Source organism: Dermacoccus abyssi, from assembly GCF_003515945.1.
GTDB lineage: Bacteria > Actinomycetota > Actinomycetes > Actinomycetales > Dermatophilaceae > Dermacoccus > Dermacoccus abyssi.
Genome location: NZ_QWLM01000004.1, coordinates 114,667 through 227,576 on the forward strand (window position 1 = coordinate 114,667; position 112,910 = coordinate 227,576).

The 112,910-nt window shown below is 68.6% G+C and carries 111 protein-coding genes, 3 tRNA genes and 5 pseudogenes (2 of these 119 only partly in view); 65 read left to right on the forward strand and 54 right to left on the reverse strand.

All coding sequences use genetic code 11. From position 1 onward, the window contains the following. The 6 genes and pseudogenes from D1832_RS05025 to D1832_RS05045 all read left to right on the forward strand — a co-directional run. Positions 1–1,229: the 3' portion of an ABC-F family ATP-binding cassette domain-containing protein gene (locus tag D1832_RS05025; RefSeq protein ID WP_118912887.1), read on the forward strand. The gene continues 466 nt to the left of window position 1, outside the view; the window shows 1,229 of its 1,695 coding nt (coding positions 467–1,695); its start codon lies beyond the left edge, outside the window; the stop codon is at positions 1,227–1,229. Positions 1,230–1,309: 80 nt separating this feature from the next. Then, a complete protein-coding gene (locus D1832_RS05030; protein WP_118912888.1) occupies positions 1,310–1,483 on the forward strand; it encodes a CsbD family protein in 174 nt (57 codons plus the stop codon). Between the two features lie 198 nt (positions 1,484–1,681). Beyond that, positions 1,682–2,056 (forward strand): annotated as a pseudogene (locus tag D1832_RS15720) (amino acid permease); the annotation flags it as partial. A gap of 121 nt (positions 2,057–2,177) precedes the next feature. After that, positions 2,178–2,372: a hypothetical protein gene (locus tag D1832_RS15725; RefSeq protein ID WP_241510889.1), complete on the forward strand. Its 195-nt coding sequence runs from the start codon at positions 2,178–2,180 to the stop codon at positions 2,370–2,372. Between the two features lie 84 nt (positions 2,373–2,456). Continuing rightward, a complete protein-coding gene (locus D1832_RS05040) occupies positions 2,457–3,509 on the forward strand; it encodes an SAM-dependent methyltransferase (protein WP_241510868.1) in 1,053 nt (350 codons plus the stop codon). Positions 3,510–3,580: 71 nt separating this feature from the next. Continuing rightward, positions 3,581–4,486: a phosphotransferase gene (locus tag D1832_RS05045; protein ID WP_241510869.1), complete on the forward strand. Its 906-nt coding sequence runs from the start codon at positions 3,581–3,583 to the stop codon at positions 4,484–4,486. A 72-nt stretch (positions 4,487–4,558) separates the two neighbouring features. Here D1832_RS05045 and D1832_RS05050 read toward each other — a convergent pair whose 3' ends face one another. Further along, entirely contained in the window at positions 4,559–5,425 is an 867-nt protein-coding gene (locus D1832_RS05050; RefSeq protein WP_118912889.1) for an endonuclease domain-containing protein, read from the reverse strand. A 639-nt stretch (positions 5,426–6,064) separates the two neighbouring features. Between D1832_RS05050 and D1832_RS05055 the strand changes: the two genes are divergently transcribed. Beyond that, positions 6,065–7,888, forward strand: a complete 1,824-nt coding sequence (locus tag D1832_RS05055) for a phosphoenolpyruvate carboxykinase (GTP) (RefSeq protein WP_118912890.1) — start codon at positions 6,065–6,067, stop codon at positions 7,886–7,888. A gap of 91 nt (positions 7,889–7,979) precedes the next feature. On the opposite strand, the gene D1832_RS05060 is transcribed toward D1832_RS05055, so the two are convergent. Further along, positions 7,980–8,468 carry a hypothetical protein gene (locus D1832_RS05060; protein ID WP_147362613.1) on the reverse strand — a complete coding sequence of 163 codons (489 nt, stop codon included), beginning with the start codon at positions 8,466–8,468 and terminating at the stop codon, positions 7,980–7,982. A 61-nt stretch (positions 8,469–8,529) separates the two neighbouring features. Between D1832_RS05060 and D1832_RS15125 the strand changes: the two genes are divergently transcribed. The 3 genes from D1832_RS15125 to D1832_RS05070 all read left to right on the forward strand — a co-directional run bounded on the left by D1832_RS15125 (position 8,530) and on the right by D1832_RS05070 (position 10,209). Continuing rightward, positions 8,530–8,856 carry a hypothetical protein gene (locus D1832_RS15125; protein ID WP_147362614.1) on the forward strand — a complete coding sequence of 109 codons (327 nt, stop codon included), beginning with the start codon at positions 8,530–8,532 and terminating at the stop codon, positions 8,854–8,856. A 38-nt stretch (positions 8,857–8,894) separates the two neighbouring features. Further along, positions 8,895–9,503 carry a nucleoside/nucleotide kinase family protein gene (locus D1832_RS05065; protein WP_274541951.1) on the forward strand — a complete coding sequence of 203 codons (609 nt, stop codon included), beginning with the start codon at positions 8,895–8,897 and terminating at the stop codon, positions 9,501–9,503. A gap of 112 nt (positions 9,504–9,615) precedes the next feature. After that, on the forward strand, positions 9,616–10,209 hold the full coding sequence (locus D1832_RS05070; RefSeq protein ID WP_118912892.1) for a hypothetical protein: 594 nt from the start codon (positions 9,616–9,618) through the stop codon (positions 10,207–10,209). Between the two features lie 381 nt (positions 10,210–10,590). Here the strand turns inward: D1832_RS05070 and D1832_RS05075 are convergent, their stop codons facing one another. From D1832_RS05075 to D1832_RS05090, 4 genes are all read right to left on the reverse strand, one after another. Then, the gene (locus D1832_RS05075) at positions 10,591–11,232 is read right to left on the reverse strand and encodes an RNA polymerase sigma factor (RefSeq protein WP_118912893.1); all 642 of its coding nucleotides are present in this window, start codon (positions 11,230–11,232) and stop codon (positions 10,591–10,593) included. Between the two features lie 233 nt (positions 11,233–11,465). Next, positions 11,466–12,248, reverse strand: a complete 783-nt coding sequence (locus D1832_RS05080; protein WP_118912894.1) for a ParA family protein — start codon at positions 12,246–12,248, stop codon at positions 11,466–11,468. A gap of 59 nt (positions 12,249–12,307) precedes the next feature. Beyond that, the gene (gene glpK / locus D1832_RS05085; protein WP_118912895.1) at positions 12,308–13,816 is read right to left on the reverse strand and encodes a glycerol kinase GlpK; all 1,509 of its coding nucleotides are present in this window, start codon (positions 13,814–13,816) and stop codon (positions 12,308–12,310) included. A 61-nt stretch (positions 13,817–13,877) separates the two neighbouring features. Continuing rightward, entirely contained in the window at positions 13,878–14,603 is a 726-nt protein-coding gene (locus D1832_RS05090; RefSeq protein WP_118912896.1) for an MIP/aquaporin family protein, read from the reverse strand. Between the two features lie 250 nt (positions 14,604–14,853). Between D1832_RS05090 and D1832_RS05095 the strand changes: the two genes are divergently transcribed. The 7 genes and pseudogenes from D1832_RS05095 to D1832_RS05125 all read left to right on the forward strand — a co-directional run bounded on the left by D1832_RS05095 (position 14,854) and on the right by D1832_RS05125 (position 22,937). Then, complete coding sequence (locus D1832_RS05095) at positions 14,854–16,581, forward strand: glycerol-3-phosphate dehydrogenase/oxidase (RefSeq protein ID WP_118912897.1); 1,728 nt, start codon at positions 14,854–14,856, stop codon at positions 16,579–16,581. A 102-nt stretch (positions 16,582–16,683) separates the two neighbouring features. Next, the gene (locus D1832_RS05100; protein WP_118912898.1) at positions 16,684–18,207 is read left to right on the forward strand and encodes a hypothetical protein; all 1,524 of its coding nucleotides are present in this window, start codon (positions 16,684–16,686) and stop codon (positions 18,205–18,207) included. Position 18,208: 1 nt separating this feature from the next. Further along, positions 18,209–18,933, forward strand: a pseudogene (locus tag D1832_RS05105) (response regulator transcription factor). 11 nt (positions 18,934–18,944) lie between these two features. Further along, positions 18,945–20,444 (forward strand): sensor histidine kinase, encoded by a 1,500-nt coding sequence (locus D1832_RS05110; RefSeq protein ID WP_118912899.1) that lies wholly within the window; start codon positions 18,945–18,947, stop codon positions 20,442–20,444. Between the two features lie 25 nt (positions 20,445–20,469). Then, entirely contained in the window at positions 20,470–20,925 is a 456-nt protein-coding gene (locus D1832_RS05115; RefSeq protein WP_147362615.1) for a GtrA family protein, read from the forward strand. An 89-nt stretch (positions 20,926–21,014) separates the two neighbouring features. Then, positions 21,015–21,109: transfer RNA gene (locus tag D1832_RS05120), tRNA-Ser, on the forward strand. Positions 21,110–21,437: 328 nt separating this feature from the next. Further along, positions 21,438–22,937, forward strand: a complete 1,500-nt coding sequence (locus D1832_RS05125) for an LCP family protein (protein ID WP_182434662.1) — start codon at positions 21,438–21,440, stop codon at positions 22,935–22,937. 112 nt (positions 22,938–23,049) lie between these two features. On the opposite strand, the gene D1832_RS05130 is transcribed toward D1832_RS05125, so the two are convergent. Together D1832_RS05130 and D1832_RS05135 are read right to left on the reverse strand one after the other, a co-directional pair. After that, positions 23,050–23,253: a cold-shock protein gene (locus tag D1832_RS05130; RefSeq protein WP_047310585.1), complete on the reverse strand. Its 204-nt coding sequence runs from the start codon at positions 23,251–23,253 to the stop codon at positions 23,050–23,052. A gap of 222 nt (positions 23,254–23,475) precedes the next feature. Next, positions 23,476–25,266, reverse strand: coding sequence for an ABC transporter ATP-binding protein (locus tag D1832_RS05135; RefSeq protein ID WP_118913030.1), 1,791 nt, complete (start codon positions 25,264–25,266; stop codon positions 23,476–23,478). A gap of 118 nt (positions 25,267–25,384) precedes the next feature. Between D1832_RS05135 and D1832_RS05140 the strand changes: the two genes are divergently transcribed. Beyond that, on the forward strand, positions 25,385–25,825 hold the full coding sequence (locus tag D1832_RS05140; RefSeq protein WP_118912902.1) for a MarR family winged helix-turn-helix transcriptional regulator: 441 nt from the start codon (positions 25,385–25,387) through the stop codon (positions 25,823–25,825). Here D1832_RS05140 and D1832_RS05145 read toward each other — a convergent pair. Continuing rightward, positions 25,767–26,195: an MFS transporter gene (locus D1832_RS05145; protein ID WP_147362616.1), complete on the reverse strand. Its 429-nt coding sequence runs from the start codon at positions 26,193–26,195 to the stop codon at positions 25,767–25,769. The two genes, D1832_RS05140 and D1832_RS05145, sit on opposite strands and share 59 nt — an antisense overlap. Continuing rightward, a complete protein-coding gene (locus D1832_RS05150) occupies positions 26,192–27,190 on the reverse strand; it encodes an MFS transporter (RefSeq protein WP_118912904.1) in 999 nt (332 codons plus the stop codon). The genes D1832_RS05145 and D1832_RS05150 overlap by 4 nt, the downstream gene beginning before the upstream one ends. A gap of 155 nt (positions 27,191–27,345) precedes the next feature. Between D1832_RS05150 and D1832_RS05155 the strand changes: the two genes are divergently transcribed. After that, positions 27,346–27,726, forward strand: a complete 381-nt coding sequence (locus D1832_RS05155; protein ID WP_118912905.1) for a GNAT family N-acetyltransferase — start codon at positions 27,346–27,348, stop codon at positions 27,724–27,726. A 212-nt stretch (positions 27,727–27,938) separates the two neighbouring features. On the opposite strand, the gene D1832_RS05160 is transcribed toward D1832_RS05155, so the two are convergent. Then, positions 27,939–28,028, reverse strand: a tRNA-Ser gene (locus D1832_RS05160). 125 nt (positions 28,029–28,153) lie between these two features. Here D1832_RS05160 and D1832_RS05165 point away from each other — a divergent pair. Together D1832_RS05165 and D1832_RS05170 are read left to right on the forward strand one after the other, a co-directional pair. Continuing rightward, positions 28,154–28,528: a YtxH domain-containing protein gene (locus tag D1832_RS05165; RefSeq protein ID WP_147362617.1), complete on the forward strand. Its 375-nt coding sequence runs from the start codon at positions 28,154–28,156 to the stop codon at positions 28,526–28,528. Between the two features lie 182 nt (positions 28,529–28,710). Further along, positions 28,711–28,986: an HU family DNA-binding protein gene (locus D1832_RS05170; protein WP_047310606.1), complete on the forward strand. Its 276-nt coding sequence runs from the start codon at positions 28,711–28,713 to the stop codon at positions 28,984–28,986. Between the two features lie 88 nt (positions 28,987–29,074). Here D1832_RS05170 and D1832_RS05175 read toward each other — a convergent pair whose 3' ends face one another. The 3 genes from D1832_RS05175 to cysK form a co-directional block, all read right to left on the reverse strand. Further along, entirely contained in the window at positions 29,075–30,436 is a 1,362-nt protein-coding gene (locus D1832_RS05175; protein WP_118912907.1) for an FAD-dependent oxidoreductase, read from the reverse strand. 63 nt (positions 30,437–30,499) lie between these two features. Then, on the reverse strand, positions 30,500–31,051 hold the full coding sequence (gene epsC / locus D1832_RS05180; RefSeq protein WP_047311146.1) for a serine O-acetyltransferase EpsC: 552 nt from the start codon (positions 31,049–31,051) through the stop codon (positions 30,500–30,502). A gap of 135 nt (positions 31,052–31,186) precedes the next feature. After that, positions 31,187–32,116 (reverse strand): cysteine synthase A, encoded by a 930-nt coding sequence (gene cysK / locus D1832_RS05185; RefSeq protein WP_118912908.1) that lies wholly within the window; start codon positions 32,114–32,116, stop codon positions 31,187–31,189. 197 nt (positions 32,117–32,313) lie between these two features. On the opposite strand from cysK, the gene D1832_RS05190 reads away from it, so the two are divergent. The 4 genes from D1832_RS05190 (at position 32,314) to D1832_RS05205 (ending at position 37,026) form a co-directional block, all read left to right on the forward strand. Then, positions 32,314–34,638, forward strand: a complete 2,325-nt coding sequence (locus tag D1832_RS05190; protein WP_118912909.1) for a (Fe-S)-binding protein — start codon at positions 32,314–32,316, stop codon at positions 34,636–34,638. 188 nt (positions 34,639–34,826) lie between these two features. After that, on the forward strand, positions 34,827–35,189 hold the full coding sequence (locus tag D1832_RS05195; RefSeq protein WP_047310610.1) for a hypothetical protein: 363 nt from the start codon (positions 34,827–34,829) through the stop codon (positions 35,187–35,189). Continuing rightward, positions 35,186–35,572 (forward strand): hypothetical protein, encoded by a 387-nt coding sequence (locus D1832_RS05200; RefSeq protein ID WP_118912910.1) that lies wholly within the window; start codon positions 35,186–35,188, stop codon positions 35,570–35,572. Before D1832_RS05195 ends, D1832_RS05200 begins: the two co-directional genes overlap by 4 nt. Further along, positions 35,569–37,026, forward strand: coding sequence for an alpha/beta fold hydrolase (locus D1832_RS05205; protein ID WP_118912911.1), 1,458 nt, complete (start codon positions 35,569–35,571; stop codon positions 37,024–37,026). Before D1832_RS05200 ends, D1832_RS05205 begins: the two co-directional genes overlap by 4 nt. Here the strand turns inward: D1832_RS05205 and D1832_RS05210 are convergent. Both D1832_RS05210 and dcd read right to left on the reverse strand, forming a co-directional pair. Next, positions 36,984–37,895 carry a dienelactone hydrolase family protein gene (locus D1832_RS05210; protein WP_118912912.1) on the reverse strand — a complete coding sequence of 304 codons (912 nt, stop codon included), beginning with the start codon at positions 37,893–37,895 and terminating at the stop codon, positions 36,984–36,986. The two genes, D1832_RS05205 and D1832_RS05210, sit on opposite strands and share 43 nt — an antisense overlap. A gap of 3 nt (positions 37,896–37,898) precedes the next feature. Further along, the gene (dcd, locus tag D1832_RS05215; RefSeq protein ID WP_047310613.1) at positions 37,899–38,474 is read right to left on the reverse strand and encodes a dCTP deaminase; all 576 of its coding nucleotides are present in this window, start codon (positions 38,472–38,474) and stop codon (positions 37,899–37,901) included. 150 nt (positions 38,475–38,624) lie between these two features. Between dcd and D1832_RS05220 the strand changes: the two genes are divergently transcribed. Further along, positions 38,625–38,698 (forward strand) — tRNA-Gly (locus D1832_RS05220). On the opposite strand, the gene D1832_RS05225 is transcribed toward D1832_RS05220, so the two are convergent. Beyond that, a complete protein-coding gene (locus D1832_RS05225) occupies positions 38,699–39,217 on the reverse strand; it encodes a Fur family transcriptional regulator (protein ID WP_047310614.1) in 519 nt (172 codons plus the stop codon). A 111-nt stretch (positions 39,218–39,328) separates the two neighbouring features. Between D1832_RS05225 and D1832_RS05230 the strand changes: the two genes are divergently transcribed. After that, positions 39,329–41,176 (forward strand): acyl-CoA dehydrogenase, encoded by a 1,848-nt coding sequence (locus tag D1832_RS05230; protein ID WP_182434663.1) that lies wholly within the window; start codon positions 39,329–39,331, stop codon positions 41,174–41,176. A 68-nt stretch (positions 41,177–41,244) separates the two neighbouring features. Here D1832_RS05230 and D1832_RS05235 read toward each other — a convergent pair whose 3' ends face one another. The 7 genes and pseudogenes from D1832_RS05235 to D1832_RS05265 form a co-directional block, all read right to left on the reverse strand. Next, positions 41,245–41,790: a GNAT family N-acetyltransferase gene (locus D1832_RS05235; protein ID WP_118912914.1), complete on the reverse strand. Its 546-nt coding sequence runs from the start codon at positions 41,788–41,790 to the stop codon at positions 41,245–41,247. A gap of 28 nt (positions 41,791–41,818) precedes the next feature. Further along, positions 41,819–42,394, reverse strand: coding sequence for a M15 family metallopeptidase (locus tag D1832_RS05240; protein ID WP_118912915.1), 576 nt, complete (start codon positions 42,392–42,394; stop codon positions 41,819–41,821). Continuing rightward, positions 42,391–42,843, reverse strand: coding sequence for a hypothetical protein (locus D1832_RS05245; protein WP_118912916.1), 453 nt, complete (start codon positions 42,841–42,843; stop codon positions 42,391–42,393). The genes D1832_RS05240 and D1832_RS05245 overlap by 4 nt, the downstream gene beginning before the upstream one ends. Before the next feature lie 178 nt (positions 42,844–43,021). Further along, positions 43,022–43,390, reverse strand: a complete 369-nt coding sequence (locus D1832_RS15730) for an SH3 domain-containing protein (protein WP_241510871.1) — start codon at positions 43,388–43,390, stop codon at positions 43,022–43,024. 20 nt (positions 43,391–43,410) lie between these two features. Further along, positions 43,411–43,845: pseudogene (locus D1832_RS16195) on the reverse strand (NlpC/P60 family protein); the annotation flags it as partial. A gap of 192 nt (positions 43,846–44,037) precedes the next feature. Further along, positions 44,038–44,643, reverse strand: coding sequence for a hypothetical protein (locus D1832_RS05260; protein ID WP_147362618.1), 606 nt, complete (start codon positions 44,641–44,643; stop codon positions 44,038–44,040). 5 nt (positions 44,644–44,648) lie between these two features. Further along, entirely contained in the window at positions 44,649–46,121 is a 1,473-nt protein-coding gene (locus tag D1832_RS05265; RefSeq protein WP_118912920.1) for a C40 family peptidase, read from the reverse strand. 25 nt (positions 46,122–46,146) lie between these two features. Here D1832_RS05265 and D1832_RS05270 point away from each other — a divergent pair, with 25 nt between their 5' ends. Next, entirely contained in the window at positions 46,147–46,614 is a 468-nt protein-coding gene (locus D1832_RS05270; protein WP_147362619.1) for a hypothetical protein, read from the forward strand. Here D1832_RS05270 and D1832_RS05275 read toward each other — a convergent pair. From D1832_RS05275 to aroQ, 3 genes are read right to left on the reverse strand one after another with little or no spacing between them, the layout of a single operon-like run. Next, positions 46,587–47,786 carry an acetate/propionate family kinase gene (locus tag D1832_RS05275; RefSeq protein WP_118912922.1) on the reverse strand — a complete coding sequence of 400 codons (1,200 nt, stop codon included), beginning with the start codon at positions 47,784–47,786 and terminating at the stop codon, positions 46,587–46,589. The two genes, D1832_RS05270 and D1832_RS05275, sit on opposite strands and share 28 nt — an antisense overlap. Further along, positions 47,783–49,858 carry a phosphate acetyltransferase gene (gene pta, locus D1832_RS05280; protein ID WP_047310620.1) on the reverse strand — a complete coding sequence of 692 codons (2,076 nt, stop codon included), beginning with the start codon at positions 49,856–49,858 and terminating at the stop codon, positions 47,783–47,785. Before pta ends, D1832_RS05275 begins: the two co-directional genes overlap by 4 nt. A 27-nt stretch (positions 49,859–49,885) precedes the next feature. After that, positions 49,886–50,350 carry a type II 3-dehydroquinate dehydratase gene (aroQ, locus tag D1832_RS05285; RefSeq protein ID WP_118912923.1) on the reverse strand — a complete coding sequence of 155 codons (465 nt, stop codon included), beginning with the start codon at positions 50,348–50,350 and terminating at the stop codon, positions 49,886–49,888. A 105-nt stretch (positions 50,351–50,455) separates the two neighbouring features. On the opposite strand from aroQ, the gene D1832_RS05290 reads away from it, so the two are divergent. After that, positions 50,456–50,932, forward strand: a complete 477-nt coding sequence (locus D1832_RS05290) for a nuclear transport factor 2 family protein (protein WP_118912924.1) — start codon at positions 50,456–50,458, stop codon at positions 50,930–50,932. On the opposite strand, the gene D1832_RS05295 is transcribed toward D1832_RS05290, so the two are convergent. Then, a complete protein-coding gene (locus tag D1832_RS05295) occupies positions 50,851–52,677 on the reverse strand; it encodes an NHL domain-containing thioredoxin family protein (protein ID WP_118912925.1) in 1,827 nt (608 codons plus the stop codon). The genes D1832_RS05290 and D1832_RS05295 overlap by 82 nt on opposite strands. A gap of 125 nt (positions 52,678–52,802) precedes the next feature. Here D1832_RS05295 and D1832_RS05300 point away from each other — a divergent pair, with 125 nt between their 5' ends. After that, the gene (locus D1832_RS05300) at positions 52,803–53,726 is read left to right on the forward strand and encodes a DUF559 domain-containing protein (protein WP_182434665.1); all 924 of its coding nucleotides are present in this window, start codon (positions 52,803–52,805) and stop codon (positions 53,724–53,726) included. A gap of 28 nt (positions 53,727–53,754) precedes the next feature. On the opposite strand, the gene D1832_RS05305 is transcribed toward D1832_RS05300, so the two are convergent. After that, positions 53,755–54,576, reverse strand: coding sequence for a carbon-nitrogen family hydrolase (locus D1832_RS05305; RefSeq protein WP_118912927.1), 822 nt, complete (start codon positions 54,574–54,576; stop codon positions 53,755–53,757). 4 nt (positions 54,577–54,580) lie between these two features. Next, the gene (locus tag D1832_RS05310) at positions 54,581–56,692 is read right to left on the reverse strand and encodes a bifunctional copper resistance protein CopD/cytochrome c oxidase assembly protein (RefSeq protein ID WP_118912928.1); all 2,112 of its coding nucleotides are present in this window, start codon (positions 56,690–56,692) and stop codon (positions 54,581–54,583) included. A gap of 149 nt (positions 56,693–56,841) precedes the next feature. Here D1832_RS05310 and D1832_RS05315 point away from each other — a divergent pair, with 149 nt between their 5' ends. From D1832_RS05315 to D1832_RS05325, 3 genes are all read left to right on the forward strand, one after another. Then, positions 56,842–57,339, forward strand: coding sequence for a MarR family winged helix-turn-helix transcriptional regulator (locus D1832_RS05315; protein ID WP_047310625.1), 498 nt, complete (start codon positions 56,842–56,844; stop codon positions 57,337–57,339). Between the two features lie 62 nt (positions 57,340–57,401). Continuing rightward, positions 57,402–59,309 carry an MDR family MFS transporter gene (locus D1832_RS05320; protein ID WP_118913031.1) on the forward strand — a complete coding sequence of 636 codons (1,908 nt, stop codon included), beginning with the start codon at positions 57,402–57,404 and terminating at the stop codon, positions 59,307–59,309. A 105-nt stretch (positions 59,310–59,414) separates the two neighbouring features. After that, positions 59,415–60,365 carry a hypothetical protein gene (locus D1832_RS05325; RefSeq protein ID WP_118912929.1) on the forward strand — a complete coding sequence of 317 codons (951 nt, stop codon included), beginning with the start codon at positions 59,415–59,417 and terminating at the stop codon, positions 60,363–60,365. 19 nt (positions 60,366–60,384) lie between these two features. Here the strand turns inward: D1832_RS05325 and D1832_RS05330 are convergent, their stop codons facing one another. The 5 genes and pseudogenes from D1832_RS05330 to hisC all read right to left on the reverse strand — a co-directional run bounded on the left by D1832_RS05330 (position 60,385) and on the right by hisC (position 66,841). Then, complete coding sequence (locus tag D1832_RS05330) at positions 60,385–61,731, reverse strand: TrkH family potassium uptake protein (RefSeq protein WP_118912930.1); 1,347 nt, start codon at positions 61,729–61,731, stop codon at positions 60,385–60,387. A gap of 80 nt (positions 61,732–61,811) precedes the next feature. Beyond that, entirely contained in the window at positions 61,812–63,293 is a 1,482-nt protein-coding gene (locus tag D1832_RS05335; protein ID WP_118912931.1) for a dihydrolipoamide acetyltransferase family protein, read from the reverse strand. A gap of 11 nt (positions 63,294–63,304) precedes the next feature. Then, on the reverse strand, positions 63,305–64,333 hold the full coding sequence (locus tag D1832_RS05340) for an alpha-ketoacid dehydrogenase subunit beta (protein ID WP_118912932.1): 1,029 nt from the start codon (positions 64,331–64,333) through the stop codon (positions 63,305–63,307). Further along, complete coding sequence (locus tag D1832_RS05345; protein ID WP_082128642.1) at positions 64,330–65,532, reverse strand: thiamine pyrophosphate-dependent dehydrogenase E1 component subunit alpha; 1,203 nt, start codon at positions 65,530–65,532, stop codon at positions 64,330–64,332. Before D1832_RS05345 ends, D1832_RS05340 begins: the two co-directional genes overlap by 4 nt. 215 nt (positions 65,533–65,747) lie before the next feature. Then, positions 65,748–66,841, reverse strand: a pseudogene (gene hisC, locus D1832_RS05350) (histidinol-phosphate transaminase). Positions 66,842–66,980: 139 nt separating this feature from the next. Between hisC and D1832_RS05355 the strand changes: the two are divergent. Together D1832_RS05355 and D1832_RS05360 are read left to right on the forward strand one after the other, a co-directional pair. Further along, a complete protein-coding gene (locus D1832_RS05355) occupies positions 66,981–67,760 on the forward strand; it encodes a VOC family protein (RefSeq protein WP_182434666.1) in 780 nt (259 codons plus the stop codon). Positions 67,761–67,830: 70 nt separating this feature from the next. After that, the gene (locus D1832_RS05360; protein ID WP_118912934.1) at positions 67,831–68,292 is read left to right on the forward strand and encodes a phage holin family protein; all 462 of its coding nucleotides are present in this window, start codon (positions 67,831–67,833) and stop codon (positions 68,290–68,292) included. A gap of 7 nt (positions 68,293–68,299) precedes the next feature. On the opposite strand, the gene D1832_RS05365 is transcribed toward D1832_RS05360, so the two are convergent. The 4 genes from D1832_RS05365 to D1832_RS05380 are packed head-to-tail and all read right to left on the reverse strand — an operon-like array spanning position 68,300 to position 71,165. After that, positions 68,300–68,899: an NUDIX domain-containing protein gene (locus D1832_RS05365; protein WP_118912935.1), complete on the reverse strand. Its 600-nt coding sequence runs from the start codon at positions 68,897–68,899 to the stop codon at positions 68,300–68,302. Further along, the gene (locus D1832_RS05370) at positions 68,899–69,480 is read right to left on the reverse strand and encodes a DivIVA domain-containing protein (protein ID WP_118912936.1); all 582 of its coding nucleotides are present in this window, start codon (positions 69,478–69,480) and stop codon (positions 68,899–68,901) included. Before D1832_RS05370 ends, D1832_RS05365 begins: the two co-directional genes overlap by 1 nt. A gap of 37 nt (positions 69,481–69,517) precedes the next feature. Then, positions 69,518–70,483 (reverse strand): NADPH:quinone oxidoreductase family protein, encoded by a 966-nt coding sequence (locus D1832_RS05375; RefSeq protein WP_118912937.1) that lies wholly within the window; start codon positions 70,481–70,483, stop codon positions 69,518–69,520. A 40-nt stretch (positions 70,484–70,523) separates the two neighbouring features. Then, positions 70,524–71,165: a TetR/AcrR family transcriptional regulator gene (locus tag D1832_RS05380; protein WP_206609354.1), complete on the reverse strand. Its 642-nt coding sequence runs from the start codon at positions 71,163–71,165 to the stop codon at positions 70,524–70,526. A 40-nt stretch (positions 71,166–71,205) separates the two neighbouring features. Here D1832_RS05380 and D1832_RS05385 point away from each other — a divergent pair, with 40 nt between their 5' ends. The 10 genes from D1832_RS05385 to D1832_RS05425 all read left to right on the forward strand — a co-directional run bounded on the left by D1832_RS05385 (position 71,206) and on the right by D1832_RS05425 (position 79,050). After that, complete coding sequence (locus D1832_RS05385; RefSeq protein ID WP_118912938.1) at positions 71,206–72,483, forward strand: acyl-CoA dehydrogenase family protein; 1,278 nt, start codon at positions 71,206–71,208, stop codon at positions 72,481–72,483. Further along, positions 72,480–73,598 carry a phosphotransferase family protein gene (locus tag D1832_RS05390; RefSeq protein ID WP_241510872.1) on the forward strand — a complete coding sequence of 373 codons (1,119 nt, stop codon included), beginning with the start codon at positions 72,480–72,482 and terminating at the stop codon, positions 73,596–73,598. The genes D1832_RS05385 and D1832_RS05390 overlap by 4 nt, the downstream gene beginning before the upstream one ends. Then, positions 73,595–74,332: a histidine phosphatase family protein gene (locus D1832_RS05395; RefSeq protein ID WP_118912939.1), complete on the forward strand. Its 738-nt coding sequence runs from the start codon at positions 73,595–73,597 to the stop codon at positions 74,330–74,332. Before D1832_RS05390 ends, D1832_RS05395 begins: the two co-directional genes overlap by 4 nt. A gap of 137 nt (positions 74,333–74,469) precedes the next feature. After that, complete coding sequence (locus D1832_RS05400) at positions 74,470–75,285, forward strand: alpha/beta fold hydrolase (protein WP_182434667.1); 816 nt, start codon at positions 74,470–74,472, stop codon at positions 75,283–75,285. A gap of 45 nt (positions 75,286–75,330) precedes the next feature. After that, positions 75,331–76,350: a UDP-glucose 4-epimerase GalE gene (gene galE / locus D1832_RS05405; protein ID WP_047310636.1), complete on the forward strand. Its 1,020-nt coding sequence runs from the start codon at positions 75,331–75,333 to the stop codon at positions 76,348–76,350. Positions 76,351–76,357: 7 nt separating this feature from the next. Next, the gene (locus D1832_RS05410; RefSeq protein ID WP_118912941.1) at positions 76,358–76,960 is read left to right on the forward strand and encodes a class I SAM-dependent methyltransferase; all 603 of its coding nucleotides are present in this window, start codon (positions 76,358–76,360) and stop codon (positions 76,958–76,960) included. After that, positions 76,960–77,478 carry a hypothetical protein gene (locus tag D1832_RS05415; protein ID WP_118912942.1) on the forward strand — a complete coding sequence of 173 codons (519 nt, stop codon included), beginning with the start codon at positions 76,960–76,962 and terminating at the stop codon, positions 77,476–77,478. Before D1832_RS05410 ends, D1832_RS05415 begins: the two co-directional genes overlap by 1 nt. A gap of 43 nt (positions 77,479–77,521) precedes the next feature. After that, positions 77,522–77,686 (forward strand): hypothetical protein, encoded by a 165-nt coding sequence (locus tag D1832_RS15285; protein WP_182434668.1) that lies wholly within the window; start codon positions 77,522–77,524, stop codon positions 77,684–77,686. Beyond that, a complete protein-coding gene (locus D1832_RS05420; protein ID WP_118912943.1) occupies positions 77,668–78,120 on the forward strand; it encodes a GNAT family N-acetyltransferase in 453 nt (150 codons plus the stop codon). The genes D1832_RS15285 and D1832_RS05420 overlap by 19 nt, the downstream gene beginning before the upstream one ends. A 120-nt stretch (positions 78,121–78,240) precedes the next feature. Continuing rightward, positions 78,241–79,050 (forward strand): class I SAM-dependent methyltransferase, encoded by an 810-nt coding sequence (locus D1832_RS05425; protein WP_118912944.1) that lies wholly within the window; start codon positions 78,241–78,243, stop codon positions 79,048–79,050. A 246-nt stretch (positions 79,051–79,296) separates the two neighbouring features. On the opposite strand, the gene D1832_RS15290 is transcribed toward D1832_RS05425, so the two are convergent. Together D1832_RS15290 and argS are read right to left on the reverse strand one after the other, a co-directional pair. After that, a complete protein-coding gene (locus D1832_RS15290) occupies positions 79,297–81,000 on the reverse strand; it encodes an HNH endonuclease signature motif containing protein (RefSeq protein ID WP_182434669.1) in 1,704 nt (567 codons plus the stop codon). Positions 81,001–81,200: 200 nt separating this feature from the next. After that, positions 81,201–82,988, reverse strand: a complete 1,788-nt coding sequence (argS, locus tag D1832_RS05435; protein WP_047310639.1) for an arginine--tRNA ligase — start codon at positions 82,986–82,988, stop codon at positions 81,201–81,203. 165 nt (positions 82,989–83,153) lie between these two features. Between argS and D1832_RS05440 the strand changes: the two genes are divergently transcribed. The 6 genes from D1832_RS05440 to cydB all read left to right on the forward strand — a co-directional run bounded on the left by D1832_RS05440 (position 83,154) and on the right by cydB (position 89,224). Then, positions 83,154–83,882, forward strand: a complete 729-nt coding sequence (locus tag D1832_RS05440) for a LolA-like protein (RefSeq protein WP_118912945.1) — start codon at positions 83,154–83,156, stop codon at positions 83,880–83,882. A gap of 7 nt (positions 83,883–83,889) precedes the next feature. Beyond that, positions 83,890–84,726: a hypothetical protein gene (locus D1832_RS05445; protein ID WP_118912946.1), complete on the forward strand. Its 837-nt coding sequence runs from the start codon at positions 83,890–83,892 to the stop codon at positions 84,724–84,726. A gap of 88 nt (positions 84,727–84,814) precedes the next feature. After that, entirely contained in the window at positions 84,815–85,633 is an 819-nt protein-coding gene (locus tag D1832_RS05450) for a hypothetical protein (RefSeq protein WP_147362620.1), read from the forward strand. Positions 85,634–85,733: 100 nt separating this feature from the next. Continuing rightward, positions 85,734–86,510 (forward strand): hypothetical protein, encoded by a 777-nt coding sequence (locus D1832_RS05455; protein WP_118912948.1) that lies wholly within the window; start codon positions 85,734–85,736, stop codon positions 86,508–86,510. A 74-nt stretch (positions 86,511–86,584) separates the two neighbouring features. After that, positions 86,585–88,093 carry a cytochrome ubiquinol oxidase subunit I gene (locus tag D1832_RS05460; RefSeq protein WP_118912949.1) on the forward strand — a complete coding sequence of 503 codons (1,509 nt, stop codon included), beginning with the start codon at positions 86,585–86,587 and terminating at the stop codon, positions 88,091–88,093. A 15-nt stretch (positions 88,094–88,108) separates the two neighbouring features. After that, entirely contained in the window at positions 88,109–89,224 is a 1,116-nt protein-coding gene (gene cydB / locus D1832_RS05465) for a cytochrome d ubiquinol oxidase subunit II (RefSeq protein ID WP_118912950.1), read from the forward strand. Between the two features lie 66 nt (positions 89,225–89,290). Here cydB and D1832_RS05470 read toward each other — a convergent pair whose 3' ends face one another. Further along, on the reverse strand, positions 89,291–89,860 hold the full coding sequence (locus D1832_RS05470) for a hypothetical protein (RefSeq protein ID WP_118912951.1): 570 nt from the start codon (positions 89,858–89,860) through the stop codon (positions 89,291–89,293). A gap of 343 nt (positions 89,861–90,203) precedes the next feature. Between D1832_RS05470 and D1832_RS05475 the strand changes: the two genes are divergently transcribed. Beyond that, on the forward strand, positions 90,204–91,865 hold the full coding sequence (locus tag D1832_RS05475; RefSeq protein WP_118912952.1) for a dihydroxyacetone kinase family protein: 1,662 nt from the start codon (positions 90,204–90,206) through the stop codon (positions 91,863–91,865). Positions 91,866–91,928: 63 nt separating this feature from the next. On the opposite strand, the gene D1832_RS05480 is transcribed toward D1832_RS05475, so the two are convergent. The 7 genes from D1832_RS05480 to D1832_RS05505 all read right to left on the reverse strand — a co-directional run bounded on the left by D1832_RS05480 (position 91,929) and on the right by D1832_RS05505 (position 98,331). Beyond that, complete coding sequence (locus D1832_RS05480) at positions 91,929–92,552, reverse strand: hypothetical protein (protein ID WP_118912953.1); 624 nt, start codon at positions 92,550–92,552, stop codon at positions 91,929–91,931. A 466-nt stretch (positions 92,553–93,018) separates the two neighbouring features. Then, positions 93,019–93,702: a type 1 glutamine amidotransferase domain-containing protein gene (locus D1832_RS05485; RefSeq protein WP_118912954.1), complete on the reverse strand. Its 684-nt coding sequence runs from the start codon at positions 93,700–93,702 to the stop codon at positions 93,019–93,021. 107 nt (positions 93,703–93,809) lie between these two features. Then, positions 93,810–94,268, reverse strand: coding sequence for a DoxX family protein (locus tag D1832_RS05490; RefSeq protein WP_182434670.1), 459 nt, complete (start codon positions 94,266–94,268; stop codon positions 93,810–93,812). 39 nt (positions 94,269–94,307) lie between these two features. Then, positions 94,308–95,678: an NAD-dependent succinate-semialdehyde dehydrogenase gene (locus D1832_RS05495; protein ID WP_118912955.1), complete on the reverse strand. Its 1,371-nt coding sequence runs from the start codon at positions 95,676–95,678 to the stop codon at positions 94,308–94,310. A 170-nt stretch (positions 95,679–95,848) separates the two neighbouring features. Further along, positions 95,849–96,955, reverse strand: a complete 1,107-nt coding sequence (locus D1832_RS05500) for a cation:proton antiporter (RefSeq protein ID WP_241510873.1) — start codon at positions 96,953–96,955, stop codon at positions 95,849–95,851. Further along, the gene (locus D1832_RS15735) at positions 96,907–97,176 is read right to left on the reverse strand and encodes a hypothetical protein (RefSeq protein WP_241510874.1); all 270 of its coding nucleotides are present in this window, start codon (positions 97,174–97,176) and stop codon (positions 96,907–96,909) included. Before D1832_RS15735 ends, D1832_RS05500 begins: the two co-directional genes overlap by 49 nt. A gap of 222 nt (positions 97,177–97,398) precedes the next feature. Beyond that, complete coding sequence (locus D1832_RS05505; RefSeq protein WP_118912956.1) at positions 97,399–98,331, reverse strand: hypothetical protein; 933 nt, start codon at positions 98,329–98,331, stop codon at positions 97,399–97,401. Positions 98,332–98,584: 253 nt separating this feature from the next. Here D1832_RS05505 and cydD point away from each other — a divergent pair, with 253 nt between their 5' ends. Further along, positions 98,585–100,180, forward strand: a complete 1,596-nt coding sequence (gene cydD, locus D1832_RS05510; RefSeq protein WP_118912957.1) for a thiol reductant ABC exporter subunit CydD — start codon at positions 98,585–98,587, stop codon at positions 100,178–100,180. After that, positions 100,177–101,868, forward strand: a complete 1,692-nt coding sequence (gene cydC / locus D1832_RS05515) for a thiol reductant ABC exporter subunit CydC (protein ID WP_147362621.1) — start codon at positions 100,177–100,179, stop codon at positions 101,866–101,868. Before cydD ends, cydC begins: the two co-directional genes overlap by 4 nt. 91 nt (positions 101,869–101,959) lie before the next feature. Here cydC and D1832_RS05520 read toward each other — a convergent pair whose 3' ends face one another. Beyond that, on the reverse strand, positions 101,960–102,361 hold the full coding sequence (locus D1832_RS05520; protein WP_118912959.1) for a DivIVA domain-containing protein: 402 nt from the start codon (positions 102,359–102,361) through the stop codon (positions 101,960–101,962). Between the two features lies 1 nt (position 102,362). Then, a complete protein-coding gene (locus D1832_RS05525; protein WP_182434671.1) occupies positions 102,363–105,062 on the reverse strand; it encodes a DivIVA domain-containing protein in 2,700 nt (899 codons plus the stop codon). A gap of 232 nt (positions 105,063–105,294) precedes the next feature. On the opposite strand from D1832_RS05525, the gene D1832_RS05530 reads away from it, so the two are divergent. Both D1832_RS05530 and D1832_RS05535 read left to right on the forward strand, forming a co-directional pair. After that, the gene (locus tag D1832_RS05530; RefSeq protein WP_118913035.1) at positions 105,295–105,906 is read left to right on the forward strand and encodes a TetR/AcrR family transcriptional regulator; all 612 of its coding nucleotides are present in this window, start codon (positions 105,295–105,297) and stop codon (positions 105,904–105,906) included. Positions 105,907–105,951: 45 nt separating this feature from the next. Next, positions 105,952–108,429, forward strand: coding sequence for an MMPL family transporter (locus tag D1832_RS05535; protein ID WP_241510887.1), 2,478 nt, complete (start codon positions 105,952–105,954; stop codon positions 108,427–108,429). 101 nt (positions 108,430–108,530) lie between these two features. Here D1832_RS05535 and rpmG read toward each other — a convergent pair whose 3' ends face one another. Next, a complete protein-coding gene (rpmG, locus tag D1832_RS05540) occupies positions 108,531–108,701 on the reverse strand; it encodes a 50S ribosomal protein L33 (RefSeq protein ID WP_118912962.1) in 171 nt (56 codons plus the stop codon). Then, positions 108,701–108,937 (reverse strand): 50S ribosomal protein L28, encoded by a 237-nt coding sequence (rpmB, locus tag D1832_RS05545; RefSeq protein WP_118912963.1) that lies wholly within the window; start codon positions 108,935–108,937, stop codon positions 108,701–108,703. The genes rpmG and rpmB overlap by 1 nt, the downstream gene beginning before the upstream one ends. A gap of 66 nt (positions 108,938–109,003) precedes the next feature. Here rpmB and D1832_RS05550 point away from each other — a divergent pair, with 66 nt between their 5' ends. After that, positions 109,004–109,255, forward strand: coding sequence for a type B 50S ribosomal protein L31 (locus tag D1832_RS05550; protein ID WP_118912964.1), 252 nt, complete (start codon positions 109,004–109,006; stop codon positions 109,253–109,255). On the opposite strand, the gene D1832_RS15540 is transcribed toward D1832_RS05550, so the two are convergent. Next, complete coding sequence (locus tag D1832_RS15540) at positions 109,221–109,541, reverse strand: hypothetical protein (protein WP_206609356.1); 321 nt, start codon at positions 109,539–109,541, stop codon at positions 109,221–109,223. The two genes, D1832_RS05550 and D1832_RS15540, sit on opposite strands and share 35 nt — an antisense overlap. A 267-nt stretch (positions 109,542–109,808) precedes the next feature. Here D1832_RS15540 and D1832_RS05560 point away from each other — a divergent pair, with 267 nt between their 5' ends. From D1832_RS05560 to D1832_RS15740, 8 genes and pseudogenes are all read left to right on the forward strand, one after another. After that, positions 109,809–110,153 carry a CobW C-terminal domain-containing protein gene (locus D1832_RS05560; protein ID WP_118912966.1) on the forward strand — a complete coding sequence of 115 codons (345 nt, stop codon included), beginning with the start codon at positions 109,809–109,811 and terminating at the stop codon, positions 110,151–110,153. A 72-nt stretch (positions 110,154–110,225) separates the two neighbouring features. Then, entirely contained in the window at positions 110,226–110,348 is a 123-nt protein-coding gene (locus tag D1832_RS16000) for a hypothetical protein (RefSeq protein WP_274541950.1), read from the forward strand. After that, positions 110,348–110,548, forward strand: a complete 201-nt coding sequence (gene rpmF / locus D1832_RS05565) for a 50S ribosomal protein L32 (protein WP_118912967.1) — start codon at positions 110,348–110,350, stop codon at positions 110,546–110,548. Before D1832_RS16000 ends, rpmF begins: the two co-directional genes overlap by 1 nt. After that, complete coding sequence (gene ykgO, locus D1832_RS05570) at positions 110,545–110,667, forward strand: type B 50S ribosomal protein L36 (protein WP_118912968.1); 123 nt, start codon at positions 110,545–110,547, stop codon at positions 110,665–110,667. Before rpmF ends, ykgO begins: the two co-directional genes overlap by 4 nt. Positions 110,668–110,817: 150 nt before the next feature. Beyond that, complete coding sequence (gene bioB, locus D1832_RS05575; RefSeq protein ID WP_118912969.1) at positions 110,818–111,855, forward strand: biotin synthase BioB; 1,038 nt, start codon at positions 110,818–110,820, stop codon at positions 111,853–111,855. Between the two features lie 85 nt (positions 111,856–111,940). Further along, positions 111,941–112,174: a biotin synthase auxiliary protein BsaP gene (gene bsaP, locus D1832_RS05580; RefSeq protein WP_118912970.1), complete on the forward strand. Its 234-nt coding sequence runs from the start codon at positions 111,941–111,943 to the stop codon at positions 112,172–112,174. Positions 112,175–112,351: 177 nt separating this feature from the next. After that, a pseudogene (locus tag D1832_RS16200) lies at positions 112,352–112,471 on the forward strand (type IV toxin-antitoxin system AbiEi family antitoxin domain-containing protein); the annotation flags it as partial. Between the two features lie 270 nt (positions 112,472–112,741). After that, positions 112,742–112,910: the 5' end (the start) of a DUF559 domain-containing protein gene (locus D1832_RS15740; protein WP_241510875.1), read on the forward strand. It continues 341 nt past the right edge of the window; the window shows 169 of its 510 coding nt (coding positions 1–169); its start codon is at positions 112,742–112,744; its stop codon lies beyond the right edge, outside the window.

A 112,910-nucleotide genomic window follows, 5' to 3' on the forward strand; every position in this document is an offset into this window, starting at 1 on the left:
ACATCCCCCGCGAGCGCCCTGTACGAGAGGTCTCCGGGGGCCAACTCGCCCGCTTCTCCCTCGCGTGGATGCTCGTGCGCCGCCCCGAGACGCTCCTGCTCGACGAGCCGACGAACCACCTCGACGACCGCGGCGCCGAGTTGCTCGCGCGCATGCTCCACACATGGCCGGGGCCCGTGCTCATGGCGAGCCACGACCGCGCCTTCCTCGACGAGTCGGTGAGCCACCTGCTCGACCTCGATCCGCGGCCGATGCCGCGACGTCAGGTCGATCGCGTCGCCGACGCCTCCGACGCAGGCGCAGCCCACGGCGTCACCCGGTTCACCGGCACCTACTCGCAGTACGTCGTCGCCCGGGCCGACGAACTGACGCGCTGGCAGGAGCAGTACGAGCGAGAGCAGGACGAACTGAACCGTCTGCGCGGGCGACTCCACGACGATCACCGCGTCGGGCACCCCGAGCGCGGGCCGCGCACCGAGGCGCGCGGCGCGAAGAAGTTCTACTCCGACCGCAATGCCACCGTCGTCGCTCGCCGGGTCAACGATGCCCGCACCGCCCTCGAGCGCCTCGAGGACGAGCAGGTGCGCAAGCCGCCGAAACATCTGCGGTTCAACGCCGACCGGTCACTCGCCGCGGCCCGCCGCGCCGGCGAGTTGCCGAGCGGAGCGCTCGTCACGGCGTCGAACGTCACCGTCCGAGATCGGTTGCGCCCGACGAGTCTCGCGCTCGCAGCCGGAGAGCGTCTGCTCGTCGAGGGCCCGAACGGATGCGGCAAGTCGACACTGCTCGAGGCTCTTGCGGGGCGCATCGCTCCCGACGACGGCAGCGTCACCGTCGCCCCGCGCGGGAGCGTCGCCCTGCTCGGCCAGGACGCCGAAGTGAGCGGTGACGACTGCGTCCGCGACACGTACGAGCAACTCGTCGGCGCCGAACTCGCTGCCAGACGTCCGCTGGCCACGTTCGGTCTCATCGCCGGACGCGACGAGACCCGGCCGGTGAACAGCCTGAGCGTCGGGCAACGGCGCCGGCTGGACCTCGCCGTCCTGTTGGCGCTCCCGCCTGAAGTCCTGCTTCTCGACGAGCCGACCAACCACTTCTCCCTGCTCCTGTCCGAAGACATCGAGCGTGCCCTGGCGGACTACCCCGGGGCGGTCGTCGTCGCGAGCCATGACCGGATGTTGCGCCGACGCTGGGGCGGCCAGCGCTTGGAGCTCCACCCACCCGAGTGAGCCGGTGAAAAACCTCTGGCCAGGGCGAAGGGCCCGGGGTAGGGTCGAAGCAACTGTCATCGAGTGAAAGGAGTTCAGCAATGGGTTTCGACGACAAGCTGGACAATGCCAAGGACGAGAAGTTCGGCCAGGCCAAGGAGGCCTACGGCAAGGCGACCGACAACGAGCAGCTCGAGGCCGAGGGTAAGGGCGACCAGGGCGTCGCCAACCTCAAGCAAGCCGGTGAGAAGATCAAGGACGCTTTCAAGAAGTGATCGTTCTCGGTGTCTGACACCGCTTGTACGAGAGGCGCATCTCCCGATTCGGGAGGTGCGCCTCTTGCCGTGTCCGGCTCACGTGATCCGCGAAGGAGCATCGAATTGTGACCTGCATTACCTGACGGTAGTCGTCTACCAAGCGGTCAACAGGTCACAGCTCGATTGCATCTGCTGTGGCGCATCCTCAGCTTCTACGTGGGCACCATCACGCTTCTGTGCTTCCTCCTGCCGACCGCGCAGTACAAGCAGGGCGAGTCGCCCTTCGTCACTGTGCTCGACCGCGTGGGCTTCCACGTCGGTGGCGTGCGCATGGCAGACATCATGAACGTCGTCCTCATCTCGGCCGTCGCGTCGTCGATGAACTCGGGCCTGTACTCGACCGGCCGCGTGCTGCGCTCGATGGCCGTGGCCGGTACGGCGCCGCGCATCCTCGGCAAGATGAGCCGCACCCAGGTTCCCTACGCCGCCATCCTGGCGGCGGCCGCCTTCGGTGCGATCGGCGTCGTCATCAACTTCAAGTGGCCGTCGCACGCCTTCGAGATCGCTCTCGAGGTCGCCACCCTCGGCATCATCGGCGTCTGGTCGATGATCCTCATCTCGCACATGATGATGGTCCGCAAGACCGCGCGGCGAGCTGGAGCGTCCGGACTTCCGCCTCAAGGGTGCGCCGGCGCTCAACATCATCGCGCTCGTGTTCCTCGCTGCGGTTCTCGTGCTCATCGCGATCGACCCGACGGACAGCAGCCCCGAGTCGGCCGCTGCCGTTCGCTTCGGCGGCCCGATCCTCGTACTCCTGCTCGTCGGCGGCTGGTTCCTCGTGCGCAACCGCATCGACGCCGCGGTCTTCGACGACATCGACGACGGTGACGAGTACGTCACGAGCTGATCGCTCACCCGTTCCACGCGCTGCGGCCGCCGTCCCCTTCCCGGGGCGGCGGCCGTACGCGTCCTCACGCCTAGACTGACTGACGTGATCGACCTTCCCGTCCTGTTCTCCACGACCGCCGACTACTACCGCTTCGCCGTCGTCGAACTACGCCGCGAGGCCGACGTGGAGAAGGTGACGCGCGTGGGTGAGGACGCGGGCTTCGTCCAGTTGAAGAACGGCGGCATCGAGCGACTTCACGAACTCGCCTCGTCCGGTTACCTGCGCTTCTGCAAGCACTTCGCCGCCGTCGAGAAGCACGCGACGACGAAGTCCCTTGAGCACGAGGACGCCGAGGAGATCGCCGAGTGGGCCTTCGACGGCATCGCCACGCGCCTCGAGGCACTGGCCGACTCCGGCGAGTACACGCCCGGTTCGGCCATCTCCCTGCACACATGGGATTCGGGGCAGGGCCCGTGGGCGCCCGGCAAGGTGCGTCGGCCCCTCCTCGAGATGCTCATGGACGAGGGCGTCCGGGTGGTGCCCGGCGGCGCCGACCTCGCGCTGTCGGTCTGCCTCGGTGAGGACCGGGTGACGACGGGTGTCACGCCCTCGCGCTACGCCCTGTCCGACTGGGCGGGTGGACGCATCCGTCTTGCCTCGCGCAAGGAGCAGGTCAGCCGCGCGGAGTTCAAGCTCGAGGAGCTGTTCACCCACATCGACCTGCCCGAGGGGGACGTGGCCGTCGACCTCGGCGCCAGCCCTGGCGGGTGGACACGCATCCTGCGTTCGCGCGGGTACGGCCACGTGCACGCCGTCGACCCGGCCGGTCTCGACCAGCGCGTGCTCGACCTGGGCGGCGTGGAACACCACCGGACGACGGCCGGGGAGTTCGTCGCTACCTTCCCGCGTCGGGTCGACCTCATCGTCAACGACATGCGGATGCCCCCGCAGCTGTCGGCCCACACGATGCTCGAGGCGTCCGACATGCTGAACCCGGGCGCAACGGCGATCGTCACGCTGAAGTTGGGCACGAACAACCCGGTCAAGCAGGCCGACGAAGCTGTGAACATGCTGAGCGAGGCGTACGACATCACCTTCGCCCGACAGCTGCAGCACAACCGGCACGAGATCACCGTCGTCGCATTGCGCGCCTGACGCTGCGTTTCGCCCGACGCTGGGGAAAATCGGTCGCCGCGCGAGGATCCGGCTGTAAAACTCCCGACACCATGAGTTCCGCACCCGACGCCGCGCTGGCCACTCAGCTCCTGCGCGAGCAGGCACCGCACCTCGCCCAGCTTGCCGTGCGCCCGAGCCCGGCCTCCGGCAGCAGCAACTGGGTGTTTCGCGTTGGAGGTCACCTCGCACTTCGCCTCCCACGCTCCGACGACTACGCCACGGATCTGGGCAACGAGGTCACCTGGCTGCCGACGCTCGGAGCCGGCGTGAGGACGCCGATCCCGCGCGTCGAGTTCGTCGGAACGCCGAGCGAGACATTCCCTCGACACTGGGCCGTCGTCACCTGGATCGAGGGTCGAACTCCGACGAACCTCGACGCTTCGGCGCAGCGGTCGCTCGCGTCGTCACTCGGGGAGTTCGTCGCCGAGCTTCACGCCGTCGACACGGACGGCGAGGTCGGCGGCGCCGAGCGTTGGGGTTACCGGTGCGGCGATCCGGTGACCGACGCCACCGACGCGTGGGTCGACGAGGCCGCCGCCACGCTGAGCGACCTCTTCGACCCGACGCAGGTGCGCCTGGCCTGGTCACGCCTGCGGGAAGTGGAGGCCGCGACCGGCTCCCGGACCTGGGTGCACACCGACCTTTCGGCCGAGAACGTCCTCGTCAGGGACGGCGGCACCCTGGCCGGCGTCATCGACTTCGGCGCACTCGGCGTGGGCGACCCTGCCGTCGATCTGCTCTACGCGTGGGATCTGTTCGACGCTCCAGCACGCGCCGTGTTCGCCCGTGCCGCCGCAGCCGACGAAGCCACGACGGCGCGCGCCCGCGCGTGGGCCTTCCCGGGCCCGGGCCTCGTGACGCTCGCGGAGTACCGCGATTCGATGCCCGAACGCACGGTCCGCCTCACCCGCATGGTCGAGGCCGTCGCGGCCGACGTCGGGGTCCGCCTGCGCTGAGATCGCCCAACGTTGGGAGTTTTCCGGCCACGCAGCATCCCTTCGGCTGCAAAACCCCCAAGGTTGGGGGTTTTACGCGAGCTGTCGGAAGTGGGGGCGCCAACCGTCCGACAGCCGTACCGAACGGCCGCGGCGCTCCAGGGCCGCGGCGACTGCCCTCACCGTTCCGGCCGGGTCGCGGTAGATGCCGTGGGACACAACGCGGATGACCTCCCACCCCTCGGTGCGCAGGGACATTTCGCGCTCGATGTCCGCATGCTTCTGAGCCTCAGTGACGTAGTGGTGGTCCCCGTCGTACTCGATCGCGATCTTGAGATCCGGGTATGCGAGATCCAGCCTTCGACGACGCCCGCAAGCCACCACCTCGAACTGCGCGACCGGCTGGGGTAACCCCGCCAACACGAGCAGGACCCGTAGCCGCGACTCCATGGCCGACTCGGCACCGGCATCCACGAGCCTCACCAGGTCTCGAGCGCGCCCTGGCCCCGCACCGCGGGACGACCACGACGCAAGCGCCGACTCCGGTTCCACCCCGGGCAGCCTGAGAACGGCGTCCGCGAGCACGACGACGTCGACGAGCGACAGCCGGGGCAAACACTCACGCACGAGGTCGACCGGCGCCGTCGTCGGCAGCCGCAACCGCACCGAGGGAACCCAAACGCTCGACGTCTTCGAGTTTCGGAGGTGACGGTGCACGACCAGTCCCGCACCGCGCACGTCCCGGCTCGCCGGGATGCTCACCGACACGCCCTCGGACCACGGCACCGGCAGACCCCACAGGAGCGCCGCATCGAGTCGCGAGATCCGCGCGCCCTCACCACACCGTCGCACCGCTGCGACGCAGCGGAGCCCGTGCCCCACCTGCACGCGGGCATCGACGAAGACACCCCGGAACAGACGGCGTACGTCCGCGCTGTCGAGGTCGCTCCGACTCAGCACTGGCTGCGAGAGCCTCGTCCGAGGTGAACGGGAGCGCGCCGAACCTGTCCAGGGCAGCACGTCGACGAGCTGCCACGCTCTGGCGCGACGGACGCGCTCCGGACGAGGGGAAAGAGGCGGAAGCAGAAGGGGCCATACCTCCAGCGTCGCGATTTGGCGCCGACCACCGCGAAAGTTATCCACAGCCCACGAGGATGCCGACAAGACCGGCGAATAGGGCGAATCACCCAACGTTGTGAGTTCGCAGCCAACACCACACCGTTCGGCTGCAAAACCCCCAAGGTCGGGGGTTCGTCGCCCGACCCCATCCCGGGAGCCGTCGTCGCGCCTCGGCACCCCGTGCCGCAGGTCACGTCGATGGCGGTAAATGTTCGATTCTCGAACCGTTAATGAACATTTCCGACATTGGTGGCAGAAACCCAACAGCGCACCATGCGTTTGTGAGCCACGTCACAACTTGGAACGCTTAGCCACTTATATTTCGACGTCGAGATACCCGTACGTTCGAGGAGTCCCACCGGGCGCTCCCCTTCGACTCCTCGAAGTCGGCTGCGCGCCGGGACGACCGACGACAGCGATGACTCGGGTGGCGAACGGAGATCCCGTTCGGGCCCGCTCGCACAAAGGATGGCCGATCCAATGACTACGACTGACATCGAGATGATCGGCGGCACGACGCACAAGGGCCTTGCCGCCTGGGTTGCCGAGGTCGCCGAGATGACCACCCCCGACCGCATCCAGTGGGTGACGGGTTCGGACGAGGAGTGGAAGCAGATCACGGACAAGCTCGTCGAGACGGGCACGTTCACGCGCCTCAACGAGGACATCAAGCCGAACTCGTTCTACGCCGCCAGCTCCCCGCAGGACGTCGCGCGCGTCGAGGACCGCACCTACATCTGCAGTGTCGACGAGAAGGACGCCGGGCCCACCAACAACTGGATGGACCCGAACGAGATGAAGGACATCATGCGTGGCCTCTACAAGGGCTGCATGAAGGGTCGCACGATGTACGTGATCCCCTTCGTCATGGGTCACCTGGAGGCCGAGCACCCGATGTTCGGTGTCGAGATCACCGACTCCGAGTACGTCGTCGCGTCGATGCGCGTCATGGCCCGCTGTGGCACGAAGATCCTCGACCGCATCGAGGAGCTCGGTGACGACGCCCGCTACGTCCCGGCCCTGCACTCGGTCGGCGCCCCGCTCGCCGACGGCGAGAAGGACGTCGCGTGGCCGTGCAACGACGAGAAGTACATCGTGCAGTTCCCCGAGGAGCGCACGATCTGGAGCTTCGGCTCCGGCTACGGCGGCAACGCCCTGCTCGGCAAGAAGTGCTACTCGCTGCGCATCGCCTCGGTCATGGCACGTGATGAGGGCTGGCTGGCCGAGCACATGCTCATCCTGAAGCTCATCTCCCCGGAGAACCAGGTCTACTACATCGCTGCGGCCTTCCCGAGCGCCTGCGGCAAGACCAACCTCGCCATGCTCAAGCCGACCGTTCCGGGCTGGAAGGTCGAGACCCTCGGCGACGACATCGCCTGGATGCGTTTCGGCAAGGACGGCCGCCTGTACGCCGTCAACCCGGAGTTCGGCTTCTTCGGCGTCGCGCCGGGCACGAACGAGCACACCAACCCGAACGCCATGAAGACGATCAACAAGGGCAACTCCGTCTTCACGAACGTCGCGCTCACCGAGGACGGCGACGTCTGGTGGGAGGGTCTCGAGAACCCGCCGGCCAAGGCCACGGACTGGAAGGGCAACCCCTGGACGCCCGACAGCGACGAGCTGTCCAGCCACCCGAACAGCCGCTACTGCACTCCGATCGAGCAGTGCGACATCCTGGCCGACGAGTACAACGACCCGCAGGGTGTGCCGATCTCGGCGATCCTTTTCGGTGGCCGCCGCAAGACGACGGTTCCGCTCGTCACCGAGGCTCGCGACTGGCTGCACGGCACCTTCATGGGCGCCACGCTCTCGTCCGAGACGACGGCCGCCGCGACCGGCCAGGTCGGCGTCGTGCGCCGCGACCCGATGGCCATGCTGCCCTTCATCGGCTACAACGCCGGTGACTACTTCCAGCACTGGGTCAACGTCGGCAAGGACGCGGACGCGAGCAAGCTGCCCGCGATCTTCTACGTCAACTGGTTCCGCCGTGACGACAACGGTGACTTCCTGTGGCCCGGCTTCTCCGAGAACAGCCGCGTCCTCAAGTGGATCATCGAGCGCATCGAGGGCAAGGCCGCAGCGGTCGAGACCCCGATCGGTCACGTTCCGACGCCGGAGTCGCTCGACGTCGAGGGCCTCGACATGACGGACGCCGAGCTCGAGGCCGCCCTCGCGGTCGACGTCGAGGAGTGGAAGGCCGAGATCCCGCAGATCGAGGAGTGGTTCGCCAAGTTCGGCGACCAGCTCCCGGTTCAGCTTCAGGTCGAGCTCGACGGCCTCAAGGAGCGCCTCGGCGCCTGAGCCCATCAGACGTGGCGGTCCCGGCCGACCGTCACTTGACCGTCGTCGGTCACGCAACCTCCCGTTCGCTGCTCGCGAGCGGGAGGTTGCGTCATCTCCGTCGTCCGCCCACCGAGCGTCCTACGGACAGTTCGCAGGTACGCCCCGTACGCTCGAAGTCAACCGCACGTCCCCGTTCCCCGAGGAAACCGATGTCACGCTCGTTCGCCCTGACCGCCGCCGCCCTCGCGCTGCCGCTCGCTCTCGCGGCCTGCGGCAATTCCTCACCCGACGCCGAGGGGCAGCCCTCCGCGACCTCGACGTCCGTTTCGACCTCGAGCGCCACCTCGGGGGCCGGGCAGTCGTCCTCGACGAGCAGTTCCACCGGCACGAGCACCAACTCATCGGGCTCGACGCAATCGTCCGGCGCGGCGAGCTCGACCTCGGCCGAGAGCACGGCCACCCCATCGAGCTCCTCGCAGCCCTCCGCCGTGGGACACGTGTCCGTCTCGCCGTCCACAGCACAGGGGAAGGCGCCCACCCCGACGCAGGTGAAGAAGTCCGCACTGGAGAACACCCCCGTGTCGTCTGTACACGTCACCACTCCTGACGGGGGCCCTCAGACGGGCGCAGCCGTCGCCACCCAGAGTCTCGTGACGTCGGTGAACGGTCGTACCCTCTCCTACACGTACAGCGCGTCGGGCAAGCAGCACCTCTACCGTTCGCAGCTCAACAACGCGGTCATCGCGGCGCCGAACAGCCGCGGCGTCACGATCGACTTCGGTGACGGCAGCGGCATGGACGGCGCCGACCTCGGCGCGCTCCAGTGCGCACCGAAGTCGCCCCTCGCTGCATTCGCCGACAAGTTGCCGACGCAGACCCACACCTACGCGGCCGCGGGGACGTACACCGTCACGACCACCACGTACTTCTGCGGCGACTCGGGCCCGGTGAGCAAGTCCTCGACGCAGAAGGTGACGATCAACTGATCACGTTCGCCGAGGCCCGCGAGGGGCTCTTCTCGGCGCTGCACGCGTCACCGCACGACCGGCTCGTCCTCGCTGTGGCAGGCGCACCCGGCGCAGGCAAGTCCACCGTCTGCGAGCTCCTGCTCGCGGAAGCGCAGAACCGCGACGTGTCGGCGATCGTCGTCCCGATGGACGGCTGGCATCTCGCGCACCGAACACTGGAACGACTCGGCCTCGCGCAGGTCAAGGGAGCACCCCAGACGTTCGACGCCGAAGGCTTCGTCGCCCTGGTGGCCCGTATCGCGGGGCAGCGGCCCGGGGATCCGTCCGTTTGGGCGCCCGAGTTCCGGCGCGAGATCGAGGACGCCGTCACCGGCGCCGTCGAGATTCGCCCCGAACACCGTCTCGTCGTCGTCGAGGGCAACTACCTGCTGCTCGACGAGCACCCGTGGCGCAACCTCGCCGGCTTCTTCGACACCGCATGGGTCCTGACGCCCGACGAATCGACTCGCCGCATCCGACTCGTGGAACGTCACGAGCGCTACGGGCGCAGCACGGAGGACGCTCGAGCGCACGCTCTCGGCTCGGACGAGACGAACGCCCGCCGCATCGAGCACAACATGGTCGCGCGGGCGGGGCTCACCGTCCTGGAGGTCGACCCGGGCTGATCACCCCTTGGAACACCACAGGTGCCAGCGGAACCCGAGCAGATCCGTCCACCACACCGAGTGCCCGTTCTTCGGGTCACCCAGCAGGTCACGCAAGCCAAAGGGCACGCATGTGCTGGGCCAGGACGTCGTCGGCGGGGTCGGTGTGGTCGTCGGTGACGGTGTCGGCTGCGTCGGCTCACTCGTCGGAGTCGACGGCGAGGGGCTCGTCGGTTCCGACGGACGCGCCGGCTCGGTGGTCGGCGTGGTCGGGTTCGACGTCGTCGGCTGCGACGGTTCGCTCGTCGGCGTCGTGGGTTCCGTGCTCGGTTCGCTCGTCGGCGTCGTCGGGTTCGACGTGGGTTCGGTGGTCGGCGACGTCGGTTGCGTCGTGCTCGGTCCGCTCCTCGACGAATCCGACGGTGCGGGAGCGGTCGACGTGGGAGCCTGCGACGTCGAAGTGCCCGGTGCGGAAGCCGTCGCCGAACCGGACGGCACCGGCGGCAGCCCGGACGTCGGCACGGTGGCCGAACCCGTCGGCGTTGCGGCGCCCGGCATCGTTGTGCGTAACGGGGATCCGCCTGCCGACGGCAAGCCTGGCAGGCGCGGCAGGGTGACCGCGGAGGAGCCCGACGGAACGACTGGGCCGTTGTTCCCTCGCTCGGAGGCGGCGCGCTCGTTCGCGCGGGGGGCGCTCGTCGCCCAGGTGGACGTCGAGGTCGGCTGACTCGTCGCGGACGCCGTCGACGACGCAGTGGGAGTGTCCGTGGAGGACGACGACGGATCGGCCGGCGCACTCGAGGAGGAGTTCGGTCCACGGGAACTCGAGGCGGCACCGTCGTCCGGGTCCAGCAGGACGACGCCGGCCGCCACGGTTGCGGCAAGGCCCACGAGCGCGGCGCCGGCGGCCCAAGTGCTCACCGTTCCGCCGGCGCCCGGCGCTCCGGCCGCACCGGATCCGGCGGCGGCCCCGGACGGGTCGTTCAGCGCCTCGCGCAAAGCCTCGGCCTTACCGGCGTCGAGGGCGGACGGAGTGACGGTTGCGGCCCGAGCGGACAGCGCATCACGCAACTGTTGCTCGAGGGCGGCGAACTCGTCGGGTCGAAGATCAGCCATCGGCGTCTCGCATCGCTCGGGCGAGCTTGGCCATGGCGCGTGAGGCTTGCGACTTCACCGTGCCCTGGCTGATCCCGAGGGTCGACGCGATCTCGACCTCGCTCAGCCCCTCCCAGTACCGCAGCACGAGAACCTCGCGCATGCGGGTGGGCAACGCGTCGAGGTGGCCAAGCACCTGCTGGTGCTCGTCGGCCAGAAGAACGGGCTCGTCGGAACCGGGCCCGGCCTCGGGTTCGGCAGCAGCGGCGTACTCGCGGGCGGTGCGGCGACGCCTTAGCACCGAGCGGGCGTGGTTGAGCACGGACGCACGCAGGTACGCGCGGGCGTTCGCGGGCGATTCGAGGGAGTCGACGTTGCGGTGCAGACCGAGGAAGGCGTCGTGCACGACGTCCTGCGCCGACTCGATGTCGTCGACGAGCTGACGAGCCAGACGCACCATGTCGTGGTACGAACTGACGTACAGGGCGTCGAGGTCGACCTCGTCCGGGGGAGAGCCTTGCGAGGACGTGTTCGCCCCCGAGGTCGCGTCGTCACCGGTCGACGCAGCGCGCTCCGAACGAGCGCTTCGCGCCCCTTCCGAGATGGCCCACCAGGGCGCCGGGGGAAGCGGAAGCGCTGCATGGACGAGAGTCATGCACCCGCTCCCCTCATCACACGGCAGATGCCGACGCCGATGTTCTGCAGGGCGATTCGGACGATGCCCCATCATCCAGTGTCGGCGAGGAACGCGGGCCGGGGCAAGCCGATCGACCCAAGTGTCCGCGCAAGCGGGTGCCTGGCCCGCGCGGTCGATCGTCCTCATGACAGAAAAGACGCACACCGGACCGACAGGTTGCATGCCACCTGACGAAATATGCCCGAGGTGGCTCAGGACGTGCGCCGGCGAAGGGCCTTGGCCGTGCGTCCGATGCGTGACAGCAGCGCATCGTAAGCGTCCGTCATCGGAGCCGATCCGGCGATGGCGCTGAGAGGCTGGCGTGCTCCCTGAGCCCGCTGAACCACAGCCCGATCCGCCAGGACAGGTGAGAGGACGAGTGGCCCGAAGGTCCGCTCCAGTACCTTCACCTGTTCGGCGTGTTCGCGGACCGAGGGACGGAACCGGTTGACGACGATGCCGAGCGGTTGCAGCCCGCCCGCCTCACGTCGACGCAGGTCGTCGATCGCGGCGAAGAGTCGGTTCGCAGCATTGACGGCGAACGCCCCCGGTTCGGCGACGACGATGGCGCGGTCGCTCGCGACGAGCGCGCTGCGCGTCAGGCCGGACAGCGACGGCGGTGCATCGATGAGGACGAGATCGTAGTCGAGCTTGCCGAGCGCTTTGCGCAGCGTGTGGAGGCTCTCCCCCTCGGCGTCCGGGCGATCGAGCGCTGCGGTCGACGGGGCACCGGGCAGGACGTGAAGCTCCCCCGCACCCTCCCAGCCCGAGGCGACGATCGTCTGCTCGAGCACCTTGCGCTTCGGGCTTTCCAGCACGTCACCACTCGCACTGCCGGTAGCCTTGGCACCGAGGGCATAGGTGGCGTCACCCTGCGGGTCGAGGTCGACGACGAGCGTCGCGAGCCCCTTGCGCATCGCGGCGTCGGCGAGCCCGAGGACGACGGAGGTCTTACCCACCCCGCCCTTGAGGCTGCACACGCTGATGACGACCATGGCTCAACCCTAGGCGGGCGCGGCGCAGCGGTGCCCCGACACGCCGCGCCGCCGACAGGTCACTCCGCCCAGTCGAGGGTGCGCTCGACGGCCTGGCTCCAGCGCCCCAGCAGGCGCTGACGCTCGTCGTCCTCCATCGAGGGCTTCCAACGCTTGTCCTCGGCCCACTGACGACGCAGTTCGTCGAGGTCCTTCCAGAACCCGACGGCGAGGCCGGCCGCGTAGGCGGCACCGAGGGCCGTCGTCTCGTTGACCTTCGGGCGGATGACCTCGACGTCGAGGATGTCGCTCTGGAACTGCATGAGCGTCTCGTTGACGACCATGCCGCCGTCGACCTTGAGCTCGGTCATCTCGACGTCGGAGTCGGCGTTCATCGCCTTGACGACCTCCTGGCTCTGGTACGCCACGGCCTCGAGGGCCGCGCGGCACAGGTGCCCGCGGTTGGCGAAGCGGGTGAGGCCGACCACGACGCCGCGAGCGTCGCTGCGCCAGTGCGGCGCGAAGAGGCCGGAGAAGGCCGGGACGACGTAGACGTCACCGTTGTCGTCGACCTCCTTGGCGTACTTCTCGACCTCCTTCGCGTCCTTGATGAGCTTGAGGTTGTCGCGCAGCCACTGCACGAGCGAACCGGTGACGGCGATCGAGCCCTCGAGCGCGTAGACCGGCTTCTGGTCACCGATGCGGTAGCAGACGGTGGTGAGCAGTCCGTTCTTGCTCATCACCTTCTCCTCACCGGTGTTGAGGATGAGGAAGTTGCCGGTGCCGTAGGTGTTCTTGGCCGTACCCGGCTCGAAGCAGACCTGACCGAACGTGGCGGCCTGCTGGTCGCCGAGCGCGCCCGCGATCGGCACACCGCGCAGGACGCCGCGGTGACGCACCTTGCCGTACTCCTCGGACGAACTGCGGATCTCCGGGAGCATCGACATCGGGATGCCCATGTCCTTCGCGATGGACTCGTCCCACTCGAGCGTGTCGAGGTTCATGAGCATGGTGCGGGAGGCGTTCGTGACGTCGGTGACGTGCACGCCGCCGTTCTTGCCACCCGTCATGTTCCAGATGACCCACGTGTCCATCGTGCCGAACAGCAGGTCACCGGCCTCGGCCTTCTCGCGAGCGCCGTCGACGTTCTCGAGGATCCACATGACCTTCGGGCCGGCGAAGTACGTGGCGAGCGGCAGGCCGACGACGTCCTTGTACTTGTCGGCGCCGTCGTCACCGGCGAGCTCCTTGCAGATCGGGTCGGTGCGCGTGTCCTGCCAGACGATGGCGTTGTAGACCGGCTTGCCCGTCTTCTTGTCCCACACGACGGTCGTCTCGCGCTGGTTGGTGATACCGACGGCGGCGATGTCGTCGGAGTCGAGGTCCTTGTTGGCGAGCGCCTCGGCACACACCTTGCGCGTGTTGTCCCAGATCTCGGCCGCGTCGTGTTCGACCCAGCCGGCCTTGGGGAAGATCTGCTCGTGTTCCATCTGGCCGACGGCGACGACGTTGCCGTCGTGGTCGAAGATCATGCAGCGCGTGCTCGTCGTGCCCTGGTCGATGGATGCGACGTACTTCTTCTCAGCCATGTTCTACTCCTCGTGCGTCGAGTTGGCGTTGGCGGTTGATGTCGAGTCTGCCCCGAACGGGTCAGCCGATGTAGAGATTGGCGGCGAAGCCTGCGATGAGGCCGCCGATGACGGGGCCGACGACCGGCACCCATGCGTAACTCCAGTTGGAGTCGTCCTTGTTGGGGATGGGAAGGAGGAAGTGCGCAAGGCGCGGCGCCAGGTCGCGTGCCGGGTTGATGGCGTAGCCCGTCGGACCACCGAGCGAGACACCGATGGCGACGACGAGGAAAGCAACGTTGAGCGGTCCGGCCTGGCTCGGCGTCTTGGCGAACACGAGGATCGTGAAGACGAGGACGAACGTTCCGACGACCTCCGTCATGACGTTCCAGAACGGCGATCGGACGGTGGCCGAGGTGGAGAAGACGTTCGTCGGCGCGTCCTCGTGCTCGTCGAACTGCTTCTTGTAGGCCATCCACACGACGACGGCGCCGATGAAGCCGCCGACGAACTGGGCGGCGACGTAGGTGAGTGTCGAGGCGGCCGTGATGTCGACGCCCTTGGCGTAGGTGTCGGCGCCACTCGCCCACATGCCGAGGGTCACCGCGGGGTTGAGGTGGGCACCTGACTTGTAGGCGGCGAACACTCCGGAGAAGACGGCGAAGCCCCACCCGATGTTGATCATGAGAGGGCCGCCGCCGAAGCCGCCGTTCTTCGGCAGCAGGACGTTGGCCACGACACCCACACCGAGGACGATGAGGATCGCCGTTCCGACGACTTCGCTCAGGAAGACTTGTCCGAGTGACATGCGTTCTCCGTTCGTGAAGGATCCCGTGACGGGCGCGCCCCGGGGATGCTCGTTTCGCATCCTACGCGGTGGGCTGAGGTCGCTGGGGGTTCCGCAGCGGGCGCGACGAAGACTTCGCTCTCCGTTCGTCGTGTGACGAAAGGCCCACGCTCCGGACTCGGGAAACGTCCATTCGAGCGGTCTAAGGTAGAGGGGAAGCCGTGTTCCGCGCGCGCCCGTGAGACCCGTCGCTCCCCTTTCGGAGGTACCCATGACGATGCACCCCTACAGCGCGAAGATGAGCCCGCAGGCCCGCGAGGAATCGTGGCGCGAGCTCGGCGAGCGCGAACTCGACGTCCTCGTCATCGGCGGTGGTGTCACGGGCGCGGGCGTCGCGCTGGACGCCGTCACGCGCGGCCTGCGTACCGGCCTCGTCGAGGCCCGCGACTTCGCGAGCGGCACCTCGAGCCGCTCGTCGAAGCTCTTCCACGGCGGCCTGCGCTACCTCGAGCAGCTCAACTTCGCTCTCGTTGCCGAGGCGCTCAAGGAACGCGAGCTCATGCTGACGCGCATCGCTCCGCACCTCGTGCACCCGGTGGCGTTCCTCTACCCGCTGAGCCACCGCGCCTGGGAGCGCCCGTACGTCGCGAGCGGTATCGCGATGTACGACCAGATGGGCGGCGCGCGCTCGGTGCCGCGCCAGAAGCACCTCACCCGCGGCGGCACGATGAAGCTGTTCCCGGGTCTCAAGCCGGACGCGATGGTCGGCTCGATCCGCTACTTCGACGCGCAGGCCGACGACGCGCGTCACACGATGACAGTGGCGCGCACCGCCGCGCAGTACGGCGCCATCGTGCGCAACTCCACCGAGGTCGTCGAACTCGTCACCGAGGCCGACCGCGTCGTCGGTGCCGTCGTGCGTGACGTCGAGACGGGCGAGAAGCTCGAGGTCCGCGCCAAGGTCGTCATCAACTGCACCGGTGTGTGGACCGACGACATCCAGAAGATGACGGGTGGGCGTGGCCGTTTCCGCGTGCGCGCGTCGAAGGGCGTGCACATCCTCGTGCCGCGCGACCGTATCGCCGGCGAGGTGGGCCTCATCCTGCGCACCGAGAAGTCGGTGCTGTTCGTCATCCCGTGGGGTCAGCAGTGGCTCATCGGCACCACCGACACCGACTGGGCCCTCGACGTCGCCCACCCCGCGGCGACGAGCAAGGACATCGACTACATCCTCGAGCACGTCAACACGGTGCTCGCCGCGCCGCTCACGCGTGACGACATCCTCGGCGTGTACGCCGGCCTGCGTCCGCTGCTCGCGGGCGAGAGCGAGGACACCTCGGCGCTCTCGCGTGAGCACGCCGTCGCGCGCCCTCAGCCGGGCCTCATCTCGATCGCCGGCGGCAAGTACACGACCTACCGCGTCATGGCGGAGGACGCCGTCAACGCGGCCGCCGAGGACCTGGGCCCGATCAAGGACTCGGTCACGGAGGTGACGCCGCTCGTCGGCGCCGACGGGTACGCCGCGATGCTCAACCTCAAGCACGAGCTGGCCGCCGAGTCAGGCCTGCCCGAGTGGCGCATCGAGCACCTGCTCGGCCGCTACGGCTCGCGTCTGTACGAGGTGCTCGAGCTGGCACAGGACGACGCGTCGCTGCTCAAGCCCGTCGCGGCCGCTGACGAGTACCTGCGCTGCGAGATCGCGTACGCCGTGACGAACGAGGGCGCGCTGCACCTCGAGGACGTCCTCGCCCGCCGCACGCGCATGTCGATCGAGACCAAGCACCGCGGCGCCGACGCGGCGCAGGAGGTCGCCGACATCATCGCGCCGCTGCTCGGCTGGTCGGACGAGACGAAGAACGCCGAGATCACGTCGTACGTCGAGCGTGTCGAGGCCGAGCGCAAGTCGCAGGAGCTCGAGACCGACGAGGCCTCCGACGCCGCGCGCCTCGAGGCTCCCGACCCGCGCCCGGGTCTGCGCAAGGTGCTCGCCACCCGCTGACCTGCTGCTCACCGGTTCCCTCCGCCCCCTCCCGCCTGCCGCGGGTGGGGGCGGTGGCGTGTAGAGGCCGGTCTCCGGGGCGAGTCGGCCGTACGATGCATCGTGCCCCTCGATGTCATCGCTTTCCTGGCCGGGTTCCTCGCAGCTCTCATCGTCACGCTGCTCCTGGGACGCGCGGCCCTGCGTCGGTACGACATCGACTTCTCCGGCCGCGAAAGTGGCGGGTGCAGCGCGTTGGTCAGCCGGTTCGACGGTTATCCCCCGAGGGCTGTGCGGGCGATCGCCCACAAGGGAGGAGTCGTCCTGTGGCAGCCCCGACGGCGACTCGTCATCGCCACACCACCTGCCGCCACCGACACGGCCACACGTCGCGCAACTGCACAACCGGACGATGCCCCGTGGGGCTGGAACCTCGAAGGCCGTGACGACGGTCCGGAACTGTTCGGCGGCGAGGGCCTCGCCACGGTCGTTCGACGAGCCTCACGAACGGCGCAGCGAGCTCCCCTCACGACCTGGGCGTGGCTGCTGTTCCCCCGATTCTGGGGTGCACTAGCCGGCGCCTTCGTGCTGACTGCGCTGGGGATGGCAGGCGTTGTCGCTCTCGGTCACACAGAAACCGTGACGGTGACCAAGACCGTCGCCGACCCGGAGATCGACGAAACCTTGTGCACCTTCGTTCTCAGCGACGCGGCCGGCAAGGCGGCCGGCGAGCAGGTGTCGTCGTGCGTCATGGTCGACGAGCCTCGAGTGGGCGCGCGGGTGGAAGCCGTCGCGCTGCCGGCGAGCGACTACGCCATCGTCCTCGACGACTTGGGCTTGTCGGAGCCGACACTCGGCAGTCTCTTCATGGCAGCCGGAGCCGGCGGTGTCGCAGTGGTCTCCGGCCTCTGGCGCGCCGTCCTACCGCGCCGTCGAACGAGCCTCATCCCCTTCCCGATCGCCTCGGACGACGCCGAGGGCGTGGACATCGCGGCCATGGAGCACTTGACGCTGGCCGAACTCGCCGACCTCGAGGAGAGCATCGCCCCGCAGCCCTCGACGACCCCCTCGCACGCCGGTACTGGGGTTCGGGGGCTGATCAACCGGATGAGGCTCTATCCGATTCCTGCGGGATCTTTCGCGACGTTGGCCCTGTGCTGGCACCACTACGACGAGCATCGAAACATCGCCCTCGTGGTCGGGCTCGTGGCGCTCATGGTGTTCGTTCGAGGACTCGTGCTGAGCCTGACGCAGTTCGTCGAGGTGCGCTCCCTCACGCACCAGGCCTGGCAGGGTCCGCTCGCGTACTCACGCGTGCCGGGCGTTGCCAACGCTGTGCTGCTCTTCCTGCGCCCCGGCCGTGCGCTGTGGCTCGATCTCGATGGCAGCGTGCCGCCCCGCGGCACCGCGCAATACCGCGGTGATCTCACCGAGGACCCCTCATCGGTCCAACTGCTCGTGGACGGAGTCCTCCTGCGCGCCGATCGTCGCCACCCCGAGTTGGGCCCAGCGGAACTGGACCAGCTTCGCGAGGACGTTCTCGACGACCTCACCATGCTCATCGCCCGGGCCGACCCACCGTCCACGCACAGGAACGTCACAGAAACGACCTTGGAACCGCATAGCCGCCGGGGCGACACTGAGTGACATGAGCCCCGCTGCCCCCGCTTTGAAGCGCCCCGACGGCGCGAACGTCCGGGTCCTCGTCGTCGACGACGAGTCGAACCTCACCGAACTGCTGTCGATGGCCCTTCGCTACGAGGCTGGGACATCAAGAGCGCCGCCACCGGCAACGCGGCCGTCAAGACGGCCAAGGAGTTCAAGCCCGACGCCGTCGTGCTCGACATGATGCTGCCCGACTTCGACGGCCTCGAGGTGCTGCGCCGCATGCGCGACGAGGACCCGACGCTGCCAGTCCTCTTCCTCACCGCGCGCGATGCCGTTGAGGACAGGGTGGCCGGTCTGACGGCCGGAGGCGACGACTACGTCACGAAGCCCTTCAGCCTCGAGGAGGTCGTGGCCCGCGTGCGCGCGTTGCTGCGCCGCTCGGTCCAGTTGCAGGAGGAGGAGAGCTCGCTGCTGCGCGTCGGCGACCTCACCCTCGACGAGGACAGCCACGAAGTGATGCGCGGCGACGAGGAGATCACCCTCACCGCAACGGAGTTCGAACTCCTGCGCTTCCTCATGCGCAACCCCAAGCGCGTACTGAGCAAGGCTCAGATCCTCGACCGGGTGTGGCACTACGACTTCGGCGGCCAGGCCAACGTCGTCGAGCTCTACATCAGCTACCTGCGCAAGAAGATCGACGCCGGCCGCGCACCGATGATCCACACGATGCGCGGCGCCGGCTACGTGCTCAAGCCCGCTTCCTGAGCCGCCGCCCCGTGTTCAATCCCGCCCGGTGGCCGCTACGCACGAAGCTGCTCGCCTCGATCGTCACCCTCTTCGTCGTCATCATCGCGATCATCGGCGCGGCGACCGTCCTCACCACCCGCAACTCGCTCATGACGCAGGTGGACGCCCAACTCGCCGACGCACAGCGCTCCCTCGGCGGCTCCGGTGAGGGCGACGCCCCCGGTCACACCGACGGCTACCACCGCGCCGCGCCCGGGCTCGGCGGCAGCATGCTGCGCCTGACGATCGACGCCTCCTCCACCGCGAACACGATCCGCACGAGCGAGAACGTCGTCCTGACGCCCGGCTCGATCTCGACGCTGTCGAAGGCCCAGGTTCTGACGCTGTGGAACAGTTCGCTCGGCACCGCCCCTCAGACCGTCGACGTCGGCGGCGGCCTCGGCACCTACCGCCTCGTCGCCGTCTCGCGCTCGAACGGCGACGTCACCATCGTCGGCATGCCGCTCGAACCCATCGACCGGAACGTCGGTGAACTCGCCCGGAACATCGCGCTCATGGGTCTGCTCGGCCTCGTCGCCGTGGGCGGCGCGAGCTTCCTGCTCGTGCGCAGCAACCTGCGTCCCTTGCGCCGGGTCGCGGCCACCGCCGAACGAGTCTCGGAGATGCCCCTCGGACGCGGCGACGCACGCACCGACGAGCGCGTGCCGACGGTCGACACCGACCCGCGCACCGAGGTCGGCACCGTCGGCCTGGCGCTCAACAACCTGCTCGACCACGTCGACTCCGCCCTCGACGCTCGCGAGGAGAGCGAGATGCAGGTGCGCCAGTTCGTGGCCGACGCGAGCCATGAGCTGCGCACTCCCCTCGCCTCGATCCGTGGCTACGCCGAGTTGTCGCGCCGCGAGACCGAGCCCGTCCCGCCGTCCGTGACCCACGCTCTCGGGCGCATCGAATCCGAAGCCGGGCGGATGACGACGCTCGTCGAGGACCTGCTCCTGCTGGCCCGTCTCGACGCCGGCCGCGAACTCGAGCGCGAACCTGTCGACCTCACCCGCATCGTCGTCGAGAGCCTGAGCGACCTCCACGCGGCCGGGCCCGACCACGTCTGGCACCTCGACCTGCCGGAGGACCTCGACGAGGTGCCCGAAGTCGTCGGCGACGAGGCGCGTCTGCGTCAGGTCGTCATCAACCTGCTGGCCAACGCGCGCCGTCACACGCCGCCGGGGACGGTCGTGACGGCCGGGCTCGCGCGCGAGGGCGACGACGTGATCGTCCGCGTCACCGACAACGGCCCCGGAATCCCAGCCGAGTTCACGCCGCACCTCTTCGAACGCTTCACCCGCGGAGACGTCGCGCGCACGCGCACCGAGGGCTCGACTGGTCTGGGCCTGTCGATCGTGCACGCCGTCGTCACCGCGCACCACGGCACGGTGAGCGTCGAGAGCGAACCCGGGAACACCCGGTTCACCGTGCGTCTGCCCATTGAACCGAGGGGCCGACTCGCGTCACCCGAGGCAGCCGGAGCATGATGTCGGACGACACCCGGAGGTGACGATGAACGAGAACGAGGCGCTCGCCGCCGCGACGAACCCGTCGGCGGCGCCGGAAACCGAAGCCGGCGAACGGGGCACCGTGTCGCACGCCATGCGCTTCGCGCTCGTCGGCGTGGGCTCGACGGTTCTCTACACGCTGCTCTTCATGCTCCTCGACATGCGCATGAACCACCACCTCGCGAACGTGACGGCGCTGCTCGTGTGCACGGTCCTCAACACGTGGGTGAACCAGCGATTCACGTTCGATGCGGCGGGGCACTCGGGCGGCAAGGCCGCCCACGTCCAGAGCCTCGCGATCCTCGCGGTCACGCTCGCGGTGACAACGGGCGCGCTCGCGCTGGAGCACCACCTGTGGCCGAACGCGGGCACCTTCTGGGACACGGTGACGGTGACGATCGGCAACGCGATCGCGACGGTCGTGCGCTTCGTCGTCTTCCGCCGAATCTTCACGCGCTGAGCGACCGAAGCCCCCTGTGACGGCGCGGTTTGGTGTGCGCCGGGCTGTCCGATACCCTTTCAGGGCTTGCAGTGCTTACTGCTCGTGGAGGAGGCGTCGCCTAGTCCGGTCTATGGCGCCCGCCTGCTAAGCGGGTTTGGGGTTTATAGCCCCATCGAGGGTTCAAATCCCTCCGCCTCCGCCAGCGAATGTGAAGGGCCCCTCCCCAGGATCAGCGACGAAGTCGCCCTGGGGAGGGGCCCTTCACATTCGCTGATGAAAGCACGGGGGATTTGGGAGGAGTCCGGGCGCCCGCGAGCGAAGCGAGCCCGCGCCCGGACGACGGCTCCCTCCGCCTCAGGGAACGAGACCGAGGCGCGACACACCAGCGCAGCACCTCCAGCGAACTCTCAGAACCTGATCGTCACCGGATTGAGACTTTTCCAGGTTCGTCCTTCATCATGGTGAGCAGCACTTTTCAAGTTCGCCGGGCCGGTGGCTCCGACGGGCGGTCAGCTATTGGGGATCTTCACATGACGCACGACTCGTACGCGAGCCATTCGGGGCCGGAGGGGCTCCGTGTGGCAACTCGCTCGGGTGAGCGTCAGCGCCGTCGGGCGTCGTTGCGCCGCAGCTTGTCGTTGACCTTCCTGAGCACGCTGTTGCCGGGGCTGGGGCTGGTGTGGACGCGCCGCCGCCGCCTGGGCATTCTGCTGGCGGCGTTCACGTTGCTCGCACTCCTCACGTTGGCCGTCGTGCTCGTCGGTGGTGGGCTCATCACCGGTGCGGCGAACGTGCTCACGGCGAAGGGCCTCAAGATCGCCCTCGCCGTCACGATCGGGGCGGTCCTGCTGTGGCTGTTCTCGATCGTGCTCACGGCGCGCACGACACACATGACGGCGTGGTCGCGCCGCGGCGAGACCGTCTTCAAGGGCTTCACCGCGCTCATGTGCCTCGCGGTCACGCTCCCTGCCGCTGAGGCAGTCCGGTACGTCACGGTGACGCAGGACGCCTTCGGTTCGATCTTCATCAAGAACGGCGGCGGCCAGAGCGCGAAGGAGAACGCGTTCAAGCGGCACGAACGTGTGAATTTCCTCCTCGTCGGTTCGGATGCGGGCAAGGATCGCTTCGAGGTGCGTACCGACTCCGTCATGGTCGCCTCCGTCGACACGAAGACCGGCGACACGACCCTCATCAGCATCCCGCGCAACTGGCAGAAGGTGCCGTTCCCCACGTCCAACCCGCTGCACGACCTCTACCCGGACGGATTCACCTGCCCGGACCGTGGCGCGAGCGAGCAGTGCATCATGGACGCCGTGTGGACCGAGGCCACCGTGCAGCACCCCGAGCTGTTCAAGGGTCAGCGGTACGCCGGCCTCAACTCGACACGCGATGTCGTCACGGAGATCACCGGCCTTGAGATCGACTACTCCACCGTCATCAACCTCGAGGGTTTCCAGGATCTCGTCGATGCCATGGGCGGCGTGGACATGACGATTCCGCCCGGCGGGATCGCCATCGGCGGCAAGATCGTCAACGGCGTGAAGACGGGCATCACCGGGCGCATCCCCGAGGGTGAGCAGCACCTCGACGGTCAGCAGGCCCTCTGGTACGCGCGCAGCCGGGTCGAGACGGGCGACGGTGACCGCATGCGCCGTCAGCGCTGCATGGTCAACGCTCTGGTCAGCCAGACGAACCCGTTCCAGATGGTCCAGCGCTTCCCCGACATCATGAAGGTGGCCAAGGAGAACATCCTCCTCGACCTCCCCCAGGACCAGCTCCCCGACCTCGCTGATCTGGCCAACACGATGAAGAAGGGCCAGATGAAGAGCGTCAATCTGGCCTACCCGATCATCAGCGACAGCAACCCGGACTACGACAAGGTGCGCTCGCTCGTGAAGAAGGGCTTGGAGCGTCCGAAGGCCACGAAGAAGCCCGCACCGAAGAAGACGTCGACGTCCAGCTCGACCACGCCCTCGACGAGCACCTCGACCACCGAGGAGCCTGTGAGCGACACGACCTCCACCTGCTGATCGCACGACCTCGACGAGGACGCTCCACAGCTGATCCCGAAGTGACGAGATATCCGGGCACGACGAAGGCCCCAGCCGAACCGGCTGGGGCCTTCGTGAGGTCTACCTGATATCAGGCAGAGGTGACGTTCGAGGCCTGCGGGCCCTTGTCGCCCTGCGTGATCTCGAACTCGACGCGCTGACCCTCGTCGAGCGAGCGGTAGCCGTTGGTCTGGATGGCCGAGTAGTGAACGAAGACGTCAGCGCCGCCGCCGTCCTGCTCGATGAAGCCGAAGCCCTTTTCAGCGTTGAACCACTTCACAGTGCCCTGTGCCATGGGAAATCCCTCTATCTATCGTGTTGCGTTGAGCTTCAACTTTTGAAACTCAGGCTGATGTGCATGCCATAGGCGCCTGAGGTTGAAACAACAGGAAAAACCGAGGTACTGCAAAGCAACCACCATCACGCTAACACGCGCCGCCTCCCCGAGGCTCATGCGCGACGCCCGCAAACGTGAACAGTGCATGACCGCACAGCGACGGGCGGCACCCGTTCGGCCTCAGGCTGCCAGCTCCTCGTGGTCGGCTGCCGCGACGAGTTCCGCGTAGCGCCCACCACGGGCGAGAAGTTCGGCATGCGTGCCGGCCTCGACGATCCGTCCCGCGTCCATGACGACGATGCGGTCGGCGTCGCGGACGGTGGAGAGACGGTGGGCGATCGTCAGGGTCGTGCGGCCCGCGCTCAGGCGCTCCAGAGCGTCCTGGACGGAGCGTTCCGTACGGGTGTCGAGCGCACTCGTCGCCTCGTCGAGGACGAGGATCGGCGGGTTGCGCAGCAGAGTGCGCGCCAGCGCCAGGCGTTGCTTCTCGCCGCCGGAGAAACGGTGTCCGCGAGCGCCGACGACGGTGTCGTACCCGTCGGGCAGACCGGCGACGACGTCGTGGATGGCGGCGGCTTTCGCGGCGGCGACGATCTCGTCGTCCGTGGCGTCGGGCTTGGCGTAGCGCAGGTTCTCGGCGATGGTCGCGTGGAGCAGGTAGGGCTCCTGGACGACGACACCGACGAGGTCGCTCACGTCGGCGAGCGTCATGTCGCGCAGGTCGACGCCGTCGATCCGCACGCTGCCCGCGTCGGGGTCGTGCAACCGGCTGACGAGTGCCGCCAACGTGGACTTGCCGGAGCCGGTGGTGCCGACGACGGCCACGTTGGAGCCGGCGGGCACGGTGAGGTCGACGTCGTCGAGCGCGGGTCGGTCAGCGCCGGGGTAGAGCAGAGTGACGTGGTCGAAGCGCACCTCGCCGCGCACGGCGTCAGGCTCGAGGCGAACCGGCTCGGCCGGGTCGGCGATGGCCACGGGCATGTCGAGGTACTCGAAGATGCGGCTGAACAGCGCCTTGCTCGTCGTCAGCTGGATGCCGACGTTGAGCACACCCATGAGCGGGCGGAAGAGCGCGGACTGCAGACCGGTGAAGGCCACGAGCGTTCCGATCGTCATGCCACCACCCGTGGCGGGGAGGCCGGCCGCGAGGTAGATGAGTGCAGGGATGACGGCGAAGATGATCGACGTCGTGCCCATGCGCCAGCGTCCGGCCATCTGGGCCTGGAGTTCGAGTTCGGTGAGCGTGGCGGACGAGCGCGTGAAGCGGGTGCTGAGCTGCGGGCCCGCGCCCATCGTCTTGGCGAGCACGACACCGCTGATGGACAGGCCCTCCTCGATCTGGGTCTGCATGTCGGCGAGCGTTCCCTGCGCCTTCGACTGAACCGCGCGTCGCAGACGCGCGACGCGGCGCGTCAGCCAGATGGCCGGCGGCAGGACGACGAGGCTGATGAGCGAAAGCTTCCAGCTGAGCACGGCCATCGCGATCGCGGTGCCGATGACGGTCGTCACGTTGCTCGCGATCGACGTGGCGGCGTCCGTGACGACGCCCTGCATGCCGTTGATGTCGTTGGTCAGGCGGCTCTGCAGCTCGCCGCCGCGCGTGCGGGTGAAGAACCCGAGGGGCTGGCGCTGCAGGTGGGAGAACAGGTCGGTGCGCAGCGTGTGCATGACGCGCTGGCCGGTGCGCGTGGCGAGCCAGGTCTGCACGACGCCGAGAAGCTGCGTGACGATCGTGACGGCCAGGATGCCGCCGACGAGCGTGAGCAACAGCGGCACGTCCTGATGCGGAATGGCGTCGTCGATGAGGTGTTTGGTGAGGAACGGCGGCGCGAGCGCGATGACGGCGCTGACGACGATGATCGCGAGCACGACGGCCATGGACACGCGGTGCGGCGCGAAGAGCCGCGTGATGCGGCGCATGGAGACGGGGTGGGCGTCGAGCTGGGCGATGTCGGCCTTGCTCACGCGCATGCCGGAGCGGCCGGCGCCGTGGCCGGGGCCGTGGGGGTTCGGTTGGCTGGTCGTGGTGATCACGTCCTTTCGGCTTTAGTGAGGTTTCCTCACTATCCGGGGATGTAACAATCGTGCCATGGCGATTCCTTCCCGGCCGACGCACGAGTCGGACCTCGCGAGCCTTCTGGCTCTCACGGCCCGCCGGATGCGCCAAGCCCATCTCGACTCGCTCGAGCCGTATGGCATCACGCCCCAGCTGTCGCGAGCGCTCGCCATGATCGAGCGCCTTTCCGGCGACGGCGAGGTGCGCCCCTCGTCGATCGCGGCACGACTCGATATCTCGGCACGCTCGGCGACGGAGGTCGTCGACGCCCTCGAGGAGCGCGGGCTCGTCGAACGCCACCCCTCCCCCAGCGACCGGCGCGCCACGGCGCTGACGCTGACGGACGCCGGGCGCGCGCTACGTCAGGAGATCGGCGCGGTCCGCGCGGAGCAGACCCACGAGCTCACCCGCCACCTCACGGGTGATGAGCAGGAACTCCTGCGTGCTCTGCTGACGAAGATGCTCGACGCCTGACGTCGCTCTCCAGGCCGACGGCGGCTGCCATCGCGCCCAGCAGGACCGAGCCGGCACACCACCACATGCCAGTGCCGAACGCCTCGGCCACGCGTTCGCCGTCCTGATAGGCGCTGCCGACGAGACCGACGAGCATCGGCAGGGCCGCGACGGCGACGAGACCGGCCGTGCGCGAGACGGCGTTGTTGATGCCGCTCGCCAGGCCGGAGCGTCCGGACGGCGCGGCGGCGAGGACGGTGCCCGTCAGGGGCGAGACAAGCATCGACATGCCGAAGCCCTGGACGCTGACGCCGGGCAGGATGTCGCGCACGTAGGTCGGGTTCGCAGGCGCCAGGGCGAGCAGGGCGAAGCCGACGGCGACGAGCGTCATGCCGCCGACCATCGGCACGAGAGCGCCGCGGCGCTGCGCGACGCCCCGAAGTAGCCCGAGAGCACGAGCATGATGAGAGAGATCGGCAGGCTCGCGGCGCCCGCTTCGAGCGGCGACCAGCCCGCGGAGACCTGAAGGAACAACGCGACGAAGAACATGCTGCCCGTGAACGAGGCGTAGACGAACAGAGTGGCGACGTTGACCCAGGTGAAGATGCGGTTCCTGAACAGGACGAGCGGGATCATCGGGTGCGACGAGCGCTTCTCGGCAACGACGAGAGCAACGGCCGAGACCACCGCTACGGCAGCGGCGAAGGGCCCGCCGGCCCTCCAGTCGGTGAGAGCCCAGGTGAGCCCGGCGAGCATCGTGACGGTGAGGACAATGGCAGGCACGTCGAAGCGGTGCGACGCGTCGGGATCGCTACTTTCCGGGGCGTCGCGCAACAGCCACAGAACGAGTGCGCCGAGCGGTACGTTGAGCCAGAAGCCGTACCGCCAGTCGATGCCGACGAGCCAGCCACCGACGACTGGCCCCGCGGCGGTGGCGATGCCGAGCATGCCGCTCCATGCGCCGATGGCCTTGAGGCGGTCCCTCTCCCCGAAGGCGGACTGGAGCATCGCGAGACTGCCAGGCGTCAGGGCCGCGGCGGCGACACCCTGGACGACGCGGGCGCACACGAGCAGGTGGATCGTTGGCGCGAGGGCCACCGCGACGGAGGCGACGACGAAGCTGAGGACACCGAGGGCGTAGACGCGCTTGCGACCGAAGTGGTCACCCAACGAGCCACCGACGACGATGAGCGCCGCGAGCGAGAGTGCGTATCCGTTGACGACCCACTGCAGGCCCGCGAGGTCGGCGTCGAGCTCACGCCCGATGCGCGGCAGGGCGACATTGGTGATCGTTCCGTCGAGGAAGACCATGCCGGAACCCAACACGGTCGTCGCGAGGAGACGACGTCCGGCGGTGGTGTCGAGGCGCAGTTCGTCGTCGGTCACTGCGACACAGTAGGGCACCTCGGTGAGGCCGGTTTCTCACCGGACGCAGAGCGGACAGTCGCGCGTCGCCCGAGCATTGCCCTGTCGGGGCGGACAGTGGATTCGGTGCCGCTCACGAGGGCCATCGCGACGAGACTGCACTCTAGGCTGGACGCATGAGCGAATCCCTGTCCGACAAGACCGGCGCGGCAGTCGCCATCACCCGCGACGACGAGCGCCACGCCTACGTCATCACGCTGAGCGAGGAGGGCGCCGAGGCCGGCCGCGCGTTCTTCCTCGACCGCGACCACGACGGCGTGGACGAGCGCGTGTTCTTCCACACCGAGGTCGACGAGGAGTTCGGTGGCCGGGGGCTTGCCACCGTCCTCGTCAAGCAGGCCGTCGACGCGACCCGCGACGAAGGCAAGCTCATCGTCCCCGTGTGCCCGCTCGTGCGCGGCTACCTCACGAAGAACGCCGACGCCTACGAGGGCGCCTTCCGCCCCAACCGCGGCTCCGACGTCGAGTGGGTGCAGGAGCAGCGCTCCGCCGGCTGACGCGGCGCCTGGCGGGGTGATCTGCCCAAGTGTGGGCCTTGGCTGGGTAAGCGCCTGACCGTGACGGATGTGGGAGCCGTCGGCTCCGCGGGGGGTCGCTTCGCTCGCGGCCCGCGGAGCCTCCTCCCAAATCCCCTACCTGTCATGCCGCCAGATGTGAATGGGGCCTCCCGGGAGCGACTTCGTCGCGGCCGGGAGGCCCCATTCACATCTGGCGGAGGGCGTGGGATTTGAACCCACGATGGGCGTAAACCCATAGCGGTTTTCAAGACCGCCGCACTAGGCCACTATGCGAGCCCTCCTCGTGTGACCACGGCCCACCCCGAAAGGCGTGCCGTAGCGAGGAACCATGCTACGCCCCCTGGCGAAAAGCCGCGGATTCGGTAGGGTGACAAGCAAGTTACGACTACGAAGGAGCCACACCATGATGAGCAAGGTTTCATTCCTCGCCGGCGCCGCCGTCGGTTACGTCTTCGGCACCCGTGCCGGGGAGAAGCGCTACGAGCAGATCAAGAAGCAGGCCGACAAGGCCTGGCAGAACCCGGCGGTCCAGGAGAAGGTCACCGCCGCAACCGAGCAGGTCAAGACGAAGGCACCCGCCGTCGCTGCTGCCGTCGGCCAGAAGGCTGCCGACGCGGGCAAGAGCGCGGGCCAGGCTGCTGCCGCCAAGGCCGGCGACGCCAAGGACTCCGTCGCGAACCGCGGCGACAAGGACCTGCCGGAGACCATCCACCGCGGCGAGGACGGCGAACTCCACGCCGACACGAGCGGTTTCGGCCCCGGCGGCGAGAAGCTTCCCTGACCCCTCCGGGTCGTACGCCCAACTTCCGACTACGACGCTTCGTGAAGCACTCCGAGTCGGTTTTCACCCCTTCGGGCGCGACATTTCGCGGCGCATCGCGTAGATTCGCAGACAACGCGGCCTAACGCGGGGCCTTCGGGGAACCGTTCCGGCTGCGACAGGTTAGAGAAGAGGATTCATCCATGAACCGCAGTGATCTTGCCAGCACCATCGCCCAGCGCACCGGCGTCAGCGTCAAGGACGCCTCCGCCGTCATCGCCGGCCTGAACGACGTCATCATCGAGGCCGTCGGCCGCGGCGAGAAGATCCAGCTCCCGGGTCTGCTCACGATCGAGCGCGTCGAGCGCGCCGCCCGCACGGGCCGCAACCCGCAGACGGGCGCCGAGATCGAGATCCCGGCCGGCTACGCCGCCAAGGTCACGGCAGGCTCCAAGCTCAAGGCTGCTGCCAAGGGCTGACCCAACGCCTGACACACGAAGGGGCCCGCGCCGACACGGCGCGGGCCCTTCGTCATGCTCTAACGTCGGACCTGACGATGAGCTCGGGTCAAGAAGCCACCTGCTCCGCGTGCGCGCGACCGGCCGCGATCATGTCCTCGCGCGACACGATCTTCACGCGCTCGCGGCCCGCGCCCGCGCCGAGCGCGATCTCCTGCGCGTCCAAGCGCTCCCAGTCGTCCCACAGCGTCACGTCGACACCGCTGTCGAGCAGGTGACGCAGCAGCGCGTCCTCGTCGTCGACGGCCGGCGCCACGAGCGACGGCAGGTCCTCGAGCAGGCAACGGATCGTCTCCGACGCGTCCGACTTCGTGTGGCCGATGAGGCCCACAGGGCCGCGCTTGATCCAACCCGTCACGTACGTCGCTGCAATCGGCTCTCCGGACTCGTCGAGCACGCGGCCGGCCTCGTTCGGCACGACGCCGCGGGCGTCGTCGAAGGGCACGTTCTGCAGCGGCGACGAGTAGTACCCGACGGCGCGGTACACGGCCTGCACGTCCCAGTCGATCGTCTCCCCCGTGCCGCGCACGTTGCCGTCGCCGACGAACTCGGTGCGCTCGGTGCGCAACCCCGTTACGGCATCCTCACCGAGCACCTCGACCGGCGCCTGGCAGAGGTGGATGTGGATGCGGTGCGGCGCCCCGGTGGGCTCGGTGTCGAGGTACTTGAGCAATGTGTTGACGACGAGCTTCGTCGACTTGCTCGCGTTGATCGCCGCCTGGCCGGCCTCGTCGATCTCGAAGCCCTCCGGCTCGACGATGACGTCGACGCTCGGCGAGTGCGACAGCTCGCGGAACTCCATCGGCGTGAACTTCAGCTGCGCCGGGCCACGGCGAGCGAACACGTGGACGTCCGTCGCCTCGTTGAGCGCGAGGCCCTGGTAGACGTTGTCCGGGATCTCCGTGGTGAGCTGCTCGTCCGCGGGCTTGGCGAGCATGCGGGCGACGTCGAGGGCCACGTTGCCGGCACCGATGACGGCGACGCTCTTCGCCGTGAGCGGCCAATCGCGCGGGGCGTCCGGGTGACCGTCGTACCAACTGACGAAATCCGCGGCGCCGTAGCTGCCCGGAAGGTCGATTCCCGGGATCTCGAGCGGGCGGTCCGAGGACGCACCGGTGGAGAAGATCACCGCGTCGTAGTGCTGCTGCAGACGCTCGAGGTCGACGTCCGTGCCGTAGTCGACGTTGCCGATGAAGCGGATGCGATCCCCCGAGAGCACCCGCCGCAGCGCCTTGACGATCTCCTTGATCCGCGGGTGATCGGGCGCCACCCCGTAGCGCACGAGCCCGTACGGAGCCGGAAGTCGGTCGAAGATGTCGACCGTCGCACTCTCGTGCTCCTTGGTGAGGATGTCGGCCGCGTAGATTCCTGCGGGGCCGGCACCGATGATCGCTACGCGTGGTGCGCGCACATGACCTCCTTGGTCGGGAGGTTCACCCCGAGGTGACGGGGTGAACCGTCGGATGGGGTGCGTTCAGATGTAGAGCGCGGGGTCCGTGAACGGGTCGACGGCAGGTGCCTGGGGCACCCGAACCTTCGCCGGAACACCCACCGCGACGCCCGTGGCCGGGACGTCCTTGACGACGACGGCGTTGGCGCCCACCTGAGCGCCGTTGCCGACGACGACGGGCCCGAGGATGCGGGCACCCGCGCCGACCGTGACGCCGTCACCGAGCGTGGGATGACGCTTGACCTTGGCCAGCGTGCGCCCACCGAGGTTGACCCCGTTGTAGAGCATGCAGTCGTCGCCGACCTCGCTCGTCTCACCGATGACAACGCCCATGCCGTGATCGATGAAGAAGCGTCGACCGATCGTCGCGCCCGGGTGGATCTCGACGCCGGTGACGGCGCGCGTCACCTGCGAGCCGAGGCGCGCGGGCAGCTTCCAGCGCCCGCCGCGCCGCCACATGGCGTGTGTGACGCGGTGGCTCCACACGGCGTGCAGACCGGGCGACGCGAGCGCCATCTCGAGGCGCGAGCCGCCCGCGGGGTCGCGTGCCAGCGCAGCGTCGACGTCCTCGGCCATGGTTTGGGCCACGGCCTTGCCTGCGTCACGCACGCGCGTGAGTGGGTTCTTCGCCACCGTTCCTCCTCGTCAGGTCACCAGTGAAGCGACCGGCCTTGAGGGTCAACCCCTCGAAGGCCGGTCGTCTTCCCGACATCAGTCGTCGAGGACGCCCTCGAACAGGATGGTCGACAGGTAGCGCTCACCGAAGCTCGGGATGATGACGACGATCGTCTTGCCCTCGTTCTCGGGACGAGCGGCGACCTGCGAGGCGGCGTAGAGCGCGGCGCCCGAGGAGATACCCGTGAGGAGGCCTTCCTCGGTGGCGGCCTTGCGCGCCCATTCGACGGAGGTGGCGGCGTCGACGTCGATGACCTCGTCGTAGATCTCACGGTTGAGGATCTCGGGCACGAAGTTGGCGCCGAGGCCCTGGATCTTGTGCGGGCCGGCCTGACCACCGTTGAGGATGGCCGACTCGGCCGGCTCGACGGCGATCATCTGCACCTCGGGCTTGCGCTCCTTGAGCACCTCACCGACGCCCGTGATCGTGCCGCCCGTGCCGATGCCCGCGACGACGATGTCGACGGCGCCGTCGGTGTCGCGCCAGATCTCCTCGGCCGTCGTGCGGCGGTGCACCTCGGGGTTGGCCGTGTTGGCGAACTGACGGGCGAGGACGGCGCCACGCTCCTCGGCGATGGCCTCGGCCTTCGCGACGGCGCCCTTCATGCCCTCCGAGCCCGGGGTGAGCACGAGCTCGGCGCCGAAGCCCTTGAGCAGCGCGCGGCGCTCCTTCGACATCGTCTCCGGCATCGTGAGGACGACGTCGTAGCCCTTCGCAGCGCCGACCATCGCGAGCGCGATACCCGTGTTGCCCGAGGTGGCCTCGACGATCGTGCCGCCCGGCTTCAGCTCACCGGAGGCCTCCGCGGCCTCGATGATCGCCTTGCCGATGCGGTCCTTGACGGACGCGCCGGGGTTGTTGAACTCGAGCTTCGCGGCCACCGTGGCGCCCGAGTCGATGATGCGGTTGATCCGCACGAGCGGCGTGTTGCCGATGGCCTGGGTGACGTCGTCGAGGATGGGCATGCGGGCTGACCTCCGTGTGATCCGAGTGAGCGGGATGATTAGAACTGCTTATGAGCATACCAACGTGTGGTTATCGCGAAACCTTCCCCCGAGGGCTTCACTTCCTTTAGCACACGGGGGCGTGACTAATTCCCGGGTGACATGTGATGGTGCATCCCAGCAGTTACGCGCCGGTAACGCCGTTTAGACTGAGGCGCATGTCAGCCCTTCAGATCGTCGCCGCAGTGATCTGCGTCGTCATCACCGTCGTGGGCGTCGCGCTGCTGGTGCGAGCGGTCATGCGGATGACGTCGCTGTTCCGACTCGGCGCCCCCGAAAAGCGCACCGATTCACCGGGTGCCCGCACCGCCACGCTCCTTCGCGAATTCCTCGGCCACACGCGCATGGCGCGCCTGCCGATCGTCGCGATCGCCCACTGGTTCACGATGATCAGCTTCGGCGTGCTGTTCTTCACGCTGGTCAACGCCTACGGCCAGATCTTCGACCCGGCCTACGCCCTGCCGCTCATCGGCCACTTCCCGCCGTACGAGTGGCTCACCGAGTTCATGGCGTGGACGGGCTTCGCCGGCATCCTGTGGCTCATCTGGAACCGCCGCAAGCACCACCCGGCGCGTTCGGCGGGTAAGGACGGACGCAAGTCGCGCTTCTTCGGTTCGACGTTCTGGCAGGCCTACTATGTCGAGTTCACGATCTTCGGCGTCGGCGCCTGCATCCTGACGCTGCGTGCCCTCGAGTACGCCCTCGCCGCAGTCACGGACAACGACCACGCGAGCGCCCTGCACTTCCCGCTCACCTTCTTCCTCGGCATGCCGCTGGAGTCGATGGGCCGTGAGGGCATCGAGCAGTTCATCGTTGCCGTCGCCGCCATCAAGATCCTCATCTCGATGGCCTGGATGATCACGATCTCCCTCAACACGACGATGGGTGTCGCCTGGCACCGCTTCCTCGCCTTCTTCAACATCTGGTTCAAGCGCAACGCCGACGGCCGCACGTCGCTCGGCGCGCTGCAGCCGATGAAGGTCGACGGCGAGCCGGTGACGAACGTCGAGGAGCTCGACTTCGACGAGGACACGAGCTTCGGCGTCGGCAAGGTCGAGGACTTCACCTGGAAGGGCCTGCTCGACTTCTCCACCTGCACCGAGTGCGGCCGATGCCAGAGCCAGTGCCCCGCCTGGAACACCGAGAAGCCGCTGTCGCCCAAGCTGCTCATGATGACGCTGCGCGACCACTCGTCGGCCAAGGCGCCGTTCCTGCAGGCCGCTGCGGCCGGCAAGAGCGCCCCCGCGACGACGGACGGCGAGGCACCCAAGGGTGACTACAGCAACGTCAACCTCCTCGAGACGGCCCTCATCGGCGACACGGGTTACGACATCGAGAACCCGCTGACGGCGTACAACCCGCACGGTCCCGACGCCGTCATCGATCAGGACGTCCTGTGGTCGTGCACCACCTGTGGCGCCTGCGTCGAGCAGTGCCCCGTCGACATCGAGCACGTCGACCACATCGTCGACATGCGTCGCTACCAGACCCTCATCGAGTCCGCCTTCCCGCAGGAGCTCGCCGGCCTGTTCAAGAACCTCGAGAACAAGCAGAACCCCTGGGGCATGTCGGCGCGTGCGCGCCTCGACTGGGCCAAGGGTCTGCCGTTCGACGTCAAGGTCATCGGCTCCGACGTCGAGTCGGCCGACGACGTCGAGTGGCTGTTCTGGGTCGGCTGCGCCGGCGCCTACGAGGACCGCGCGAAGAAGACGACGCGTGCCGTCGCCGAGTTGCTGCACACCGCGGGCGTTGACTTCGCCGTCCTCGGTGACGGCGAGAGCTGCACCGGTGACCCGGCTCGTCGCGCCGGTAACGAGATCCTGTTCCAGATGCTCGCGGGCCAGAACGTCGAGACGCTCAACGACGCGAACGTCAAGAAGATCGTCGTCACCTGCGCACACTGCTTCAACACGATCAAGAACGAGTACCCGCAGATCGGCGGCGAGTTCGAGGTCGTCCACCACACGCAGCTGCTCAACCGCCTCGTGCGCGAGAAGAAGCTGACGCCGGTGGCTGCTCCGGAGGAGTTCGCGAAGCAGCCGAAGGACAAGTCGGGTGCTGCCTCCACGGGCAAGAGCGTCACGTACCACGACCCGTGCTACCTCGGCCGTCACAACAACGTGTACGCGCCGCCGCGTGAGCTCATCGGGGCTCTGCCGGGTGTGGAGTACAAGGAGATGGAACGTTCGGGCATGACCTCGTTCTGCTGCGGCGCCGGTGGCGCGCGCATGTGGATGGAGGAGAAGCTTGGCCAGCGCATCAACGTCAACCGCACGAAGGAAGCCGTCGCAACCGGCGCCGACCGCATCGCCATCGGCTGCCCGTTCTGCCGCGTCATGATGACGGACGGTCTCACCGCCGAGCAGAGCAACGGCGACGCCCGCGAAGAGGTCGAGGTCGTCGACGTCGCCAACATGCTCCTTGCGGCTGTGCGCCGCGGCGAGGAGCAGAAGGAGAACGACGAGGCGGAGCAGACCGTCTGATCGCTCCAGCACGGCTGACATGAGGCGTGGCACCCACCGATTCGGTGGGTGCCACGCCTCGTTGTTGCCGGTTTTCGTTCACAGGAGGTGACGGCTGTGGGCTCCTTCACTCGGGCCGGGCGGGCCCTTCCACAGGCCGCTCGAGGCGGCACATGACGAGGCGGTGAGCGCTTCGTAACGTCGCGGGCATGAGCAGCCTCGCAGACGACATCAGGGCCCAGGCGCGGGTGGCCCGTACGGTCGGCACCTCTTTGTCGACGACCGCATCGAACACCCGCACGAAGATCACGACGATGCACTGGAAGTCGACGTCGGCCGACTTCTGCCGTCAGAAGCTGACGGAGTTCACGCGGATCATGGATCAGCGCAGCGCTGACGCACATGCCCTCGCCATCACGATCGATAAGCACGCCGCGAGCGTCGAATCCCGCGTCGACACGCTCGAGACGATCGTCGGGTTGCCCGGCCGTGCGGTGGACGCCGTCACTGGCCCGCCCACGCATTCGCGCCCCATCCCCACCGAGGCCATCCGGGGTGGTGCGGCCCGATGAACGTCGAGACGAGCACCCGCCCGCAGTTGTCGGTGAGGGTGGATGTCGGTGACGAGTCGACGACGCGCACGTGTCACGTCGCAGAGGGAACGTTTGACGTCGGCACGGCGCGCGGAACCTACGAGAGCGTCGCGGTCGAGGAGATCATCGCGCACCTGACGTGCGACATCACGGCGGCTGGGCCGGACGCGACGTGCGCCGTGGCGGCCGTCGTCACCGCCGACGAGGGCATCCACGTCTACGCACTCGCCGAACGACGCGATGGCGTCTGGACCGACCGTCGTCAGCCACTCAAGCCGGTCGAAACGACGTGGGAGGACGTTCGTAGCGGCATCGTCCTGGCCGCGCTCGATCTGCTCGCGGCGCAAGGGGTGACGTCGTGAGGGCGCCGGACGGCCCGTCGTCCGTCGCTTTCACGGTCCACGGCCCGAGCGCCTCGCACGTCGACGCGAAGCTGTCCGACCTGCGGCTCACCGCCGCAACCTTCCGCACGGTCGCCGACGAGTGTGACGGTCATTTCTCCACCGTCTTCACCATCGAGTGGAACCTGCCCTTCCGCGGCGATGTCCTGTCGCCGGGCACGAGCGCGGCGTGTGCGAAGGCCATCCTCGGCCTGACCATCGGCAAGCAGGGCCTGATGGCCGCGCAGGTGCGCGCCAGCATCATGGCGGCGTTCCTCGACTACTCGGTCAAGACCTACGAGGACGCAGAGCTGATCGCGGGTCAGTTCGTCGACCGGCTAGCCCTCCCCGCCGACCTCGTCATGACCGGCCTGAAGCTCAACCACGTCATCGCGGATGCCATCTCGGGCAAGGACGTCGATCTGGCCACGATCCAACGCGAGGCACCCGATGCCATCGACATGGTCGTCCAGGTCGTCTCCGATGTGCTGCCCGGCCCCTACGCCCAGGACATCACGGCCCTGCACGCCGCCACGATCGTTCTCACAGGCGTCCCGAAACGCGTGGGCACCCGACTGACGTCCGACCCGAACTCGGCGACCAAGGCACCGGAGGTGCGGAGCGTGAGCGAGGCGGCCGGGCGTATCCCGGAGCTCTACAAGAACCCCGAGAACGCCGGGCACATCCAGGTGCAACGCGTCGTCGATCCGACAACGGGTCAGGGGGCGTGGACGCTCATCCTGCCGGGCACCTCGACGTTCGCGCCGAACGGCAAGAACGGTTTCAACGGCAACGGCAACCTCTACGCCGCAGCCGGCCGCCAGAGTCCGGTCGAAGCTGCGGCGCTGACGGCCCTGCGTCAGGCCATGGCGAAGGAAGGCGTGGCAGGCAAGGGCGAACCGGTCATCGTCCTCGGCCACTCGCAGGGTGGCATGGTGGCCACGAACATGGCGCGCCACCAGCAGAAGGGTGACATCAACATCACGCACGTCGTCACGTACGGCTCGCCGGTGGGACACCTCAAGGTGCCGCACAAGACCTCCGTGCTCAACGTCGAGAACTCGGCCGATCCCGTGCACCGGATCGACGGGCGCGCCAACGGAACCGGTGAACCGAACCGCACCCGGGTCGTGTTCACGGATCCAGGCTCGCTCACCGCGCCGGACGGCTCGACGGACAACCTCGAGGCGCACAGCATGGCGCGCTACAAGGACAACTACCAGGCCATCGTGGAACAGGTCAGGAGCCATCCCGAATCGCAGGTGGCGCAGTACGAGCACTCCACCGAGAAGTTCTTCACCGGCAACGCCCGCACCTACACATTCGATCTCGCAACGGTGGATCCGTCCTCCGAGGCGAAGCCCTCACAACCGCCCCAGGGAAAGCCGGAGCCCTACCGTCCGTCGGGCGCGCTGCTCCCCTTGCGCAGCAGGTGATCGATGAGGAACTGCGACGACTCCTTGTGCCAACGCATCGGCCGCCACAGCATGGCGTGCCAGCCCGGCAGATCGACGAACCGTGCGTCGCCACCGGCGGCGGTGATGCGCTCGACGAGATCGGCGGTCGCCGCCGGATCGGTGACGGTGTCCTGGCGTCCGTGGATACCGAGGAACGGCGTCGTGCCGAACGGCTCGGCCTCGTATTCGTCACTCGCCCAGGGCGCGAGCCCGACGACGGCCGCGAGGTCGTCGCCCTCGTCGCTCGTGGCGAGGTCGAGGGCCACGCGTCCGCCCATCGAGTGGCCGACGACGGCGAGGGGCAGCCCCGGGTACTGGCGGCGCAGCTCACGCAGCGCCCACCGGGCGTCCTGAACGGCCGGCTTCTCGGGCTCGTTCCAACCGCGCACCGCGAGGCGCAGCACGGCTCCCCCGATCCGTCCGTGACTGCGACGCTCCACGTCGCGGGCGAAGGGGATGACGCGTAGGTAGGCCGGGTCGCCGCGGTACATGGCGATGCTGGCGTTGACCTCCCCGCCGTGGATGAACAGGGCGACGGCCTCGGGATGCTTGGCTCGCGGCAACGACAGCACCGGACTCGCGGTGACCGGCTTGCCGGAGCGCTTCGTCGTCGCGGGCCGACTGGGCGCCTCGACGGTGACGGCTTCGTCGTCGAGGGAGGCAACGTCGTCGTCCACGACCGAGCCGTCGGTGAGCAGGGAATCGGCCACGTCGTCGAGGGTGTCGGCCACGCGGTCGCCGAACTCGCTCTCGTCGACCGTTCGGGCCGGCGCGTCGGGCACCGGTTCGGAGCGCGGCGCTTCCGCAGCGCCCGACGACTTCGCGCTACTCGCCTCGGCGCCCGTCACGGCTCAGACCGTGGTGTGGTGGAAGTTGGCGAAGCTGCGGCTGGCGGTGGGGCCACGCTGGCCCTGATAGTGCGAGCCGTACTGCGCGCTGCCGTAGGGGTGCTCGGCGGGCGAGGTGAGCTGGAAGAAGCACAGCTGGCCGATCTTCATGCCCGGCCACAGCTTGATCGGCAAGGTGGCGACGTTGCTCAACTCGAGGGTCACGTGCCCCGAGAAGCCCGGGTCGACGAAGCCGGCGGTCGCGTGCGTGAGCAGACCGAGGCGGCCCAGCGACGACTTTCCTTCGACGCGCGCCGCGACGTCGTCCGGCAGCGTGATCGTCTCGTACGTGGAGCCGAGCACGAACTCGCCGGGGTGAAGGATGAACGGCTCGTCGGGCTCGACCTCGACGAGGCGCGTGAGCTCGGGCTGCTCCTCGGCCGGGTCGATGAAGGGGTACTTGTGGTTGTCGAACAGGCGGAACAACCGGTCGAGACGAACGTCGATGCTCGACGGCTGGATCATCGACGGGTCGAAGGGGTCGAGCACGACCCGCTCGTCGTCGATCTGTCGCTTGATGTCCCGGTCAGAAAGCAGCACGTCTCACACCGTAGTCGACCGGCGTTCCGGGAGCAGGCGCCCGAGGCAGTCTGCTCGAAGAACGGCAACGGATCACTGCGCGGAGGGTCGGCGTGCACGCGTCCCCGCGACCCGCTAAAGTAGCGAAACGCCCCGGAAGTCCGGGGCCGTGCGGGCGTAGCTCAATGGTAGAGCGCCAGCTTCCCAAGCTGGACACGCGGGTTCGATTCCCGTCGCCCGCTCCATCACACGTCGTCCTCGTCCGCCTTTCGAGCGGCACATTCGGCGCACACCCCGAGCAATGCCGCGTGTTGCGCGTCCACCGAGAAGCCGGTGAGCTCCCGAATCCGCGCCACGAGTGGCGTGAACTCCTCCACGTCAACATCCGTGAAGCGCTCGCAGCGCACACACTGCAGATGCGCGTGACCGTGCCCGGCGTGACCCGAATGGGCATCTTCAGCGGCATCATCGCCCGCCGCGGACAGCTGCTCGAGGCTCGCGAGGTGGTAGATCGTGGCTCCGCCGGGCACGTGCGTGTGCCGCACGATTCCTCCGTCGACGAGAGCCTGGAGCGAGCGGTAGATCGTCGCCCGGTGCACCCCCGGCTCGAGATCGGCCACCGCCGTCGCGATCGCCTCCGCGTCGAGGTGGCGCGAATCGGCGTCCAACACCTCGATGACGGCACGGCGCCCCGGCGTCAACCGCTCCCCCGCAGCGCGCAGACGCTCCACCGCAGCTTCGACCCGACTCTTCGCTTCGCCCACGCCTCCATCGTCACCCGAGGCCCCGGGACGGGCAAGCGCACCCCCGTGTTGCGAGCATTACTCGCGAGTAGCACAATGCAGGAGACCCATTTTTCACGCTGCGGAGGATCCGTGACTCACTACAAGAGCAACGTTCGCGACATCGAGTTCAACCTCTTCGAGGTGTTCAACCGCCAGGACGTCCTGGGCACCGGCATCTACGAAGACGTCGACGAGGACGTGGCCCGCGACATCGTCCACCAGGTGGCGAAGCTCGCCGAGGGCGATCTGAGCGCCAGCCTCGTCGACTCCGACCGCAACCCGCCGGTCTACGACCCGGCGACGAAGTCGGTCACGATGCCCGAGTCGTTCAAGAAGTCCTACTCCGCATACATCGACGCAGGCTGGGGCATGCTCGACGCCCCCGTCGAGCTCGAGGGCATGAAGGTTCCGCCGTCGGTGCGTTGGTCGCTCGCCGAGCTCGTCTGCGGCGCCAACCCGGCCGTCCACATGTTCTCCGCCAGCTACGCGTTCGCCTCCCTCCTGTACTACATGGGTAACGACGAGCAGAAGAAGCTCGCCAAGCACATCGTCGACGGCGCCTGGCACTGCACCATGGTGCTCACCGAGCCCGACGCCGGTTCGGACGTCGGCGCCGGCCGCACCAAGGCCACGCAGAACGACGACGGCACGTGGAACATCACGGGCGTCAAGCGCTTCATCACCTCGGCCGAGTCGGACATGGTCGACAACGTCGTCCACTTCGTCCTGGCCCGCCCCGAGGGCGCAGGCCCCGGCACGAAGGGCCTGTCGCTCTTCGTCGTCCCGAAGTACCACGTCGACCTCGAGACCGGTGAGCTCGGCGAGCGCAACGGCGCCTACGTGACGAACGTCGAGGACAAGATGGGCCTCAAGGTCTCCACGACCTGCGAGGTCACCTTCGGTGACGAGCACCCGGCCGTGGGCACGCTGCTCGGCGATGTCCACGACGGCATCGCGCAGATGTTCAAGGTCATCGAGAACGCCCGCATGTTCGTCGGCACGAAGGCCATCGCGACGCTCTCGACCGGTTACCTCAACGCGCTCGAGTACGCCAAGGAGCGCGTCCAGGGTGCCGACATGACGACGCCGGCCAAGGACGCCCCGCGCGTCACGATCACCCACCACCCGGACGTTCGCCGCAGCCTCATGCTGCAGAAGGCGTACGCGGAGGGCCTGCGCTCGCTCGTCGTCTACACGGCGTGCCAGCAGGACATCGTCGACCAGGCGCAGAAGGGCAACCCGGCCGTCGAGCTCGAAGATGGCACCGAGGCAGAGCTGGCCGCTCGCCTCAACGACCTGCTGCTGCCCATCGTCAAGGGCGTCGGCTCGGAGCGCGCCTGGGTCCTGCTCGGCACCGAGTCGCTGCAGACGTACGGCGGTTCGGGCTTCCTCAAGGAGTACCCCGTCGAGCAGTACGTGCGTGACGCGAAGATCGACACGCTGTACGAAGGCACAACCGCCATTCAGGGCCTCGACTTCTTCTTCCGCAAGATCGTCAAGGACCAGGGCGTCGCACTCGGTGAGCTGCAGAAGCAGATCATGGCCACGATCTCCGAGGCTCCGGCCTCGCTGCAGCGTGAGGCCGGCCTGCTCGGCCAGGCCGCGACCGACCTCAAGGACATGGGCGAGTTCATGTTCGGCGCTGCGATCAACTCGCTCGAGAAGCCGACGGACGCCTACAAGGTCGGCCTGACGTCGACGCGCCTGCTGCTGGCTGCGGGCGACGTCGTCATCGGCTGGCTGCTGCTCAAGGCCGCCGTCGTCGCGCAGGCCCGTCTCGACGCGGGTGACGCCGGCAAGGACGAGGACTTCTACACCGGCAAGGTGGCCGCCGCGCAGTTCTTCGCGCGCACGGTGCTGCCGCGCATGGCGTCGGAGAAGGCCATCACCCTCGCCGAGGACGGCGCCCTCATGGACGTCCCCGAAGCTGCGTTCTGATCCGAACGCTCCACGCGAGTGGCCCGGCACCCCCACCCCGGGTGCCGGGCCACTCGGCTTTTCTGCGGCTACTTCGTCCGGTCGGAGGCGAGCAATCCGTACTTGATCGTGTCGGTCCATTCGCCCTTCGACCACAAGTCCTCGCGCAGGTACGCCTCCCGCGTCATCCCGAGGCGCTCACACAGGCGCGCGGAGGCATCGTTGCGACCGTCCATCTGCGCTTCGAGGCGGTGCAGCGGGAAGTGTGCGAAGACGGCGTCGATGAAGGCCGCCACAGCCTCGGTCGCCAACCCCTTCCCTGCCACCTCCGGGGAGAACACCCACCCGATCTCGGCGCGTTCGTTCGTCTCGTCGAGAAGCCAGATGCCGACGTCACCGACGACGGAGCCTTCGTACTCGACGGCGACGGCCACCGCTCGGGCGTCCGTGTCGAGCCCGATCTGAGTCTTGTGCCGCTCGATCTTCGCGATCACGCCGGCGCGATCGAGCGGCCCCGCGAGCAGATAGCGGGCCACGCCTGGGCGCGCGTGATAGTCGAGCAGGTCGTCGACGTCGTTGTCGGTGAACGGACGAAGGGTCGTGCGCGCGGTAGCGATCGGCAGGAGAAGCGGCATGGCGCCCAGGCTAACGAGCGTTTCGAACTCAGCCGATCCAGTTGTCGTGCCAGTACTCGGGGTTCGTTCCGTTCTTGTCCAGGTGCTCGGGGCGGTCCCACCCGTAGGCCTTGCCGTTGTTGCTCAGCCACCTATCAGCCGCGGTACCGAACTTGAACGGAGAAGCACCGCGCCCTTCAGCCAGCGCACTCGTGTTACCGAGGAGATCCATCGCTCGCCCGTAGCCGTGGTTGGAGGTTCCCGGCTTGGCCGCGCGTGGGAAACCGCAGACCTTCGCGTACATGTTCTGCGTCTGCAGGTCGCGATACCCCTCGTCGAGCACGAGGGAGTACCCGAACTTCGCCTTGAAGGCCTTGTTCATCTCGAGCAGACCCGCGAGGGCGTTGCACTGCAGGGTTCGAGGCGTCTTGGGAGCCCACGCGGTGTTCATCCAGGACGGCACCTCGCACAGGTCGGCCGACGGGATCTGCCCGTTGGCGTCCGCCATCACGCTCGTCGGGTGCAACAGGTCGGCACTGACGTACCGGCCCGCGTAGGCACCGGAGGTCACCTTGAACCAGGCACCGTTGACGTACTGACCTTCGAGGGCAGTTCCCGGCGTCATGCGAGCGTCGAGTGCGTCGTGGCGGCGGCACGGACGGCAGGCTTGTAGTCGAGGTCCTTGACCGTGTAGCGGGTGACCGTCTCACCGACCGGCGCCTTGGAGGTCGGTTTGGCGACGTTTCCGCGCAATGCCTTGGTCATGTCGGTCCACATGACGTCGTACATCGACACCCGCTTGCCCGCGTAGGGGTCCGAGCCGACGACGAAGTGGGTGCCCTTGAGTCCGCCCGACACCGTGGTTCCGGCAGGCAACGATCCGACCTTGCGACCCGAGGAGTTGAGGAGCGACGTCTTCGTATATCCAGCCCACCCCGTCAAGGGCGTCGTGTTCACCGGGGCGCTCGTGCCGAGCACCGACGCGCTGACGTAGCGGCCGGTGTACGCCGTCGGAGACGAGATCCTGATCCAGCCGTTCGACAGGGTGCCGACGATCTTGGTGCCCGTGGGCACACTGGCGACCTTCGTTGCCCCGGTCGAGGGCGCAGATCGGATGTTCGTGGTGGCCGTGGCGTGTAGCGCGTGACGTTCGTCGCCGCGTGCGCTGTGGCCGGTACGACGGCGCCGGCCACAGCCGTGGTCGACAAGACTAGGACGAGAGCGCGTGTGAGGTTCTTCATCGTTGCTCCCCTCACACCAGATACGTCGCACTGACGAAGCGACCGACGTAGGTGCCGGTCGTGATCTTCATCCATCCGCCGGACAAGGTTCCGGTGACGGCGGTTCCGGCTGCCAGCTTGCCGACGAGGCTCGCCGTGGTCGAGGGCGCGGTCCGCACGTTGAGCTTCACGCCTGCCTTGACACGCTTGGTCACCGTGCCCTTCGGTGCGGGCGTCGCAGGGGTGGGAGCCGTCGTCGTGGCGGAGACGCCCGGTCCGACGAACGAGCAGATCGAGACGTGGGTGTAGCGGCCGGACGCCTGGGCTTCGGCGCTCGAGTCGATGGAGTACTTGGCGTAGAAGTCGAAGGTCGTGGAGCAGACCCACGCCGGCGGGTCCATCCTGCGGCCGAGTGGAAGCGGTTGCCGCCCTCGGCGATGCCGCAGTGGTGAACGCCGTGCCGGTTGTGGAAGAACACGGCATCGCCGGGCTGAGCGTATTTCGCTGCCTCGAGGAGCGGCACCTTCACGCGCAGCTTCAGATGCGCGGCGGAGTAGCGGATGGCGGAGGCGTTGTGCAGGAGGTAGTAGCCCGCGTGCTTGCCCAGCGGATCGGCCGTTGTCTCGTGCGCCCACCGGAAGAACCCCGAGCAATCCCAGCGCGTCGGGCCCGTTGCGCCCCAGACGAACCGATCCCCCTCGTGCTGACGCATGGTGGCAAGCATCCGCAGACCGAAAGCTCGGTTCTGCGCCAGCGTGGGTGCGGTCGCTGCCATGGCTGCGGGAGCCGGAGCGAGTGCGACGGTGCCGGCGAGCGCCGCTGATCCGCCGAGAAATTGGCGACGTGTGATGACCATGTGTCATTCGGTTCTGGCGGAGCGCAACGACGCTGCGCTCGACGATGAGCGCTGGCGCTCCCCCCACCATGCGCGTCGCGTGTGAACATCAGAACGATCTGCCATGGCTCGACGCCGCACGACGCGACGACGATGGCTCAGAGTACTCCCTCGGCCGTGGTTTACGTCACCCCTTCTCAGGCAGGGCTGTCGTCACGGTGCCGCGGTCGATGTCGCCCGGTCCGGGGCGCTGTTCGCGGGGACGTTCGCCTTCGTCATCTGGACGGTGATTCCTGTTCCTTCGGCGATCTCGACGAGGCCGGCATCCGAGCTCTGCACGAGGACGTACTGGGCGCCGGCGGGCACCTTCACCGGCTTGCACGACGACGCGCACGGTCCCCAGGACTCGACCTTCGTCGCGGTATCGGCCGACATCCACACGACGTTCACCTTCTCCGACAACGAGGGCGCCCGCAGTTCCCCGCCGGCCCGCACCCCGGAAAAGACTCCCTGCGCATCCACCTTCCCGTCGAGCAGGAGCACGTCGCCCTCTGTCTTCATCCGCCGCGGAATGACCTGGAAGCGCTGGTCGATGACGATGCCGACATGCGCCGCTCCCGAACTCCTCGTCCCCGTGGCCGAAATCGGTGCACTCGGCGCCGTGGATCCGGGCGACGAGGTTCCCGCGTCCGATGTGCGGGTGGCGCTCGGCACCGGGGTTCCACTCGGAGCGTTCCTCTCGACGTTCCCCTCATCGCTGCAGCCGGTCAGCGCCGCGACGACGACAAGGCACGCGACGGCTGCGGGCACTCGACGCATCATGGTCATCCCTCGGCCACGGGGCGGACGGCGTACGGCATGATCGACATGCTCCCGGACCTCGTCAGCCAGTACATGTCACGGTTCGCCCCTTCGTAACCGTTGTTCGCCGTGTCGAACGTGCGGTCGCGGCCCACGTACATGCCGACGTGCCCGATCCCCGAAGCCGAGCCGTTCGAGGTGTAGAAGATGAGGTCGCCAGGCTGACGCTGAGTGACCGGCACCTTCTTGAGCGAGGTGTCGTTGTAGAGCGCCTGCGTGAGCTTCGTCGGGTGGATGATGTCGTCGAGAATGTTCGCGCTGCGCGGATACACACCGGCGTGGTACATCCCCGCGAGCATGAGCCCGGAGCAGTCGAACCCGACGCGCCCGGGGCCCGCCGCGCCGTACGTGTACTCGTAACCGTTCGCGTAGGTCTTGTTCCGGACGTAGCTCATCATCGTGTTGATCCGCTCCTGCCGCGTCGCCGCGAGTCCGAGCACAGGCTGATTCGCCTCCGTCGCCTCATCCCAGGGCGTCCCGATACCGAGCTTGTTCCACAGTCCCTTGTCGAGTCTGGGGGTGCGGGCCCAACCGATGGAAGCACGCTTGCGTGCGAGGGCGGAGGCCGTCGTGCCGGTGAGCCGCTCGAGTGGTCCGAAGCGGGTGTGGGCGGTTCCCTTACTGTCGCGCACCCCGAGGAAACGCTGCAGAATCTTGACATTCCAGCCTGCGTCCCCGCCGCCTGCGGACGTGAGGGCGTACGGCATCGGTTGCTTCGGGATGGCGGTCAGAGGCTGGGCGTATTTCGCACTCGGGCACCACCGGGTGTCGCCCATCGCGTATCCGGTGCCCTTCTCCGTCAGGATCGCCGCACCACCGCACCGCGTGGTCGGGAGCCCCTTGGGCCACCCGTGGGCATACATGCCGTCCCAGGCGAACTTCGTCGTGCCGGGCACCCGCGTGTTCGGCTTGAACGACGCCGGCACCACGGCCTTCGCACCTGAGTTGGCCACCGTCACCCAGCCGCCGGCGAAGGGATGAACGGTGCCTCCGCCGACTCGCGTCCAGGCCTTCACCGCGGACGACGACGCCGTCGCGCTCCCCACCATCTGTCGAACGGCGGGATTCGAGACGTAGTAGTCGTAGACCCGTGACTCGACCCCGTGGATCGGGGCGGAGGCCGAGGCGCGCATGAGCGCGCCCCGGTACGCGTGGCTCGGCGAGTCGAACCGCTGCCAGAGACCCTTCGCGTCCGACATCTGAGGGCTCACCGGCCAGCCGGTGTTCGGATGCGCCTTGTAGTACTCCGCAAAGCCGTCGAGCACCACACCACCCATCGTCGGAATCGGCCGTCCCGAAGCGTCCACGGCGATCAGGGCCAGGCCCCTCTCGAAGTGTTGCGCATAACCACCACCGGCTCGGTACCACCGTTGCTCGGTGCTCGTCGGCTTGCCGAGGGCTTCGATGCCGGTGACGGTGGCGACGTGCGGACCCACGGGGATCGGCGCCGGGGTGGGAGAGGTGCTCGTCGGCTCCGTAGGCGTCGACGTGGGCGGTGACGAAGTCGTGCTGCTGCTCGTCGCCGGGGAGGACGCCGAGGGTTCGGACGACGACGGTGTGGGCGTCGGCGGTGTGCTCGAAGCGTTACCGGGCACCGTCGTGGTGGGCTCGGCGCCGGGTACCACCTGCGGTGCCGAGGGCGACGTGGATGCGACGGTTCCGGCTCCCGGCGACGGATGGGGTTCCGCACCCGCCGCGCTGACTCCCCACGCGGCGAACGGCGCCGCGACCGTGACCGACAGAACGGTTGAGAAGATCGATCGAATTTTCATGTGTGTCCCCTGGTACTGCGTTCCCTTGTGCAAGGTCAAGGCTAGGAGAGGCGGGGTGACATCGGGGCGGAGGATAGGTGAAAATTCGCTGACATCGCTGTGCACGACTCCGGTCGGGCACTACGGTGCTCAGTCGATGACGGCCACGGTGTGCTGAGCGATGGCGAGTTCCTCGTTCGTCGGCACGACGCAGACGGCCACCTTCGAGGCGGGAGTCGAGACGACGCGCGGGTCGTCGCTGCGCACCTCGTTCGCGGCCTCGTCGAGCTCGACGCCGAGCCACGCGAGACGCTCGCAGACGGCGGCCCGGACCGCGGCGTTGTTCTCGCCGACGCCGGCGGTGAACGTCACAACGTCGACGCCACCGAGAACCGATGTGTAGGCGCCGATGTACTTGACGAGGCGGTGCACGTAGACGTCGAACGCGAGCGTCGCCGTCTCGTCACCCGCCTCGACGCGCTCCATGAGGTCGCGGAAGTCGGTCGCACCGGCCATGCCGAGGATGCCCGAGCCCTTGTTGAGGAGGGTGTCGATCTCGTCGACGCCGAGCCCCGCGACGCGGTTGAGGTGCAACACGGCACCGGGGTCGATGTCGCCGCCGCGCGTGCCCATGACGAGGCCCTCCAGCGGCGTCACACCCATCGATGTCTCCACGGCACGACCGCCGTCGATGGCCGACATCGAGGCACCGTTGCCGAGGTGGCAGACGATCTGCTTGAGGGAGGCCGGATCGGCGCCGAGCAGTTCCGGCACCCGCGCCGACACGTACTCGTGCGACGTGCCGTGGAAGCCGTACCGACGCAGGGCGTGCTCCTTGGCGAGCGCGGCGTCGATGGCGTAGGTGTACGCCGCGGGCGGTAGCGTCGCGAAGAAGCCGGTGTCGAACACGGCGACGTGGGCGTGGTCGGGAAGGATGCGCTGTGCCGCCTCGATTCCCGTCGCGTTCGCGGGGTTGTGCAGCGGCGCGAGGGTGCCGAGGCGCTTGATCTCGGCGAGCACCCGCTCGTCGACGAGCACGGGGTCGGAGAAGTTTCGCCCGCCGTGGACGACGCGGTGACCGACGGCGACGACGCCCGCGTCCGCCAGTGCGAGACCGGTCTCGCTCATGACGTGCGTCATCTGCTCGAGCGCGACGGCGTGGTCGGCGATCGCCACCTCGCGGTGGGTCTTCTCTCCGTCGTACTCGTGCGTGATCGTCGCGTTGTCGTGCCCGATCCGCTCGATCAGACCCTTGACGAGGTGCTCGCCGGTGGTGGGGTCGACGATCTGGTACTTGAGCGAGCTGGAGCCGGCGTTGAGAACGAGGACGTTGCCGGCGCGCTGGGTCATCGTGCTTCCTCCTGCGCCTGGACGGCAGTGATGGCGATCGTGTTGACGATGTCCTCGACGAGCGCACCACGCGACAGGTCGTTGACCGGCTTGTTGAGCCCCTGCAACACCGGTCCGATGGCGACGGCGCCCGCGGAGCGCTGCACGGCCTTGTACGTGTTGTTGCCCGTGTTGAGGTCGGGGAAGACGAGCACCGTCGCGCGTCCGGCCACCGGCGAGTCAGGCATCTTCGAGCGCGCGACGCTCGGTTCGACGGCCGCGTCGTACTGAATCGGCCCGTCGACGAGCAGCTTAGGCGCCCGCTCGCGCACGAGTTCTGTTGCGCTGCGTACCTTCTCGACGTCGGCACCGCTACCGGACGTGCCGGTGGAGTAGGACAGCATCGCAACGCGCGGATCGACGCCGAACGCCTCGGCGGTACGCGCCGAACTGATGGCGATGTCGGCGAGTTCCTCGGCGCTCGGGTCGGGGTTGACCGCGCAGTCGCCGTAGACGAGCACGCGATCGGCGAGCGCCATGAGGAAGACGCTCGAGACGATCTTCGCGTCCGGAGCCGTCTTGATGATCTCGAAGCTCGGCTTGATCGTGTGCGCCGTCGTGTGCGCGGCACCCGAGACCATGCCGTCGGCGAGCCCGAGGTGCACCATCATGGTGCCGAAGTACGACACGTCCTGAACGATCTCGCGGGCCTTCTCGAGCTCCAGCCCCTTGTGCTTGCGAAGCTCCGCGTACTCGGTGGCGAACTTCTCGACGAGTTCCTCGTCCTGCGGCGAAACGATGCGCGCCCCGCGGATGTCCAGGCCCTTGCTGCTCGCGAGGCCGCGCACCCGGTTCTCGTCGCCGAGGATCGTGAGGTCGGCGATGCCGGCGCGCAGCACCTCGTCGGCGGCCTGCAGGATGCGGATGTCGTCACCCTCGGGCAGCACGATGTGCTTGCGGTCGCCGCGCGCGCGGTCGAGCAGGCGGTGGCCGAACATGAGCGGCGTGACGACGGCCGCCTCGTCGACCTCGATCGCGGTGAGCAGTCGCTCGGCGTCGATCGACTCGCTGAACACGCGCAGCGCCGTCTGCTTCTTCGCGAGGCTCCCCGAGGACAGGGCACTGCGCGTGCCAGCGAGCGCCGCCGTCGTCTCGAAGGTGCCGTCGTTCGTCACGAGGATCGGCACGTCGAGCTCGGTGCCGTCGAGCAGTTGCTGGACGCTCTCGGGCGGGCGGTAGCCGCCGGTCAGGACGACCGAGGCGAGGCCCGGGAAGGTGCCCGACTGGTGGGCGAGCACGAGGCCGGGCAACACGTCGTAGCGGTCACCGGGAGCGATGACGGTGACGTCCTCGACGAGGCGCGTAAGCACGTTGGGCAGCGACATGGCGGCGACGACGAACCCACGCGACTCGCGCTGCAGCCACTCGGGGTTGCCGCGCCACAGCGTCGCGTTGCACGCGTCCGCGAGCGCCTGGATCGTCGGCGCGACGAGCAGGGGCACCTCGGGCACGACGCCGGCGACGGGCACGCTCTCGGTCTCGGGGTCCTGCGCCAGCGCGGCGCGGATGGCGTCGGTGTCACCGCTCGTGGCGCGGTTGACGACGAGCGCCACGGGCACCGCGTGCTGGGCGCGAAGCTGCGCGCAACCCATGACGGCGACCTGCTCGATCTCCTCGGGCGTGCGCTCGCGCCCGTGGACGACGAGAACGACCGGTGCACCGAGGTTCGCGGCGATCTTCGCGTTGAACTCGGCCTCCCGGCCGGTGGAGACGTCGGCGAAGTCGCTGCCGAGGGCGAGCACGACGTCGGCGTTCTGGGCCACGGCGTCCCGACGCTGCAGGATCGTGCCGAGTGCGGCCTGCTCGTCGTCGTGCAGGGCGTCGTACGTGACGCCGATGGCGTCCTCGTAGCTCTGGTCGACGGCCGGGTGCGACAGGAGGAGGTCGACGACCTTGTCCCTGCGCGCGGCCGTGACCGGCCGGAAGACGGCGATGCGGCCCGCTTGGCGGGAGAGGAGGTCGAGGAGGCCGTAGGCGACGGTCGACTTACCCGTCTCGCCTTCGGCCGAGGTCACAAAGACGGTGCGCGACATGCCTCCACCCTAGCGAGGGCATTCGTCTCAGACCGCGATCTCCCCACCCGGAACGAGGGCATCGAGGCGACGTACCGCGAACTCGTACCCCTGCACACCGCAACCGACGATGACGGCGGCGGCCTTGTCGCTCAGGTACGAGCGGTGGCGGAACGGCTCGCGCGCGTGGACGTTCGAGATGTGCACCTCGACGAACGGTGCCTCCAGGTTCGCGAGGGCGTCTCGGATGGCCACGCTCGTGTGCGTGTACGCGCCTGCGTTGATGACGACGCCGACGCTCGTGCGGCGGATGCGCTGGATCTCGTCGACGAGCGCGCCCTCGTGGTTGCTCTGGAAGCACTCGACGTCGAACCCGAGCTCGCTGCCCGTGCGGCGAGCCAGCTCCTCGACGTCACCGAGGGTGTCTGCCCCGTAGATGTGGGGCTCACGCTCGCCGAGCAGGTTGAGGTTCGGGCCGTTGAGGACGTGAAGGGTGCCGCGCGCCGAAGTCATGCGCCCATCTTGCCGTTCGCGCGGCGCGTGCGAAACCCACGGCTCACGGACTCGACCCCTATCGTGTGTCGCACCGAACCCGACAGCGCACAGGAGGCACCGGCCATGAGTGAAGCCAAGAAGGCCCACATCCACCGCTACTACGAGGTCGTCGACGCCGCCGACGTCGAGGGAGTGCTCGACATCTTCACGCCGGATGCCACCTACCGCCGCCCCAGCTACCCCGACATGGTGGGCGCGGACGCACTGCGGGCGTTCTACGAGGGTGAGCGCGTCATCGAGAGCGGACGCCACAGCGTCCACACGCTCGTGCTCGAGGGCGACGAGGGCTTCGTCGGCGGCTCGTTCGAGGGCGTGCTGAAGAACGGCGATCAGGCGTCGCTCGAGTTCGCCGACCTCTTCCGGTTCGCGCCCGACGGCAAGGTCTCCTTCCCCAGAGCTACTTCTACGCCCCTCTGGTCTGAGCCCGGCGCACGCCCGAGGGCGCTACGGGTCCGCGCTCAGACTCCGCGCAGGTCGAGCGTCAGCGTCGACGACGCTCCGTCGACGACGATGACGGGGATGCCCCAGTCCTGCTGGTAGAGGTGACACGCGGCGTGCTCGGGCACCTCACCGGTGACCGGATCGCCGTCACAGGCCGCCGCGCGCACGCTGACGTGAAGGATCGCCGAGCCGACGCTCTCGTCGATGACGAGCGATCGAGTGAGCCCTTGGCCCTTGCCGGCACCTTCGCGCAGGAACGCCTCGGGCGAACTGCTCACCTGCAGCATCGTCGGGTCACCCCAGCGCATGTCGAGCTTCTGCCCCGCAGGCGGTTCGAACGTGACGACGAGTTCCGCTGCGCCACTCGCGATCTCGGTGACGGGTCGTTGCGTCTGGTGCGCCTCGCCGCGCACGTGCTGTGCTTCCTGCGTCAGCGCGACGGGCGTCAGGCGGTGGGCGTTCGCCTCGACGACGAGCAGATGGGCGCGGTCGTCGCCTGTCGCCGGAACGACGATGACGTCGCTCGGCTCCGCGAGGCCGGTCGTGAGCGTTGAGACCTCGCCCTTCGCAGGGTCGAAGCGGCGTAGTGCGCCGTTGTAGGTGTCGGCGACGACGACGGAGCCGTCCGGCAGTTCCGCGACGCCGAGCGGGTGCTGGAGGAGCGCTTCGTCGGCCGGTCCGTCGACGTGCCCGAAGTCGAACAAGCCCTGCCCGACGTGGGTCGTCACCTCGAAACCGTCGTCGGTGACGGCAATGCTGCGCAGCGCGGATGTCTCCGAATCGGCGATCCACACGCGCGAACCGTCAGCCGAAGTGGCGAGGCCGCTCGGCTGGGCGAACCAGGCTTCGTGGGCAGCACCGTCGCGGATGCCCTCGTTCGACGTTCCGGCGAGGACGGCAACCGTGTTGTCCGCCGGGTCCTCGGCGAGGTGAAGCACCCACAGCTGATGTGTGCCCGCCATGGCGACGACGACACGGTCGTACCACCACGCGAGGTCCCACGGCGTCGACAACGCCTGCCTGAGCGCCGGCCCGGAGCCTTCGCGCTCGCGCAGCTGTTCCCCCGTTCCGGCGAGGGTGCGCACGCGCCCGTCGCTCAGGCGGATGCCCTTGATCTCGTGGTTGACGCTGTCGGCGACGAGCACGTCGTCACCGGTGCGCTCGGCCGCCTCCGGCGGGAGGACGAGCAGGCCCTGGGGTTCGTTGAAGACGCCCTCACCACCGAAGCGTGCAAGCTCGATCTCGTCGTCGGCCGCGAGGTGGACGACCTCGTGATGCGCGGTGTCGCTCACGACGACGGTGCCGTCGGCGAGGCGCGCCACCTTGCCGGGGAAACGCAGCGCCGTGCTCGGAGCGGGCGGCGGAACGTACGGGCCGCTGCCGGAGCGCAGGGTGCCCTTGGCCTCGTGCTCGACGAGCAGTTCCTCGACGAGCGTCGTGAGGCCGTGGCCGTGACCTTCGCCGGACATCGACGCGACGATGTAGCCCTCCGGGTCGATGACGACGAGCGTCGGCCACGCGCGGGCGGCGTACGCCTGCCACGTCACGAGGTCCGGGTCGTCGAGCACCGGGTGGTGCACGGCGTACCGCTCGACGGCGGCCGCGAGCGCCTCCGGGTCGGCCTCGTGTTCGAACTTCGGCGAGTGCACCCCGACGATGACGAGCTTGTCGCCGAACCTCTCCTCGAGGGGGCGCAGCTCGTCCAGGACGTGGAGGCAGTTGACGCAGCAAAAAGTCCAGAAGTCGAGAACGACGACCTTGCCGCGCAGGTCCGCCAGGCGCACGTCGTCGCCTCCGGTGTTGAGCCAGCCGCGTCCGGTCAGTTCGGGGGCGCGAAGTTTCATGCGAGACACCCTAACGGTCGATGTTTGGGTATCAGCGAGACTGCCCGGTCACGCTGATACTCGAACATTCGCGTTGTCCACAGGGCTCCTGCAGCACTCCACCGGTTTCTTCGACAGTGGGGCGTATGACTCACAGACATCGGGACGTCTCCGCCCTGGGCCGAGAGCTCGCTTCGTCCGCCTACGGCGTCCTGTCGAGGCGACGTCTCGCCCTCGTGGGTGTCGACCGCTTCGATGTGCGCACCCAGATCCGCCTCGGCCGGTGGGAACCCCTCGGGCACCACTCGCTGCGCGTCGTCGACGTGGCATGGAACGACGTCCGCTCGCCCATCGTCGCCGCAGCCTTCGACGCCGCTCCAACAGCCTGGGCAGACGGGGTGAGTGCACTTCTCCTCGCCGGCTTGAGCGGGTGGCGGTCGAACTGCATCGACCTGGCCATGCCCGCCACCGCCTCGGCTCGCTCCACCCCAGAGGTTCGACACCACCGCGTCACCGTCACGCCGTTGCGCTGGCCCCACCCCATACCGCGCGCCCACGAAGCCATCGCAGCCGTGCGCGCGGCGGCGTGGGCCGAGACAGACCGTCAGGCCGCGGCACTTCTGTCCATGAGCGTCCAGCAACGGCTGGTTCACGCACCCCGGATGACGCAGGCGCTGGACCTGCTTCCCAAACTTCGACGCCGCGCTTTCATCCGCGACGTGATTGCGGACATCAGCGGAGGTAGCGAATCGATGGGTGAACTGGACTTTGTCGCCGAATGTCGGCGCCGCGGCCTTCCGATACCTGATCGGCAAGTGCTCAAGCCCGGCCCCCGCGGGCGGATGTACCTCGATGTCGTGTGGGAAGCGGCACGTTTGTGTGTCGAGATCGACGGCGCGCACCACTACGTCGGCGACGTACCCATGGCCGACGCGCTGCGTCAGAACGAGATAGCGATGGGCGGACTCACCGTGATGCGTATCCCTCGGTTGGCCCTACGTGTCAGCCCGGAGCCCTTCTTCGCGCAGATCCAGCGCTATCTCTCCGCTCATGGTTGTGTACGAGCGTGACTCAGGCGTCCCGCTCGTACACAACCATTCACAGGCGTCGGTCGGACAGAACGGGGAAGCTCTCGCGGGCCGCGCGCACCTCGTCCACGTCGATGTCGAGCGTGAGCACGCGCTCACCGCGGCCCGCCTCGGCGAGCACCTCACCGCTCGGGGAGATGACGGCCGAGTTGCCGCCCATCTCCGTCTTTGCGTGCGTGCCCGCAGTGTTGCAGGCGATGACGAAGACCTGGTTCTCGATGGCCCGTGCCTGCAGGAGCGTGCGCCACGCTGCGATGCGTGCCGCCGGCCACGCGGCGGGGATGACGAAGATCTCGGCGCCCTCGTCGACCTGCTTGCGGAACAGCTCCGGGAAGCGCAGGTCGTAACAGGTGGCGAGGCCCACCTTGACGCTGTTGCTGCCGCTTTCGTCCCCCGACGACGGCTCGTCGAAGTCGAGCACGACGACATCCTCGCCCGCCTCGAGAAGCTTGGGCTCGCCGTTGCCGAACCCGAAGCGGTGGATCTTGCGGTAAGTGCCGACGAGTTCACCGTCGGGGTCGAACACCATCGACGTGTTCCACAGTCCACGCCCCTCGGCGCCGGGTTCGCCCGACTTCTCGATGATCGAACCGGCGTGCACGTACGCGCCGAGGTTCGCAGCGGCCTCGGAGAGCGCCTGCGCGACCGGACCCTCGACGTCCTGGGCCTTGTCCGGCCACGCCGGGTAGTCGAAACCTCCGGCGCTCCACAGCTCGGGCAGCACGACGAGGTCGGCGCCCTCCTGCGACTCGACGAGCGAGGCAACGCGGTGGATGCGCTCGGCCATCGGCTCCGAGTCGGTGTAGGCGAGCTGGATGACGGCGACGCGCATGTTCTCAGTCCTTCGTGGTCGACGAGTTCGAACGGGCCTCTTCGTTCTCGACGGTAGCCGACGAGGCGCCGTCACGCTCCACCCCCGAAGCGGGGCGTCCACCGCGCGCCGCGAGGTACTCGTTGTAGGCGCGAAGTTCGGCGTCGTCGTCCCTTTCGGCCTGACGCTCGGCACGCTCACCCTCGATGCGGTCGGAGCGGTACCACTGGGACGCCACGATCATGGCCAGCAGGAACGTCGGGCCCTCACCCGAACCCCACGTGATGGTTCCCGCGGCCTGCTGGTCGCGTAGCGGGTTGTCGACGAAGCCGAGCTGCTCGAAGAAACCCGGGGCGAGCAGCGTGTCGCCGGTCATCATCGCGACACCGAAGAACGCGTGGAACGTGATGGTGATGAGGAGCACGAGCAGGCGCAGCGGTGCGGGCCACTTCTTGGGGCCCGGGTCGATGCCGATGAGCGACCACGCGAAGAGGTAACCGCTCACGAGGAAGTGGACGTTCATGAGGATGTGGCCGGTGTGCGTCGTGAGCGCCAGTTCGAACAGCGGCGTGTAGTAGAACGCCAACAGGCTCACGAAGAACAGCGCCGCCGCGACGGCCGGGTTCGCCACCACGTTGAGGTAGCGGCTGTGGACGACCGAAAGCAGCACCTCACGCGGGCCACGCGTGCCGTCCTTGCGCTTCGCCCAGGCGCGCAGCATGAGCGTCACGGGAGCAGCCATGACGAGGAGGACGGGCACCGTCATCGAGATGACCATGTGGCCGGCCATGTGGACACTCATCATGACGCGCCCGTAGACGCCGGCTCCGCCGTTGACCGTGACGAGGAAGACGAGCCAGGCGACGACCCACAGGATGGTGCGGTGGATCGGCCAGTCGTCACCGCGGCGGCGCAGGCGCTCGGCCCACCGCACGTACTGGACGATGGCGACGACCGCGACGACCGTGAACAGCCACTCGATGCGCCACTGGCCGAAGAAGTTCTCGGCCGAGAGCGGCGGCGGTGCCGCGTAGCCCGTGAGGTTGACGATGCGGTTGGAGCTCTCCGTCACCTCACCGACCGGCGGGGCGGAGCGGGCCAGGGCGGCGGCGAGGCCCATCGCGCCACCCATGACGAGAGCCTCGACGAACGCGAGGCGTGCGAACAGGGCCTTGCTCGGCTTGTCCGAGGCGTCACGTTCGAGGACGGCGACGACGCGGCGGCGCTGCTGCCAACCGATGATGCCGAGCACGAGAAGACACACGGCCTTGGCCACGATGACGAGGCCGTAGCGCGTCGAGAAGTACTCGCCGATCTCGTGCACGCGCAGGGTCGAAGCGAGAACACCCGACAGACCGACGAGGCCGATGCACCACGTGGCGACGGCCGAGAAACGGCGCACCGACGCCGCGGCTCCCTTGCCGAGGCGCGGCCACATCACGCCGAGCGCGATGATGCCGCCGACCCACGCGGCGACCGGCGCGATGTGCAGGATGAGCGAGTCGACGGCCGTCTCGTGATCGGTCGATCCGGCCGCGTGCCCGCTGAGCGCAATGGGCCACAGTGCGAGGAAACCGAGCCCCGTCATCCAGGCGAGCGTGACGCGGGTGGCGCTCCACCAACACACGAGCGCGATGACGAGGGCCGCGAGCGATGTCAGGGCGGGGTTGCGCAGCAGCTCGATCTGCCAGGTGTTGCTCCACCACTGCCCCACGTACCCGGGGCTGCTCACGGGCAAACCGGCGAGGTCGCCGTAGGAGAGGAAGCTGACGACGACGAGCGACGCGAACCACAGCGTGGCGCTGATGGCGGCCCAGCGTCCGGCCCGAGCAACACGAGCGGTCTTGCTGCCCTCGGGCACGACGAAGGCACCGAGCGCGGCGAATCCGATCGTGGCCGCCATCGCGACGTCCGCGACCGGCTTGAACACGGCGATGCCCCAGCGCACGAGGGCACCCGAGTCGAGAAGCTGCTGGGCCTTGCTCGCGCCGGTGAAGACGATGGTGGCCGCAGCCACGACGACCGCGACGCAGAGGAGGACGAGGAGAACCTGAGGGCCGCTGACCCCCGAAGCCGAGCCCCGCGACGTGGACGCAGCAGAGCCGACACGGGGCGTTTCGGGGGCGTTCGTCGACATGGTTCCAAGCCTACGGTCCGGCCCCGACAAGCCGATCACGGCCTCGCGGGCGCCACGGTTTGCTTGTATGGCACAACCAAACATATAGTTGTTCGCGCCAAGGAACGCCCGTCGTCCGACGCGGCACCACCCACCCCGCGAAGGACACCATGACCGTCGACCGAGCCGTGGCGCGCGAAATCGCCACGTCGCTCGTGGGCACGTTCAAAGCGCTCAGCGCGCACAAGCGTCGCCTCCCACGCCCCCACCCCCACGCCGAACAAGGGTCGATCCCGCTGCTCTACGCCCTCGCGGCCGAGCCGCTGCGCGTCTCCGCACTCGCCGAGGTCATCCACTCGGATGTCTCGACCGTCAGCCGTCAGGTGAGCGCCCTCTCCGGAGGCGGCCTCGTGGCCAAGATCCAGGATCCCGAGGACGGGCGAGCCCAGCTCGTCAGCCTCACCGACGAAGGCACCGCCCTCATCGAGGACATGCGAGAGCGCCGCGCCCGCTGGGTGCAGTCGCTCCTGTCCGACTGGAGCAGCGACGAAGCGCTCGAGTTCGAACGGCTCCTCACCAAGTTCTCGGACTCGCTCGACGCCTACGTGGCGCCCGCGGCCGACACCGCCTCCCCCACCACCGACTCCTCACGAAGGAACGACACGTGACGTCACCCGCAGCGCCGCCGGCCCCCGCGCCCGCAGCCGGCGAATTCACCCACGCGCAGATCATGCGCATCCTCTACGGGCTGCTCATGGGCATGTTCCTCGCCGCCCTCGACCAGACCATCGTCTCCACCGCGATCCGCACCATCGGTGACGACCTGCACGGGCTGTCCGCGCAGGCGTGGGTGACGACGGCCTACCTCATCACCTCGACGATCGCGACGCCGCTCTACGGCAAGCTGTCGGACATGTTCGGGCGTCGCCCGTTCTACCTGTTCGCCATCGTCACGTTCATCATCGGCTCGCTCGCCTGTTCGTTCGCGGACACGATGTACCAGCTCGCCGCGTTCCGTGCGATCCAGGGCATCGGCGCCGGCGGCCTCATGTCGCTGGCTCTCGCCATCATCGGCGACATCCTGCCGCCGCGTGAGCGCGCCAAGTACCAGGGCTACTTCCTCGCCGTCTTCGGTACGACGTCGGTGCTCGGCCCGGTCATCGGCGGCTTCTTCGCCGAGCAGAGCTCCATCCTCGGCCTGACGGGCTGGCGCTGGGTCTTCCTCATCAACGTGCCGCTCGGCGTCGTCGCGTTCTTGCTCGTGGCGCGCACGCTGCACCTGCACCACGAGCGCCGCGCGGCTCGCGTCGACTACCTGGGCGCGGCTGCGCTCGTCATCGGCCTCGTGCCGCTCCTGACGGTGGCCGAGCAGGGCCGCACGTGGGGCTGGGACTCGACGAAGTCGATCGCCTGCTTCGTCATCGGCATCATCGGCATCCTGCTGTTCATCGCCGTCGAGGCGCGCATGAAAGACGACGCGCTCATCCCGCTGCGCATCTTCAAGAGCCGCGCCATCTCGGTGACGATCGTCGGTTCGATCATCATCGGCATGGCGATGTTCGGCGCCATGATGATGCTGCCGCTCTACATGCAGATCGTGCACGGCGCGTCGCCGATGAAGTCCGGCCTCATGATGCTTCCGCTCGTGCTCGGCATGATGTCGGCCTCGATCATTTCGGGTCAGATCACGGCGCGCACCGGCGTCATCCGCATCTTCCCGATCATCGGTACGGCCCTGCTGTCGATCGGCATGTTCGCGCTGTCGCACATCACCGCCGACTCCGAGCTGTGGGTCGTCATGGCGTTCATGCTCCTCGTCGGCCTCGGCCTCGGTAACTGCATGCAGGCGCTGACGCTCATCGTGCAGAACGCCGTGTCGCCGCGCGAGATCGGTATGGCCACGTCGTCCGCGACGTTCTTCCGCCAGATGGGTGGAACCATCGGTGTCGCCGTCTTCCTGTCGATGCTGTTCTCGACGGTCGGCGACCGCATCAAGGAGAACATGACGGCGGCCGCCGCGACGCCGGAGTTCAAGCAGGCTCTGCAGACCGCGCTCGGCGACAAGACGCTCATGGCCGACAAGGAGGCCTACGGCATCGTCCAGGGTCTCGCGAACCCGAAGGGTGGTGGCGCTGCGCTCAACTCGGTGAGTGAGGACTCGTCCGTCATCTCGCGTCTGCCGAAGGCCATCGCGCACCCGTTCGAGGCGGGCTTCGCGGACGCCATGGACCACGTCTTCCTCACGGCGATGGGCATTTCCGTCCTCGGCTTCCTCGTGCTGCTGCTCCTGCCGAAGATCGAGCTGCGCACGCAGTCCGGCATGGCGGCCGCTGCTGCGGCCAAGTCGAAGGCCGAGGGCGAGGCCGCCGCTGCTGCTGCGAGCGTGGGCGGCGTCGACGATAGCGAGGCTCCCGCCACCACTCGCGCTGCCGACGGTCACGTCAGTGGCACCTCGCCGGCCGAGGAGGTCGTCGGTACGGGCTCCGCGTGGTGCGCAGCGCCGACGATGGAGGAGATCGCCGCGGACGGTCAGCCCGTCCCGGAGGCCGTCCACGACGCCGAGGTTCGTGTGGAACTTCGCGAGAAGGGCGAGGACGTCGCGCACAAGACCCCGCGTCACCGTCGATCGGACGACTGAACGACGTCACCTCAAATGCCCGCTTCGGCTCTGCCGGGGCGGGCATTTGCGTGTGATGGAATGTCGGCGCACGCCGACCACTCGTGAGCGCGATGAGGATCGAAGATGGAGAACTGGGGCCTGGACCATCCGGGCCTCGGCCGCTTCGAGGCGTACGTCGGATGGCATGACGAACTGCGCCAGATCGACCCGAGTTACCCCGAACCCGACGAGGACGATTCGCCCGAAGCGCTCGCGCAGACTGAGGCGGCGAAGAAGGCCGACGGACGGCTGGGGCGCCTTGCCGGTCGGGTGCGCCCGATGCTCGGCATGAAGGAGCAGTGGCAGCGCCAGGGGCTCGTCATCACCCGTGACGGGCGCACGATCTCGCGCCACCAGAGCATCGGTTCGCGCAAGGCACCGATGGCGCGCTCGCTGCCGGACGGCAAGTTCACCTCGAGTTCGTCCGCGACGAAGCCGTACTTCGACATCACGGCCGACCCGCTGGGGCGTCACCTCACCGACATCCACCTCAAGACCGAGGACGAGGTCGTCGCCTTCGAGCCGCCCGAGGACTCCCCAGCTGCCCGTCGTCAGGACGCGATGGACGCGTCCCCGTGGAAGCGCGTCGTGTACCCGCTGCTCGGCGGGCTCGGCAAGAGCGGGTGGGCCATCGTGATGCTCCTGCTCGCGCCGGTCATCACGGAGATCATCGCCACCGTCATCGCGTGGATCGTCGAGTTGCTCGCGCCGCTCGTGCCCGACATCGACTGGCCCAACATCTCGCTGCCGAGCATCCCGTGGCCCGATCTGCCCAACATCAACTGGCCCGACATTCCGTGGCCGAGTCTGCCGAGCATCCCGTGGCCGGACTGGACTCCGCCCGGCTGGGTGGTGTGGCTGCTCGACCATCCGAAGGTCTGGTTCCCCATCGTCCTGGCCGTCGTCTGGGGTGTGGGGGCGCGCCGCAATGCGAAGAAGTCGCAGGCCAAGAAGGCCGAGTGGGCCAAGCGCCACGAGTACGCCCGCCTGGCCGGAGCGATGCGCGAGCTGGCCGCCCGGGAGACCGACGACTGACGTCCGGCGCGTGGGTCGCTCAGCCGATGAGCGGGCGCCCCTCCGGGTAGGTGTAGCGGCGTGTGCTCTCGCGCAGCGCCAACGCAGAGACGAGGGTGATCGGCCCGAGGCGTCCCAGAAACATGAGCGCGACGAGCAGCAGCTGACCGGCATCCGGCAGCTTGGCCGTGACACCGGTCGACAACCCGACCGTCGCGAACGCTGACGTCGACTCGAACAGCAACTCGGCGAGGCGAATGTCGGATATCTGCGTGAGGATCAGGGTCGAGGCGACGACGGCCGCGATGCCGATGAGGGCGACGTTGAGCGCCTGACGCATCGTGCGATCGGCGATGCGCCGCTCGAAGATCGTCGCATGCGTCTCCCCGCGCATCTCGGCGACGATGCCGACGAACAGGAGGAAGAACGTCGTCACCTTGATGCCGCCCGCAGTACCGGCGGATCCTCCACCGATGAACATCAGGATGATCGTCGACAAGAGGGTGCCTTCGTCGACCTGGCCGTAATCCCACGCGTTGAATCCCGCGGTGCGCGGCGAGACGCTGTGGAACGTGCCCACGAGGAGCTTCTCGCCGAGGCCCATCTGGCCGAGCGTTTTCGGGTTACTCCACTCCACTGCGGTGATCACGACGGCGCCGATGAGCAGCAACGTCGTCGACATCATGAGGGTGATCTTCGTGTGCAGGCTCCAACGGCGCCGCCTGCGGACCCGGATCACCTCCATAATGACCGGGAACCCGAGCCCACCGAGGATTATCGCGGCGCTGATGGGCGCAATGATCCACACGTCACGCGCGTAACCCATGAGATTGTCGCTGAACAGCGCGAAACCGGCGTTGTTGAACGCCGAAACGGCGTGGAAGACACCGAGGTACGCGGCACGGCCGAACGAATGGCCGTAGCCGAGCCACCATCGCAGAGTCAGGGCTGTCGCGACGAGGATCTCGACGGCGCACGTCACGCGCACGACGCCGAACAGCACGCTGCGGATGTCGCCCAGACCCTCGGCCTTCGTCTCGCTAGCAGCTGTGAGGCGGCTGCGCAGCCCGAGCTTCTTCGTCAGCACGATGGCGAGCAGCGACGCGAGCGTCATGACGCCGAAGCCGCCGATCTGGATGAGGACGAGGATGACGACCTGGCCGAACGGCGTCCAGTAGTTCGGCGTGTCAACGGTCGACAGGCCGGTGACGCATACGGCGCTCGTCGCGTGGAACACAGCGGTGACGACGGGCGCAGAGCCGGGCGCCGTGGTGGCGATCGGCAGCATGAGCAACGCCGTGCCGACCGCGACCGCTGCCGCGAATGCGGCGACAACGACCTGCCCCGCGTGCTGGAACCTCAGCCGCTTGACCCACTGATCACGCATCGGCTTCCCATCTCCGCCCTGCGGGCCGCCTGACTGCGGCCCGCCCCGAGCGTAGTCCCCGCCCTGCCACACGGGCGGCGTCAGGCCCAGGCAATGCCCTTCGCGGGGTTCTCGAGGATCTGGCCGACCGTCGAGAGGAAGCGCGAGCCGACGTCGCCGTCGATGAGGCGGTGGTCGAAGCTCAGCGAGAGCTGGGCCACCTGGCGGATCGCGATGTCCTGCTCACCGGCGTCGTTCGTGACGACCCACGGCATCGGACGCACCGTGCCGATGGCCAGGATGCCGCTCTCACCGGGCTTGATGATCGGCGTTCCGGCGTCGACTCCGAAGACGCCGATGTTGCTGATCGTGAACGTGCCGCCGTTGAGGATGGCCGGGCTCGGCTTGCCGTGACGGGCGATGTCGATGAGCTTCGCCATCTCGCGCGCCAGGTCGAGCAGCCCGAAGCGTCCGGCGCCCTTGATGTTCGGCACGAGCAGGCCACGGTCGGTGGCCGCCGCGATGCCGAGGTTCACCTCGGAGCGCATGACGATCTCGGCGTTCGCCTCGTCCCACAGCGCGTTCATCATCGGCTCGCGCTTCATCGCAATGAGGCACGCCCTCGCGACGATGAGGTTCGGCGTCACCTTGACGTCGCGGAACTCGCGGTCGCGCTGCAACTCCTTGACGAACTCCATCGTGCGCGTCATGTCGACGGTGTAGAACTCGCTGACGTGCGGCGCGGTGAACGCGCTGCTCACCATCGCCTGGGCCGTCACCTTGCGCACACCCTTGATCGGCAGACGCTCGTCCGTCAGGCCACCCGAAGCAGCCGGGGCCGCTGCCGGAACGACCGGACGCTCGGGGGCCGTCGAGCGAGCCGCCGCAGCGGCGTCGACCGCGCTCGGGGCAGCCGGCGCCGTAGGCGCGTCGGGACGCATGTGGCGGGGAGTCGACGCTCCTGCCGCAGCCGACACATCGTCACGGCTGACGACACCGTCGTCACGGGAGGCCTTCACCTCGTCGATGTCGACGCCCTGCGCCTTCGCGAAACCGCGCGTCGCCGGGGCGGCGAGCGCACGCTCACCTGCGTCCGGGCGGTTGCGACGGGCGCGGCGGCTCGTGCTGGACGCCGTCGGGCCGTACCCGACGAGGGTCTTCTGCTGCGGCTCCTCGTCGCCCTCGGCTGCCGTGGCCGCCGGAGCGTCGTCGGCCGGGGGCGCGACCTCGGCGGAGGCCTGCATGTCGTCAGCCGCTTCTTCGGCCGGCGACTCGGACGTCGAGGCGTCGACCTCGGCAGCACCGTCGACGGCGGCCTCGGCTTCGGCAACGTCGACGTCGCCGCCGACCTCGATCGTCACGATCGGCGTACCGACCTCGACGGTCTCACCCTCGGGAACGAGGATCTCGACGACCTTGCCCTCCCACGGAATGGGCAGCTCGACGAGCGACTTGGCCGTCTCGATCTCGAGGACGGGCTGGTTGACCTCCACGGTGTCGCCCGCGGCGACGTGCCACGTGACGATCTCGGCCTCGACGAGGCCCTCACCGGGATCGGGCAAGGGGAACTGCAGAACAGGCACTGGCGTGTCTCCTAGAAGCTGAAGGCTGCGTCGACGGCATCGAGGATGCGGTCGAGGCCGGGAAGGTACTCGCGCTCGTGGCGGCTCGGCGGGTACGGGATGTCGTATCCCGTGACGCGCTGCACCGGCGCTTCGAGCGAGTAGAAGCACTTCTCCTGGATGATGGCGGCGATCTCGGCGCCCATACCGAGCGTGCGGGCGGCCTCGTGGACGACGACGGCGCGACCGGTCTTGCGAACCGACTCGCAGATCGTCTCCTCGTCGAGCGGCGAGAGCGTGCGCAGGTCGATGGCCTCCAGGGAACGTCCCTCCTCCTCGGCGGCCTTGGCCACGTCGAGGCAGGTGCGCACCATCGGGCCGTAGGCCAGGAGCGTGAGGTCGGTGCCCTCGCGCAGAACCTCGGCCTCGTACAGGTCGCGCTGCGGGCCGGCTGCTAGATCGAGCTGGTCGGGGCTCGGCTCGTGGTAGCGACGCTTGGGCTCGTAGAACACGACCGGGTCGTCGGAGTCGATGGCCTGGCGCATCATCCAGTACGCGTCGACGGGCCGCGAGCAGACGACGACCCGCAGGCCGGCAGTGTGCACGAAGTACGACTCGTTCGACTCGCTGTGGTGCTCGACGGCGCCGATGCCGCCACCGAACGGGATGCGGATGACCATCGGCAGTTTCACCGCGCCACCGGTGCGGTTGTGCAGCTTGCTCACCTGACTGACGATCTGGTCGAAGGCCGGGTAGACGAAGCCGTCGAACTGGATCTCGACGATCGGGCGGTAGCCGCGCATCGCGAGACCGACGGCCGAACCGACGATGCCGGACTCGGCCAGCGGTGGGTCGATGACGCGCTCGCCGAACTCGCGCTTGAGGCCGTCTGTGAGGCGGAAGACGCCGCCGAGGTCACCGACGTCCTCACCGATGACGACGACCTTGTCGTCGGCCACCATCGCGTCGTGCATCGCCGCGTTGAGAGCGCGGGCGAGCGAGAGCTTCGGCGGCTTCTTGGCGCGAACGGGAGCCTTCTCAGCGGTCTCCGACGTGCTCACGCGCTCGCCTCCTCGAAGGACGCGAGGTACTCGGCGAACTCCTCGCGCTGCGCGCGCAGCTGCGGGTCGAGGTCGATGTAGGCGTGGTCGAACATCGCCGTCATCTCCGGGTCGGCCATCTCGACGCAGGAGCGGCGCCAACCGGCGGCCAGATCCTTCGCCTCGGCGTCGACATCGTCGAAGAACGACGCGTCGGCGTGGTTCTCACGCTCGAGCAGGGCGCGCAGACGCGCGATCGGGTCCTTGGCCTTCCACGCCTCGACGTGCGCGTCCTCGCGGTAGCGCGTCGGGTCGTCGGACGTCGTGTGGGCGCCCATGCGATAGGTGAAGGCCTCGATGAGCGTCGGGCCGAGCCCGCTGCGTGCGTTGTCGAGGCTGCGGCGCGTGACGGCCCAGGTGGCGAGCACGTCGTTGCCGTCGGTGCGCACACCGGGGAAGCCGAAGCCGTCCGCGCGCTTGTACGGCGGAATGATGAACTGACGCGTGTTGGGCTCGCTGATCGCCCAACCGTTGTTCTGGATGAAGAAGACCATCGGCGAGTGGTTGACGGCCGCGTAGACCATGGCCTCGTTGAAGTCACCCTGGCTCGTGCCACCGTCACCCGTGAACGCGATGACGGCCGTGTCCTTCGTGTCGTCTCCGGTGCCCACGAGGCCGTCGAGGCGCACGCCCATGGCGTAGCCGGCGGCGTTGAGCATCTGGTTGCCGATGACGATGGTGAACGTGGCGAAGTTGTGGTCGGCCGGGTTCCAGCCACCGTGGCTCACACCGCGGTAGGTGGCGAAGACCTGCGCGGGCGTGATGCCGCGGCAGAAGGCGACGCCGTGCTCGCGGTAGCCCGGGTAGGCGAAGTCCTGCTCACGCATGGCGTGGCCGGCGGCGACCTGCGCGGCCTCCTGGCCGAGGAGCTGCGGCCACAGGCCCAGCTCACCCTGGCGCTGGAGGCTGTAGCCCTCGATGTCGAACCGGCGCACGAGCACCATGTCGCGGTACATGGCGCGCACCTCTTCGGCCGTGATGGCCTTGAGCGCTTCCATGTACGGCTCGTTGACGCTCGACATCGGCGTGCGCGAACCGTCGGGTGCAATGAGCTGCACCATGTCCGGGCCGCCGTCCGTGACGTCGGGCAAACCGTCGAGCTTATGGCCTGCGACGTGCGTGACGCCGTCGATGCCTTCCGATGCTCCGGAGATCGTCATCGTTCCTCCTCGGCGGAGGCGAACGATGCGTCACCCCCGCGTTCGGTGGTGGACGGTTGATGCGCCGTACCACCTCGTCGGGATCTTGTGACGCAGGTCACGCCACAGATGATGACGGTACCCGACGAAACGACCTGCGAAGCACTACCCGCGCGTCACTTTTTCCTTGCGCCGCCGCGGATTTCGAGGGGTGAGCGGCGAGTTTCACCATGTGGTCATCGAGTGCCGACGAAACCCTTCACAACGTCGACGAGGCGGTCGTTGGCCTCCGGCTCCGCGATGGTGGCGCGCACGCCCTCCCCCGCGAACGGACGCACGACGAGTCCGGCGTCCTTCGCGACGCCGGCGAACTCCTCCGTGCGCTCGCCGAGCGGCAGCCAGACGAAGTTGGCCTGCGTGTCGGGGATGTTGAGGTCGGCTCGGCGAGCGCCTCGACGACGCGTCGGCGCTCGGCGACGAGGGCCTGCACGCGCTCCTCGAGTTCGTCGTACGCAGCGAGGCTGGCGACAGCCGCCTTCTGTGCCATGTCGTTGACGCCGAACGGCGTGGCCGCCTTGCGCAGGGCCTCGGTGATGCGCGGGCGCGCCACGGCGTAGCCGACGCGCAGCCCCGCCAGGCCGTAGGCCTTGGAGAACGTGCGCAGCACGACGGCGTTGGGGAACTCCCGGTAGAACGCGAGCGCGTCCGGAGCGTCGTCGGCCTCGACGAACTCGAGGTAGGCCTCGTCGAGAACGACGAGCAGATCCTTCGGAAGCTTCTCGATGAAGGCCCGAAGTTCGTCGGTACGAACGCTGGGGCCGGTGGGGTTGTTCGGGGTGCACACGATGAGCAGGCGGGTGCGATCGGTGACGGCGGCTGCCATGGCGTCGAGGTCGTGGCGGGAGTCGGCGTCGAGGGGCACCTGAACCGAGCGTGCACCGGTCAGCGCGGTGACGATGGGGTAGGCCTCGAACGAGCGCCACGCGTAGACGACCTCGTCACCCGGCTCGCACGTGATGGCGATGAGCGCGGCGAGGATGCCGACCGATCCGGTGCCGAAGCTGACCTCGTCGTCACTGACACCGAGCTTTTGCGCGAGCGCGTGCGTGAGCTCCGAGGAGGCCATGTCGGGGTAGCGGTTCATCGTCGCCACGGCCTCGTGGACGGCCTCGACGACGGACGGCAGCGGCGGGTACGGGTTCTCGTTGCTCGAGATCTTGTAGACGACCGTGTCCCCCTCAGCTGCGGCCGGTTTGCCGGGCTTGTAGCCGGGCACCGAGTCGAGCGTCGTACGCAGTCGGACGGGGGTGGCGAGGGTCTCGTCTGTCATGGGCCCCACCATACGGTCGCACGAAGTCGGCTCGATCCGTTGCCATGCCCGGACCGCCGCTCTACCGTCGAAGAAGCTGCCGTCCGGCGGTGAGATCCCGACGGCTCGCCCCGCGAGCCGCCACGGAAGGGGAACGACGATGGCGAGCACCTACACGGCACGACCCGGCCCGCCCTGCTGGTACGAACTGGGCACCGACGACCTCGAGGCGGCGAGCGAGTTCTACGCTGCCGTCCTTGGTTGGCAGACGGCGAACGAAGGCGGCTCCGACTACGTCGTGGGCCTCGACGCCGACGGCAACGGCGTGGCGGGCATGATGCGGCTCGCCGACCAGGAGGGGGAACCACCGCCGAACTGGGTCTTCTACCTTGAGGTTGCGGACGCCGACGCGTCGGCCCGAGCCGTCGCCGAAGCGGGCGGGGCGGTACTCATGGAGCCCAGCGACATTCCGGACACCGGCCGCTTCGCCGTCGTCGCCGACCCCCAAGGTGCCGTCTTCTCGATCATGGCCCCACGCCCGCCGGAGGAGCCGCCGAACTCGCGAGCGTTCGAACCCGAGCGCATCGGCCACGGCAGCTGGCACGAGTTGACGACCACTGACCCGGAGGCCGCCGTGGCCTTTTACGCGTCGGTATTCGGCTGGAACACCGGCGAGAAGCTGGAGATGGGCGAATCGGGCGGGTATCAGATCGTCGAGATCGACGGCCAGGCTGCGGGAGGCATCATGCAGCTCGGTGGACGGGAGGGTCCGGCGTGGCTCAGCTACTTCACAGTGCCGAGCGTGGATGATGCCCTCGGCCGGGCTCGCTCGGCGGGTGGCCGGATCGTCACCGGACCGAACGAGGCTCCGGGCGGCATCCTCACCGCGGTGATCACCGATCCGCAGGGCGCTGGCTTCGGCATCTCGGGCGGTCGGTAACCGACGCACGGCGACGGCGATTCAGGGGTCCTCCCACCTGCGACACAGCCACCGGGGTCACACTGGAGACATGCGCACTCTGCTCAAGATCGCCATCAACGGCCTCGCACTCTGGGCCGCCGCAGCGCTCGTCGAGGGCATCACGCTGGCCGACGGCGCGAGTACGACGACCTCGAAGGTGCTCACCATCGCCGTCGTCGCGGCGGTCTTCGGCCTCGTCAACGCCGTCGTCCGGCCCGTCGCTAAGTTCTTCGGTTTCCCGTTCCTCATCGTGACGCTCGGGCTGTTCATCTTCGTCATCAACGCGGCCATGCTGGCCTTGACGTCGTGGCTCGCGGGAGTGTTCGGTCTCGACTTCCACGTCGACCAGTTCTGGCCGACGGCAGTGCTCGGCGCCCTCGTCGTGACGTTCGTGTCGTGGGTGCTGGGCCTCTTCTTCGACACCGACGACGACACCCGCCGTCCTGCGCCGCGCGGCTACGACCGCCGCGGCCCGGGTCGCCCGGGCGGGCCGACGATGTCGCGTTACTGAGCCCCGATCACGCCCAGTCGGGCGCTTCGCCGTTCTCGAGGTAGACGCCGAAGCGTCCGGCGTCGGCGGCCGCGACCGCCTGGCGGATCACCTTGGCCGTGTACGCCGCGACGTGGTCGTCGAGGTCGCCGGGCGCCACGTGGTGGATGCCGGCGATCTCCTTGCGCTGCAGGGTGAAGTCGTCACTCGAGCGGTCGAGCGTGGCCTCGAAGACGTAGAGCATCGCGTCGTCCCAGCCGCGCCACGGCGGCAGCCACGACACGACGCGCAGCCCGGTGAGGGTGGCCTTGACGCCGAGTTCCTCGTCGAGTTCGCGCACCACCGCGTGTGCGGGCGACTCGTGGGGGTCGACAACGCCGCCGGGCAGATCCCAGAAGCGCTTGTACGAGAGCTCGCACAGCATGACGCCGCCCGCTTCGTCGCGCACGAGTGCCTGCGCGATGGTGCGGGTCTTGGGCAGCTTCGTGTTGAGGTAGACGGCCGCCTTGGAGACGGTGTTCTCGTCGGGCAACTCCTCGGCCGAGGCCTCGGCCACCGTCGCCTCGCGCAGTTCGGCGGCCACCTTGGCCTTGATCTCGCGCTCCTGCTCGTGCGTCTGGTCGCTCATCAGCCCTCCGGTTGCATGTGGGCGATCTCGTCGAGGAAGTCGTCGACCTCTTTGGGGTCGTACCCTCGGCGCAGCCCCGCCGAGTCGAACCGCGCGTACTGCGGATCGGGCAGTTCGACGCCACGGCGCATCGCGATGACGACCGAGTCGAGGTAGTCGTCGACGTCGTGTTCGTCGTAGCTCGTCGAGGCGCGCCCGACGAGGGTGAACTTCTTCTCGCGCACGAGGTCCATCTGCTCGTGCGTCCAGCGCAGCGTCGTGTCGTCGTCCCGTGTCGTCAGCGCGGCGATCTCGGCGTCGCGCTCGCGGCGCGCCACCTCGTCGGGGTGCTCGACGACGGTGGTGGCCGACCACACCGACATGAGGGTGAGGAAGCCCGCGACCTGCGTCGGGGAGACACCGCCGCGGGGTGCGCGCCGCAGCGCCATGGCGTCGAGGTCGGGCAACGGCTTGGCCTTGCGCATCGCCGTCAGGGCGCGCACGCGCAGGCGTTCGACGTCGTCCGCGTGGTACCCGCCGGCGGCGACCGACGCGAACCTCGCGGACTCGACGACGGCGATCTGCTCAGGACTCCACGACATGACTCCACCTTTTCACGAGGCGGCGGCCGCTCGCGCGTCAGAGCGTGAGGACGAGCTTGCCCTCGGCGCGGCGCTCCTCCATCTCGGCGATGGCCTCGCCGGCTTTCTCGAGCGGACGCACGGGGCCGAGCACCGGCTTGAGCGCGCCGCTCGCGACGAGGGGCTCGATGGCCTTCCACTGCTCGGGCACCGTCTCGGGCCGGGGCATCCAGAACGCACCCCAGCCGACGCCGACGACGTCGATGTTGTTGAGTAGCAGGCGGTTGACCTTGACCTCGGGGATCGAGCCGCCGGTGAAGCCGAGCACGAGCATGCGGCCCTCGACGCCGAGGCTGCGCAGGGAGTCGGTGAAGCGGTCGCCGCCGACCGGGTCGACGACGATGTCGACGCCGCGGCCCTCGGTGATTTCCATGACGGCGTCCTTGAAACCCTCCGGCGCGATGGCGTGGTCGGCGCCCGCAGCCGTCGCGATCTCGCGCTTGGCTTCGCTCGACGCGACGGCGACGACCTTGGCCCCGCGCGCCTTCGCGTGCTGGATCGCCGCGATGCCGATGCCGCCGGCGGCTCCGTGGACGAGCACGGTCTCCCCCTCGGCGAGGCGGCCGCGTCGATCGAGCGCGAACTGCACGGTGAGGTAGTTCATCGGCAGGGCCGCGCCCTCCTCGAAGGAGACGCCGTCGGGCAGCGCGAAGACGAACGGCGCGGGCACGGCCACGCGCTCGGCGAGGCCACCGAAGCCGGGGAACGCGACCACGCGGTCGCCCTCACTGAACCCCGAACCGTCCGGGGCACTGACGACGACGCCCGCCACCTCGGAACCGAGGACGAAGGGCGGCTCGGGCTTCATCTGGTAGAGCCCGCGCGTCAGCAGCGAGTCGGGGTAGCACAGGCCCGCGGCCCGCACCTCGACGAGAACGTCGCCCTTGCCCGGGGTGGGCTCGGCGATGTCGTTGATCTCGACGGCCGACGGGCCGTCGAGCGTGGTGACCTGTACTGCGCGCATCGTTCTTCTCCTTGGTGCGGTTCGTCGGGTGTCGAGTGGTTCAGGCGGTGGGGTTCTCGCCCCACGGCAAGGGGGTGATGCGGCTCACCGCGAGCAGGGCGCCGAGCGCGGCCTCGCAGTGCTCGACGAGTTCGTCACGGCCGGGGCGTTCGCCCTCGGCCTCGCCGCTCGTCCACGACAGGGCCAGGTCTTCGACGTAGGCGAGCCAGCCGCGGATCGTGACAGGACTGGCGCTCACGCCGTCGTCGGCAAGGGCGTCGAGGACGAAGTCGGTGACGCGACCGCGCCACGTGTCCGCGGCCTCCGCGCCGCCGAAGTCGCTGAGGTTGCCGCGCACGAGGGCGATGTAGATCTCGCGTCGTCGCGCGATGCGTGCGATGTAGCGGGTGATGACCTGGCGCAGCGCTTCACGCCCGGTGGCGTCGGCGTCCGGTTGCACCGTGTGAACGACCCGGCGCCCGGCGGCGCGCACGACAGCCTCGTAGTACGCGGCCTTCGTCGGGAAGTAGTGGAAGAGCAGGGCGCGCGAGATGCCGGCCTCGGCGGCGACCTCGTCGAGCGAGACCTCCTGGATGGGGCGGTACGCCAGCTTCTTGAGGCCGATGATGACGAGTTGCTTGCTGCGCTCGTCCTTCGTCAGGCGTACCCGCTTGGTCGGGGCGGTGGAAATCTTCTCGCTCACTCTATTGAGCATTGCTCAATAGAGTGACTACAGTCAAGACATGGATCTCACCGTCTCCCCCCGCGCCCAGGAACTCGCCGACGAGGTGGACGCCTTCGTCCGCGAGCGCATCGAACCCGCTGAAGAAGAGATTCAGCACTACTACGCCGAGCTTCGCTCCAAGGGCGAGAACTCGTTCGTCGTTCACCCGAAGATCGAGGAGCTCAAGGCCGAGGCGCGCGAAGCGGGCCTGTGGAACCTGTTCCTGCCCGAGGGCGAGGGCGACGAGTGGGCCGAGCGTTTCGGCACGCGCGGCGGCAAGGGCCTGTCGAACATCGACTATGCCGCCATCGCGGAGAAGACCGGCCGCACGCCGCTCTCGCCGATGATCTTCAACTGCAACGCCCCCGACACCGGCAACATGGAGGTGCTGCTCAAGTACGGCACCAGGGAGCAGCAGGAGGAGTGGCTCGTGCCGCTGCTCGAGGGCAAGATCCGCTCGGCGTTCCTCATGACGGAGCCGGCGGTCGCCTCCTCGGACGCCACGAACATGGACGCGCGGGCCGTCATCGACGGCGACGAGGTCGTCATCAACGGTCGCAAGTGGTGGAGCTCGGGCGCCGCGCACCCCGACTGCAAGGTCTTCGTCTTCATGGGCCTGAGCGACCCCGACGCCGACCGTCACGCGCGTCACTCGATGATCCTCGTTCCGGCCGACGCACCCGGCGTCACGATCAAGCGCGCGCTGCCCGTCATGGGTCAGCTCGACGAGCCTCTCGGACACTGCGAGGTCCTCCTCGAGGACGTTCGCGTGCCCGTCTCGAACATCCTCGCCGGCCCCGGCAAGGCGTTCGCCATCGCGCAGGGACGCCTCGGCCCGGGCCGTATCCACCACTGCATGCGCCTGCTCGGCCTCGCCGAGATGGCTCTCGAGCGGGCGTGCACACGCGGCACGGAGCGCGTCGCGTTCGGCAAGCCGCTCATGCTGCTCGGCGGCAACCGCGAGCGCCTGGCCAAGGCCCGCATCCAGATCGACATGGCGCGTCTGCTCGTGCAGCAGGCCGCGTGGAAGCTCGACAACGGCGGCACGCAGGCCGCGCGCGTCGACGTCAGCGCGATCAAGGCGATCGTGCCGAGCATCGCGTGCGACGTCATCGACTTCGCCATCCAGATCCACGGCGGTGGCGGCATGTCCGACGACTTCCCGCTGACGAGCGCCTACGCCACCGCGCGATCGCTGCGTCTGGCCGACGGTCCGGACGAGGTGCACCTGGGCATGGTCGCCCGCGAGGAGCTGAAGCCCTACCTCGCCGCCACCTCCGGGGGTGCAGGGAAGTGACGACGCTCGACGACGTCGAGGCCAACGCGGGAGCGATGCGCGAGGAGGACGCGTTCGACGTGGCCGCCGTCGCGCAGTGGCTGCGCGAGAACGCGCACCCCGAAGCCGACACGAGCGCTCTCGACGGCACGCCGGAGGTGCGACAGTTCACGGGCGGGGCGAGCAACCTCACCTACCTCCTGCGCTACCCGGAGCGCGACCTCATCCTGCGACGCCCGCCCTCGGGCACCAAGGCCAAGGGTGCACATGACATGCGCCGCGAGCACGACATCCAGCGCGCACTCGCGCCGCACTTTCCCGCCGTCGCCCCGATGGTGGCGTTCTGTGACGACGAGTCGGTCATCGGCAGTGACTTCTACGTCATGGGGCGCCTCGACGGCATCATCCTGCGTCAGGAGATCCCGCCGGAGATGGGCCTCGACGAGGCCGGGGTGCGCAGGCTGTGCGAGACGGCGATCGACGAGCTCATCGCGTTGCACTCGGTCGACGTGAAGGCCGCGGGGCTGGAGTCGTTCGGCAAGGGCGAGGGCTACGTGCGTCGTCAGGTCGAGGGGTGGTCCGCGCGCTACCGCAAGGCCCGCACTCACGGCGAGGAGCACGGCACCGGCTCGTTCGAGACGGTCATGGCGTGGCTCGACGAGCACCAGCCGCGGGACGTCGCGAACTGCCTCATCCACAACGACTACCGCTTCGACAACTTCGTGCTCGACAAGGACGACCCGACGCGCATCCTGGGCATCCTCGACTGGGAGATGGCAACCCTCGGCGATCCGCTCATGGATCTCGGCGGGGCCCTCGCCTACTGGGTGCAGGCCGACGACGACGAATTCATGCGCGGCTCACGCCGTCAGCCGACGCACACGCCGGGCATGATGACGCGCGACGAGGTGTGGAGCTACTACGCCGAGAAGTCCGGGCGCACGATCGACCCGAAGGATCAGCTGTTCTACGAGGTGTTCGGGCTGTTCCGCCTGGCCGTCATCGCGCAGCAGATCTACTACCGCTACGCGAACGGGCAGACGCACAACCCCGTCTTCAAGCAGTTCCGCCCGATGGTCAACTACCTCGAGTGGCGCTGCGAGAAGCTCATCGGCGCGAACGGGGACGGCGCGTGAGCGTCGTCTACCTCGTGCGTCACGGCCAGGCCAGCTTCGGGCGCAGCGACTACGACAAGCTGTCGCCGCTCGGTGAGGAGCAGGCGCGCATGACGGGCGCCGCCCTCGCCGGGTGCGGCGTGAAGCCCGCCCTGCTGGTCACGGGTTCGCTTCAGCGCCAGCGGGTCACGGGTTCGCGCATGTGGGAGGAGGCGGGCTGGGAGGCTCCCGTCGACATCGACGAGGGGTGGAACGAGTACGACCACGACGCCATCGTCTACACGCACAAACCGGCGTACACGAACCAGGCCGTCATGCAGGCCGACCTCGCGCGCCGCGGCAACCCGCGTCGGGCGTTCCAGGAGATGTTCGTCGAGGCCACCGGTCGGTGGACGTCGGGTGAGCACGACGACTACGACGAGACGTTCGCCCAATTCACCGACCGCGTCATGCTCGCGCTGGGGCGCGTGACGTCGCGGCTTTCCTCGGGGCAGGACGCCGTCGTCGTGTCGTCCGGCGGACCGATCTCGTGGGTGGCTTCGCACCTGCTCACGAGCTCGCCGAAGGAACGCGCCGTCTCGAGTGCGGGCGCCGCGGGCGTCAGTGACGCCGCGGTGGCCGTCTGGCACAATCTCAGCGCCACGACGGTCAACGCGTCCGTGACGAAGATCCTCGTCGGGCGCACACTCACGGCACTCACGGTGAACGACCACAGCCATCTCCAAGGTCGCGAGGGGTACGTCACCTACCGTTGAGTCGCCCGATGACGAGGCCCCTCTGCGGCGTAGGCGACGCGGTGCGTCCCCAGCCGACTTCTCACCCTCTCGGGCAGGGTTTCGAGTCGCCCGTCCGACTAGCGACCGGCGATTCACCCCGTGAGGAAGGAGTGCCCGTGGCCGAGTTGAAGCGCCCTGGCGCGGCCCTCCACTTCATCGAGTCCGGCCCGCGGAACGCCCCCGTGGTCGTGCTGGGGCACGGGTTGTTCTTCACGGGGTCTCTCTTCCACCATCAACTCGACGCACTCGAACAGCAGTTCCGTTGTGTGAGTTTCGACTGGCGCGGGCACGGGCTGACGTCGGCCCGCGGCCCGTTCGCGATGAACGACCTCGTCGACGACCTCGAGGCGCTTCTTTCGACGATCAACCGGCCAGTGCACTACGTCGGGCACGGCTTGGGCGGTTCGGCGGCCTTGCCGCTCGCGGCCCGGCGCGGTGAACTCTTCCGTTCCCTCACCTTGCTCGGGGCGTCGGCGAACGCGGAGGATCCCGACGACGCGTACTGGTACCTGCGCCTGGCCAATCGCTATCGGCGCCTCGGCGGGTGGGCGGTTCGCCCGAAACTCAGGCAGGCGCTCTTCTGCGAGACGAGCCTGCGCGGCGGGCAGGTGCGGCGAGAGGTCGACCACTGGGCCGAGGAGTTCGGGCAGTCGTCGCGAGCCGAGTTGCGCCACGCGATCCGCGCGTTCGCGAACCGCCGCGGCACACAGCCAGAGGCCCACAGCCTCCGAGTTCCGACACAGCTCATCGTCGGCGAGGACGACGCCGTCAATCCGCCGTATCGCAGCAGGCGGCTCGAGGAGCTCATTTCGGGCGCCGAGGTGCACACGGTCGAAGGCGCCGGGCACGCGGTACCGCTCGAATCGCCGCAGACGGTGACTCATCTGGTGCGCTCGTTCGTCGAACGCGTGGAGCACCTCCCCCGCCACTGACGCCGCCTCCCCCGACCTGTCACGTCGGGGCCGTATCCTGGCGGCATGCGCGTTCTCGTCACCGGCGGTGCCGGTTTCATCGGCTCCCACACCGTGCTCGCCCTGCTCGAGGCGGGCCACGAGCCCGTCATCGGCGACAACTTCGCGAACTCGAGCCCCAAGGTGCTTGAGCGCCTGGAGCAGATCGCCGGGCAGCCGGTGACGTGTCACGAGGTCGACCTCACCGACGTCGCGGCCACGGACGCCCTCGTCGCGGACGTGAAGCCCGACGCCGTCATCCACTTCGCCGGCTACAAAGCCGTCGGCGAGAGCGTCGAAAAGCCGCTCATGTACTACACGAACAACCTCGACTCGACGTTCGCGGTGCTCGCGGCGATGACCGAACACGGCGTGGAGAAGTTCGTGTTCTCGTCGTCGGCGACGGTGTACGGCCCGGATGCGCCGCTGCCGTACCACGAGGAGTACGAGCCGCTTCGGGCGACGAACCCGTACGGCTGGACGAAGGCGATGATCGAGCAGATCGTCACGGACGTCGCGGCCGCGAGCCCCGGTTTCAAGGCGGCGCTCCTGCGTTACTTCAACCCCATCGGCGCGCACGAGAGCGGGCTCATCGGTGAGGACCCGAGCGGCATCCCGAACAACCTCATGCCGTACATCGCGCAGGTGGCCGTGGGGCGGCGCGAGAAGCTGGGCGTCTTCGGTGACGACTACGACACGAAGGACGGCACGGGTGAGCGCGACTACATCCACGTCGTCGACCTCGCGGCCGGACACGTTGCGGCGCTCGACCACCTCGACGCGATGAGCGAGTCGGCGCGCGCCTTCAACCTCGGCACCGGGCAGGGCACGAGCGTTTTCGAGCTGCTCCACGCGTTCGAGCGGGCGTGCGGCAAGGAGTTGCCCTACGAGGTGGGTCCGCGGCGTGCGGGCGATCTGCCGGTCACGTACGCCGACCCGACGCGCGCGCGTGAGGAGCTCGGCTGGAAGGCCGAGAAGACGATCGACGACATGTGCGTCGACACGTGGCGTTGGCAGTCGGCCAACCCGAACGGGTTCGGCGGCTGAAGCGCCGATGACGAGTTGGGCGCGCACGATCGCGGACGACCCGAACCACTCGACCTGGTACGTCGAGCGGATGCGTGGGCTGGCCGCCGACGGTGAGGATCTCGCGGGCGAGGCGCGCTTCGTCGCGGCGCTCGTCGGGCCCGGTTCGCGGGTGCTCGACGCCGGGTGCGGGCCGGGACGCGTCAGCGGCGCGATGGAGGCGCTGGGGCTCTCGCCGGTCGGCGTGGACCTCGACCCCGTGCTGCTCGACGCGGCGCGTGAGGACTGGCCGGACATCCGCTTCGAGCAGGGCGACCTCGGCGCGTTGCCGTCTGGGCTGCTCGAGTCGCTCGGGGCGCCGTTCGACGCCGTCGTGTGCGCGGGCAACGTGTTGCCGTTCATGGAGGACGGCGCGCAGGCGCGGGCGCTTGCCGCGTTGTTCGGGGCCGTGCGCGACGGCGGGCGTCTGGCCGTCGGGTTCGGCACGAACCGCGGGTACGCGCTGGAACAGTTCGTGGCCGATGCGGAAGGCGCCGGGTGGCGCCGCGACGCGCTGTTCGCGACGTGGGAGATGCACGCGCGTGACGACGAGTCCGACTTCGTCGTCGGGGTGTTCACACGGGCGTCGTAGTGCTCGCCGTCGTCGATACTGCGGTCGTCGCGCTCGACGACACGTTCCTGCGCGTCGACGCGGTGGTGTTTCGAACAAGGTCGGAGATCGCTGACGACACCGAGCTGCTGGGCGCGCTCGTGCGACATCGCGCGTATGGGCACGACTACGCCTCACCATTCGACCCGGACTCACCGTCGCTGTCCCGGATTCGGCACGGCCGGTGGTGGCTGTGGGGCCTCGGCCCGGATCAGTTCGTTCCGTGCACCGCTGACGAAGCCCGCACAACTCTGACGAGGTGGGCCACGGAGCAGGACTGGAGCGACTCCGGCTCCGTCGTGAGCGACACCGCCTGGGGCGGTCTCGCCGAAGTGTTCGGCTGGTTCGAGTCTGAGACCTCGTTGTACCGGTTGGTCGACCCGGGCACCGCGCACGAGCACAACTACGGTTTCGTCATCGGAGCATGCGGCTTCCACGAGTTCGTCGCCATCGACCGCGCGAACCACCTCGTGCGGCTCGTCGTGGCGACCGACGATTGAACCGCTCCGGCGCGCGGGCCGAAACCTGAGGCACCCTCGCCCCATGAGCGACGACAACGCGCGATACACCCACGGCCACGAAGAGCCGGTCCTGGACGCTCACGCCGACCTGGTAGCGCTCGATGCCGTCGATGCGGTCACGACGGCTCGCTCCATCGCACAACCGACATCGTTGGTTATCCTCGCGGCATGCGTGCACCCAGCGTGACCATCACCGAGGTAGGTTCCAATGCGCGCGACCTCTTGGCCCTGCGTTACGAATGGCATGACGTGTCGGCCACCGATACCCAGTTCGACGAGCGTTTCCACGAGTGGTGGCGGTCGGAGCGTCACCACCGCCGCGCCACCGTCGCACTGACGAGCGAGGAACGCCCAGTGGGTATGGCGAACGCGCTCATCTACTCGCGGATGCCGAGCCCGGGCCGCCCTCCCGCGCGCAGGGTGCACGCCGCGAACGTTTTCCTCAGCCCCGAGTTCCGGCGGCAGGGCATCGCGTCCGCACTCATGTCGGAACGGGTCGAGCACGCCCGCGCTGAGGGCATGGTGCGGGTGGTTCTCGCGCCGTCGGAGATGTCGAAACCGCTGTATCGCTTCCTCGGTTTTCGGGTGGCTGACGACCTCATGCGCCTCGATCTCACCTGAGTCCGTAGCGCGAGGCGATGATTTGCTGACCCTCGCATGAGGCCATCTCGTACACCGCCGTAGCGACCGACGACTGAACCGCCCCAGCGCGAAGGTCGGATCCTGGGGCACCCTCGAGCCATGACCGACGAAAAGAACCCGCGATACACCCACGGCCATGACGAGCCTGTCTTGCGCTCCCACACCTGGCGCACCGTTGAGAACTCCGCCGCGTACCTCATGCCCCACCTCACGCCCGAGGTCCATCTGCTCGACGTCGGCGCAGGGCCGGGCACGATCAGTGTCGACTTCGCGCGGCGCGTCGGCTCCGTCACCGTCGCGGAGACGAGCGAAGACATCCTGTCGTTGTCACGACGCGCCGCGCAGGACGCCGGTGTGACGAACATGGAGTTCGCCGTCGAGGACGTTCACGGCATGTCCTTCGCGGACGACACCTTCGACGTCGTTCACGCCCATCAGGTTCTTCAACACGTCGCAGACCCGGTGGCGGCGCTGCGCGAGATGGCTCGCGTGACGAAGCCGGGCGGTGTCGTCGCGGTTCGTGATGCCGATTACGGTGCCATGACGTGGTGGCCGGAGACACCTGGAATCGAACGATGGCGGCAGAGCTACTCGCGCGCCGCGCGGGCCAACGGCGGCGAGCCCGACGCCGGACGACGCCTGCTGGCCTGGGCTCACGCGGCCGAGTTGGTAGATGCTCGGGCATCCAGTTCGACCTGGACGTACGCGACACCGGATGAGCGCCGTTGGTGGGCCGATTTGTGGGCCGACCGTGTGAGCCGGACCGCCCTCACCGAACAGCTCGCGGAGGGGTCTGTCGCGGGATCGAACGACGTGGACGTCATGGCGGCGGCGTGGCGATCGTGGGGCGAGCACCCCGACGGCTGGTTCTGTGTTCCTCACGGTGAGGTGCTCTGGCGCAAACCCTGACGGGACACTCTCCCGGAACGGGGCACGCGGTGTAGGGCGTCAGTGCGCCAGACGCGTGGATCGTGTGGTGCCCGTCGGTTGTCCGCCGGTCGTCGATCGTGAAGCCCGCGTGCTCCAACTGCTCTTCCCACCAGGTTTCGCTGCGCTTGTTCACCATGACGTTCATCGACTGGCCATAGCCCTCGGTCTTGATGCGTGAACCGGAGCCCACATCCCCGCCCTCACGTCGCCATTCTCGCGGCCCACTCAGGCGATGAGTGCGTAACCCTCGCGCGAGGTGATTTCGTACGCCGTCGGGTCGGCGGGGTCGGTGCGGTACCAGGCGCCGGTCGGCGAGTTCCAGACGCACACTCCATCGGTGCGCATGGCCACGGCCCACCCGCCGAACGTCTTGGCACGGTGGTGGTGGCGGCACAGCAGCTGCAGGTTCTCACCCGACGTGGCGCCGCCGTCGGCGTACGGCACGACGTGGTCGGCATCGCAGAACTCGCCCGGGCGCATGCAACCGGGGAAGCGGCAGTGCTCGTCGCGCTGCTCGACGAACCGGCGCGTGGTGATCGACGGGCGGTAGGTGAATCGCGACGTCCACCGCGTCACGCCGCGCTTCTCGTCGACGAGGGCGACGGTGAAGGCGGCACCGACCGCCGAGGCGAGGCGCTCCACGCAGGCCGCCGACACAACACCGACGCCGGGCACGTGAAGGTCGGCGACTCGCGTCGTCGAGCGCGGGGCGGTTGCGGCGCGTCGCTGACCTGCCGTTCCTATCCCGACGCCATCACCAACCTGCCCTGCGGCAAGTGGCGCGACGCCGTCCTCGGCTTCCCGGTAGAGCGCACCCCACGGGGCCTGCTCAGCGGCGGGCCGCGCAACGCCACGGCCCGAGCCACCCTGTGCAGAACAGCCTCGACTGCGATCGACCGCACCGAGTGAAACGGGCACACCGCTCCCCTGACCGGCGAAGGGCATGGTTGTGCCTGGGGTGGTGCCGTCCTCGAAACAGCGCACGGGCACGGTGAGCCGCACGATGGGGTCGAACCTCACGGAGCCGAGGAGCAGGTCGACGAAGGCATCGACCCGCGCCCGGTTCATCCGGTAGCGCGTCGCGCCGCCGTGCAGACGCTCGTGTTCCTGCGCCAGCTGGCGCGCACGCGCATCGATGGCGACCTGGACCTGCCACGCCTGGTCGGCGTCCATGACAACGGTCATCTGCGTGAGCCTGGGCTGATCGGGGTGCTCGCGGAACGAGACCTCGACGAGCGCCTCCGACGCGTCCTCATCCGCCGGCGCCGACAATCCGAGCGAGGCAAGGAGCCGCCGCACACGACGCTTCACTGCGGCCGAACCGCCCAGCAGCGCCCGACCGGACACGAGCATCCCCTCGACGCTCTCCCGCTCGGCCGGCTCAAGGTGTTCCAGTTCGCGAAGCACGGTCTCGCAGGTCGTCATGCGCATCTCCCCCGCACCGGCCATGACGAACATGCGAGGCAACGAGGCTCGCACGGCGTCACCCGCTTCGGCCCACGCCTCCGCGGTACCGACACGGACTCCGAGTCTGGCCGCCAGATCGTCGGCAGCGAACTCGCCGGGCACGAACTGACGCGGGTCGCTCTCCCACTGGTCGACCTCGAGAACGTCGTGTCGCGTGACGACGCGAGCGTGGGCCGCCGCGAAGGCGTGCATCGTGGCGTCGGCGCTGCGCGAGACGTACGCGGCCGTGACGGTGAGCTCTGCGAGGGCGCGTCGCTCGGCGTCGAGTTGGGCGAGTTCCTCATCAACGGATACCGCGTCCACCGCGAGCGCCGACGACTCACCCCAGTCGATCGTCGGACGCGATGCGACCTCGAAGAGTTCGACGCCCACCGCGTGCCACGCCTCGACCCGCGCTTCGAGAGGCAGCGCACGAACGGCGGCCAGCACCTCGGCCACGTCGTCACGCTGTGTTGTCTCCACGCCTCCATTTTATCGAACTTATGTTCGATTATCGAGCCAAAAGTCCGCCCAAATTTACCGGAGAGAAGCGGTCAGACACCGCCGCCAGCAGCTGACGCAGTTCGGTGCACCTGACGCACTCTGAGCCTGCTCAAACCGCATCAGCTGCACCGAAGTGCGTCAGCTGCACCAAGGCCCACAACGCAAACGCCGCTGGGGCGTCACATCTTCTCGGGCGTCTCGATGCCGAGGAGGCCGAGGCCGTCGCTGAGCACCTGCAGCGTCAGGGCGCACAGGGCGAGGCGCGAGTCGCGCACGGCGTCGTCGTCGGCCTTGAGCACCGGGCACTTCTCGTAGAAGGCCGTGAACGCCGTCGCGAGTTCGAAGAGGTACGCGGCGAGCCGGTGCGGTTCGAGCGTCTCGCCGACGAGCGCGACGACGGCGCCGTAGTCGAGCAGCTTCAGCGCGAGCGCGCGCTCGGCGTCCTCACCGATCGTGATGGCGGACGCAGGCGTCGCACCCGCGTCGGCGGCCTTCGCGAGGATCGAGCGGATACGCGTGGCGGCGTACTGCAGGTACGGGCCCGTGTTGCCGGTGAGCGCGAGCATGCGGTCGAAGTCGAACGTGTACTCGCTGTCGTGGGAGACCGACAGGTCCGAGTACTTCACCGCGCCGATGCCGACCTGGCGCGCGACGACGGCGCGCTCGGCGTCCGTCATGTCGGCCTTCGACTCCGCGACGACCTTCTCGGCGCGTTCGATGGCCTCGTCGAGCAGCTCCATGAGCCGCACCGAGTCACCCGAACGCGTCTTGAGCATCTTGCCGTCCGCGCCGAGCACCGAACCGATCTGCACGTGGATCGGCGTCGACTCCGGCCGGATGTAGCCCGCCTTGTCCGCCGCCGACCACGTCATGCGGAAGTGCAGGTTCTGCGGCGCGCCGACGACGTAGACGAGCCGGTCGCCGAGCAGATCCTGCGAGCGGTGCCGGACGGTGGCGAGGTCGGTCGTCGCGTAGCCGTAGCCGCCGTCGCTCTTGCGGATGATGAGAGGCACGGGAGCGTCGTCACGGCCGGTGAACTCGTCCTGGAAGATGCACAGCGCGCCGTCGGAAATCCGCGCGATACCGCGCGACTCGAGGTCCTCACAGATGCCCGCGAGTTCGTCGTTGTACGTCGACTCGCCCGCGAGGTCGGCGTCCGTCAGCGTCACGCCGAGCGTCGAGTACACCCGGTTGAAGTACGCCTTGGAGCGATCCATGAGCTTGTTCCAGTGCGCCAGCGTCTCCGGGTCGCCGCCCTGCAGCAGCGTCACCCGCTTGCGGGCCCGCATGTTGAAGTCGCCCTTCGAGCCGGCCGGCTCCGCCTTCTCCGCCGTGTCGAACTTGACGCGCGCGGCCTGGTAGAACGCGTTGGGGTCGGTCTCGAGAAGCTCCGCCTCCGGGCTGTTCTCGCCGACCTCGAGCAGGTGCTCGATGAGCATGCCGAACGGCGTGCCCCAGTCGCCGACGTGGTTCTGGCGCACGACGGTGTGCCCGAGGCGCTCGAGCACGCGCGCGAGCGAGTCACCGACGACCGTCGTGCGCAGGTGGCCGACGTGCATCTCCTTCGCCACGTTCGGCGAGGAGTAGTCGAGCGGAATGACCTCGAGCTTGCTCGGGGGCAGGACGCCGAGCGTGCCGTCGGCCAGGATCGTGGAGGCCTGCGCGGCCACCCAGTCCGTCGAGAGCGTGATGTTGAGGAAGCCCGGGCCGGCGATCTCGACGTCCGAGATGAGCTGCATCGCAGCGGAGTCCGCCTTGAGGGCCTCGACGATGGCCGTCGCCACCTCGCGCGGGTTCTTGCCCACCTTCTTCGCGAGCGCCATCGCCGCGTTGACCTGGACGTCGGCGCTCGTCTGCTTCTTGTTGGCAGGTCGGATGACCGGGTCCGCGTCTCGCCACTCCTCGCCGAACGACGTGGCGATGGCGTTCTGAACGAAACCGGTCAACGAAGCGATGGGATCTGCCATACGTCAAGGTTAGAGCGGCGGCGCAAATCAGTTCTGCTGCGTCGCACGGCCCCGCCGGCCCGCTGCGTGAGAACTCGGGCGGAACCTCAGCGAGGCCGGCGGCGTCGGACTCCCCGAGTCTGTAAGACTGACAACGAAGAATTGCACCCCACGGGAGGAAACACCATGAAGCTCCGCAGCACGGCTGCCGCCGTCGCAATCGCCGCCACCGCCACGATGGGCCTGACGGCCTGCGGCGGCGAAGAAGCCCCCAAGGCCAAGGACGCCTGGAACGCCTCCCAGGAGTCGGCCGGCAAGTACAAGAGCATGGAGGTCAAGGCCTCGGGCAAGAGCAACGGCAAGCCGGCGAGCTTCACGATCAAGGGTGACGTCGACGGCGACCCGCAGACGCTCTCGGGCGAGATGGAGGGCGGCAAGATGGAGGCCGTCATCGTGGGCAGCAAGTCCTACATCAAGGCCGACTCCGCCTACTGGAAGTCCGCGATGGGCAACAGCGGCGCATCGAGCGCGATGACGTCGATGATGGCCGACAAGTGGGTCGAGTCCCCCGAGAGCAACAGCGGGGACACGAGCGACACGCTCAAGGACCTCGTCAAGGAACTCAAGGACGACAACAACGAGTCCAACAAGAAGCTGCTGTCGGACAAGGCCACCGTCACGGAGGAGAAGGTCGACGGCAAGGACGCCTGGAAGATCGAGAGCGAGGACAAGAAGGTCAAGGCCTGGGTCTCGAAGGAGGACTCGCGCGACGTCCTCAAGGTCGAGGGCTGGGAAGCCAAGGGCTCGTCCAACGGCGAGGAGATGACGACGGTCAACTTCGTCTCGCACGACAAGGACTACGGCATCAAGGCGCCGAGCGGCGCCAAGAAGATGACCGACCTCATCAAGGGCTGACGCTCCGATGACGACGACGGCGCCGCTGCGTCCCCTCAGCGTGGCCTCGACCGTCACCGCGCTTCTCGCGGTGACGCTTTCGGGGTGCACGATGGGCTCGGACGCGGCGGCGCCGTCGCGTTCGGGCGCGGCGAAGCCGGCGTCGTCCTCGAGTTCGTCCAGCTCATCGAGCACGACGCTGCCCTCCGCCACGGCTGCCTGGAGCAAGACGCAGGACCGCATCGACGCCTACACCTCGCTGCGGGTCGACGGTCGTGACGCGATGGACGAGGAGTCTCCACGGGCGATCATCAGCGGAGACCTCGACACCGACCCGAGCGACATCGTTTTCACGAGCGACGAGATCGGCAACTTCACGTTGCGGCGCATCCGCTCCGACATCTACCTCAAGGGCGACGACGCCTACTGGAAGGCCGTCGCGGAGGACGACCCCACGCTCCCGGACGCGTCGTCGTTCGCCGACCGCTGGGTCAAGGCACCTGCGTCGACCTGGGAGGACAACGACCTCGACGACTTGTCGATCAAGCCGATCTTCGACGCGATGACCGACGACAGCGACCCGAAGTGGAAGACGCTCGCCTCCGACGACGCCGAGCTCACCCGAGACACCGTCGACGGGGTGGAGGCGTACAAGATCACCGGCGCCGACGGTGACACCGTCGTCTGGGCGAGCGCCGACGGCAAGTACAACCTGCTCAAGATCGAGGACGCCTCACCCGGTGAGGACGAGTTTGCGCTGGCCTCCTTCTCGCGCTGGAACGCGAAGTTCGAGGTCACCGCCCCCAAGGGCGCGCTCGACCTGGGTTCTGCCGACCCCGAATCCGGCACCGAGAAGACGACCTGACGCTCTGGTGGCGCGCCGAACCCGCGTGCCATGATGAGCGCGCAGTCGAGCGCTCGCTCCGATTGACGACCCTCGGAGACGAACCGCCTTGACAACCACCCCTCGCGCTCGCCGCGTGCAGGCTCTCGTCAGCGCGCCGCTCGCCCTCGCCGTTCTCGGTGGATGCAGCGTCGCCGGCAAGAGCGTCGCGCCTGCGAAGACCACCTCGAACTCGAGCACCACGTCGACCACCCCGGCCGCCGCACCGAGCACGGACAATCTGCCGAGCACCGACAACCTGCCGACCGCGTCCGTCCTCTTCTCGCGAGCCCAGGACGTGCTCGTCCGGACGAAGACTCTCACCATCCGCACGACGATCACCGTGCCCGGCGGCGAAATGTCCACCACGACGAGGCGGGGCCGAATCATCGGTACGCCCCAAGCACTGACCTACACGCAACTCGACCACGGCACAGAAGAACTGCGCCTCATCGGCGCGACGCTCTACGTCAAGGGAGATGCGACGTACTGGGGCGAGTACGCCACCGACTACGCGAACCGTTGGACGCGTTCGCCCGACGACGAATGGACACGCACCGCCATCGAGGACATGGCAATCGTGCCTCACGTCGACGAACTCCTCGAGGAGGACAGCGAGATCGTCCAGGCGCTCACCGGGAAGGCCGCCTCGGTCACCATGGAGACACTGGACGGGCAGCGGATGTACTGCGTGGAGAACGAAAACGGTGTGCTGAGGGCCTGGATCGATCCCAAGAGCAATCAGATCCGCAAGGTCGAGGGGTACGGGACCGACGGCGATGGCACCGGCATCGACGAGCTCTCCGGTTACGACGGTGACTACTCCGACATCGTGGCCCCGAAGACCACCCTGACGCGTCCGCCCGTCGAAGCCTCCTCCACGACCTGATCCCACCCACCCGACACGCCGGGCACTTTGGGCGCGCCACGCGCGTTTGGCACAGTGGCTCACCGCCGAGCCTCCCCGACGCGATACGGAGTCACCCCTCATGACGCTGCGCACCACGGCTGCCGCCACGCTGACGACGGGCGCCGCCCTCCTCGCCCTGAGCGCCTGCGGCGGAACCCCGAGCGCCGCTGACCTCACGAAGGACGCCAAGTCCTCGTCGACGTCCGCCAAGTCGACCTCCGTCGACATCGTCGGCTCCGTCAACGGCACGCGCACGACGTTCAGCGCCTACGGCGCGACGAACGGCTCCAACCAGAAGCAGATCCAGACGCAGGGCAAGGCCTCCTCCGAGGGGCTCGTCATCGGCAAGCAGGCCTACCTCAAGGCCAACACCGACTTCTGGCAGCAGATCGGCGCCAACGCCACCGACGCGAAGAAGCTCAACGGCAAGTGGTGGAAGGGCGCGGCCAACGATCCCGCCTCCAACCCGGCGCTCGACGTCAAGCAGATGCTCACCGAGTTCTTCGAGTCCGAGGACGGCAAGAAGCTCGCGTCGAAGGACGCCAAGGTCGCCGAGACGAAGACCGCGGGCAAGGACACGTACACGATCAGCGCCTCCGACGCGAAGGACGCCGTCAAGCTCGTCGTGACCCGTGACGACAAGCCGCAGGTCGTCAAGATCGAGAACTACAGCTCCAAGCTGACGAACACGAAGGCGAACTACACGTTCTCGAAGTGGAACTCCGTCGAGACGTACAAGGCCCCTCGGGAGCGAAGCCGATCACGTCCGTGCTGGGCGGCCAGTCCGGTTCCGGCGCATCGGGTTCCACGGGCAAGTGAGGCCCGTGACACATCCCACCCGCAAGTGAGGACCTAGGTCCTCTGGAGATCGGAAACTCCTGAGTAGCCTTTCTTGTGAAAGTCTTCACAAGTCTCGAGGGGTCACAACCGATGGATGTCCTGGAACTGGCGCGGTGGCAGTTCGCCATCACGACCGTTTACCACTTCCTGTTCGTGCCGATCACGATCGGCCTTTCGGCCCTGGTCGCCGGCTACCACACCGCATGGCTGCGCACGGGTAACACCCAGTACCTGCGCCTCGCCAAGTTCCTCGGCAAGTTGTTCACCATCAACTTCGCCCTGGGCCTCGTCACCGGCATCGTGCAGGAGTTCCAGTTCGGCATGAACTGGAGCGACTACTCGCGCTTCGTCGGTGACATCTTCGGTGCGCCCCTGGCCATCGAAGCGCTCCTCGCCTTCTTCCTCGAGTCGACGTTCCTCGGCCTGTGGATCTTCGGTTGGGGCCGCCTGCCGCGCGCTCTGCACGCGGCCTGCATCTGGATCGTGCACATCGGCACGCTGCTGTCGGCGTACTTCATCCTCGCCGCCAACTCGTTCATGCAGAACCCGGTGGGCTACCGCTTCAACCCGGAGACCCAGCGCGCCGAGCTCGTCGACTTCGGCGCCGTGCTGCTCAACAAGGTGCAGCTCGTCACCTTCCCCCACGTCGCGTTCAGCTCGTACATGGTCGGCGGCGCCGTCGCCATGGGCGTCATGCTCTGGAACCTGCGCAAGCGCACCCTCGAGGCCCGCGCGGCCGCTGACGCCGTCGAGACGGGCGGCGCGACGAAGGTCGCCCCCACCGCCGACGACCTCACGATGTACCGCAAGGCCTCGCGCGTCGGCGCCATCGTCATGCTCGTCGCGAGCCTCGGCGTCGTCGTCACCGGAGACCTCCAGGGCAAGGTGATGACCGAGGTGCAGCCGATGAAGATGGCCGCCGCGGAAGCCCTCTACGACACATACGAGAAGGACGCCCCGTTCTCGATCTTCACCGTCGGCACCCGCGACGGCAAGGAGGAGAAGTTCGCCGTCACCGTGCCGAACCTGCTCAGCTTCCTCGCTACGGGCGACTTCCACGGCAAGGTCGAGGGCGTCAACGACCTCGAACCGGAACTGCAGAAGAAGTTCAACGAGGGCAAGCTCACCTCCGCGGACAGCTACACGCCCAACATGATGTGGTCGTACTGGAGCTTCCGCTGGATGATGGGCTGGGGCGGCATCTGCATGGCCATCGGCGTGTGGGTCCTGTGGATCACCCGTAAGGGTCGCAACCCCGTCAACCGCTGGATGGGCCCCGCCGCCCTCGTCGGCGCCCTGTCCCCCGTCTTCGCCATGAGCATCGGTTGGATCTTCACCGAGATCGGCCGCCAGCCGTGGGTCGTCTACGGCGTCATGACGACGAAGCAGGGCGTCAGCCCGAGCGTCTCCGCCGGCGAGGTGCTCACCTCGATGATCGTCTACACGCTCCTCTACGGAGCACTCGCCGTGGTCGAGGTGAAGCTCTTCATGGACTACATGAGGAAGGGCGCCGAACCCGTCGCCGACGACGGGGAAGACCTGCCCGGTGGGCACTCCGACGGTTCGAAGAACGACGACGAACTCTCGTTCGCGTACTGACAGGGAAGTTGAACGATGGAACTCACCACTTTCTGGTTCATCATCATCGGCGTCCTGTGGACGGGCTACTTCGTCCTCGAGGGCTTCGACTTCGGCGTCGGCATGCTCCTGCCGGTGCTCGGCAAGGGCAAGGCTGACTCGACGACTGACGCTGCTGCAGGTCAGGCCGGGGAGGTGACGGACCCCGTCACCGACCACATCGGCGAGAACGAGAAGCGCCGCCGCGTGCTGCTCAACACGATCGGCCCGGTGTGGGACGGCAACGAGGTGTGGCTGCTCACCGCCGGTGGCGCGACGTTCGCGGCGTTCCCGAACTGGTACGCGACGCTGTTCTCCGCGGCCTATCTGCCGCTGCTCATCATCCTCGTCGGCCTCATCGTGCGGAACATGGGCTTCGAGTACCGCCACAAGCGCGACTCGGTGGCGTGGCGCAAGGGCTGGGACACGGCAATCATCGTCGGCTCGTTCATCCCCGCGATCCTGTGGGGTGTCGCCCTGACGAACATGGTGCGCGGCCTGCCGATCAACGCCGACATGGAGTTCACCGGCAACCTCTTCACGCTGCTCAACCCGCTGTCGCTGCTCGGCGGCATCGTGACGATGCTCGTCTTCATGACGCACGGCTGCTTCTTCGTCGCGCTCAAGACGGACGGCGCCGTCCGTCACGACGCGCGGGCGCTCGCGACGAAGACGGGGCTTGCCGCTGCCGTGCTCGCCGTCGTGCTGCTCGTGTGGCTCGGCATCGAGGTCGGAACTGTGACCTCGTGGGTGACGTCGGTGCTCGTGGCTCTGTTCTTCCTCGCGGCTCTCGCGTTCAACCTGCGCGGCAAGGAGGGCGCAGCCTTCGCGGGCACGTTCGTGGCCATCGCGCTGTTCGTGCTGACGTACTTCGTCATGCTGTTCCCGAACGTCATGCCGAGCACGACGAACGCGGCCTGGTCGCTCACCACGGAGAACGCGTCGAGCTCGCACCACACACTCGTCATCATGACGTGGGTAGCGCTCATCTTCACGCCGCTCGTGGTGCTCTACCAGAGCTGGACGTACTGGGTGTTCCGCAAGCGCATCACGACCAAGCACATCCCGGAGGCCGTTGACCCGAGCAGGCCCGACCCGATCAAGGTGCACTGAGGCTCGCCCGCTCGCACGAGGACGCCGCCGCCCGATTCGGGCGGCGGCGTTCGGCGTCTTTGCGACTCATCTCGCCTGGTCAACGAACCAGTCATAGGCCCGCTGGGTGTCGACGTCCAGGCGCTCATTCAGGATGCTCGAAGAGCCATTCTGCAGCCCGCCGGTTCGCCCATGCTCGCCCTCGTACGCGTGCACGAGGGACGCGAAGACGGCCTCGCGACCGCATCGCTTGACGAGTGCGCTCACCACAGGACGGAACGCATGATTTCGCGCGAGGGTCGCCAATTCCCCTTCGCTGTCGGCACGGTCACCGCTTGGGAACAGGCCGTTCGCTCCGCAGTAGAGACCCAAATCGAGTGGTGGCACGAGACCGCTCAGACCTGCCTCGTCCTCGGTGGGGTTGAGCCCACTCAAGATCTCAAAGATTGAGCGCGAGAGGTCGCACAGAGCCGCAAGCCCGACGACTTCCTCCGTGACACTGGGACTGCTCGGCTCACACGGCTCTGTGGGTAGACCTGCCTCAGCGGCGTATTCGCGATATGCCCGGTCGACCCAGCGCTCCGCATCCTCGTAGTCGGCCCAAGAGCGAACCGCTTCTCGAAGAGTCTTGCTTTCCCACGTGTTCACATCATTCATGGCTGCCACTCCTCGTCGTCCGTCACTGTGTGAGCAGCCTGACAGGAGGGGCTGACAACCCTGCCCTGGGGTGCCCGAGGACATACGCGCCCAGCTCGAGCGGCAGGCGGCGCAAAACCAGACGTTCGCGGACTATGTCCTCGAGGCACTCACGGGCGCGGCGAAATGGTCTCAGCACCGACTTGCCGCGGGGGTTGACTCACGACGTGGGGAGTCTCCCCATCCGCACCCGCGAGGGAGATGGCGGCGCGGGTGGAGACTCTGCCCTCGAGACCACCGATCACCCACCGCACAGGCGATCTCATCCCGACCATTCGGGCCCTGTCCGTGCTTGCATGAACGTATGAAGAAACTCATCAACGACGCGGACGCCGTGGTTCGGGAATCGCTCGAGGGACGCGTGCTGCTTCAGCCGAACGTCAGCCTGCTCGGCTCGAGCCAGACGGTCGTTCGCACCGACCGGGTCGTGAACGATGACAACCGCGCGACGGTGCCGGTGGCGTTGATCTCCGGCGGCGGCGCGGGTCACGAGCCGGCGCACGCCGGATACGTGGCACACGGCATGCTGACGGCCGCCGTCAGTGGCGGCGTGTTCGCCTCGCCCAGCGTCGACGCGGTGCTCGACGGCATCCGCGCCGTCACCGGTGACGCCGGCTGCCTGTTGATCGTCAAGAGCTATACCGGCGACCGCCTCAACTTCGGAATGGCCGCCGAACTCGCCCGCCATGACGGCCTCAACGTCGAAATGGTCGTCGTCGGAGACGACGTGGCGCTCAGCGACGACGACACACACGCAGGACGGCGCGGTCTCGCGGGTACCGTCCTCGTCCACAAGGTAGCGGGAGCCGCTGCGGAATCCGGGAGCACACTGCGAGAGGTGCACGACAGGGCCACACGGGTGACCGGACACCTCGGCACCATGGGCGTCGCCCTCGCCCCCTGCACCACCCCCGGCGCGGACGCACCGAGCTTCGAACTCGGTGACGACGAGATCGAGCTCGGCCTCGGCATCCACGGTGAACCCGGCGTCGAGCGCACGCGCCTCACCAGCGCCGATGACATCGCACAGACGCTCGTCGGGCGGATCCTCGACGACCTCGATATCGTCGACGGTGACCGCGTCGTCGCCCTCGTCGGCACCGCCGGCGCCACCCCGCCGAGCGAACTCGACATCGTCGCGCGGGGTGCGCACACCGCCCTGACGAATCGGGGCGTCGTCGTCGAGCGTCTCTGGGCCGGCCCGGTACTCACCTCCCTCGACATGTCCGGTGCGCACGTGTCACTCCTGCCCGTTGACGACGGTCTTCTCGACCTGCTCGACACACCCACCGCGTCGCCCGCGTGGCCGGGGTTCCCGGACGCTCGGCGCCCGGCCCTCAGCGTCGTGACGACCCCTGAATCCGCCGACCGCGCTGGGGGTCCGAAGGGCGAGGCCGACCCGTTCGTGCGCCAGGTCATCGACGCTGCCTGCGAGCGCCTTCTGCGCGCACGCACCGAACTCGACGCGGCCGACCAGCACGTCGGCGACGGCGACCTCGGATCGGCGCTCGCTCGCGGCGCCCGGGCCTGGCTCGACGACCCCGGCGAAGGCGACGCGGCCTCGTTGCTCCAGGAACTCTCCGCGCGATGCCGACGGGCGATCGGCGGCACGTCGGGCCCGCTGTACGGGATGCTTCTTCTGCGCGCCGCGCAGGCACTCGCGGACGGGGCGTCGTGGGGTGACGCTTTGCGTGCTGGCGTCACGGGCGTCCGGGAACTCGGCGGCGCCCAGCCCGGTGACGGCACGATGGTCGACACCCTGGAGCCTGCCGCGGACGCGGCCGATTCGGGCATCGACGCCGTCGTGACGGCTGCCCGGGAGGGTGCCGCCCGAACTTCGGACGCCGTCGCCACCAAGGGGCGTGCCAGCTATCTCGGTGAGCGCGCGAAGGGGTACGAAGACCCGGGCGCCACTGCCGTCGTCATGTGGCTGGAGGCCGTGCGAGAAGCAATGTCACAGCAGTGACACGCGGTTCCTTCGTCTGAGCACGGTCGCGGAGCGGCCGCTCGCGCCGGCGCCGTTCACCGACTACCGGGGCACCTCGACGAACGTCGTCACGCGGGTGACGGCGGGGCGGCGCGGGGTGGAACTGAACCCGAAGTTCGGCTCGGGCGCGACGTCGGCCAGCCCTCCCACCGGCTCGCCCGCCCACGTGCCCTCGATGTGCTCGACGGCATGCAGATCCTGGGCGAGATAGTGCTCGCGCCGCCCGTTGCCCGCCGTACCCGAGGTGCGCACGCCCGTCATCACCCGGCGCGCCACGGGGTCGATGAGGCGGGCCGTGAGCGGGTGGACGAGCGGCCCGCGCACCGGCAGCAACGGCGTAGCCAGGAGCAGTCGCCCTCCCACTGCGAGCGACAGCTGCAGCTCACCTGCCTGGACCACCCATCGCTCGCCCCCGTCACGAACCGAGCGATCCACCACGACATCGACGAGCGTCACCCCATCGAACCGGTAGGTGCCCGACACGTACTCGGCCACCTGCTCGCTCGGGGCCAGCAACTCCCGGCACCCGTCGGGGTGCGCCACCATGACGTCGGCGAACGCACCGAGGGGCGAGCGCTCCCACACCCCGACGACGAAGCGCCGCCCGGACGTCGAGCCTGCGCCCGCGATGTAGCCGTCGAAGCGGTCGCGTCGGTACGTCGTCATGCCGTTCCTCCCTCAGCGAGAGCCGTGGCGCCTTCGCGCTCAGGCGCCGAGGGACCCTCCCGGTCTCGTTCGAGCCATCCCATCACGGATGTCACGGCGATGCCGTGCACGACGACGCAAGTCGACGCTGCTCGAACTGCCCGCCGGCGCTCGTCGGCCGACGTCCGGGCGCATCGAGGTGCAGAGCGCACACCTCGTCTCGCAGCGGGGTTGCTCACGACACGCCTGTCCATCAGCGCGAGCCCGGCTCTCTTCTGCGCGCTCACCTCGCTGGTCGTCCTCGTCGCGCGCATCCCCATGATGCGCGGGGCAGCGGACTGAGCCCGTTCATCCCGCACGACGAGGCGCCACGCCACGTGAGAGCCGAGCCCATCGGCCGTTCGCCGGCCGCCCGTGAACACCGAAGGCGCCTGGACCCCACGGGGATCCAGCGCCTTCGGCATGTTCGCGCGTCGCGCAGCCAGGCTCAGCTCAGGCGCTCGAGCAGCTTCTTGGCGAGCGCCTCGGACGATGCCGGGTTCTGACCCGTCAGCAGGTCACCGTCGACGACGGTGAACGGCTGCCAGGCGGGGCCGGTCGAGACGTCAGCGCCGAGTTCGCGCAGCCGGTCCTCCAGCAACCACTTGGCCTTGTCAGCCTTGCCGGCGGCCTTCTCCTCCTCATTCGAGAAGCCGGTGATCTTGCGCCCGGCGACGACGGGCTCGCCCGCCGCCGTCCGCGCCGGAAGCAGCGCTGCCGGGCCGTGGCACACGATCGCGACAGGCTTGCTGCCCTCGAGCGCGTCCGCGATGAGCTTGCCGGACGTGGCGTCCTGCGCAAGGTCTTCCATCGGGCCGTGCCCACCCGGGTAGAACACCGCGTCATAGTCGCCGAGGACGACGTCCTCGAGCTTCATGGGGTGCTGCAGGCCGTCGATCGCGTCGAGGTCAGGACGCACGTCAGCGCCGCCGTTCGCGTCGGGGGCGAGGCTGACCTCATCGGCCACCGGCGTCACACCACCGGGCGTGGCGAACGTGACCGAGTGACCTGCCCCGGTGATCAGACGGTAGGGGGTGAGCAGTTCTTCCGCCCAGTAACCCGTCGGGACGCTCGAGCCGTCGGCCAGGGTCCAGGAGCGGGCGCCGGTGACGACGAAGAGAACGTTGGACATGTCAATCTCCTTGGTGATTCAGTGCGCAGCAGCGCGTGGCGTTCGCGTCGGGGCGAGTCGTCACTTGTTGTAGGTGAGGCACTTCTCTTGGGTGCGAAACGGTGAGATCAGCGACGCGAGCCGCGTCGGGGGAACCCAGCCGCCGACAGCGCCGCAGCGATGAGGGCGGGCTGGCCGAACAGGCGGACGAGGCGCTTGGTGTCGGTGTCGAGGCCGAAGGCGTCGTGCCGCTCAGCGTACTGGCTGATGTTGCCGGGGAAGATCGCGGCGTAGAAGGCGGCGAGCGCCACCCCCACCGCGGCGCGACGCTGCGGCAGGGTGAGCATCGCCGCACCGAGCGCGACCTCGACGACACCGGAGGCGAGGACGACGACGTCCTTGTCCATCGGAAACCAGTCCGGCACCTGCGCCTGGAAGTCCTTGCGGGCGAACGTGAGGTGCGAGACACCGGCGAACGACATGAAGGTTCCGAGGCCGAGACGGGCCACCTCCTGCCCACGGGTCGCCGGCGGGGCCGGATCGGCAAGTGACCGGACGGATTCGATCAGCCGGGTGAAACGAGTCATAATTGTTCCCTCCTCGCGTCGCGGGTCACGACGCATCAATCACTTGGCGACGCGGACGAGCTTCGTGTTGGCGAATTCGCCGAAGCCCCAGCGTCCGAGCTCACGCCCGTAACCGGAGCGGCGCACACCACCGAATGGCAGGCCGGCCTTCGTCGTGCCGTGCTCGTTGACATAGGTCATGCCCACCTCGAGGCGTCGGGCGATCTGCTCCGCCTTGTCGGTGTCCTTGCCCCAGACGGAGCCGGACAGGCCGAAGGAGGAGTCGTTGGCGAGCTCGACGGCTTCGTCGATCGAGTCGTAGGAGTAGACGACGGCGACGGGGCCGAAGATCTCCTCCTTGAAGGCGTCCATCTCACGCGTGACACCGGTGAGCACGGCGGGGGCCATCCAGGCGCCGTCCTGCTCGAGCGCCGTGCCACCCGTGCGAAGGGTCGCACCCTGCTCGACGGCGCGCTCGACCTGGGCGATCGCGTCGTCGCGAGCCTCGACCGACGAAAGCGGGCCCATGTCCGTGCCCTCGTCGTCCGGGTTGCCGACCTTCATGCCCTCGACGGTGGCGACAACGCCGTTGACGAAGTCGTCGAACATCGTCGACGGCACGAAGATCCGCTTCGGGGAGTTACAGGCCTGCCCGGCGTTGCTCATGCGCGCGGTGGCGACGGCCTTCGCCGTCTCGGCGACGTCGACGTCGTCGAGGACGATGAGCGCGTCCGAGCCACCGAGTTCGAGGACGCTCTTCTTGAGGTTCTGCGACGCGGTCTCGGCGACGGCCTTGCCGGCGCCCTCGCTACCGGTCAGGGAGACGCCGCGCACGCGCGGGTCCTCGATGATCGACGTGATCTGCTCGTTGCTGACGAACAGGTTGATGTAGGCATCCTGCGGCACACCCGCGGCGTGGAGGATCTCCTCGATCAGCTCGGCCGTGCGCGCGCAGATCGAGGCGTGCTTGAGCAGGATCGTGTTGCCGAGCATGAGGTTCGGCGCGACGAACCGCGCGACCTGGTAGTGCGGGAAGTTCCAGGGCATGACGCCCATGAGCACACCGATCGGGTCGGTGACGACGAGCGACTTCGCGTCGTCACCGATGTTCAGCTGCTCCTCGACGAGCAACTCCTCACCGTGCTCGGCGTACCAGCGGAAGATCGACGACGCGAGCGCGACCTCACCCTGCGCCTGCGCGAGCGGCTTGCCCATCTCGGCGCCGATGACACGGGCGAGCTCGTCGGCGCGCTCGTCGTAGATGTCGGCGACCTTCGTGAGGACGGCGGCGCGCTCGGATGCGTCCGTCGTGCGCCACGTGCCGAACGCGGCGTCGGCGCGCTCGATGGCGCGGGTGACGTCAGCATCCGTCGCGGAGGTGTACTCCTTCTCGACGACGCCGGTGGCGGGGTTCTCGGTGCGGTAGGCCATGAGGTGCCTCCTCAGATCGATGAGCTCTCTCATCGATCACAACACCAGCGGCCCCCAGAAGCTTCCTGCGCGCAGCTTTTCACCTCGAGGGGTGAGGAAACGCGCCCGCGTGTGCGGCCCGGCCAGCCCGGCGCCGGGGTGCAGCGCAGGCGCGCCGGGGCGCCGGCGGATCAAGCGTCCGCGAGCGCCCGACGGTGGTTCGTGCGGTGACGTTCGAGCCAGTTCATCGCGGGCGTGACGGTGGAGCCGTGCACGACGACGCTGACGATGATGGCGAAGGCGATCGTCGACCACAGCCAGTCGCTGCCCGCGAAGTCGGCGTGCCCCGTCGCGTACGCGATGTAGAAGATCGAGCCGATGCCGCGCACGCCGTAGAACGACGTGATCCAGCGCTCCCCCGTCGTCAGGCCGACGGCCTTCGCGGTGTCGTCGCGCCGCCCGAGCAGCGACAGCCACGCCCCGCCGGGCCTGATGACGAGGATGAGGGCCGCGACGATGACGGCACTGCGCCAATCAGCGTGCGAGAGAACACCGTTCGTCGCCGCCGCGCCGAGCAGCAGGAGCATGACGAGGGTGAGGATCTGCTCGAGACGTTCGATGAACGCGTGCATGTCCGCGTAGTAGCGGTGGCCGCGCTCGGCCTGACGCATCGCCATCGCCGTGACGAACACGGCGAGGAACCCGTACCCGCCGGCGAGCTCCGTCAGCCCGTACGAGCACATGATCGCCGCGAGCGCGGCGAGCGGCTCACCGGCGTCGGCGAGGCGGTACTTCTTCGCCGGCAGCCGGAAGAACAGCTTACCGAGCACCCACCCGACGACGAGGCCGACGGCGACGCCGAGAGCGACCTTGCCGACGAGTTCCCAGGCCAGCCACTTCCACCCCCAGTGCGACGGCGAGCCCTCGCTCGCCCACAGGATCGCGGCATAGACGAACGGGAACGCGAGACCGTCGTTGAGACCGGCCTCCGACGTCAGCGCGAACCGCACCTCGTCCGACTCGTCGATCTCGGTTTCCTGCGTCATCTCCTGCGGGGCCTCCGTCTGCGGCCCCTCGACCTGGACGTCGGAGGCGAGCACCGGGTCCGTCGGGGCGAGCGCCGCGGCGAGCAGCAACGCCGTCGGCGCGGCCAGACCGAGCGTCCAGCCGAGCAGTGACACGCCCACGATGCCGAGCGGCATCGCGATGGCGAGCAGACGCCACGTCGGCGCCCACGCGCGCCACGACGTCAGGCTGCGAAGGCGCATCGGCCGGTCGAGGGCGAGACCGACACCCATGAGCGCGACGAGCACCGTCGCTCGGAGGCATGCAGGACGAACGCCTCGTGCTCCTGCGGCGAGAACGTGAACCCCTTCGGCATCGGTGCGAGGCCGACGATCGCCCCGACGCCGAGCAGCACCATCGGCGTCGACAACGGGAAGCGCTCGACGGCGGTCGGGAGGAAGACCGCGAGCAGCAGCGCGAAGCCGAGCACGATCCAGACGAGGTCAATGGCCACGAAACACCTTCGATTCAGGGGGATTCGCTCGCGACAGTAGGCGATGAGCGCACCCGACGCACGTCGGCGTCCGAGCGCGCACCCCGTCGGCCCTGCGCTCCGCGCCGTGTCCAGCCCGCGTGGCACCTGGGATCCGCGCCGATTCGAAGGGCAGCCGGACGCACCACACCCCACCGGGCGAGGGCCAGGGTGGGGTGGGGTCAGCGGTTCAGGACCGCGGCGTCACTGCTGAAGGCGACGGCGCGCGACGACGATGCCGCCGAGCGCACCCGCACCGACGAGACCCGCGACGCCGAGCGACAGGGCGTTGGTGTCGTCACCCATGCGGTCGGTCTCGGCCTTGGGGGCCCGTGCCGGGCGTGGTCGCCGCCGTCGTCGACGTTGTCGTCGTCGGGACGGTCGTGTTGGTCGCCGGCTTCGTCGGAACCGGGTGGTCGGAGCCGGCCTGGTAGGGACCGGCGTCGTCGGGGTGGGGGTCGGCTCGGTCGGCGTCGGCGTCGTGGGCTCCAGGGTCGGGTGCGTCGGCGGGACGGCGATCGTCGCAGCCTTCGACACGATGCGCTGGCTCGTGCAGGCGTCGGCGCTCAGCGTCACCTCGTAGGTGCCCGGCTTCGGGAAGGTGACGACGACAGGATCGCCGCTCAGCATCACCGGGTCGAACTGGACCGAGCCGTGCTTCGTGCAGGTGGCACGCTTGATGCCACCCTTCGTGGCGCCGCCGGAGACCTCGGCGCCTTTGGGGAACGACATCGTGTACACGAGCGGCACACCGTACTTGGCGTGCTTGTTGCGGCCGTACTTCATCTCGTGCTGCGTGCCGGTGACGGAGGGGACGAGGGTCGCGGTCAGGCCGTCGACGGTGTACTCGATGTGCGCGGCAGCGCTCACCTTCGGCGCGGGCGCCGGCTTGGCCATGTTGACCGTCGCCGCCTTCTCGACCGTCTGCAGGCCGCCCTCACCGCAGTAGTAGCCGGTGGCCGTGATCGTGTACGTGTCCGCCTTGCGGTAAGTGTGCGAGTAGCCCGAGGAGACCGAGTCACGGAACGGCGAGGTGGGGCCGGTCGTCTCGCAGGTGAGGCCGGGGCGACCGTCGCCGTCGGGGTCGGCGTCGTCGCCGTAGTCGACGAAGAACGACATCGCGCCGTAGCGGCTCATGGGTTCTCCTGAGAATCTGCTCGTCCTGGTTTCGTCCGCGCGCCGCCCGGGATCGATCGACGCAGGCGCAGAGTGCGCGTGCTGAACCGCACGCTGACAGGTGCCGGCAGCCATGAGAAGTCCTCCCGCGCTCACCCTGCCCAGCACGGACACGCCGTAGTGAGTTGGATCACACGGTTTTCCGAAGGCCTTCTCATACATCCCGCTTCGCCCGCTGCGAGGGCTGTCAGCGTCGGCTGCGAGAATGAGACCTATGCGTCCGTTCGACCCCCAGCTGCTGCGCGCCGTGCCCGCCACCCGGCTGCCGGTCGCGCTGCTCGCCCTCATCGGAGGGCTCAGCGGAGCCGTCGCCATCGCCCAGGCCATCGCCGTGGCGCACCTCGTCGTCGCCGTCGTCGAGGGCCACTCGTTCTGGACGCCCGGCCTGTGGGTCCTGGGCCTCTTCACCCTGCGCGGGGTGCTCAACGCATCGACCGAGACGGTGGCCGCCCACGCCGGCGCACGCATCTCCGGGGCGCTGCGCGAGGGCGCGATGCGCCGCTGGATGACGCAGACGGCGGACGAACGCCCCGGCCCCAGCGCCATGCTCACCATGGCCACGAAGGGCGCGGCCGCCGTCGAACCGTACGTCGCGCGCTACCTTCCGGCTCTCGTCACAGCTGGCGTCGTGCCGGTGTTCGCCATCGCCGCGATGCTCGTCGTGGACTGGCCGAGCGCCCTCATCGTCATCGTCACGCTGCCGCTCCTGCCGGTCTTCGCAGCGCTCATCGGCCGCTACACGCAGCGCGCCACGGCGGAACGATGGGTCGAGACGACGATGCTCGCCGGACACTTCTCCGACGTCGTCGCGGGCCTTCCGACGCTCGTGGCCTACGGACGGGGCGAGCACCAGGTCGAGCAGATCCACCGCGTCGGCGAACGTCACCGCTCGGCCACGATGCGCACACTGCGCATCGCCTTCCTCTCCTCCGCAGCGCTCGACCTGCTCGCGACGATCTCCGTCGCCATGGTCGCCGTCGCCGTCGGCCTGCGCATGGCCCACGGCGACGTCTCCCTGCTCACCGGCCTCATGGCCATCCTCATCGCGCCCGAGGCGTACTGGCCGATCCGCCGCGTCGGGCAGGAGTTCCACGCGGCGGCCGACGGCGTCGAGGCCATCGACTCGCTCCTCGCGGGCAGCGACGCCCGGCCGTGGCACGCGCCCGCCCCCGAGCAGGCCGGCGGCCTCGCGCGCGCCATGCTGAGCGGCGTCTCCTACATCTACCCCGGTCAACAGAGCCCGGCCGTCAGCGGTGTCACCTCCGTCGTGCGCGACGGCCTCACCGCCCTCACCGGCCCGAGTGGATGCGGCAAGTCGACGCTCCTCGAAGTGATCGCCGGCGCGCGCCGCCCGACGGCGGGGCGCCTCGAGGTGCCGAGCACGCACCTCGTCTCGCAGCGTCCGTTCATCGCGCCGATGTCGGTGCGCGCCAACCTGACGCTGGGCAACGACGCGAGCGTCGACGAGATCCGCGAGGCCATGGCCGCCACCGGCTTCGACGACGTCGTCCTCGGCATGCCCGACGGCGTCAACACCTCCCTCGGCGACGAAGGGTTCGGCCTCTCCGCGGGCCAGCGCGCCCGCCTCGTCCTGACGCGCGCGTGGCTGTCCGACGCCGCCATCGTCCTGCTCGACGAGCCCACCGCTCACCTCGACCCGGCGAGTGCTGCGGACATCCGTGAGGCGATCGTCGCGCTCGCCGCGCGCAAGCCCGTCGTCGTCGTGACGCACGACGAGGAACTCGCGGCCCGCGCCGACAACCAGTGGCGCATCGCGGCCCGATCGACCCGCGACGAGGTGACGGCATGACCTCTGAAACGCAGGAGCGACGCCCACTGTTCAAGCCGGTGCGCGGCGTGACGCTCGCCGGGCTCATCGGTGCGCTCGCGTTCGCGTGTGGCGTTGCGCTGACGGCCACGTCGGGCTGGCTCATCGTGCGCGCCAGCGAGCGCCCCGTCGTCCTCACCCTGCTCACCGCCATCGTCGCCGTGCGCGCGTTCGGTATCGGACGCCCGGTGTTCCGCTACGTCGAGCGACTCGTCTCCCACAACGCCGCGCTGGCCGACCTCACGGATCGTCGAACCGCGGCCTACCGCCAGCTCGTGCCGCTCACCCCGGCACGCCTGGGCACGAAGCGCCGCGCCGACCTTCTCTCCGGCGTCGTGCGCGACCTGGACGACGAGGTCGACATCCAGGTGCGCGTCGTCGTCCCGCTCATCACGACGGTCGGTGCCGCGCTCGTTGCCGTCGTCACGACGTTCGTCGTCCATCCGCCCGCGGGCTTCGTCGTGCTCGGCTCGGTCGTCGCGGCGGCCCTCGTGGGGTGGATCGACCTCGCGCTCGAACGCCGCGGCCAAGCGGCGTCGCTCGCGGCGCGCGGCCAGGTCGACCGGGTGGCGCACCTCGTGGCGTCCGGAGCGAACGAGCTCGGCGCCATCCGCGCCACCGATGAGCCGATGACGTGGCTCGCGTACGCGCAGAAGAACGTCGAGAAGGCCGCCTTCGCCCAGTCGCGCGGCCGCGCCGTCGGAGTGGCTCTCGCGCTCGCCGTCACGGGTGTCGCAACCCTCGCCATGGCGTGGGTTCTCGACGGCGAGGTCGAGGCCGGAACGATCAACGGACCCTTCGCTGCGCTGCTGCTCCTCACCCCGCTCGCTCTCGGCGATGTCGTCGGCCTCATCCCCGACGCCCTGGGCTCGCTCGCCCGCTCGTCCGCCGCCCGCGACCGTCTCGAAGCGCTGCTCACGCAGGAGCCGGCGGTGCGGGATTCGGGCTCGGAGGCTGCGCCAAACGAGACGGTGCCGCACCTGCGCGTGCGTGACCTGACGGCTTCGTGGACCGGCGAGAAGACCGACCTCGGGCCTGTCACCCTCGATGTCGCACCCGGTGAGCACATCGCCGTCACCGGCCCCAACGGGTGCGGCAAGTCGACACTTCTCGCCGTCCTCGCGCGCCACCTCGACCCGACCGGCGGAACGTACGCCTGGGGCGAGCGTGACGTCCGCGACCTCCCGCTGGACGCCGTGCGCGACGGCATCGCCTTCGTCGACGACGACCCGCACCTGTTCGTCGGCTCGCTGCGCGCCAACCTCCTGCTCGCCCGCCCTGACGCGGACGACACGGACGTGCTTCGCGCGCTCGAGCGCGCCGGGCTCGGGCCGTGGCTCGCGGAACTCGGCGAGGGTCTCGACACGCACCTCGGCGAATACCTCGTGAGCGCCGGACGTTCGGGGGCCGAGTCGGTGGCCACCGCCACCGAGCGCTCGATCAGCGGCGGCGAGAGGGCGCGCCTCGGCATTGCGCGGGCACTGCTCTCCGAGCGCCCCGTCATCCTGCTCGACGAGCCCGTCGCCCACCTCGACGGACCGACCGCCGACGCCGTCGTCCGCGACCTGCTCACCGCGAGCACCGGACGCACCGTCGTCATGGTGAGCCACCACCCCATCGCGTTCGACGCGCTCGACCGCGTGATCGACCTGCCCGCCGTCACGAACTGAGCTTCGACGGTTCCTGCGCACGAACCGCATGGCCGTACGCCACGAGCCCCACACCGCGTTGGTGTGGGGCTCGGTGGTCGTTCAGTTCGGTTCAGCCACCGAAGAGCTTGCCGAAGATGCCTTTCTTCGGCTCGCTCACGGCCGAGCGTTGCGCCGTCGAGGGCGCCTGTCGCGGGGCGGACACGACCTCAGGTGCCTGCGTCGAAACGCCCCCGCGCGATTCGTACGCGCATAGCGTCTCGCGGGCCTTGACGAGGAAAGCATCGACGCTCGCGGCGTCGTACCCTCTGCGCCCGAAACCGCGCGCCCGCGTGAACGCCACGTCGTCGATCGAACGAGACGTGACCACGCCCTGACGCGGCGCGCCCTGCTCGTAGCCGCGAAGGGTGATCACAAGGGAATCGAGGAAGTCATCGACCTCGATCTCGTCGTAACCAGCCCCGCCGCGCCCTTGCTCGAACTCGACCTTGACGACGTCGTCCGACGCCAGCACGTCAGCCCTTGAAGATGCGACGCAGCAGGCCCTTGCGCGATGTGTCGTCACGCTCCGGCAGCCGCTCGGCCTTGTCGATGGGCTGCGGACGGTCGATCGACTCCGGGCGTCCCATGTCGGACGCCCGGTCGTCGGCGACCGGGCTCGACGCCTCGAACGACTGCTGCTCGCGCACGTCGTCGCCACCACCGGCAACGTCGAACGAACCGTCACGACGGGCGTCGTCGGCGAACGGGTCACGGTTGCCGACGCCGGGCTGCTCGAAGCCACCCTCGCGCGGCTCACGCACGCGAGCGGTCTCCTCGTTCATCGGCGCCACACGATGCGGGCCGTCCGTGCCGCGTCCACCGAACGTTTCGGCCCGGGCCGGCTGCTCGGGGCGCTCGAAGGAGTCCCGACCAGCGTCGTCAGCGAACGGGTCACGCTCGAAGCCACCGGTCTGCGGCGGGGCAGCCTGCGGCGCCTCGCCCCGTTCGGTCGGCTGCGTCGGCAGCGGACGCTCGGTCACAGCGCTCGGCTCGGAGAACGGGTCGAACTCCCCATCGCGACGGGCGTCCTGTGCCACGGGGGCCTCGGGCGCCACCGGACGGTCATCGACGAGCGGCGCCTGCTCGGTCGGCAGAACGCCGGCGTCCGGCCCACGATCGAGATCGCTCGCAGGCATGCTCGCGCTCTCGTCGTAGGCGCCGCCCGTGCTGCGACGCGGGGAGTCACCGGCCCCGTCCTCGGGCGAGGAGTATGCGCTGTACTCGGGGTGGTACTGAGCCTCCGCCTCGCGGTCCTCATCGCTCATCGAGCGGCGAGCCTCACTGCGGGGCAGCGGAACTCGACGGTCGGTGGCGCGGTAGGAGACGATCTCGGGCTGTGTGGCGCTCGTGCGCTCGTCGGCGACGGCGTCACCGCCGGCCACTGCGTCGCCTTCGTACGCGTTGCTGCCCTGGAAGCGCTCGTCGGCGCGGGGGCCCTCATCCTCACCCTGGAGTAGGATCGCGCCTTCGTCGGGGTAACGGGGGGCGCGGTCGCGGCGAAGACCGTTGTCCTCGAAGGCCCAGTTGTCACCCTGCTCGGCTGCGGCGACCGGGCGGGCCTCCTCGGCACTCACCTGCTGCGGCGGCACGGGCTCGGCGAACGTCTCGCTGTGGGCTGCAACCGGGTCGTGGTAGTCGGCGGCATCGTGCTCACGACGCACCGGGTCGCCAGCATCGTCACTGACGGGCTCGCCGTCGATACGCACGGCGTCGCGCTCGTCACGCGGGGCCCAGTCGTTGCGCTCGCCCTGATCGCTGTGGCGGTGAGCGGCGTAACCTCCGGCGGCAGCGGCTGCGACACCGGCGGGGCCGAAGCCCGAGGAACGCTCCTCGCGCTCGCCCTCGAAGCCACGCTCGTCACGCAGGTCTGCGTCACGACGCTCGTCCGCGAAGGGCTCGTTGCCCAGCTGCTCGTCACGTACGCCGTCATCGCGGCGCTCGGCGTCGAAGCGCTCCTCAGGCGTGACCGCGGAGTCGTTCGCCAACGTGTCGCGCTCGGCCGGTGCCGCGTACGCGGCGTCGTGGGAGGTGTTCACGTCGGAACGGTCGTCCGAGCGCAGCTCACGGTTGCGGCCCGACTCGTCCGGGGCCATGATCGGCGCCTCGTCGACCGGGTCGGATCCGACCATGTTGACACCGCCCTGACGGCCGGCCCCTGCATCACCGGCGCGGTCGTCACGCACGTCATCACGCGTGTCGGAAGCGAAGGCGTCGTCACGGCGCTCGTCGCGCTGACCGTGCGCAGCCGCGGCACCTCCGGCGGCGACAGCGCCGCCACCTGCCACCAGGCCCGCGTCGCGACCGACGAAGCCACGCTCGTCTCGGCGCTCACGACCGTCGAAAGCGCGCTCATCGGCGACGTTCTCGTCGCGGCGGCCGTCGAACGCTGCGGCGTCCGAGACCTCGTCGACACGGACGCCGGGCTCACCGAAGCCACCCCGACGCTCGTCGGCGGGCTCGAAGCCGCGCTCGTCGTCGAAGCGCTCCTCACGCCGCGGCGCACCGCCGGCGACCGCGAGGGCCTCACCGTCACGCACGCCCCCGTCGTCGGCGAAGGCGCTGCGCGGCGAGTCCTGAAGCTCAGGCGCCGCAGGCTCTGCGTAGGCCTCCGGGCGACGCTCGTCGCGCAGGTCACGCTCGTCGACGAAACCGCGCTCGTCGTAGCGATCGTCGCGGACGTCGCCGCGCGGATCGACGTCCGCACGGTCCTCGCGGCGCTCGTATGCAGCAGCACCCGCGACACCGGCGCCGGCGACACCGTGACCGCCGTGTGCGCCGTGTTCACGCTCGTCTGCGCCGTCCGTTCGCTCATCGCGGACGACACCACGGCTGTCGGCCTCGGCGTCACTGGGGGGGCCTGCGTCGACCGGCGCGGACGCCCGACGCACGCCGTCCTCGTAGGCACGGATGCGCTGGGCGACCCGGTCGAGCAGGTCGTCGACGTCGTCGAGGTCGTATCCACCGGCAGACTGCGGGCCGCGCTCGGAGAACACCACCTCGACGACGTCGTTGGCGCTCACGGCGTGCGAAGGCATCTGGCCGCCGCGCTCGATGGCTTCGAGCGTGTCGGCGACGCGGTCGAGGTAGTCGTCGACACCGACCTCGTCATAGCCGACCTTGCCGGCGTCGGCGCGGTGGAACTGCGCCGTCCTGACCTCATGCGCGGTGAGCATCTTCATATCCCCTCGGTTACGGATGCGCTGCGGGGGCAGCGGTTCTTGATTGAGCCTAACCACGGGCGCACCTGGCCGATACCCCCTTGTTCGGAGTGTCGTCTCCCGGTGACGCGCCAAAGGGGCCCGAGCCCCGAGGTGGCGGCGCCACAGGTGTAGTTGCACTTCATAGCTCATTCGTGCAAAATTGCACTCGCGTGTTTGACAGTGCAAAGGAGTGGCCGTGGGTTTCATGTGGGATTGCAGCACTGACGACCCCCGAGCCCAGCGCGCCCACAAGCGGCTCCAGGAGATCCGCTCGGCGGCGTGCACCCTCGTCATCGAGCGCGGGTACGACGGCTTCACCATGGACGACCTCGCCGAGGCCGCCGGCGTCAGCCGCCGCACCCTGTTCAACTACGTGCCCGACAAGGCGTCGGCCGTCCTCGGCCCCGACGGCGTCGGGGACAACCCGCAGGTCGCGCTCTTCCGTGACGGCGGCCCCACCGGTGTCCTCATGCCCGACCTCATCCAGGCGCTCGACAGCGTCATGAGCGAGGTCGAGGATCCCTCCATGGTCAGCGATCAGCACGCCCTTGTCGAACGGGCCATCGCGAGCGACGGCAAGGTGGCCCACCTCGCGTTCGAGCGGTTCACGCACCTGTCCGACACCCTGGCCACCCTCATCTGCGAGCGCGAGAAGTGGGACGCGGGCGACCTGCGCGCCCGCACGATCACTGCAACCTTCCTCGCCATCGTCAAAGTCAGCCTCGAGGAGTTCTCCCTCCGCAAGGCCGACTCCGACTTCATGACCGTCTTCCACGACGTGCTCGACGCGGATGCCGCCGTCCGCTCGATGCGCTGACACCCCACAGACCCCCCTTTCACAAAGGAGTTCCCAGTGGCAAACATGCTCTACCGCCTCGGAAGGACGGCCTACCGCAAGTGGCCGTTCTTCCTCGTGGGGTGGCTCATCGCCCTCCTCGCGCTCGGCGGATTCGCCGCCGCGAAGTCGCGGCCGATGACGTCGCAGTTCACGATTCCCGGCATCCCCTCGTTGCAGGCCGCCGAGACGCAGAAGGAACTGTTCCCGGATCAGCCCGCCGCCGACAAGCAGGTCAACGGCCAGCTCGTCATCAAGGCACCGGCCGGGCACACCCTCGCCGAACAGCCCTACAAGGGCCAGGTCGACGAACTGATCAAGAAGGTCAGCGGCGTCCAGCAGATGCCGAAGACGAAGCTCGCCAACCCCGCCGAAGCCGGCCCCGCGATGAAGCAGCAGATCGTCGCGCAGGCCACGAAGCAGGGCACGCCCAAGGCTGTCGCGGAGAAGAACGCCGAGGCGCTCTCCCCGCTGAGCAAGGACGGCCGCATCGGCACGGTGTCGTGGAACTTCGCCGTCGACAACATCATGGACATCAAGCCCGAGACGCAGCAGAGCATCCTCGACGCGGCCAAGGCCGCCGAGAAGAACGGGCTCACCATCGCTGCCGGCGGCCAGGGCATGCAGGAGATGATCCAGCCGGGCGCCACCTCCGAGCTCATCGGCATCGGCATCGCGCTGCTCGTCCTCGTCCTGACCTTCGGCTCGTTCGTCGCCGCGGGCATGCCGATCCTCAACGCCGTCATGGGCCTCATGCTCGGCATGATGGGCATCACCGGCGCCACCGCGTTCTTCGACCTGCCCGAGACGACGACCGCGCTCGCCTCGATGATCGGCCTCGCCGTCGGTATCGACTACGCGCTGTTCATCCTGTCGCGCTACCGCGCGGAGCTGCGCCACGTCGACATCAACAGCCAGGCCGACCGTGAGCACGCCATGGGCCGCGCACTCGGCACGGCCGGTTCGGCGGTCGTCTTCGCCGGCCTCACCGTCATCATCGCGCTGTCCGCGTTCGGCGTTCTCGGTATCAGCATGCTGACGGCGATGGGTCTCGGCGCGGCCGGCACCGTCACGCTCGCCGTCATCACGTCGCTGACGCTGCTGCCCGCCCTCATGGGCATGCTCAAGACGAAGGCGTTCGCCGGTCGGGTCCGCGAGGACAAGGCCGCCGACGAGTTCGACCACGACTCGACCAACGGCTCGGTGCGCCTCGCGCGCGGCATCCGCAAGGCCCCGTGGGCGGTCGCACTCGCTGTCGTCGCGCTGCTCGCCGCCCTGGCCTCGCCGGTGCAGCACCTCCACCTCGGCCTGCCGTCCGACGCGACGGCGCAGAAGGGTACGGAGGCTCGACAGAGCGCCGACCTGCTCGCCGAGGGCTGGGGCGCGGGCAAGAACGCGCCGATGATCGCCATCATCGACGGCCGTGAGATCGACGGCGGCCAGAAGGCCCAGATGGGTGCCTACGCCAAGGTCGTCGAATGGGCGGCCAAGGACGAGAACGTGGCCAACGCACAGATCGTGCAGATGGCGAAGAAGGGCGACGGCGCCGTCGTCATGGTGACGCCGAAGACGGGCCCGGCCGACAAGGCCACTGACGAGATGCTGGAGCGTCTGCGCGACCAGCAGGCCGCCACCGAGAAGGCCACGGGCACGAAGCTCGGCATCACCGGCCAGACGGCGATCGCGGCGGACGTGTCGGAGAAGCTCGCCGACGCCCTGCCGAAGTACCTCGCCATCGTCGTCGGCCTCGCGTTCCTGCTCCTCGTCCTCGTGTTCCGTTCGATCGTCGTGCCGCTGCTCGCCACGCTGGGCTTCCTGCTCTCCGTGCTCGCGACGCTCGGTTTCACGACGAAGCTCGTCACCGACGGCACGTTCGGCATCTTCGAGCCGCAGCCGATCATGAGCTTCATGCCGACGCTGCTCATCGGCATCGTGTTCGGGCTCGCGATGGACTACCAGGTGTTCCTCACGACCCGCATGCGCGAGGCCTACGTGCACGGCACGGAAGCGCGTGACGCCGTCATCGACGGTTTCCGCCACTCGGGCCGCGTCGTCGTGGCCGCTGCTCTCATCATGATCTCGGTGTTCGCCGCCTTCGCGGCACAGGACAACGCGCTCATCCGTGAGATCGGTATCGCGCTCGCGGCAGCGATCGTGTTCGACGCCTTCCTCGTGCGCATGATCCTCGTGCCCGCCGTCATGCTCATGCTCGGCGACAAGGCCTGGTGGATGCCGAAGTGGCTCGACAAGATCCTGCCGAACGTCGACGTCGAGGGCGAGAGCCTCGCCCAGCACGGTGCTCGCCCGGGGACGCCGGCCGTGGCCGGCGCGGCTGGTTCGGCTGCGGGCATCGCTGACGCACCTGCCGCGTCGGGCTCGGTGACCGCTGGTGGCGCCACCCCGGCGTCCACGGTGGCGAAGGTCTTCGAAGGCGAGAGCCACAGCGAGCCGAAGCACCTGGCCGACGACAACGACACGGTGCGTGACGACGGTTACAAGCCGTAGCACTGACGCATCGAAGAACTGCGGCGGGCGCGAACCTTCTCTGGGGAGGGTTCGCGCCCGCCGTCCGTCTCACCCCCTCGCGATCTTCGACTTCTTGGCCATCAGCGGATCTCCTTGAACACGACGTGCCGGCGCACGATCGGGTCGTACTTGCGCAGTTCGAGCCGGCCGGGGGTGTTTCGACGGTTCTTCTGCGTGATGTAGCGACAGCCGGTGCCGGCGCTCGACTGGACGCTGACCTTCGGGCGTACGTCGCTCCTCTTGGAGGCCATCAGAGCTTCACTCCCCTCGCCCGCAACTCGGCGACGACGACGTCGATACCGCGCTTGTCGATGGTGCGAATGCCGCGTGGGCTGACGGTGAGGCGCACGGTGCGTCCGAGGCTCGGCACCCAGTAGCGCCTCTTCTGGACGTTGACGTCGAACCGCCTCTTGCTGCGCACGTGGCTGTGCGAGATCGAATGGCCGAAGCCCGGCACAGCGCCGCTGACCATGCATTTGCGTGCCATGCTGCTCCTCGGATACAAAATGAGAGCGGTTCTCATTTCTAACACGAGGAAAGAGGGGTAGCAACCGTGAAGAAGGGCATCCACCCCGCCTACGAGCGCGTGGCGTTCCGGGACTCCACCACCGGCGCCGTGTTCGTCACCCGAACGACGCTGCGCCCGAGCGAGACCATCGACATCGACGGTGACACGGTGCCGGTCGTCAACGTCGAGGTCTCCAGCGACTCGCACCCGTTCTGGACGGGCAAGGCGCGCGTGCACGACAGCGAAGGGCGCGTGGCACAGTTCAACCGCCGCTACGGACGAGGACGCACGGCGTGAGCGGGCAGGGGAACAGCGCAACGCCCACCGTCGTCATCACCGGCGTCGAACAGAGCGCAGCCGACACCACGGCCATGAGTTTGCTGTTCGACCTGCCGAAGCCTGTCGTCGTCACGGTCTCGTTCGGGGCTGACGGGACGAGCCTCGTGCGCACGGTGAGCGACGTGACCGGCCTGCTGGATCGCACGACGATCGACCTCGAACACGCCTGCGTGCCGTGCGCGATCCGCGAGGACGTGCTGCCGACGATTGCCGGCCTCGCGAGCAGCGGCCACTGGTCGAGCATCATCGCGAGACTGCCGATCGGAGCTGAGGCGACGCAGTTGTGCCGAGTCGCCTCCTATGAGCCGAACACGCTCGGCGGAGCACGGATGGCAGCCGTCGTGAACGCGGTCGACGGATGTGACGCCGTCCGACACCTCACCGGGCCCGAACTGCTGGTCGAACGGGAGTTGCCCACGTTCGAAGGTGACGTGCGCGGCACCGCCAAGGTGGCGACGACCCTGCTCGAGTACGCGGATGTCATCGCCGTCGACGGCGAACTCATGCCCGAATGCTCGACGCTCGTCCGCACGCTGGCGCGCAGGTGGTCGAGAACTGGTCGCAGTGGGACGCGACAGCACTTCTGCCCGGCGTGCACGACGTCGAAGCCATCGAGAAGTGGGTCGCCGAGACGCCACCCGCCCAGATCGGGGACTCGTGCGAGGACGGTGTGTGGCGCGTGCGGCTTCGCTCCGAACGTGCCGTACACCCCGAGCGCATCCAGGAGAACCTGCCGGAACTCGGCGGCGGCGCGTTCCGGACGCGCGGCTGCTTCTGGGTGCCGACCCGGCCGGAGACGCTGTGCGCGTGGGACGGCGCAGCGGGTCAGCTCAACATCGGCACGGCGGGGCGCTGACGCCGTCCGGCCGCGCGGCGTACGGATTTCGTCGTCACCGGGCTCCTCGCGCACGGTGACCCTCGCGACGAATTGCGTCGAGCCTTCGAAGCGGCCCTGTGCACACCCGCCGAACTCGACACGCTCGCAGCCGTGTGGAGCACCGACGAAGACGGACTCGAGCCCTGGCTCGGCGACATGAAGGAGTACCACTGATGGCCGTTCCGAAACGAAAAGTCTCACGCGCCAACACCCGCTCGCGACGAGCGAACTGGAAGGCGGTGCCCGCGGTGCTCGTCCCCGTCGCCGTGGACGGGACGTTCTACCGGGTTCCGCGGCGTCTCGCCCGGGCCGTCGAACGAGGGCTCATCGACCCGCCCACAGAATCACGCATCGACGAAGGAGGACGACGATGAAGGTGCGCAAGTCCCTGCGCTCACTCAAGGACCAGCCCGGCTCGCAGGTTGTTCGCCGCCGCGGCAAGACCTACGCCATCAACAAACAGAACCCGCGCGTCAAGGCTCGTCAGGGCTGAGTCGGCCACGTCGACGCTGGGCGGTGCACGCACGTGATCGGTGTGTGCGTCGCCCAGCGCGCACGGCGCCGACGTCTGCGTGGCCGAGCCCGGGCAATCGGGCTGCGAGTTACTCGCCCGTCTCGGTTAATCGTCGTTAACCTAGGCGGCATGACCGCGACGACTGAGGCACCCAGCACGCACACCGACGACAGCACCGACATCCTGGCGCGCGCCCGGACGCAGGTGCTCGAGAACGGGCAGCCGCTCGGCTACGACGACCTCGTCGAGGTGCTGCGCACCGGCGACGACCGACTCGAGGAGTTGCTGCAACTGGCCCACGACGTGCGCCTTCGCTACAACGGTGACGAGGTCGAGGTCGAGGGCATCGTCAGCCTCAAGACGGGCGGGTGCCCGGAGGACTGCCACTTCTGCTCGCAGTCGGGCCAGTTCACCTCCCCGGTGCGCTCGGTGTGGCTCAACATCCCGCAGCTCGTGCGCGCCGCGAAGCAGACGCGCGAGACGGGCGCGTCGGAGTTCTGCATCGTCGCCGCCGTGCGCGGGCCCGACGAGAAGCTCATGACGCAGATGCGTGAGGCCGTGAAGGCCATCCACGCCGAGGTCGACATCCAGGTCGCGGCGTCGCTCGGCATGCTCACCCAGGAGCAGGTCGACGACCTGCGCGACATGGGCGTGCACCGCTACAACCACAACCTCGAAGCGGCGAAGTCGTACTTCCCCGACGTCGTCACGACGCACTCGTACGAGGAGCGTTTCGAGACGTGCCAGATGATCCGCGAGTCGGGCATGGAGCTGTGCTGCGGTGGGCTCGTCGGCATGGGCGAGACGCTTGAGCAGCGCGCCGAACTCGCGTCGCAGCTGGCTGAGCTCGACCCGCACGAGGTGCCGCTCAACTTCCTCAACCCGCGCCCGGGAACGCCGTTCGAGAACATCGAGCCGATGGAGTCGAACGACGCCCTGCGCACCATCGCCGCGTTCCGCCTCGCGCTGCCGCGCACCATCCTGCGCTACGCGGGCGGCCGTGAGTTGACGCTAGGCGACCTCGGCACGCGCGACGGCCTCATGGGTGGCATCAACGCCGTCATCGTGGGCAACTACCTCACGACGCTCGGGCGTGACCCGAAGGAAGACCTGTCACTCCTGTCGGACCTCAACATGCCGATCAAGGCGCTCAACGCCACGCTCTGAGCGCCGCCCCGCACCGACTCTTCGTCCGCTCCCGACCGCCTCGCGCTCGGGAGCGGACGTCTCACCCTTCGAGGAGACCTTCCTGATGAGCGCTACGAGCGACACGGGCGTCGCGGACGTCACCGCGACGTACTGCACCCGGTGCGGCAAGCTGCCCGACGAGGCCGACCACACCGCATGCGTGCGCTGGCTCGCCGCCGAGGAACCGCCCCGCTTCTGCGCCCAGTGCGCCCGCCGGATGAAGGTGCAGGTCGTCCCGACGGGGTGGTCGGCCGAGTGCTCCCGCCACGGCGCATTGAGCGGCGGCGCAGGAGTCTGACCCGCTGGGGCGGGGGCTAGCTGGTGACGTTTGCTGCGGTTGGCTGCGTTGCAACGTCACCAAGCGCAGCAAACGTCACCAACCAGCGTGTCCACAGCAGTGACGGCCGAGGCTTCTGTCCACAGGCCCCGTCCGAGGCTTCTTGTCACCCCGGCCCAGGCTCCTGATGCTGGCTCCATGAGCACCCATCAACCGCCCGTGCGGAGCGTGACGACGGCGCAACTGACGCGCGCAGGTCTCACCTCACGTCAGATCGATGCCTTCGTTCGCTCGGGCAAGCTCGAGCGAATCGGCCGAGGCGTCTACGTCGAAAGCCACGACGTAGACGCGGCAAGCCCGGAGTCACGGGTACGGGAGCATCTCGTCCGAGCTGTCGCCTTGTGCCGATCCTCCTCCGGGGCTTACCTCGTGGGACCGAGCGCGTGCCTTGCGCTCGGACTTCCCCTCCTCGTTCTTCCCCGCGACGTTCACATCGCGCGCGCCTCGTCACGTGTCCAAACCCGCAGGCTCGGGGTGCGCGCACACCGCCCGTGGTCGCATGACATCCGAACACTCGACGACCTCGGGGTGGACGTGCAATGCCCCGAGGCGGCCATCGTCGAACTGGCAGCACGCGAGGGTGCGCTGCACGGACTCGTGCCTGCTGATGTCGCGATCCGGCACGAAGACGTGTGGTTCGAACGTGTCCTGGCTTCCTGGGGCAAGCGCCACGGCATCGCCCAGGCCCGGCTCGTCG

Coding starts and splice junctions, on each gene's coding strand:
- D1832_RS05030 (WP_118912888.1), top strand. CDS start 1,310: ATGGGTTTCGACGACAAGCTGGACAATGCCAAGGACGAGAAGTTCGGC.
- D1832_RS05045 (WP_241510869.1), top strand. CDS start 3,581: ATGAGTTCCGCACCCGACGCCGCGCTGGCCACTCAGCTCCTGCGCGAG.
- D1832_RS05055 (WP_118912890.1), top strand. CDS start 6,065: ATGACTACGACTGACATCGAGATGATCGGCGGCACGACGCACAAGGGC.
- D1832_RS05075 (WP_118912893.1), bottom strand. CDS start 11,232: ATGACTCTCGTCCATGCAGCGCTTCCGCTTCCCCCGGCGCCCTGGTGG.
- D1832_RS05080 (WP_118912894.1), bottom strand. CDS start 12,248: ATGGTCGTCATCAGCGTGTGCAGCCTCAAGGGCGGGGTGGGTAAGACC.
- glpK (WP_118912895.1), bottom strand. CDS start 13,816: ATGGCTGAGAAGAAGTACGTCGCATCCATCGACCAGGGCACGACGAGC.
- D1832_RS05090 (WP_118912896.1), bottom strand. CDS start 14,603: ATGTCACTCGGACAAGTCTTCCTGAGCGAAGTCGTCGGAACGGCGATC.
- D1832_RS05095 (WP_118912897.1), top strand. CDS start 14,854: ATGACGATGCACCCCTACAGCGCGAAGATGAGCCCGCAGGCCCGCGAG.
- D1832_RS05115 (WP_147362615.1), top strand. CDS start 20,470: ATGAACGAGAACGAGGCGCTCGCCGCCGCGACGAACCCGTCGGCGGCG.
- D1832_RS05125 (WP_182434662.1), top strand. CDS start 21,438: ATGACGCACGACTCGTACGCGAGCCATTCGGGGCCGGAGGGGCTCCGT.
- D1832_RS05130 (WP_047310585.1), bottom strand. CDS start 23,253: ATGGCACAGGGCACTGTGAAGTGGTTCAACGCTGAAAAGGGCTTCGGC.
- D1832_RS05135 (WP_118913030.1), bottom strand. CDS start 25,266: ATGCGCGTGAGCAAGGCCGACATCGCCCAGCTCGACGCCCACCCCGTC.
- D1832_RS05140 (WP_118912902.1), top strand. CDS start 25,385: ATGGCGATTCCTTCCCGGCCGACGCACGAGTCGGACCTCGCGAGCCTT.
- D1832_RS05145 (WP_147362616.1), bottom strand. CDS start 26,195: ATGACGCTCGTCGCCGTCGGCTTCGCCCTGCTCGCCCTGGCGCCTGCG.
- D1832_RS05155 (WP_118912905.1), top strand. CDS start 27,346: ATGAGCGAATCCCTGTCCGACAAGACCGGCGCGGCAGTCGCCATCACC.
- D1832_RS05165 (WP_147362617.1), top strand. CDS start 28,154: ATGAGCAAGGTTTCATTCCTCGCCGGCGCCGCCGTCGGTTACGTCTTC.
- D1832_RS05170 (WP_047310606.1), top strand. CDS start 28,711: ATGAACCGCAGTGATCTTGCCAGCACCATCGCCCAGCGCACCGGCGTC.
- epsC (WP_047311146.1), bottom strand. CDS start 31,051: ATGGCCGAGGACGTCGACGCTGCGCTGGCACGCGACCCCGCGGGCGGC.
- cysK (WP_118912908.1), bottom strand. CDS start 32,116: ATGCCCATCCTCGACGACGTCACCCAGGCCATCGGCAACACGCCGCTC.
- D1832_RS05190 (WP_118912909.1), top strand. CDS start 32,314: ATGTCAGCCCTTCAGATCGTCGCCGCAGTGATCTGCGTCGTCATCACC.
- D1832_RS05195 (WP_047310610.1), top strand. CDS start 34,827: ATGAGCAGCCTCGCAGACGACATCAGGGCCCAGGCGCGGGTGGCCCGT.
- D1832_RS05200 (WP_118912910.1), top strand. CDS start 35,186: ATGAACGTCGAGACGAGCACCCGCCCGCAGTTGTCGGTGAGGGTGGAT.
- D1832_RS05235 (WP_118912914.1), bottom strand. CDS start 41,790: ATGCCGCTTCTCCTGCCGATCGCTACCGCGCGCACGACCCTTCGTCCG.
- D1832_RS05240 (WP_118912915.1), bottom strand. CDS start 42,394: ATGACGCCGGGAACTGCCCTCGAAGGTCAGTACGTCAACGGTGCCTGG.
- D1832_RS15730 (WP_241510871.1), bottom strand. CDS start 43,390: ATGGACCCGCCGGCGTGGGTCTGCTCCACGACCTTCGACTTCTACGCC.
- D1832_RS05260 (WP_147362618.1), bottom strand. CDS start 44,643: ATGCGTCGAGTGCCCGCAGCCGTCGCGTGCCTTGTCGTCGTCGCGGCG.
- D1832_RS05275 (WP_118912922.1), bottom strand. CDS start 47,786: ATGACCCAGCGCGCCGGCAACGTCCTCGTTCTCAACGCCGGCTCCAGC.
- pta (WP_047310620.1), bottom strand. CDS start 49,858: ATGTCGCGCACCGTCTTTGTGACCTCGGCCGAAGGCGAGACGGGTAAG.
- aroQ (WP_118912923.1), bottom strand. CDS start 50,350: ATGACTTCGGCGCGCGGCACCCTTCACGTCCTCAACGGCCCGAACCTC.
- D1832_RS05290 (WP_118912924.1), top strand. CDS start 50,456: ATGAGTGAAGCCAAGAAGGCCCACATCCACCGCTACTACGAGGTCGTC.
- D1832_RS05295 (WP_118912925.1), bottom strand. CDS start 52,677: ATGAAACTTCGCGCCCCCGAACTGACCGGACGCGGCTGGCTCAACACC.
- D1832_RS05300 (WP_182434665.1), top strand. CDS start 52,803: ATGACTCACAGACATCGGGACGTCTCCGCCCTGGGCCGAGAGCTCGCT.
- D1832_RS05305 (WP_118912927.1), bottom strand. CDS start 54,576: ATGCGCGTCGCCGTCATCCAGCTCGCCTACACCGACTCGGAGCCGATG.
- D1832_RS05310 (WP_118912928.1), bottom strand. CDS start 56,692: ATGTCGACGAACGCCCCCGAAACGCCCCGTGTCGGCTCTGCTGCGTCC.
- D1832_RS05315 (WP_047310625.1), top strand. CDS start 56,842: ATGACCGTCGACCGAGCCGTGGCGCGCGAAATCGCCACGTCGCTCGTG.
- D1832_RS05320 (WP_118913031.1), top strand. CDS start 57,402: ATGCGCATCCTCTACGGGCTGCTCATGGGCATGTTCCTCGCCGCCCTC.
- D1832_RS05325 (WP_118912929.1), top strand. CDS start 59,415: ATGGAGAACTGGGGCCTGGACCATCCGGGCCTCGGCCGCTTCGAGGCG.
- D1832_RS05330 (WP_118912930.1), bottom strand. CDS start 61,731: ATGCGTGATCAGTGGGTCAAGCGGCTGAGGTTCCAGCACGCGGGGCAG.
- D1832_RS05345 (WP_082128642.1), bottom strand. CDS start 65,532: ATGACGATCTCCGGAGCATCGGAAGGCATCGACGGCGTCACGCACGTC.
- D1832_RS05355 (WP_182434666.1), top strand. CDS start 66,981: ATGGCGAGCACCTACACGGCACGACCCGGCCCGCCCTGCTGGTACGAA.
- D1832_RS05360 (WP_118912934.1), top strand. CDS start 67,831: ATGCGCACTCTGCTCAAGATCGCCATCAACGGCCTCGCACTCTGGGCC.
- D1832_RS05365 (WP_118912935.1), bottom strand. CDS start 68,899: ATGAGCGACCAGACGCACGAGCAGGAGCGCGAGATCAAGGCCAAGGTG.
- D1832_RS05370 (WP_118912936.1), bottom strand. CDS start 69,480: ATGTCGTGGAGTCCTGAGCAGATCGCCGTCGTCGAGTCCGCGAGGTTC.
- D1832_RS05375 (WP_118912937.1), bottom strand. CDS start 70,483: ATGCGCGCAGTACAGGTCACCACGCTCGACGGCCCGTCGGCCGTCGAG.
- D1832_RS05385 (WP_118912938.1), top strand. CDS start 71,206: ATGGATCTCACCGTCTCCCCCCGCGCCCAGGAACTCGCCGACGAGGTG.
- galE (WP_047310636.1), top strand. CDS start 75,331: ATGCGCGTTCTCGTCACCGGCGGTGCCGGTTTCATCGGCTCCCACACC.
- D1832_RS05410 (WP_118912941.1), top strand. CDS start 76,358: ATGACGAGTTGGGCGCGCACGATCGCGGACGACCCGAACCACTCGACC.
- D1832_RS15285 (WP_182434668.1), top strand. CDS start 77,522: ATGAGCGACGACAACGCGCGATACACCCACGGCCACGAAGAGCCGGTC.
- D1832_RS05420 (WP_118912943.1), top strand. CDS start 77,668: ATGCGTGCACCCAGCGTGACCATCACCGAGGTAGGTTCCAATGCGCGC.
- D1832_RS05425 (WP_118912944.1), top strand. CDS start 78,241: ATGACCGACGAAAAGAACCCGCGATACACCCACGGCCATGACGAGCCT.
- argS (WP_047310639.1), bottom strand. CDS start 82,988: ATGGCAGATCCCATCGCTTCGTTGACCGGTTTCGTTCAGAACGCCATC.
- D1832_RS05440 (WP_118912945.1), top strand. CDS start 83,154: ATGAAGCTCCGCAGCACGGCTGCCGCCGTCGCAATCGCCGCCACCGCC.
- D1832_RS05445 (WP_118912946.1), top strand. CDS start 83,890: ATGACGACGACGGCGCCGCTGCGTCCCCTCAGCGTGGCCTCGACCGTC.
- D1832_RS05455 (WP_118912948.1), top strand. CDS start 85,734: ATGACGCTGCGCACCACGGCTGCCGCCACGCTGACGACGGGCGCCGCC.
- D1832_RS05460 (WP_118912949.1), top strand. CDS start 86,585: ATGGATGTCCTGGAACTGGCGCGGTGGCAGTTCGCCATCACGACCGTT.
- cydB (WP_118912950.1), top strand. CDS start 88,109: ATGGAACTCACCACTTTCTGGTTCATCATCATCGGCGTCCTGTGGACG.
- D1832_RS05470 (WP_118912951.1), bottom strand. CDS start 89,860: ATGAATGATGTGAACACGTGGGAAAGCAAGACTCTTCGAGAAGCGGTT.
- D1832_RS05475 (WP_118912952.1), top strand. CDS start 90,204: ATGAAGAAACTCATCAACGACGCGGACGCCGTGGTTCGGGAATCGCTC.
- D1832_RS05480 (WP_118912953.1), bottom strand. CDS start 92,552: ATGACGACGTACCGACGCGACCGCTTCGACGGCTACATCGCGGGCGCA.
- D1832_RS05485 (WP_118912954.1), bottom strand. CDS start 93,702: ATGTCCAACGTTCTCTTCGTCGTCACCGGCGCCCGCTCCTGGACCCTG.
- D1832_RS05490 (WP_182434670.1), bottom strand. CDS start 94,268: ATGACTCGTTTCACCCGGCTGATCGAATCCGTCCGGTCACTTGCCGAT.
- D1832_RS05495 (WP_118912955.1), bottom strand. CDS start 95,678: ATGGCCTACCGCACCGAGAACCCCGCCACCGGCGTCGTCGAGAAGGAG.
- D1832_RS05500 (WP_241510873.1), bottom strand. CDS start 96,955: ATGGGTGTCGGTCTCGCCCTCGACCGGCCGATGCGCCTTCGCAGCCTG.
- D1832_RS05505 (WP_118912956.1), bottom strand. CDS start 98,331: ATGAGCCGCTACGGCGCGATGTCGTTCTTCGTCGACTACGGCGACGAC.
- cydD (WP_118912957.1), top strand. CDS start 98,585: ATGCGTCCGTTCGACCCCCAGCTGCTGCGCGCCGTGCCCGCCACCCGG.
- cydC (WP_147362621.1), top strand. CDS start 100,177: ATGACCTCTGAAACGCAGGAGCGACGCCCACTGTTCAAGCCGGTGCGC.
- D1832_RS05525 (WP_182434671.1), bottom strand. CDS start 105,062: ATGCTCACCGCGCATGAGGTCAGGACGGCGCAGTTCCACCGCGCCGAC.
- D1832_RS05530 (WP_118913035.1), top strand. CDS start 105,295: ATGTGGGATTGCAGCACTGACGACCCCCGAGCCCAGCGCGCCCACAAG.
- D1832_RS05535 (WP_241510887.1), top strand. CDS start 105,952: ATGCTCTACCGCCTCGGAAGGACGGCCTACCGCAAGTGGCCGTTCTTC.
- rpmG (WP_118912962.1), bottom strand. CDS start 108,701: ATGGCCTCCAAGAGGAGCGACGTACGCCCGAAGGTCAGCGTCCAGTCG.
- rpmB (WP_118912963.1), bottom strand. CDS start 108,937: ATGGCACGCAAATGCATGGTCAGCGGCGCTGTGCCGGGCTTCGGCCAT.
- D1832_RS15540 (WP_206609356.1), bottom strand. CDS start 109,541: ATGCTCGACCAGTGGCCGCTGCTCGCGAGGCCGGCAATCGTCGGCAGC.
- D1832_RS05560 (WP_118912966.1), top strand. CDS start 109,809: ATGCTCGACGCTCGTCCGCACGCTGGCGCGCAGGTGGTCGAGAACTGG.
- rpmF (WP_118912967.1), top strand. CDS start 110,348: ATGGCCGTTCCGAAACGAAAAGTCTCACGCGCCAACACCCGCTCGCGA.
- ykgO (WP_118912968.1), top strand. CDS start 110,545: ATGAAGGTGCGCAAGTCCCTGCGCTCACTCAAGGACCAGCCCGGCTCG.
- bioB (WP_118912969.1), top strand. CDS start 110,818: ATGACCGCGACGACTGAGGCACCCAGCACGCACACCGACGACAGCACC.
- bsaP (WP_118912970.1), top strand. CDS start 111,941: ATGAGCGCTACGAGCGACACGGGCGTCGCGGACGTCACCGCGACGTAC.